The organism is Dialister micraerophilus, from assembly GCF_947090205.1.
Taxonomy (GTDB): domain Bacteria; phylum Bacillota; class Negativicutes; order Veillonellales; family Dialisteraceae; genus Dialister; species Dialister micraerophilus.
The window spans coordinates 230,685-346,027 of the sequence record NZ_CAMUNF010000001.1 but is presented as its reverse complement, the minus strand read 5'-3'; the positions used below and the strand labels follow the sequence as shown (position 1 = coordinate 346,027).

The 115,343-nt window shown below is 36.3% G+C and carries 112 protein-coding genes and 12 tRNA genes (2 of these 124 cut by a window edge); 113 read left to right on the top strand and 11 right to left on the bottom strand.

Translation table 11 applies throughout. From position 1 onward, the window contains the following. From P6922_RS01735 to P6922_RS01705, 7 genes are all read left to right on the top strand, one after another. Nucleotides 1-551: the 3' portion of an energy-coupling factor transporter ATPase gene (locus P6922_RS01735; RefSeq protein ID WP_276873769.1), read on the top strand. The gene continues 313 nt to the left of window position 1, outside the view; the window shows 551 of its 864 coding nt (coding positions 314-864); its start codon lies beyond the left edge, outside the window; the stop codon is at nucleotides 549-551. Then, nucleotides 545-1,348, top strand: coding sequence for an energy-coupling factor transporter transmembrane component T family protein (locus tag P6922_RS01730; RefSeq protein WP_276873766.1), 804 nt, complete (start codon nucleotides 545-547; stop codon nucleotides 1,346-1,348). Before P6922_RS01735 ends, P6922_RS01730 begins: the two co-directional genes overlap by 7 nt. A 12-nt stretch (nucleotides 1,349-1,360) precedes the next feature. Further along, nucleotides 1,361-2,161, top strand: a complete 801-nt coding sequence (gene truA / locus P6922_RS01725; RefSeq protein WP_276873764.1) for a tRNA pseudouridine(38-40) synthase TruA — start codon at nucleotides 1,361-1,363, stop codon at nucleotides 2,159-2,161. Between the two features lie 187 nt (nucleotides 2,162-2,348). Then, complete coding sequence (locus P6922_RS01720) at nucleotides 2,349-3,410, top strand: efflux RND transporter periplasmic adaptor subunit (RefSeq protein WP_276873762.1); 1,062 nt, start codon at nucleotides 2,349-2,351, stop codon at nucleotides 3,408-3,410. Beyond that, complete coding sequence (locus P6922_RS01715) at nucleotides 3,407-6,472, top strand: efflux RND transporter permease subunit (protein ID WP_276873760.1); 3,066 nt, start codon at nucleotides 3,407-3,409, stop codon at nucleotides 6,470-6,472. Before P6922_RS01720 ends, P6922_RS01715 begins: the two co-directional genes overlap by 4 nt. A 130-nt stretch (nucleotides 6,473-6,602) precedes the next feature. Next, nucleotides 6,603-8,411 (top strand): translational GTPase TypA, encoded by a 1,809-nt coding sequence (typA, locus tag P6922_RS01710; RefSeq protein ID WP_007554976.1) that lies wholly within the window; start codon nucleotides 6,603-6,605, stop codon nucleotides 8,409-8,411. Nucleotides 8,412-8,501: 90 nt separating this feature from the next. Further along, nucleotides 8,502-9,347 (top strand): YihY/virulence factor BrkB family protein, encoded by an 846-nt coding sequence (locus P6922_RS01705; RefSeq protein WP_276873758.1) that lies wholly within the window; start codon nucleotides 8,502-8,504, stop codon nucleotides 9,345-9,347. Between the two features lie 95 nt (nucleotides 9,348-9,442). Here P6922_RS01705 and P6922_RS01700 read toward each other — a convergent pair whose 3' ends face one another. Continuing rightward, complete coding sequence (locus P6922_RS01700; protein WP_276873756.1) at nucleotides 9,443-10,396, bottom strand: L-lactate dehydrogenase; 954 nt, start codon at nucleotides 10,394-10,396, stop codon at nucleotides 9,443-9,445. A gap of 703 nt (nucleotides 10,397-11,099) precedes the next feature. Continuing rightward, nucleotides 11,100-11,780, bottom strand: coding sequence for an HAD hydrolase-like protein (locus P6922_RS01695; protein WP_276873753.1), 681 nt, complete (start codon nucleotides 11,778-11,780; stop codon nucleotides 11,100-11,102). Between the two features lie 159 nt (nucleotides 11,781-11,939). On the opposite strand from P6922_RS01695, the gene P6922_RS01690 reads away from it, so the two are divergent. Next, on the top strand, nucleotides 11,940-12,392 hold the full coding sequence (locus P6922_RS01690; protein WP_276873750.1) for a rhodanese-like domain-containing protein: 453 nt from the start codon (nucleotides 11,940-11,942) through the stop codon (nucleotides 12,390-12,392). On the opposite strand, the gene P6922_RS01685 is transcribed toward P6922_RS01690, so the two are convergent. Both P6922_RS01685 and P6922_RS01680 read right to left on the bottom strand, forming a co-directional pair. Next, nucleotides 12,389-12,955 carry a chromate transporter gene (locus tag P6922_RS01685; protein WP_276873747.1) on the bottom strand — a complete coding sequence of 189 codons (567 nt, stop codon included), beginning with the start codon at nucleotides 12,953-12,955 and terminating at the stop codon, nucleotides 12,389-12,391. The genes P6922_RS01690 and P6922_RS01685 overlap by 4 nt on opposite strands. Continuing rightward, nucleotides 12,952-13,500, bottom strand: coding sequence for a chromate transporter (locus P6922_RS01680; protein WP_276873745.1), 549 nt, complete (start codon nucleotides 13,498-13,500; stop codon nucleotides 12,952-12,954). Before P6922_RS01680 ends, P6922_RS01685 begins: the two co-directional genes overlap by 4 nt. Before the next feature lie 273 nt (nucleotides 13,501-13,773). Between P6922_RS01680 and cshA the strand changes: the two genes are divergently transcribed. From cshA to P6922_RS01365, 63 genes are all read left to right on the top strand, one after another. After that, nucleotides 13,774-15,249 (top strand): degradosome RNA helicase CshA, encoded by a 1,476-nt coding sequence (gene cshA, locus P6922_RS01675; protein WP_276873743.1) that lies wholly within the window; start codon nucleotides 13,774-13,776, stop codon nucleotides 15,247-15,249. 129 nt (nucleotides 15,250-15,378) lie between these two features. Further along, nucleotides 15,379-16,398, top strand: coding sequence for a PhoH family protein (locus P6922_RS01670; protein WP_276873740.1), 1,020 nt, complete (start codon nucleotides 15,379-15,381; stop codon nucleotides 16,396-16,398). After that, on the top strand, nucleotides 16,373-16,882 hold the full coding sequence (gene ybeY / locus P6922_RS01665) for an rRNA maturation RNase YbeY (protein ID WP_007555034.1): 510 nt from the start codon (nucleotides 16,373-16,375) through the stop codon (nucleotides 16,880-16,882). Before P6922_RS01670 ends, ybeY begins: the two co-directional genes overlap by 26 nt. Beyond that, the gene (era, locus tag P6922_RS01660; protein ID WP_276873737.1) at nucleotides 16,875-17,780 is read left to right on the top strand and encodes a GTPase Era; all 906 of its coding nucleotides are present in this window, start codon (nucleotides 16,875-16,877) and stop codon (nucleotides 17,778-17,780) included. Before ybeY ends, era begins: the two co-directional genes overlap by 8 nt. 14 nt (nucleotides 17,781-17,794) lie before the next feature. After that, on the top strand, nucleotides 17,795-19,081 hold the full coding sequence (locus tag P6922_RS01655) for a hemolysin family protein (RefSeq protein ID WP_276873736.1): 1,287 nt from the start codon (nucleotides 17,795-17,797) through the stop codon (nucleotides 19,079-19,081). Continuing rightward, nucleotides 19,078-19,731, top strand: a complete 654-nt coding sequence (locus tag P6922_RS01650) for a recombination protein O N-terminal domain-containing protein (protein ID WP_007554957.1) — start codon at nucleotides 19,078-19,080, stop codon at nucleotides 19,729-19,731. The genes P6922_RS01655 and P6922_RS01650 overlap by 4 nt, the downstream gene beginning before the upstream one ends. Nucleotides 19,732-19,884: 153 nt before the next feature. Continuing rightward, the gene (gene sstT / locus P6922_RS01645; RefSeq protein WP_276873734.1) at nucleotides 19,885-21,135 is read left to right on the top strand and encodes a serine/threonine transporter SstT; all 1,251 of its coding nucleotides are present in this window, start codon (nucleotides 19,885-19,887) and stop codon (nucleotides 21,133-21,135) included. 166 nt (nucleotides 21,136-21,301) lie between these two features. Continuing rightward, on the top strand, nucleotides 21,302-22,129 hold the full coding sequence (locus tag P6922_RS01640; RefSeq protein ID WP_276873732.1) for an LpxI family protein: 828 nt from the start codon (nucleotides 21,302-21,304) through the stop codon (nucleotides 22,127-22,129). Then, nucleotides 22,126-23,274 carry a lipid-A-disaccharide synthase gene (gene lpxB, locus P6922_RS01635; protein WP_276873730.1) on the top strand — a complete coding sequence of 383 codons (1,149 nt, stop codon included), beginning with the start codon at nucleotides 22,126-22,128 and terminating at the stop codon, nucleotides 23,272-23,274. Before P6922_RS01640 ends, lpxB begins: the two co-directional genes overlap by 4 nt. Next, nucleotides 23,258-25,012, top strand: coding sequence for an ABC transporter ATP-binding protein (locus P6922_RS01630; RefSeq protein ID WP_276873728.1), 1,755 nt, complete (start codon nucleotides 23,258-23,260; stop codon nucleotides 25,010-25,012). The genes lpxB and P6922_RS01630 overlap by 17 nt, the downstream gene beginning before the upstream one ends. Then, nucleotides 25,013-26,302 carry a 3-deoxy-D-manno-octulosonic acid transferase gene (locus P6922_RS01625; RefSeq protein WP_276873727.1) on the top strand — a complete coding sequence of 430 codons (1,290 nt, stop codon included), beginning with the start codon at nucleotides 25,013-25,015 and terminating at the stop codon, nucleotides 26,300-26,302. Nucleotides 26,303-26,314: 12 nt separating this feature from the next. Then, entirely contained in the window at nucleotides 26,315-27,412 is a 1,098-nt protein-coding gene (gene lpxK, locus P6922_RS01620) for a tetraacyldisaccharide 4'-kinase (RefSeq protein WP_276873725.1), read from the top strand. Further along, entirely contained in the window at nucleotides 27,409-28,137 is a 729-nt protein-coding gene (kdsB, locus tag P6922_RS01615) for a 3-deoxy-manno-octulosonate cytidylyltransferase (protein WP_276873722.1), read from the top strand. Before lpxK ends, kdsB begins: the two co-directional genes overlap by 4 nt. Further along, on the top strand, nucleotides 28,134-28,955 hold the full coding sequence (gene kdsA, locus P6922_RS01610) for a 3-deoxy-8-phosphooctulonate synthase (protein WP_007554973.1): 822 nt from the start codon (nucleotides 28,134-28,136) through the stop codon (nucleotides 28,953-28,955). The genes kdsB and kdsA overlap by 4 nt, the downstream gene beginning before the upstream one ends. 17 nt (nucleotides 28,956-28,972) lie before the next feature. After that, entirely contained in the window at nucleotides 28,973-29,944 is a 972-nt protein-coding gene (locus tag P6922_RS01605; protein ID WP_276873721.1) for a KpsF/GutQ family sugar-phosphate isomerase, read from the top strand. Continuing rightward, nucleotides 29,944-30,468, top strand: a complete 525-nt coding sequence (locus P6922_RS01600) for a KdsC family phosphatase (protein ID WP_276873719.1) — start codon at nucleotides 29,944-29,946, stop codon at nucleotides 30,466-30,468. The genes P6922_RS01605 and P6922_RS01600 overlap by 1 nt, the downstream gene beginning before the upstream one ends. Nucleotides 30,469-30,494: 26 nt before the next feature. Then, nucleotides 30,495-31,472, top strand: coding sequence for a lysophospholipid acyltransferase family protein (locus P6922_RS01595; RefSeq protein WP_276873717.1), 978 nt, complete (start codon nucleotides 30,495-30,497; stop codon nucleotides 31,470-31,472). Next, complete coding sequence (gene lptC, locus P6922_RS01590; protein ID WP_276873715.1) at nucleotides 31,462-31,995, top strand: LPS export ABC transporter periplasmic protein LptC; 534 nt, start codon at nucleotides 31,462-31,464, stop codon at nucleotides 31,993-31,995. The genes P6922_RS01595 and lptC overlap by 11 nt, the downstream gene beginning before the upstream one ends. A 4-nt stretch (nucleotides 31,996-31,999) precedes the next feature. After that, nucleotides 32,000-32,704: an LptA/OstA family protein gene (locus P6922_RS01585; RefSeq protein WP_276873712.1), complete on the top strand. Its 705-nt coding sequence runs from the start codon at nucleotides 32,000-32,002 to the stop codon at nucleotides 32,702-32,704. Between the two features lie 14 nt (nucleotides 32,705-32,718). Then, entirely contained in the window at nucleotides 32,719-33,441 is a 723-nt protein-coding gene (gene lptB / locus P6922_RS01580; RefSeq protein WP_276873709.1) for an LPS export ABC transporter ATP-binding protein, read from the top strand. A 23-nt stretch (nucleotides 33,442-33,464) separates the two neighbouring features. Next, the gene (locus tag P6922_RS01575; protein WP_007555007.1) at nucleotides 33,465-34,550 is read left to right on the top strand and encodes an LptF/LptG family permease; all 1,086 of its coding nucleotides are present in this window, start codon (nucleotides 33,465-33,467) and stop codon (nucleotides 34,548-34,550) included. A 17-nt stretch (nucleotides 34,551-34,567) separates the two neighbouring features. Next, nucleotides 34,568-35,758 carry a DUF3084 domain-containing protein gene (locus P6922_RS01570; RefSeq protein WP_276873706.1) on the top strand — a complete coding sequence of 397 codons (1,191 nt, stop codon included), beginning with the start codon at nucleotides 34,568-34,570 and terminating at the stop codon, nucleotides 35,756-35,758. Beyond that, nucleotides 35,755-36,189: a Holliday junction resolvase RuvX gene (gene ruvX, locus P6922_RS01565; protein WP_276873705.1), complete on the top strand. Its 435-nt coding sequence runs from the start codon at nucleotides 35,755-35,757 to the stop codon at nucleotides 36,187-36,189. Before P6922_RS01570 ends, ruvX begins: the two co-directional genes overlap by 4 nt. A gap of 62 nt (nucleotides 36,190-36,251) precedes the next feature. Continuing rightward, nucleotides 36,252-36,327 (top strand) — tRNA-Pro (locus P6922_RS01560). Between the two features lie 7 nt (nucleotides 36,328-36,334). After that, nucleotides 36,335-36,411, top strand: a tRNA-Arg gene (locus P6922_RS01555). A gap of 93 nt (nucleotides 36,412-36,504) precedes the next feature. Then, nucleotides 36,505-36,771, top strand: coding sequence for a hypothetical protein (locus P6922_RS01550; protein ID WP_276873702.1), 267 nt, complete (start codon nucleotides 36,505-36,507; stop codon nucleotides 36,769-36,771). Between the two features lie 546 nt (nucleotides 36,772-37,317). Then, on the top strand, nucleotides 37,318-37,995 hold the full coding sequence (locus P6922_RS01545; RefSeq protein ID WP_276873700.1) for a phosphoribosylaminoimidazolesuccinocarboxamide synthase: 678 nt from the start codon (nucleotides 37,318-37,320) through the stop codon (nucleotides 37,993-37,995). Nucleotides 37,996-38,025: 30 nt separating this feature from the next. Next, the gene (gene purE, locus P6922_RS01540) at nucleotides 38,026-38,505 is read left to right on the top strand and encodes a 5-(carboxyamino)imidazole ribonucleotide mutase (protein ID WP_276873698.1); all 480 of its coding nucleotides are present in this window, start codon (nucleotides 38,026-38,028) and stop codon (nucleotides 38,503-38,505) included. A gap of 13 nt (nucleotides 38,506-38,518) precedes the next feature. Beyond that, entirely contained in the window at nucleotides 38,519-39,547 is a 1,029-nt protein-coding gene (gene purM / locus P6922_RS01535) for a phosphoribosylformylglycinamidine cyclo-ligase (RefSeq protein ID WP_276873696.1), read from the top strand. Nucleotides 39,548-39,558: 11 nt separating this feature from the next. Continuing rightward, the gene (locus P6922_RS01530) at nucleotides 39,559-43,224 is read left to right on the top strand and encodes a phosphoribosylformylglycinamidine synthase (protein WP_276873694.1); all 3,666 of its coding nucleotides are present in this window, start codon (nucleotides 39,559-39,561) and stop codon (nucleotides 43,222-43,224) included. Between the two features lie 3 nt (nucleotides 43,225-43,227). Beyond that, nucleotides 43,228-43,935 carry a phosphoribosylaminoimidazolesuccinocarboxamide synthase gene (gene purC, locus P6922_RS01525; RefSeq protein WP_276873691.1) on the top strand — a complete coding sequence of 236 codons (708 nt, stop codon included), beginning with the start codon at nucleotides 43,228-43,230 and terminating at the stop codon, nucleotides 43,933-43,935. Further along, complete coding sequence (locus P6922_RS01520) at nucleotides 43,922-44,905, top strand: amidophosphoribosyltransferase (protein ID WP_276873688.1); 984 nt, start codon at nucleotides 43,922-43,924, stop codon at nucleotides 44,903-44,905. Before purC ends, P6922_RS01520 begins: the two co-directional genes overlap by 14 nt. Nucleotides 44,906-44,926: 21 nt before the next feature. Further along, the gene (locus tag P6922_RS01515; protein ID WP_276873686.1) at nucleotides 44,927-45,376 is read left to right on the top strand and encodes an amidophosphoribosyltransferase; all 450 of its coding nucleotides are present in this window, start codon (nucleotides 44,927-44,929) and stop codon (nucleotides 45,374-45,376) included. Then, nucleotides 45,373-45,996: a phosphoribosylglycinamide formyltransferase gene (gene purN / locus P6922_RS01510; RefSeq protein WP_276873683.1), complete on the top strand. Its 624-nt coding sequence runs from the start codon at nucleotides 45,373-45,375 to the stop codon at nucleotides 45,994-45,996. Before P6922_RS01515 ends, purN begins: the two co-directional genes overlap by 4 nt. A 1-nt stretch (nucleotide 45,997) precedes the next feature. Next, nucleotides 45,998-47,527: a bifunctional phosphoribosylaminoimidazolecarboxamide formyltransferase/IMP cyclohydrolase gene (gene purH, locus P6922_RS01505; protein WP_276873681.1), complete on the top strand. Its 1,530-nt coding sequence runs from the start codon at nucleotides 45,998-46,000 to the stop codon at nucleotides 47,525-47,527. Between the two features lie 17 nt (nucleotides 47,528-47,544). Further along, the gene (purD, locus tag P6922_RS01500; RefSeq protein ID WP_276873679.1) at nucleotides 47,545-48,792 is read left to right on the top strand and encodes a phosphoribosylamine--glycine ligase; all 1,248 of its coding nucleotides are present in this window, start codon (nucleotides 47,545-47,547) and stop codon (nucleotides 48,790-48,792) included. Nucleotides 48,793-49,557: 765 nt separating this feature from the next. Beyond that, complete coding sequence (gene rpoD / locus P6922_RS01495) at nucleotides 49,558-50,739, top strand: RNA polymerase sigma factor RpoD (RefSeq protein WP_007554992.1); 1,182 nt, start codon at nucleotides 49,558-49,560, stop codon at nucleotides 50,737-50,739. A 108-nt stretch (nucleotides 50,740-50,847) separates the two neighbouring features. Next, entirely contained in the window at nucleotides 50,848-51,189 is a 342-nt protein-coding gene (gene rplS, locus P6922_RS01490; protein WP_007555004.1) for a 50S ribosomal protein L19, read from the top strand. 76 nt (nucleotides 51,190-51,265) lie between these two features. Then, on the top strand, nucleotides 51,266-51,667 hold the full coding sequence (locus P6922_RS01485) for a hypothetical protein (RefSeq protein WP_276873675.1): 402 nt from the start codon (nucleotides 51,266-51,268) through the stop codon (nucleotides 51,665-51,667). Between the two features lie 14 nt (nucleotides 51,668-51,681). Beyond that, nucleotides 51,682-52,194, top strand: a complete 513-nt coding sequence (locus tag P6922_RS01480) for a tRNA (cytidine(34)-2'-O)-methyltransferase (protein ID WP_276873674.1) — start codon at nucleotides 51,682-51,684, stop codon at nucleotides 52,192-52,194. Continuing rightward, nucleotides 52,181-52,534, top strand: coding sequence for a YlbF/YmcA family competence regulator (locus P6922_RS01475; protein ID WP_276873673.1), 354 nt, complete (start codon nucleotides 52,181-52,183; stop codon nucleotides 52,532-52,534). Before P6922_RS01480 ends, P6922_RS01475 begins: the two co-directional genes overlap by 14 nt. Beyond that, nucleotides 52,531-53,457, top strand: a complete 927-nt coding sequence (gene murB / locus P6922_RS01470; RefSeq protein ID WP_276873672.1) for a UDP-N-acetylmuramate dehydrogenase — start codon at nucleotides 52,531-52,533, stop codon at nucleotides 53,455-53,457. The genes P6922_RS01475 and murB overlap by 4 nt, the downstream gene beginning before the upstream one ends. 338 nt (nucleotides 53,458-53,795) lie before the next feature. Beyond that, nucleotides 53,796-54,083 carry a co-chaperone GroES gene (groES, locus tag P6922_RS01465; protein ID WP_007554986.1) on the top strand — a complete coding sequence of 96 codons (288 nt, stop codon included), beginning with the start codon at nucleotides 53,796-53,798 and terminating at the stop codon, nucleotides 54,081-54,083. A gap of 35 nt (nucleotides 54,084-54,118) precedes the next feature. Further along, nucleotides 54,119-55,738, top strand: a complete 1,620-nt coding sequence (gene groL / locus P6922_RS01460; RefSeq protein WP_007555020.1) for a chaperonin GroEL — start codon at nucleotides 54,119-54,121, stop codon at nucleotides 55,736-55,738. 150 nt (nucleotides 55,739-55,888) lie between these two features. Continuing rightward, nucleotides 55,889-57,103, top strand: a complete 1,215-nt coding sequence (locus P6922_RS01455; RefSeq protein ID WP_276873671.1) for a class I SAM-dependent rRNA methyltransferase — start codon at nucleotides 55,889-55,891, stop codon at nucleotides 57,101-57,103. A gap of 72 nt (nucleotides 57,104-57,175) precedes the next feature. Next, nucleotides 57,176-58,090, top strand: coding sequence for a nicotinate-nucleotide--dimethylbenzimidazole phosphoribosyltransferase (locus tag P6922_RS01450; RefSeq protein WP_276873668.1), 915 nt, complete (start codon nucleotides 57,176-57,178; stop codon nucleotides 58,088-58,090). Continuing rightward, the gene (locus P6922_RS01445) at nucleotides 58,087-58,947 is read left to right on the top strand and encodes a nicotinate-nucleotide--dimethylbenzimidazole phosphoribosyltransferase (protein ID WP_007555017.1); all 861 of its coding nucleotides are present in this window, start codon (nucleotides 58,087-58,089) and stop codon (nucleotides 58,945-58,947) included. Before P6922_RS01450 ends, P6922_RS01445 begins: the two co-directional genes overlap by 4 nt. A gap of 20 nt (nucleotides 58,948-58,967) precedes the next feature. Further along, nucleotides 58,968-59,729 carry a nickel insertion protein gene (gene larC, locus P6922_RS01440; RefSeq protein ID WP_007555008.1) on the top strand — a complete coding sequence of 254 codons (762 nt, stop codon included), beginning with the start codon at nucleotides 58,968-58,970 and terminating at the stop codon, nucleotides 59,727-59,729. A 140-nt stretch (nucleotides 59,730-59,869) separates the two neighbouring features. Then, nucleotides 59,870-59,944: transfer RNA gene (locus P6922_RS01435), tRNA-Gly, on the top strand. A 16-nt stretch (nucleotides 59,945-59,960) separates the two neighbouring features. Then, nucleotides 59,961-60,036: transfer RNA gene (locus tag P6922_RS01430), tRNA-Asn, on the top strand. Nucleotide 60,037: 1 nt separating this feature from the next. Next, a tRNA-Gln gene (locus P6922_RS01425) sits at nucleotides 60,038-60,112 on the top strand. Nucleotides 60,113-60,117: 5 nt separating this feature from the next. Beyond that, a tRNA-Lys gene (locus P6922_RS01420) sits at nucleotides 60,118-60,193 on the top strand. A 3-nt stretch (nucleotides 60,194-60,196) separates the two neighbouring features. Beyond that, nucleotides 60,197-60,271 (top strand) — tRNA-Glu (locus P6922_RS01415). Between the two features lie 7 nt (nucleotides 60,272-60,278). Beyond that, nucleotides 60,279-60,354 (top strand) — tRNA-Val (locus P6922_RS01410). Nucleotides 60,355-60,356: 2 nt separating this feature from the next. Next, nucleotides 60,357-60,433, top strand: a tRNA-Asp gene (locus P6922_RS01405). A 4-nt stretch (nucleotides 60,434-60,437) separates the two neighbouring features. Further along, nucleotides 60,438-60,513 (top strand) — tRNA-Phe (locus P6922_RS01400). Nucleotides 60,514-60,522: 9 nt separating this feature from the next. Continuing rightward, nucleotides 60,523-60,609: transfer RNA gene (locus tag P6922_RS01395), tRNA-Leu, on the top strand. Between the two features lie 28 nt (nucleotides 60,610-60,637). Beyond that, nucleotides 60,638-60,723: transfer RNA gene (locus tag P6922_RS01390), tRNA-Leu, on the top strand. A gap of 124 nt (nucleotides 60,724-60,847) precedes the next feature. After that, a complete protein-coding gene (gene polA / locus P6922_RS01385; RefSeq protein WP_276873665.1) occupies nucleotides 60,848-63,421 on the top strand; it encodes a DNA polymerase I in 2,574 nt (857 codons plus the stop codon). Next, nucleotides 63,421-64,032 (top strand): dephospho-CoA kinase, encoded by a 612-nt coding sequence (gene coaE, locus P6922_RS01380; protein WP_276873663.1) that lies wholly within the window; start codon nucleotides 63,421-63,423, stop codon nucleotides 64,030-64,032. Before polA ends, coaE begins: the two co-directional genes overlap by 1 nt. Nucleotides 64,033-64,034: 2 nt before the next feature. Beyond that, on the top strand, nucleotides 64,035-64,652 hold the full coding sequence (locus tag P6922_RS01375; protein WP_276873662.1) for a lytic transglycosylase domain-containing protein: 618 nt from the start codon (nucleotides 64,035-64,037) through the stop codon (nucleotides 64,650-64,652). Continuing rightward, nucleotides 64,636-65,334, top strand: a complete 699-nt coding sequence (locus tag P6922_RS01370; RefSeq protein ID WP_276873660.1) for a hypothetical protein — start codon at nucleotides 64,636-64,638, stop codon at nucleotides 65,332-65,334. The genes P6922_RS01375 and P6922_RS01370 overlap by 17 nt, the downstream gene beginning before the upstream one ends. Before the next feature lie 5 nt (nucleotides 65,335-65,339). Next, complete coding sequence (locus P6922_RS01365) at nucleotides 65,340-65,738, top strand: GtrA family protein (protein WP_007554963.1); 399 nt, start codon at nucleotides 65,340-65,342, stop codon at nucleotides 65,736-65,738. 36 nt (nucleotides 65,739-65,774) lie between these two features. Here the strand turns inward: P6922_RS01365 and P6922_RS01360 are convergent, their stop codons facing one another. The 3 genes from P6922_RS01360 to P6922_RS01350 form a co-directional block, all read right to left on the bottom strand. Continuing rightward, complete coding sequence (locus P6922_RS01360) at nucleotides 65,775-66,494, bottom strand: uracil-DNA glycosylase (RefSeq protein ID WP_007554994.1); 720 nt, start codon at nucleotides 66,492-66,494, stop codon at nucleotides 65,775-65,777. Continuing rightward, on the bottom strand, nucleotides 66,469-68,136 hold the full coding sequence (locus P6922_RS01355) for an ArnT family glycosyltransferase (RefSeq protein WP_276873658.1): 1,668 nt from the start codon (nucleotides 68,134-68,136) through the stop codon (nucleotides 66,469-66,471). Before P6922_RS01355 ends, P6922_RS01360 begins: the two co-directional genes overlap by 26 nt. A gap of 66 nt (nucleotides 68,137-68,202) precedes the next feature. Next, a complete protein-coding gene (locus tag P6922_RS01350) occupies nucleotides 68,203-68,793 on the bottom strand; it encodes a DedA family protein (RefSeq protein WP_007554996.1) in 591 nt (196 codons plus the stop codon). A gap of 265 nt (nucleotides 68,794-69,058) precedes the next feature. Between P6922_RS01350 and P6922_RS01345 the strand changes: the two genes are divergently transcribed. The 7 genes from P6922_RS01345 (at nucleotide 69,059) to P6922_RS01315 (ending at nucleotide 75,561) form a co-directional block, all read left to right on the top strand. Next, a complete protein-coding gene (locus P6922_RS01345) occupies nucleotides 69,059-69,841 on the top strand; it encodes a basic amino acid ABC transporter substrate-binding protein (RefSeq protein ID WP_276873656.1) in 783 nt (260 codons plus the stop codon). A 251-nt stretch (nucleotides 69,842-70,092) separates the two neighbouring features. Continuing rightward, a complete protein-coding gene (gene sufC, locus P6922_RS01340; protein WP_007555689.1) occupies nucleotides 70,093-70,836 on the top strand; it encodes a Fe-S cluster assembly ATPase SufC in 744 nt (247 codons plus the stop codon). Nucleotide 70,837: 1 nt separating this feature from the next. Further along, nucleotides 70,838-72,250 carry a Fe-S cluster assembly protein SufB gene (sufB, locus tag P6922_RS01335; RefSeq protein WP_007555688.1) on the top strand — a complete coding sequence of 471 codons (1,413 nt, stop codon included), beginning with the start codon at nucleotides 70,838-70,840 and terminating at the stop codon, nucleotides 72,248-72,250. Between the two features lie 10 nt (nucleotides 72,251-72,260). Beyond that, nucleotides 72,261-73,316, top strand: coding sequence for a SufD family Fe-S cluster assembly protein (locus tag P6922_RS01330; RefSeq protein ID WP_276873655.1), 1,056 nt, complete (start codon nucleotides 72,261-72,263; stop codon nucleotides 73,314-73,316). Beyond that, complete coding sequence (locus tag P6922_RS01325) at nucleotides 73,306-74,538, top strand: cysteine desulfurase (protein ID WP_007555331.1); 1,233 nt, start codon at nucleotides 73,306-73,308, stop codon at nucleotides 74,536-74,538. The genes P6922_RS01330 and P6922_RS01325 overlap by 11 nt, the downstream gene beginning before the upstream one ends. Beyond that, nucleotides 74,538-74,966 carry a Fe-S cluster assembly sulfur transfer protein SufU gene (gene sufU, locus P6922_RS01320; protein WP_007555329.1) on the top strand — a complete coding sequence of 143 codons (429 nt, stop codon included), beginning with the start codon at nucleotides 74,538-74,540 and terminating at the stop codon, nucleotides 74,964-74,966. Before P6922_RS01325 ends, sufU begins: the two co-directional genes overlap by 1 nt. A gap of 100 nt (nucleotides 74,967-75,066) precedes the next feature. Next, nucleotides 75,067-75,561: a flavodoxin family protein gene (locus P6922_RS01315; protein WP_276873654.1), complete on the top strand. Its 495-nt coding sequence runs from the start codon at nucleotides 75,067-75,069 to the stop codon at nucleotides 75,559-75,561. Nucleotides 75,562-75,700: 139 nt separating this feature from the next. Here P6922_RS01315 and rpsD read toward each other — a convergent pair whose 3' ends face one another. Beyond that, complete coding sequence (gene rpsD / locus P6922_RS01310; RefSeq protein ID WP_007555248.1) at nucleotides 75,701-76,294, bottom strand: 30S ribosomal protein S4; 594 nt, start codon at nucleotides 76,292-76,294, stop codon at nucleotides 75,701-75,703. 206 nt (nucleotides 76,295-76,500) lie between these two features. Here rpsD and P6922_RS01305 point away from each other — a divergent pair, with 206 nt between their 5' ends. From P6922_RS01305 to P6922_RS01210, 20 genes are all read left to right on the top strand, one after another. Continuing rightward, nucleotides 76,501-77,208, top strand: a complete 708-nt coding sequence (locus tag P6922_RS01305) for a segregation and condensation protein A (protein WP_276873653.1) — start codon at nucleotides 76,501-76,503, stop codon at nucleotides 77,206-77,208. Nucleotide 77,209: 1 nt separating this feature from the next. Beyond that, nucleotides 77,210-77,743 (top strand): SMC-Scp complex subunit ScpB, encoded by a 534-nt coding sequence (gene scpB, locus P6922_RS01300; RefSeq protein ID WP_007555304.1) that lies wholly within the window; start codon nucleotides 77,210-77,212, stop codon nucleotides 77,741-77,743. After that, a complete protein-coding gene (locus P6922_RS01295; protein WP_276873652.1) occupies nucleotides 77,740-78,462 on the top strand; it encodes a pseudouridine synthase in 723 nt (240 codons plus the stop codon). The genes scpB and P6922_RS01295 overlap by 4 nt, the downstream gene beginning before the upstream one ends. Further along, entirely contained in the window at nucleotides 78,446-79,699 is a 1,254-nt protein-coding gene (locus tag P6922_RS01290; protein WP_007555211.1) for a BaiN/RdsA family NAD(P)/FAD-dependent oxidoreductase, read from the top strand. The genes P6922_RS01295 and P6922_RS01290 overlap by 17 nt, the downstream gene beginning before the upstream one ends. Next, nucleotides 79,692-80,351 (top strand): (d)CMP kinase, encoded by a 660-nt coding sequence (gene cmk, locus P6922_RS01285; RefSeq protein ID WP_276873650.1) that lies wholly within the window; start codon nucleotides 79,692-79,694, stop codon nucleotides 80,349-80,351. The genes P6922_RS01290 and cmk overlap by 8 nt, the downstream gene beginning before the upstream one ends. 11 nt (nucleotides 80,352-80,362) lie before the next feature. Next, nucleotides 80,363-80,989 (top strand): lysophospholipid acyltransferase family protein, encoded by a 627-nt coding sequence (locus P6922_RS01280; protein WP_276873648.1) that lies wholly within the window; start codon nucleotides 80,363-80,365, stop codon nucleotides 80,987-80,989. Between the two features lie 31 nt (nucleotides 80,990-81,020). After that, nucleotides 81,021-82,910: a bifunctional 4-hydroxy-3-methylbut-2-enyl diphosphate reductase/30S ribosomal protein S1 gene (locus tag P6922_RS01275; protein WP_276873646.1), complete on the top strand. Its 1,890-nt coding sequence runs from the start codon at nucleotides 81,021-81,023 to the stop codon at nucleotides 82,908-82,910. Nucleotides 82,911-83,084: 174 nt separating this feature from the next. After that, nucleotides 83,085-84,416 carry a ribosome biogenesis GTPase Der gene (gene der / locus P6922_RS01270; protein ID WP_276873643.1) on the top strand — a complete coding sequence of 444 codons (1,332 nt, stop codon included), beginning with the start codon at nucleotides 83,085-83,087 and terminating at the stop codon, nucleotides 84,414-84,416. Continuing rightward, the gene (gene plsY / locus P6922_RS01265) at nucleotides 84,410-84,988 is read left to right on the top strand and encodes a glycerol-3-phosphate 1-O-acyltransferase PlsY (RefSeq protein WP_007555253.1); all 579 of its coding nucleotides are present in this window, start codon (nucleotides 84,410-84,412) and stop codon (nucleotides 84,986-84,988) included. Before der ends, plsY begins: the two co-directional genes overlap by 7 nt. A gap of 13 nt (nucleotides 84,989-85,001) precedes the next feature. Then, a complete protein-coding gene (locus P6922_RS01260; protein WP_276873641.1) occupies nucleotides 85,002-86,039 on the top strand; it encodes an NAD(P)H-dependent glycerol-3-phosphate dehydrogenase in 1,038 nt (345 codons plus the stop codon). Then, nucleotides 86,036-86,596, top strand: coding sequence for a 16S rRNA (guanine(966)-N(2))-methyltransferase RsmD (gene rsmD / locus P6922_RS01255; RefSeq protein ID WP_007555309.1), 561 nt, complete (start codon nucleotides 86,036-86,038; stop codon nucleotides 86,594-86,596). Before P6922_RS01260 ends, rsmD begins: the two co-directional genes overlap by 4 nt. Before the next feature lie 2 nt (nucleotides 86,597-86,598). Then, nucleotides 86,599-87,087, top strand: coding sequence for a pantetheine-phosphate adenylyltransferase (coaD, locus tag P6922_RS01250; protein WP_007555186.1), 489 nt, complete (start codon nucleotides 86,599-86,601; stop codon nucleotides 87,085-87,087). A 10-nt stretch (nucleotides 87,088-87,097) separates the two neighbouring features. After that, nucleotides 87,098-87,571, top strand: a complete 474-nt coding sequence (locus tag P6922_RS01245) for an ATP synthase subunit B family protein (protein WP_007555311.1) — start codon at nucleotides 87,098-87,100, stop codon at nucleotides 87,569-87,571. Nucleotides 87,572-87,616: 45 nt separating this feature from the next. Further along, nucleotides 87,617-88,159: a helix-hairpin-helix domain-containing protein gene (locus P6922_RS01240; protein ID WP_276873639.1), complete on the top strand. Its 543-nt coding sequence runs from the start codon at nucleotides 87,617-87,619 to the stop codon at nucleotides 88,157-88,159. Beyond that, a complete protein-coding gene (locus P6922_RS01235) occupies nucleotides 88,156-90,339 on the top strand; it encodes a ComEC/Rec2 family competence protein (RefSeq protein WP_276873637.1) in 2,184 nt (727 codons plus the stop codon). The genes P6922_RS01240 and P6922_RS01235 overlap by 4 nt, the downstream gene beginning before the upstream one ends. Nucleotides 90,340-90,351: 12 nt before the next feature. Further along, nucleotides 90,352-91,356 (top strand): DNA polymerase III subunit delta, encoded by a 1,005-nt coding sequence (gene holA, locus P6922_RS01230; RefSeq protein ID WP_276873634.1) that lies wholly within the window; start codon nucleotides 90,352-90,354, stop codon nucleotides 91,354-91,356. Beyond that, on the top strand, nucleotides 91,353-92,807 hold the full coding sequence (locus P6922_RS01225) for a VanW family protein (protein ID WP_276873631.1): 1,455 nt from the start codon (nucleotides 91,353-91,355) through the stop codon (nucleotides 92,805-92,807). The genes holA and P6922_RS01225 overlap by 4 nt, the downstream gene beginning before the upstream one ends. A gap of 26 nt (nucleotides 92,808-92,833) precedes the next feature. After that, nucleotides 92,834-96,457 carry a PolC-type DNA polymerase III gene (locus tag P6922_RS01220; RefSeq protein ID WP_276873628.1) on the top strand — a complete coding sequence of 1,208 codons (3,624 nt, stop codon included), beginning with the start codon at nucleotides 92,834-92,836 and terminating at the stop codon, nucleotides 96,455-96,457. A 78-nt stretch (nucleotides 96,458-96,535) separates the two neighbouring features. Then, entirely contained in the window at nucleotides 96,536-98,041 is a 1,506-nt protein-coding gene (locus P6922_RS01215; protein ID WP_007555193.1) for an IMP dehydrogenase, read from the top strand. 65 nt (nucleotides 98,042-98,106) lie between these two features. Next, the gene (locus P6922_RS01210) at nucleotides 98,107-99,081 is read left to right on the top strand and encodes an asparaginase (RefSeq protein ID WP_276873625.1); all 975 of its coding nucleotides are present in this window, start codon (nucleotides 98,107-98,109) and stop codon (nucleotides 99,079-99,081) included. A gap of 71 nt (nucleotides 99,082-99,152) precedes the next feature. Here the strand turns inward: P6922_RS01210 and P6922_RS01205 are convergent, their stop codons facing one another. Together P6922_RS01205 and P6922_RS01200 are read right to left on the bottom strand one after the other, a co-directional pair. After that, nucleotides 99,153-99,689 carry a GerMN domain-containing protein gene (locus P6922_RS01205; protein ID WP_276873623.1) on the bottom strand — a complete coding sequence of 179 codons (537 nt, stop codon included), beginning with the start codon at nucleotides 99,687-99,689 and terminating at the stop codon, nucleotides 99,153-99,155. After that, nucleotides 99,686-100,780 carry an N-acetylmuramoyl-L-alanine amidase family protein gene (locus P6922_RS01200; RefSeq protein WP_276873619.1) on the bottom strand — a complete coding sequence of 365 codons (1,095 nt, stop codon included), beginning with the start codon at nucleotides 100,778-100,780 and terminating at the stop codon, nucleotides 99,686-99,688. Before P6922_RS01200 ends, P6922_RS01205 begins: the two co-directional genes overlap by 4 nt. A gap of 365 nt (nucleotides 100,781-101,145) precedes the next feature. Here P6922_RS01200 and P6922_RS01195 point away from each other — a divergent pair, with 365 nt between their 5' ends. The 5 genes from P6922_RS01195 (at nucleotide 101,146) to pyrE (ending at nucleotide 105,266) form a co-directional block, all read left to right on the top strand. After that, complete coding sequence (locus P6922_RS01195) at nucleotides 101,146-101,934, top strand: polysaccharide deacetylase family protein (protein ID WP_256998178.1); 789 nt, start codon at nucleotides 101,146-101,148, stop codon at nucleotides 101,932-101,934. A gap of 25 nt (nucleotides 101,935-101,959) precedes the next feature. Continuing rightward, complete coding sequence (locus P6922_RS01190) at nucleotides 101,960-102,907, top strand: phosphodiester glycosidase family protein (protein WP_035062578.1); 948 nt, start codon at nucleotides 101,960-101,962, stop codon at nucleotides 102,905-102,907. An 11-nt stretch (nucleotides 102,908-102,918) separates the two neighbouring features. Continuing rightward, on the top strand, nucleotides 102,919-103,851 hold the full coding sequence (locus tag P6922_RS01185) for a hypothetical protein (protein WP_276873617.1): 933 nt from the start codon (nucleotides 102,919-102,921) through the stop codon (nucleotides 103,849-103,851). Nucleotides 103,852-103,947: 96 nt separating this feature from the next. After that, nucleotides 103,948-104,679: an orotidine-5'-phosphate decarboxylase gene (gene pyrF / locus P6922_RS01180; protein ID WP_276873614.1), complete on the top strand. Its 732-nt coding sequence runs from the start codon at nucleotides 103,948-103,950 to the stop codon at nucleotides 104,677-104,679. Then, nucleotides 104,676-105,266, top strand: a complete 591-nt coding sequence (gene pyrE / locus P6922_RS01175; protein ID WP_040014007.1) for an orotate phosphoribosyltransferase — start codon at nucleotides 104,676-104,678, stop codon at nucleotides 105,264-105,266. The genes pyrF and pyrE overlap by 4 nt, the downstream gene beginning before the upstream one ends. 55 nt (nucleotides 105,267-105,321) lie before the next feature. Here pyrE and P6922_RS01170 read toward each other — a convergent pair whose 3' ends face one another. Next, entirely contained in the window at nucleotides 105,322-106,377 is a 1,056-nt protein-coding gene (locus P6922_RS01170) for an NAD(P)H-dependent flavin oxidoreductase (protein WP_276873612.1), read from the bottom strand. A 265-nt stretch (nucleotides 106,378-106,642) separates the two neighbouring features. On the opposite strand from P6922_RS01170, the gene P6922_RS01165 reads away from it, so the two are divergent. From P6922_RS01165 to P6922_RS01120, 10 genes are all read left to right on the top strand, one after another. Beyond that, nucleotides 106,643-107,206: a transcription factor gene (locus P6922_RS01165; protein ID WP_276873609.1), complete on the top strand. Its 564-nt coding sequence runs from the start codon at nucleotides 106,643-106,645 to the stop codon at nucleotides 107,204-107,206. Beyond that, nucleotides 107,203-108,234 carry a phosphate acyltransferase PlsX gene (plsX, locus tag P6922_RS01160; protein ID WP_007555230.1) on the top strand — a complete coding sequence of 344 codons (1,032 nt, stop codon included), beginning with the start codon at nucleotides 107,203-107,205 and terminating at the stop codon, nucleotides 108,232-108,234. The genes P6922_RS01165 and plsX overlap by 4 nt, the downstream gene beginning before the upstream one ends. Before the next feature lies 1 nt (nucleotide 108,235). Continuing rightward, nucleotides 108,236-109,228, top strand: coding sequence for a beta-ketoacyl-ACP synthase III (locus P6922_RS01155; protein WP_035062572.1), 993 nt, complete (start codon nucleotides 108,236-108,238; stop codon nucleotides 109,226-109,228). Between the two features lie 19 nt (nucleotides 109,229-109,247). Further along, entirely contained in the window at nucleotides 109,248-110,198 is a 951-nt protein-coding gene (gene fabD, locus P6922_RS01150; RefSeq protein ID WP_276873607.1) for an ACP S-malonyltransferase, read from the top strand. Further along, complete coding sequence (fabG, locus tag P6922_RS01145) at nucleotides 110,198-110,941, top strand: 3-oxoacyl-[acyl-carrier-protein] reductase (RefSeq protein WP_007555308.1); 744 nt, start codon at nucleotides 110,198-110,200, stop codon at nucleotides 110,939-110,941. The genes fabD and fabG overlap by 1 nt, the downstream gene beginning before the upstream one ends. Before the next feature lie 39 nt (nucleotides 110,942-110,980). Further along, nucleotides 110,981-111,214, top strand: coding sequence for an acyl carrier protein (locus tag P6922_RS01140; protein ID WP_007555299.1), 234 nt, complete (start codon nucleotides 110,981-110,983; stop codon nucleotides 111,212-111,214). A gap of 144 nt (nucleotides 111,215-111,358) precedes the next feature. Beyond that, nucleotides 111,359-112,603: a beta-ketoacyl-ACP synthase II gene (fabF, locus tag P6922_RS01135; protein WP_276873605.1), complete on the top strand. Its 1,245-nt coding sequence runs from the start codon at nucleotides 111,359-111,361 to the stop codon at nucleotides 112,601-112,603. A 12-nt stretch (nucleotides 112,604-112,615) separates the two neighbouring features. After that, a complete protein-coding gene (gene rnc / locus P6922_RS01130; RefSeq protein WP_276873602.1) occupies nucleotides 112,616-113,335 on the top strand; it encodes a ribonuclease III in 720 nt (239 codons plus the stop codon). A gap of 308 nt (nucleotides 113,336-113,643) precedes the next feature. After that, nucleotides 113,644-114,174 carry a biotin transporter BioY gene (locus P6922_RS01125; protein WP_276873599.1) on the top strand — a complete coding sequence of 177 codons (531 nt, stop codon included), beginning with the start codon at nucleotides 113,644-113,646 and terminating at the stop codon, nucleotides 114,172-114,174. 60 nt (nucleotides 114,175-114,234) lie between these two features. After that, on the top strand, nucleotides 114,235-115,343 hold the 5' portion of the coding sequence (locus tag P6922_RS01120) for a thiolase family protein (protein WP_276873597.1). 46 nt of this gene lie beyond the right edge of the window; the window shows 1,109 of its 1,155 coding nt (coding positions 1-1,109); it begins with the start codon at nucleotides 114,235-114,237; its stop codon lies off the right edge, out of view.

Sequence of the window (115,343 nt, the reverse complement as noted above, 5' to 3'; positions counted from 1 at the left end):
TTGCTTTTGCACCTCGGAATTTGGGATGCAATGAAAAAGAAATTGACGAGCGTGTGCGTGAAGCGATGAATTTTGCGGGTTTGGATTACGATACATTTGCAGAACGTTCACCTTTCAGATTGTCGGGCGGACAGCAAAGACGTGTCGCCATTGCCGGTGTAATTGCAATGCGTCCGAAATTTTTGATACTTGATGAACCTTCGGCGGGTTTGGATCCGATAGGAAGAAAAGAAATTTTCGATCGTATAAAAAAAGGATTCAATCAAGGTAAATTTTCGGTTATTTTAGTTTCACACAACATGGACGATATAGCACGTCTTGCAAACAGGCTCTTGGTATTGCACAAAGGTAAAATAGTTTTGGACGGAAATCCGATGGATATTTTTTTGAATAAAAAAGATATTCTAATTGAATGCGGTGTAGATTTGCCGCCTCTTACAAAGACATTGATGCACTTGAAGGAAAAAGGCATAAAAGTTCCGGAGCATGCTACTTCCGTACAAAATGCGATAGATGAAATGTATAATACGCTCAAGGAGGATATATGCTGACTGATATGACTTTAGGACAGTACTATCCGGGAGAATCGGTACTGCATCATATGGATCCGCGTGCAAAAATTTTTTGCATGATGATTGCCGTCATTACGATTTTTTCATCAAACAGCATATATTCGTATTTATTTTCAACGCTGTTTGTGATTTTGACGGTAGCAATTTCAAGAGTGCCGCCTGTAATGATTTGGCGTGCGGTAAAACCGCTGTGGTTTATCCTTATATTTACCATGCTTATACATTTCTTTACAACTCCGGGGACGGATTTAATAGCATATAGATGGTTTCATATAACAAAAGAAGGATTTACCAACGGTATTTTCATGACGTTGAGATTGCTTTTACTTATAATTTTCGCATCACTTCTTACATTTACTACAAGTCCCATAATTCTGACCGACGGTATAGAATCCATACTTACACCGCTGCAACGTTTCGGTGTACCGGCACATGAACTTGCAATGATGATGACGATTGCACTCAGATTTATACCGACATTGCTCGAAGAAACGGACAGGATTATGAAAGCACAAGCATCAAGAGGTGCAGATTTTATAAACGGCAATTTCTTGCAACGTGCAAAAAGCATGATACCGATAATGGTGCCGCTTTTTATTTCATCATTCCGAAGAGCCGACGATTTGGCAACTGCAATGGAAGCACGTTGCTATCGTGGCGGTGAAGGAAGAACAAAAATGACACAATTGTCATACGGTACAAGAGATTACACTGCAATGACGATTACAATCGTTGCATTGGTAATTGTATTTCTAATGAGATATTTCAGTATATAATCGGAAAGTGATATGAGGAATATTTGGATAACGGTTTCATATGACGGAACCGAGTACGCAGGATTTCAAAGACAAGAAAACGGATTTACAGTTCAAGAAGCATTGGAAAAAGTTTTGAAAAAACTTACGGGAGTACATACGACAATTTATTTTGTTGCAAGGACCGATGCCGGAGTACATGCTTACGGACAGGAATGTACTTTTTATACCGAATCTTCAATACCTTCGGAACGTTTTAAAAATGCTATGAATTCGTTGCTTCCCTGCGATATAAGAGTTTTGAAAAGTAAAGAAATGTACGAAGATTTTTCGGTAAGAAAAACAAATTACGGAAAAACATATGCTTATATACTAAGTGAAGACAAAGATATAAATCCTTTTTTGAGAAAATACGTGTGGTATACCGGCAGAAAATTGGACTTGCAAAAGATGAAGGAAGTCGCAAAAGTACTTGAAGGCAAACATGATTTTACATCTTTTCGAGGAAATAATTCGGTTCCCGCAGATCCTGTAAGATTTATAAATGAAGTACGTATAATAAGAAAAAAATCTCTCATTTTTGTTTATGTAACGGGAGAAGGATTTTTATACCATATGGTAAGAAACATGGTAGGTGCATTTGTAGATGCCGGACGTGGAATTATGACACCGGAACGCATAAAAGAAATACTTAAAGCAAAAGACAGAAAAAAACTCGGCGTTACGGCACCTCCTCAAGGACTTGCATTGCTCAAAGTTTATTTTGAACCGATAAGTCATGAAAGTATAAACGAAATATTAAATATAAGTTACTATCCTTGGACTTGTTTATAGAGTATAATAAAGGCAGATAAAATTACCGAAGATAATTCTTCGGTTTTTTGCATTTTCAGATGAATTAATCAAAACAATAAAAATGTTTAATTGATATGAAAATTTCATAAAAATTTTAAATAATTTAAAGTGTGTTAGAATGATTGTGGAATTAATGTCTGTTCAGACGATGAGCAGGGAGGCAATTATGAATAAAAATAAAGTCGTAATAGGTGCTTTGTGTGTTGCACTTTTGCTTTTTTCATCCGGTTGCGGTACACAAAAATCACAAACTGATAAAAAACCGTTGGTAAAAACAATGGTTATAGGAGAAGGACAAAAAGGGAGCGACACGAGTTTTTCCGGAACGGTTCATGGAGGATATGAATCCGCATTGGCATTTCCGGTAGGAGGACGTATTGTGGAAAAATACGTTTCGTCCGGACAACATGTTACTGCAGGGCAGCCTTTGTTTCGTATAGATTCGAAAGATGCCGAAGAAACTGCAAATGCAGCAGAAGGTAAACTTGCAGCTGCCAAAGCGCAATATAATTTGGCGAAAACTACATTGGCACGTTTTCAGAAATTGCATGATATAGATGCAATAAGCGACATGGCAATGGATCAGACACAAAGTCAATTTGAATTGGCACAGGCACAACTCGATCAGGCGCAAGCTATGGTAGGAAGAGCCGAAAATAATTTGAATTTGACGGTTCTTACCGCAGACAGAAGCGGAGTGATAGGAAATACTTTATTTGAAGTGGGACAAGTTGCAGGTCCGGGAATGCCGGTTGCAATTATTGTTGACGACTCCACAAAAGAAGTAAATATTTCTTTGACTGAAAAACAATATTCGAAGTACTCGGTAGGTATGTCTTGTACCGTCACATTCTGGGCATTACCGGATGTGGTCGTTCATGGAGTTATAAAGGAAATAGCCGGAACTCCGAATCCGTCAACCGGTACATATGATGCAAAAATTTCTTTGACAGATGCACCGGAAAATGTGGTCATAGGAATGACAGCACAAGTATCGTTCGGTGATACCGATATGAATAAAATAATCGTACCTCTTACCGCAATTGACGGAAAAGACGGGAAAAATAAAGTGTGGATAGTAGATAACAACAAAGTTCGTCCTGTAATTGTAGAAGTCGGTAAATATACATCTGACGGAATTGAAATAATTTCGGGAATAAAGAAGGGCGATCGCATAGTAACCGCCGGAATCAAACAATTGACAGACGGAGAAGAGGTAAGATTATGAAGCGGTTTAACTTGGCCGAATGGTCTATAAAACATAAGTCCATTATTTATTTCTTCATCATCGTCATTGTATTGGGAGGTATATGGTCATACTTTAATTTGGGAAGAAGTGAAGACCCCGATTTCACAATGAAACAATCGGTAGTTGCGGTAGCATGGCCGGGAGCATCTTCCGAACAAATGGCGGAAAAAGTTGCCGATCCTTTGGAACGCAAATTGCAAGAAACCAAGGGAATAGATAATGTAAAATCCGTTACACATGACGGGAAAACCATTATATACGTTACATTATCCGATTCTGTACCTCAAAAAGATATAGCGACACGTTGGCATGATGTACGCAATTTGGTAAACGATGAAATGAAAAATCTTCCGAGCGGAGTAATAGGACCGTTTGTAAACGATCGTTTTGATGACGTTTACGGATCCATATATGCTGTTACGGGAGATGATTACTCATACGAAGAAAAAAGAAAAGCGGCCGAAGAATTAAGACGTAAATTGTCTACGGTAAAAGATGTACAACAAGTTAAATTGCTCGGAGTACAAGAACAGACAATTTATATTGAAATGGATCAAAATAAATTGGCATCAATGGGAATAAGTCCGGCGAGCGTTTTTCAAATGCTTAAAAGACAAAGTTCTTTGATGCCTTCGGGAATGATACAAACCGGAAGCAGAGATGTTGCAATACGTGTATCCGGACTTTTGGAAAATGAAGATTCCATAAGACAAATACCGATACAAATCGGAGACCGTTCATTCAAAGTCGGAGACATTGCAAGTGTGCATCAAGTATATGCACAACCTGAAAAGTCGCTTATGTACTTTAACGGAAAACCGGCAATAGGTGTTGCAGTATCTATGGTTCCGGGCGGAGATAATACCGTACTCGGTAAAAATTTGCAAAAAGTCGTTGAACAGGAAAAATCGAATTTACCGCTCGGAATGGACATAGGACTTGTAGCGGATCAACCGTCCGTTGTAGTTAACTCCATAGGAGAATTTACCGAATCCCTTATTGAAGCGATAGTAATAGTAATGATAGCAAGCTTCATATCATTGGGACTTTGGAGCGGAATTGTACTTGCACTTTGCATACCGGTAGTAGTCTGTGCATCATTTATTTTTATGAAATGGCAAGGCATAGACTTGCACATTGTATCTTTGGGTTCACTGATTGTGTCGTTGGGGCTTTTGGTAGATGATGCAATTATAGTAATAGAAATGATTCAAGTGAAACTTGAAAATGGTTTAGGCAGAATGGAAGCCGCACAAGCGGCATATAAATCATGCGCAAAACCTATGCTCGCCGGTACACTTATTACGGCAGCGGGATTTATACCCGTAGGATTTTCAAAAGGACCGACAGCGGAATACGTGGGAGCGTTTTTCTTTGTAATAGCCGCCACATTGATACTCTCATGGCTTACATCAATATTTGTAAGTCCGGTACTGGGGTATAAATTTATAAGAATAAATACCGAGAAAAAAGAAAACGCATTCTCTCGTATATCAAAAAAAGTTGCAGACAAAACATATGAAATATTTCATAAATGGATTACATATTGCATACGTTTTAAACGAACCGTCATGATTGCAACGGTAGGTATTTTTGCACTTACAATACTTGCGATACCGTTTGTAAATAAGGAATTTTTCCCCGACTCGGTAAGACCGGAATTGATTTTGGACGTAAACTTGCCGCAAGGATCATCAATTACGGATACGAAAAAAGTAATGTCGGAAATTGCAAACACTCTGTACGGAGACAAGAGAGTTTCATCATTCTCAACCTATATAGGAGATACTGCACCGCGCTTTATATTCCTCTTCGATCCTAAACCTGCCGAAAGCGGACATGGACAAATGATTATCGTTACAACCGGCGGTAAAGGAAGAGATACACTGAAAGAAGAAGTATTAAAAAATATTGCGGAAAAATATCCGGACGTTCAAGCACATATAAGACTTATACAGACCGGACCTCCTTCGGAATATCCGGTAATGCTTCGTCTGAGTGCAGATAATGTAAAGGATACGATTGCACTTGCAAACCGTGCCATGGAATTGATGAAAACAAATAAACACGTTGTAAATCCGAGCATGGATTGGCCGCAAGAAGCACCGACGGTTAAATTGAATATAGATCAAAACAAAGTACGTAAACTCGGAATAGACAACTATGCCGTAGCACAAGATTTATATGTAAAACTCTCGGGAGTAAAAGTCGGAGAATCATACCAAGGTAATCAGAACGTACCTATTTCATTCAAACTTGAAGGCAGCAACACACAACGTTTGGCACAACTTGAATCAATGCCGGTACATATAGGAAATAATAAGTTCGTGCCGCTGGGACAAATTGCGGAAATTTCATACGAAAACGAAGTATCTTCAATTTACAGAAGAAATTTGAAACCGACAATAACATTGCGTTGTGAAGTTCAAGGAAGTACGGCAGATTCGGTAGCGGAAGAATTATACGATGATACACTCAAAGATTTCAGAGAAAATCTTCCGGAAGGCGCAAGTCTTGAAAAAGGCGGAAGACTCGAAATGAGTGAAAAATCTCTGAAAAACTTGGTTGAACCTGTTCCGATTATGATAATATTGATACTCACCGTATTGATATTCGAACTTGAAAAATTACCGCTTATGGCGATAGCTGCAATAACCGGTCCGCTCGGACTTATCGGAGCCATTTGGACACTCCTGATAACAAGACAACCGATAGGATTCGTTTCAATAATCGGTATGATAGCGCTTGCCGGAATGATTATAAGAAACAGTATTATACTGCTTGACCAAATCCGGCAACATCTGTCGGAAGGTATGAGTGCATATGATGCGGTAGTAAAATCCGCAGCACTTCGTTTCAGACCCATTATGCTTTCATCCGTAACGGACGTATTGGGATTCGTACCTCTTATACCTAATCCGTTCTGGAGACCTTTGGCGGTATCCTTTATCGGCGGACTTATGGTTGCAACGGTTATAGGTTTACTTGTCGTACCTGCAATGTACTGCTGGTACTATAAAGTGAATGAACCCGAACGTTAAACGAAAAATCGACCTTGAAGTGTAAAAAATTTTAAGGTCGATTTTTTCATATATTGCCATCTTACAATCTATGAGTTAGAATAAATAGTAATGCTTTTTAAAGATTTATGTTTCAGGGGGAATTTTTATAATGATCAGAGAAGATATTCGCAATATTGCTATTATCGCTCATGTCGATCATGGCAAAACCACACTGGTAGATGCGATGCTCAGACAGAGTCATATTTTCAGAGAAAATCAAAAAGTTGTTGAACGTGTAATGGACTCGAACCCGCTCGAACGTGAACGTGGAATTACAATTTTAGCTAAAAACACTTCGGTAATGCACAACGGAGTTAAGATAAATATAGTAGACACACCCGGCCACGCAGACTTCGGCGGCGAAGTAGAACGTATATTGAACATGGTAGACGGAGTACTGCTTCTTGTAGATTCACACGAAGGTCCGATGCCGCAAACCAAGTATGTTTTGCGTAAAGCACTTGAACATAAACTTAAACCTATAGTAGTTATAAACAAAATAGACAGACCGGATGAACGTATATCCGAAGTGGAAGGAGAAATTCTTGACCTGTTTGTCGAACTCGATGCAGATGACGACCAACTCGATTTTCCGCTTGTATACGCCTCAGCTCGTGACGGTATTGCAAAACTCAATATGAAAGATGAAGGAAAGGACTTGGAACCGTTATTTAAAACAATAATGGAAAGCTGTCCTCCTCCGGAAGGTGAACCGGACGAACCTCTTCAGATTATGGTAACAACACTTGAATCTGACGATTACTTGGGAAAAGTTGCAATCGGACGTATTACAAGAGGTACAGTAAAGAAAGGCATGAAAGTAGCCATAACGGACGGAGAAAAAACAAGAAATGACTTTGTCGGACAATTATTCAACTGGCAAGGAATGAAACGTACTCCTATAGAAGAAGCGAAAATCGGAGATATTGTTGCAATAGCAGGATTTAAAAATATAACAATCGGAGAAACTGTTTCCGATGCCGAACACGTAGAAGCACTTCCGACAATAAAAATTGACGAACCGACATTGTCAATGGTATTTCGTGTAAACAAAAGTCCGTTCGCCGGAAGAGAAGGCGATTATGTAACAAGTCGACACATTCGTGCAAGACTTATGAAAGAAATTGAAACGAATGTAGCATTGAAAGTAGAAGACACAGATACGGCAGATGCATTTTTGGTATCCGGCCGAGGAGAATTACATTTGTCGGTACTCATCGAAGTTATGAGACGTGAAGGATACGAACTTGAAGTATCGAAACCGCAAGTAATTTACAAAGAAATTGACGGGAAACGTTGTGAACCGTTGGAAAGACTTACCATAGAAGTACCGCAAGAATTCATGGGAGCCGTAATGGAAGGCTTGGGACCCAGACGTGCGGAAATGATATCAATGGAAGAACTTGCAGGATACATACGCATGGAATTTTCGATACCGGCACGTGGACTTTTGGGATTCAGAAACGAACTTCTTACAACCACACGCGGAACAGGAATACTCTATCACGTATTCCAAGGATACTCACCGTACAAAGGAGATATTCCTGAACGTACACGCGGATCTCTCGTAGCATTTGAAGCAGGAACTACAACGGCATATGGATTGAACAGTATACTTGAAAGAGGAACACTCTTCATAGATCCGGGCGTTGAAGTATACGAAGGCATGATAATAGGAGAAAACTCAAGAGAAAACGATATGGACGTAAACCCTTGTAAGAAAAAACACCTTACAAACACACGTGCAGCGGGATCCGATGAAGCGATAAGACTTCCACCATGTCGTCAATACACACTTGAAGGCGCATTGGAATGGATAGCCGACGATGAACTTGTAGAAGTAACACCTAAAAGCATAAGAATGAGAAAACAAGTTATTTCACGTCAACTTCGTTACAAAAACGCAAAGAAAAAATAATAAAATCGGAAAAATTAAAAATCCGGAACTTCGGTTTCGGATTTTTTTAGTGTAAAATAAAGAAAATAAGTAAAGTTTAAAGGAGAAAATATGAACAATTCCCGCCCCTTAAACAAATACAAATACGCAATAAAACATATGGTGAAACGTTTTATAAAAGATGATGTCACCGCATTTGCCGCAGAATCGACATACTACTTTATATTGGGATTGGTACCGTTTCTGGTTTTTTTCACAAATGCGATACTGTTTTTTGCCGCACCGCAAATTCAAGTAATAATAAAATTTTTGCACTACCTGCCGCAACAACTTGAAGTGAGTATGGCGGAAAACATATACAGAATAATACAAGGACGAAGCACCGTATGGCTTGCAATCGGTCTTTTCGGTGCACTATGGACATCATCACAAGGTATAAACGTAATTATACGGGCGATGGACAAAATATTTTTTAAAAACAGAAATATTCAAAACTGGATAACGGTAAGTATAAAATCGCTGCTTTTTACATTGCTTATTACATTCAGCCTTATACTGTCACTCGGGATGATAGTATTTGCAAATGCACTTATATACGTAATAGCATACTACTTCGGCATACCGGAAATGTTTTTGGAAATATGGAACATAGCGAAATATGCAATACCTTTCACAATGATGATATTCTCACTTGCCGCATTTTACAGATTTGCACCGGCAAAAAAATGTGCAACATGGCCGGTAATACTTGTGACATCACTGTTTGTAACAGGTATATTGCTCCTGCTAACCGGAATATACGGATACTACATACTTGAAATATCGAAAATGGGAGCAACATACGGATCCTTGATAGGACTGGTCGTACTTTTCATATGGTTCAGACTTGCATCCATAGTAATAATTACCGGAAGTGAATGCATAATGACATGTGAAGAAATAAAAAATATAAAATAAAACACAAAAAAGAGCAGAAAACATACCGCTAAACGAAAAATAAATAAAACGGTACTCTGCTCTTTAAATTTACCGAAAAACGTAAATACTTTAAATTACACCTTCAAAGCCTTCTTGAAATAAGACTTCAATACATCTACAGAAGCGAGGAACTCTTTTCTTTCCTCATCAGTCAAGTTGATTTCTATGATACCCTCAACTCCGTCCTTGCCTATTATTGCCGGAACCGATGTATACACATCATGTACACCGTACTCACCGTCAAGATAAACGGCACATGGAATAACTTTATGTTCATTATGTAAAACCGCACGCACAAGCTCGGAAGTGGAAGCCGTTACACCGTACTCCGTACAACCTTTGCTGCTGTTTTCAATATAACCCTGATTTTTTACCTTCTGTAAAATTACATCCTTAGGTTCAATTTTGTACATGTCGCTTTGCTCACGTAACAACTCATCAATCGGTTTACCTGCAACACTCACATGACTCCAAGGAATCATCGCACTGTTTCCATGTTCACCCAAAAGATAAGCATTGATTGAATTACGATTTATCTTAAGCTGCTGACAAAGCATCAACTGTAAACGTGCGGAATCCAAAGCGGTACCCGAACCGAAAATTTTATTCTTCGGCCAATCCAACTTATATTGCAAATATTGAACAACCACATCACAAGGATTTGTAATGGACATAATAATACCGTCAAACCCCGACTTTTCAATAAGAGGAACAAGCTGCTTGTTAATCTTTATAGTATTTTCGAGCAAAACGAGACGATCATTTGTAAGCTTCATAGAACCGCCGACAGTATTGATAATAATATCGGCATCTTTCATATCGTCGACAGTACCCTGATAAACCTCCACATGGTGAGGATAATAACTTACACCGTCCAAAATATCTCTGATTTCACCGTCCGTTTTTTCCTTTGCAATATCATAAAAAACAATTTCATCGGCAATACCTTGAACAACCAACTGCAAACCCATATGTGCACCGACATTACCCGCACCCAAAATACCTATCTTTCTTGTTTTGATAGACATAATATCCTCCTTTAAATCGAAGAAACAATTTTACGGAAATGTGCTTTCAAAGCGTCAACCGAATTATGTAAATCACGAAATTTATCTGAAGTAAAAACAAGCTTACTGATACTCTCGACATCTTTCTTACCGAGCCGAAAAAAGAAATACATCATGCACACCGTACATATTATCGACATAAACCGAATATGGAAATTTTATGCCTATAAACATAAACGACACGAACAATTTCAGCCGCAGTAGAAGAAATACCGAACTCGGTAACCCTTTGAATCGTTATACATATCCATGAAAATGGACATTTTTGAAACGTTATTTTAAAAACTGTTGTCGAAAACAATATCTGTATCTTTCAAATACTGATTGATATTCATTCCGTCTATATACAAGACTTCAATAATTTATGAAGCTTTCACCATGTTCACCGAGCATAAAAACATAAGAAATTTGCAATTTGTACAAACCTTACGGAAAATCGGTATGTAAACGTGCAGAATACAAAGCAGTACCCGAACAGATTAATTTATTTTTCGTCCAATCCTCTATATTGTAAATATTAAGCAACAATAGCGCAAGGATTTATAATTGAAATAATAAAATAAAAAAGCATTATTTTTTAGATAATGCTTAGCAACGGAAATAAAATTTTTATATAATATTTGAATTTTGCTTAAATATGTATAATGTAAAAATTATCCGTAATTCAGTCCTTGTTCAGTAATTCTTTTTGTAATTCGCAAACGGTGGAGACAATTTTATCTGCGCCGGCTTTTTGAAGTTCTTCTTTTGTTCCGTAACCGTAGGATACTCCTATGGTTTTTATTTTGTTTGCACGACCGCCAGCTATGTCGAATTTTCTGTCGCCTACCATTGTTATTGAAAGGTTACTCGTTTTCGTATTTATTTTCAAATTTTCAAGTGCGTTTCTTATTACTATTTCTTTGCTGTTTTTTGTTATCTTGTTTTCAACTTCGTCTTTTATGTCGCTTCCGCCTATGAAATCGAAAAAGGGAGTCAGTTTGAAGTGGTTTATGATTGCACGCACGTATTCGACCGGTTTGCTCGATGCTACTGCAAGATGCATTCCTTCTTCGTGACATGCCTTCAGAAGATTGTTTATTCCTTTGTATAAATTACATTCGAACATTCCTTTTTCTTCATAGTAGTCACGAAAGTTTGAAAGTGCAAGGGATATTTCTTTTGAGTTCAGTCCGTATACTTCTTTGAATGCCACGTTCAGCGGCGGACCTATGAACATTTCAAGTTTTTTTAAATCGTTTTCGTAGATATTTACCGATTCAAGACAGTATTTTACGGATTTTGTAATTCCTTTTGACGATTCCGATATCGTTCCGTCAAGATCGAATAAAATGTATTTGTCCATTTCACACCTTTGTGTTAAAATTTAATTATAAATTTAAAAAATTGGATATAGTTTTATGAATCGAGGTGATTTTGTTATAATATAGAAAAAGCTCTTGAATTGTTTGTGCGTGTTCAAGATAGAAGTCGATCTTATTTTTTTATATTGTATCAAAGTGTTATGAAAATATCTATTGCTGTAAGTGCCATATTGATTTTAATGGGGTTGTCGGGTGTAATCAAAGGTGAATTGACTCCGACTTCTATAGGTCTTATTGTTATAGGTTTGGTGTCGGGAGTGTTTGCGTATATGAAAAATTTGAAGGATGCGAAGTATAGGATAGATGCCGATTCTGCACGTAATATGGTTAAATCTGAAGAGGCCGTACTTGTAGATGTAAGGGAGTCGAATGAATATGAAAGCGGTCATATTCCCGGTTCCGTTTCCGTTCCGCTTTCAGTTCTTGACGGTAAGATTGAAAAGACGGTGAAAGATAAGAATAAAACTATTATCGTTTATTGTCAAAGCGGCGGAAGAAGTGCAATGGCTTTGCGTGCGCTTGTCGGTAAAGGTTATACTTCGGTGTATGATTTGGGCGGCATAAATTCGTGGCCTTATGAAATTGAACCTTAGATTATATTTAAAAGAATACCTGCTATGGCTGAAAATATTATGTACCATATCGGGTGTTTTTTTAATTTGCGCAATGCAATCCATACGATTGCGGATATAAGTACGGTTTTTATATTGAATATATTTGTAAGCATACTTGGATTTTCAAAAATATTTTGTTGAATCCATGTGGTTTTTGCAACTCCTATTCCTGCAGCTGCAATTAATGCGCATGATGCAGGATTAAGTCCGTAAAAAATATCTTTCAGTGTTTGAGAGTTTTTATTTGTCATAAAAATTTTGTGAATAGATATTATACATAAAAGAGACGGAAGAGTGAGTGAAAGTGTTGCAACAATTCCTCCGTACGGATTTGTAATGCAGTATCCGGCATATGTGGAGATATTTACACCCAAAGGCCCCGGAGCGGATTGTGCAATTGCTATCATGTTTGCAATATCCGCTGTTGTGAACCAACCCGTTTCGGCAGACATTGCATAGAAGAAAGGCAGCGTTGCCAGTCCGCCTCCTACTGCAAAAAGTCCGGCTTGGAAAAATGAAATGAAAATTTGCCAATATATCATTTAATATTCCTTTCGGTTTTAAATTTTCTTACAATGTATCCTGATACACCTGAAAGTATTATCAGTATTGCCGGTGAAAGTGATGTAAAGAGCGACAGCAGCAGTACGATAAGAAATATAAGTAATCCGAAGTTGTCTTTTAAAGATTTTCTTATGAGATTTATTACCGTATCGAGTATAAGTACGGTTACACATGCACGTATACCTTCAAAAGCATATTGTATGTAAATATTGTTCTTGATTGAAGATAAAAACATTGCAACGAATGTAATAATTATTATTGAAGGAGTGATAACTCCTAAAGTTGCAAATGTACCGCCGATTATTCCTTTTTTCTTGCAACCTATAAAAGTTGCTGTGTTTACTGCAATCATTCCGGGTGTACATTGACCTATCGCAAAGTAGTTCATCAATTCTTCTTCTGTCGCCCATTTGTTTTTTTCAACGATTTCTCTTTGTAATATGGGAAGCATCGCATATCCGCCTCCGAATGTCAGTACGCCTACTTTTGCAAATGAAATAAAAAGCTTTAAAAGTTCGTTCATAAATCCTCCTTTATAGATAATATCAGAAATGGAAGGTTGGATTTTGAAAGATTGAAAGATTTTATTATAGAAAAAATTTTTATATTAAGCTAAAAAATTTTGCTATTAGTAAATAATTTATGATATAATACAAAAATAGTAAGCTGACGTGATCCGTTAAGGATACAAAGAAAGATGCAATTGTAAGGGAAACGTACATGCGTTTCCTTTTTTTATCAATAAATTTAATGCGAAAATATTAAATTTGACAGACACATGAACACAGGAGGATACATGTACGAAACATTTAAAGAATTGGGACTTAGTGAAGAGATAATGAAGGCTGTTGCCGATATGGGATTTGAGGAACCTTCACCTATACAAAAAGAAGCTATTCCGATTGCGATGCAAGGTAAGGATTTAATAGGTCAAGCACAGACCGGTACAGGAAAAACTGCAGCATTCGGTATTCCGATTTTGCAAAGAATAGATACTTCCAAACCGGGACCGCAGGCTATTGTGCTTTCACCCACTCGTGAACTTGCCATACAATCTGCCGAAGAAATAAATCATTTGGCACAATATATGAATATAAAAACTATTCCGATTTACGGTGGTCAGGATATAGAGCGTCAATTTCGTGCATTGAAAAAGAAGCCGAATATAATTGTTGCCACTCCGGGCCGTCTTATGGATCATATGAAGCGCAAGACTATCGACCTTTCAAATGTGCAAATTGCTGTACTTGATGAAGGCGATGAAATGGTGGATATGGGATTTATTGACGATATCCGTACTATCATGGCGGCAACTCCTAAAGAAAGACAAACATTGTTTTTCTCCGCTACAATGCCGGCTCCCATTCGTGAACTTGCAAACTCATTTTTGAATGAACCGGAAATTGTAAAAATTAAAGCTGCAACGGTGACAATAGATTTGATTGAACAGGAATATATCGAACTTCCGGATCGCCAAAAATTCGATGCTTTGTGCAGACTTTTGGATATGCAATCACCGGAACTTGCAATCGTTTTCGTAAGAACGAAACGTCGTGCCGATGAAGTAACCGAAGCACTCAAAAAACGTGCATACTCGGCAGAAGGTTTGCATGGAGATTTATCACAGCAAAAACGTGACAGCGTAATAAGACAATTCAAAGAAGGAACGATAGATTTCCTCGTTGCTACCGATGTCGCCGCAAGAGGATTGGATATAAGCGGAGTAACACATGTATACAACTTCGATATGCCTCAAGACCCTGAAATTTATGTACATAGAGTAGGACGTACAGGACGTGCAGGTAAGACAGGACTTGCGACTACATTTGTAATTTCACGTGAAATGGGACAACTTCGTGAAATCGAACGTGTAATCAGAAGAAGAATAAAAAGACGTGCAGTTCCGAGTTTGTCGGAAGTAATTAAAGGTAATGAACGTACTGCAATTGAAACATTGAGAAATACCGCACAATCCGGCGGACTTGAGCATTACATAGAAACAGCCGAAGAACTTTTGAACAATATCGATTCGGTATCGTTGGTATCGGCCGCAATCAAGCTTTTGACAAAGCAGCCTGATATAACACCGGTAAAAATTACGGAAGAAAAACCGATGTTCAGAAGAAACAGAGGAAAAGGTAAAGGCAACTTCCGTCATCGCAGAAACGGAAAATCTTTTGAACATAAGAACAGAAAATTTTCATCAAAAAAAGATCATAAATTCAAAGAAAAGAAAGTTCGCGGAAAATTTGTACCGTACTTCAAAGATTAACGTAAATCGCAATATGTTTGATTTTCAAATATATTGCGATTTTTATATTTTGACTGTTTTAGTACAATGCAATAGTATATAATGAAATCAAAGTATAAAAAAATATAATATTGAAAAATTATAAAAGGAGTGAAAATTATAAAAGAAATAACAAAGCAACTTGTTATACAAGAAATTGCCGAAGCATCACGATTATTTGAAAAAGAAAACAAATACATTCATATAATAGGCAAGCACTATGAAGCCGACATAATGGCACGAGGAAATATGATAAAAATTTCCGGTGACGAAGAAAAAGTAAACAAATGTATAAAAGTATTGTCGGAATTACATCGAATGTATTGTGAACATATTGCAATAAATGAAAAGCAAGTAAGAACGGTTATTGAATTTTTGGATACAAATCAAACCGACCTTCTTTATGCAATGCAAAACGATATAATAAACGTATCGAAAAACGGTACGATGATACGACCTCGTACAATCGGACAAAAATATTATGTAGATGCAATACGAACACACGATATTACATTCGGAATAGGGCCTGCAGGTTGCGGAAAAACATACTTGGCAGTTGCGCTGGGTGCGTTTTATTTGAAAAATCACAATGTACAACGAATTATACTTGTAAGACCGGCAGTGGAAGCAGGAGAAAAATTGGGATTTTTGCCGGGTGATTTGCAAGAAAAAGTAAACCCGTACTTAAGGCCGTTATTTGACGGACTGTCGGATATGTTCGGAATTGATGAATTTATAAAACTTCAACAAAAAGGAATGATAGAAGTTGCATCACTTGCATACATGCGAGGAAGAACACTTGAAAAATCATTTATAATTTTGGATGAAGCGCAAAATACCACAAAAGAGCAAATAAAAATGTTTTTGACACGATTGGGAAATCGTTCGAAAATGGTAATAAATGGAGATATAACTCAAATAGATTTACCGTCACATACCGTAAGCGGACTTGTCGATGCACAAAGAGTCTTGAAAAATGTAAAAGGTATATCTACAATTAAATTCACATCCGAAGACGTAGTACGTCATGACTTGGTGGCGGCAATTATAAATGCATACGAAAAAGATGCAAAAAGAAAGAGAAAAGCGGAGGACAGAAAGAATCATGGAAATAATGATCAGCTACAGTGATCAAAAATATTGCAATGAAGAAACCGAACAACTCATACTGAAAGTTTTGAAAAAAGGTGCCGAATTACAAAAACTTCCAGAAGATGCCGAATTGGGAGTTCTTATATGCGGAGCCGAAAGAATACATGAACTGAACAGAGATTACAGAGGTATAGATGCACCGACGGATGTACTCTCCTTTGCATTGAACGAAGGAGAAGATTATATACCTGAAGAAGAAAAAGCACTTGGAGATATTATTTTAAATATAGACCGTGCAAAAGAACAGGCACATATGTACGGACACAGCGAAGAACGTGAAATGGCATACTTATCCGTACACGGTTTTCTCCATATTTTGGGATACGATCACTATGAAGCGGAAGAAAAGAAAGAAATGCGCAAAGCGGAAGAAGACATATTGGGAGCTTGCGGACTTCAGCGTGTAGTGACAGAAGGAAAAATAGAAAGAAAAGAAAATGAAACAGGAGAAATTAATGGATAACGAAGAAAAATTTCATTCCGGATTTATTGCACTTGTAGGTAGACCGAACGTAGGGAAATCTACACTGTTGAATACCGTTTTGGGAGAAAAAATATCAATAGTCTCCGCACATGCACAAACAACAAGAAACAAAATTACAGGTGTATGGAACGGAGAAAATTCTCAAATCGTATTTTTGGATACACCGGGAATGCACAAACCGAAAAGCAAACTCGGAGAAGTCATAAGACAATCCACTGTCGACGCAATAGGTGAAGTGGACATAGTAGTAATGATATGTGCATGTGACGATCCGCCCGGAGCCGGAGACAGGTATCTGCTGAGCCTTTTGGAAAACAAAAAAACACCGGTAGTACTTGTATTGAACAAAATAGACTTGGTAAGTGAAGCCGCAATTTTGAAAAAAATAAAACAATACAGTCAAATGTACAACTTCAAAGAAATAATACCGGTATCGGCACAAACCGGAAGAAATATGGACGAACTCATGCAAGTCTTGGAAAAAATGTTGCCGGAAGGTCCGAAATACTTCCCGGACGATATGATTACGGACCAACCGGAAAGAATAATAGTACAAGAAATTGTTCGTGAAAAAATACTTCTCCGTACACACGAAGAAATTCCGCATGCGATAGGAGTATTTACCGAAGAATTTAAAGTACGTGAAAACGGAAAAGTATATATTCGTTGTACCATATATGTAGAAAGAGAATCACAAAAACGTATAGTAATAGGCTCAAAAGGAAGTTTACTTAAAGACGCCGGTAAAGAAGCAAGAGAAGAAATACAAAAAGTTGTAGGCTCACCCGTATTTTTGGACTTATGGGTCAAAGTAAACAGAGATTGGAAAAACAAAGACTATATGTTACGAGAATTGGGTTATAAAGAACATAAATAAGAAAGGAAAATGAAATGCCCCCTGATCGACTGTTAATATATTTTTTTATAGCAATAATCATGCTTTTGTTGAACAGATTGTGTACATCTATAAACTTATCGTTTTCGAGAATTAAAAAAAATCAAATAGAAAAAGACGAAAACGACAAATTTTATTATAAAAAAACGTCCGCAGTTTTGGCGGCAACACAATTCTGCTCATTGATTTGCTCGGCGATATATGGAATATCCATATACGAAATATGTTTGAATTTTTATGAAATTTACTTTAAAGTTCACGGCAATATTTTTACAACAATTGCTGTTTACATAGTTTGTATCTATATATTCATATTGCTATACTGGACATTTTCAATGAAAATTCCGGGAGTAATCACATTAAACAAACCGATTAAATCTCGCTTGTGGTCCGTAAAAATAATGACAAAAATATTCAATCCGTTCACCACTTCGGGATTTGCGATTGTAAAACTGATTTGCAAATATAAAAAAGTACCGTTTAATGACGGCACGAGATTTATATACACCGAAGAAGAATTACGATCGATTATAGAAGAAAGTCATAGCGGCGGCAGACTTAATGCACTTGAAAATATACTGATAAAAAACTCATTCGACTTTTTTGATTTGATAACAAAAGACGTAATGATTCCGAGAAACAAAATGGTTACATTGGACTATGATGACGACATTGAAACTATGCATAGAATAATAGCGAAATCGCATCATACCAGATACCCCGTATACATAGACGATAAAGACAGTATTTTGGGATTTATACATGTAAAAGATTTTATGGAAAATACACTTTGCGGACAAAACAATATGAAGCACATACTGCGTGAAATATTGACCGTTCCGGAAGTAATGCCTGCATCGTCGCTCTTGCAACTTATGAAAACTAAAAGAGTATACCTTGCTATAGTGGTGGATGAATACGGAAGCACCGCCGGACTTGTAACACTTGAAGATTTGGTGGAAGAACTTGTAGGACAAATTCCTGAAGAGGATTCGAAAACGTTGGAAATATTGAAAGTAAATGAAACTACATATGAATTTGACGGAATGGTAATATTAAATGACGTTTCGGAGCGTTTGGGAATAAATTTCGACGGTGACAGTACAGGTACAATCGGAGGATTTGTATTTGCAAGACTTGAAAGAATACCGAAATTCGGAGATTGTATATTTTTCTCGGGATGGAAGTTTACTGTACTCAAAATGGAAGGTTTCAGAGTAACACGCATAAGAGCGGAAAAAATAATGTTGCCGAAAATTATTGAAAAAGAAAATTGTAAATGAAAAAAGTTCAAACAATAAAAAATATTGAAGGAATACTTTTACACTCCAAGGAAGCAGGAAACGGAAATCGCATCGTTTTCATATTTACAAAAAATTACGGAAATCAAACCGCTTTCGTATCTCAAAGCACTATAAAATCATTCGGAAGCGGACTTTTGATGCCGTTTACATATTTGCGATGTTCAATGGCGGAAACAAGTTTCGATAAATGGACACTGATTCAATATGAAGGTAAAAATATATGCGACATAAGTAAATTTTCTTACGAAGATTGGTGCAGATGGTGCTTCGTCATAGAAATAATAAAATGGGGATTTCCTCTTGGAGAAAAAGATATAAATGCATACATCAGACTTGTCAAATGTTTAAAAGGAATTTTGGACAAAAACAAGCAAGTATCGGCTTATATAACCGCATTACAAATGTTGTATGCGGCAGGCTACGATGCATCGGCACAGGAAATGTGCGAATTATATAATTTATCCGATGAATTGAAAACACTTTTGCAAAAATTTATAAATTACTCATGGGAAAAACCTATGGGGATAAATATTTCGAAAGAAATGCTGAAAGAAATTGCATTATATTTAGATAAATTTGTAAAATCTGTTTGCGATATGGAATTGAAAAGTAAAAAAATGTTTATTTAAACACATACTGCTTAAGTATGTGTTTTTGTCATTTATATATGCGTTTGTTATATGAATTAAATATACATTGAAAAAAGACTTGCAAAAAATGCGATAAAACAATATAGTAGAAAATACAAATTAATACTTCTTTCGGAAGGGGAGGCGAAAAAATTGTTTAGTCTAGTTAAAAATTTTGTTTGTAAGGTCTCACTTATAAAACAAATCATTGTAGGTTTGATTGTGGGATTCCTTATTGCCGGATTTTGGCAGAGTGCCGTTCCGGTAGTCGCAGTTTTCGGAGATTTATTTGTTCGCGCATTGAAGAGCGTGGCTCCGATGTTGGTATTCTTCCTTGTCATGAATGCTATGGCAAGTAAAAAAGAAGGTCAAAACACCAACATGAAATCTGTAGTTGTTCTTTATATTTTAGGTACATTTCTTGCATCGCTTGTCGGCGTCACATTATCTTTCCTCTTCCCAACGACGTTGAGTTTGCAGATTGCAAATGCGGAAGTATCACCGCCGAGCGGAATTTTAGAAGTATTACACAACTTACTTTTATCATTGGTGGATAACCCCGTTAATGCATTACTTCATGCCAATTTTATCGGTATTCTGATGTGGGCGATTGTCTTGGGATTGGCATTTCGTACTTGCGGAAAAGAATCTACAAAAGTATTTTTTGCCGATGTAGCTGAAACAGTCACAAAAGTTGTAGGTTGGATTATACGTTTTGCACCATTGGGAATTATGGGATTGGTTGCGGATGCAATCGGCAGAAGCGGTTTCAGTGCGTTGGCAGGATACGCACACTTGCTTGTAGTTTTGATAGGTGCATATGCAATTGTAGCTTTGGTAGTAAACCCTGCAATTGTGTATATGTATTTGAGAAAAAATCCGTATCCGCTCGTATGGGCTACAATTGCACAAAGCGGTATATATGCATTTTTCACAAGAAGTTCGGCGGCGAATATTCCTGTCAACTTGAAACTTTGTGAAAGATTGGGACTCGATCCCGATATGTATTCCATTTCAATTCCGTTGGGCTCTGCAATAAACATGGCAGGTGCTTCGATTACAATTGCAGTACTTGCGTTGGCAGCGGCAAACACATTGGGAGTTTCAGTGGATTTACCTACAGCATTATTGCTTTGTATAGTATCTACGGTAGGTGCATGCGGTGCATCCGGTGTAGCCGGAGGATCATTGCTTTTGATTCCGGTAGCATGTGCATCATTCGGTATAAGCAATGATATCGCAATGCAAGTAGTAGGCGTAGGATTCATTATCAGTGTTCTCGAAGACTCGTCCGAAACCGCATTGAACAGCTCCAGTGACGTACTGTTCACAGCAACTGCGGAATTTGCACAAAGACGTAAAAACGGAACATTGAAAGCGGAAGACATGGTACCGAAAAATTGAAACGAAATATAAAGTCGCAATAAGTAAGGTCGTAACCCGAAAAGTTGCGACTTTTAAATTTGATATAATTAAAATGAAATATTTACAATTTATTTTGGCTGTTTGCAACTTAAATTTGATATATATATATGATAAAATTATAGTGATACATATATAGGAGGTACTTATGGCAAGACTGGGATTATTGGCCGGAGTAGGAACACTTCCTTTTGAATTTGTTCAAACGGCGAAAAAACAAGGACATGAAATTGTTTGCATAGCAGTTGTTCCCGATGTCGACACAAGACTTAGAAGTTATTCGGATAAATATTTTGAAATAAATGTTTTTAAACTCAATAAAATTTTGAAAACCCTTTGTGAAGCAAATGTCAAAGAAGTCACAATGCTGGGTAAAGTTACAAAAGAATATTTGTACAAACGAAAGTTGGTAATACCCGACTTAAGAACTGTAAAATTATTGAATAAATTAAGAAAACTTGATTTTAAAGACGATACAATCATGCTTGCATTGGTAGATGAATTGGAAGGCAGCGGATTAAAAGTTATGGATCAGACGAAATACTTGAAACCTTTGATGCCGCCGCCGCAAATTTTCACGCATGCAATGCCGAGTGAAGAACAAATGGACGATATTGCATTCGGATTTAAAACTGCGAAATTGATCGGACAAATGGATATGGGACAAACCGTAGTTGTAAAAGACAAAGCCGTAATGGCGGTAGAAGCGATTGAAGGAACGGATGCATGTATACGAAGAGGCGGCAAACTTGCCGGAAAAGGCGCAGTTGTCGTAAAAGTGGCAAAGCCGAACCAAGATCCTCGCTTTGACGTGCCGGCGGTAGGACTTGATACATTGAATGCAATGATTGAAACGAAATGTAAAGTACTTGCAATAGAAGCCGAAAAAACATTATTTGTAGACAGATTTGATGTTATGGATAAAGCTGACGAACACGATATAGTAATTGTATCCGTAAATCAGGAGAGCTTATGAAAATTATGATGTCCGCCGGAGAAGTATCCGGAGATATGCATGCAGCTGCAGTTGCAAAGGAAATAAAAAAAATAAATCCGGAAGCTGAAATTTTCGGAATGGGCGGAATTCGTATGCAAAAAGCCGGCGTACGAATTATTTATGATATAGAAAATTTGGGAATTATAGGATTTGTAGAAGTAATTAAACATTTACCTCTATTTTTTAAATTGTTGTCTTTTTTGAAACAAAAATTGAAAGAAGAAAAACCGGACGTACTTGTATGCGTAGATTATCCGGGATTCAATATGAAACTTGCACATGCGGCAAAAGAAATGGGAATTCCCGTAGTTTACTACATAGCTCCGACTATTTGGGCATGGAACAAATCACGGGCAAAAAACATAGTGCGTGATGTGAAGAAAGTAGCATCCATATTTCCCTTTGAAGCGAAAGCCTATGAAAAAGCCGGTGCGGACGTTACTTTTGTAGGGAACCCTTTGGCAGATACGGTAAAACCTTCATTGAATTATGACGAGGCGATGAAATTTTTTAATGCTGACCGCTCAAAAAAACGTATATTGCTGATGCCCGGAAGCAGAAAAAAAGAAGTTTCGGATTTACTCTTTACCATGCTTTCGGCATGTCGTGAACTTTCTAAAAAATTTGAATGTCAATTTTTCCTGCCGAGAGCGGATACCGTTTCGGAAAAAATGCTTGAAGAAATTTTCAAGAAAGTGCCGGAAGTAAAAGTACAAGTAACAACTGAAAAAACTTATGACTTGATGAATATTTGCACAATTGCAATAGCATCATCCGGTACGGCAACACTTGAAACCGCATTGATGGGATTGCCTACAGTGCTTTTGTATAAATTGGCACCGATTACATGGTTCTTTGCGAAAAGACTCGTACAAGTCAAATATGCCGGACTTCCGAATTTGCTTTTGAAAAGAGAAATAACACCGGAACTTTTACAAGATGAAGTAACCTTTCAAAATATTATAAAAATTGTTACACCACTGCTTGAAGATGAAGAGAAACGGAAAAAAATTGTAGAAGATTTGAAAAACGTAAAAACGGCAATGGGAGATGAAGGCGCTGTAAAAAGAACTGCGAAATTAATATTGAAAACAGCGGGGAGCATAGATGGAAAAGACGAATAAAATAAACAGCTACAAAAGACTGCTTACATATTTATATCCGTACAAAAGTAAATTGCTTTTGTCGATTTTATGTATGTTGGTAGTTGCATCTTCCAATTTGGTAGTACCTTGGATAATAAAAGATGTAATAGATAAAGTTTTGGAAAAAAGAGATGTGTACATGCTCTCGCTTGTAATAATCGGAGTATTGGTTGTATTTCTTTTCAGAGGAATTACCACATTCGGACATAGATACCTTATGGGGTTTATCGGACAATCGGTAATTATGGATTTGCGAAATGTATTATACAAGCACTTGCAAAAATTATCCGTTTCATACTATGACAAAAGAAGAATAGGCGATATCATGAGCAATCTGACAAACGATATCGCCGCACTTCAGACAGCCATAGTGGATAATTTCGTTGTTTTTGTACAAGAAAGTGCAATATTCATAGGATCGTTTGCAGCCATGCTCTACCTGAATTGGAAACTTACTGTACTGTGCATGATAATGGTTCCTATGGTATATTTCGCAATAAAACTTTTCGGAAACAAATTGAATTTAAGCGGTAAAAACGTACAGGAAAAATTGGCGGACGTTACATCCATATTACAAGAAACAATTCAAGCGGTAAGAATTATAAGAAGCTTCAATCGTGACAAATATGAAATAGAAAGATTTAAAAAAGTAAACGGAGCGAGCTTCAGTGCCGCAATTAAAGCCATATGCCAACAAAGTCAACTTACACCGGTCGTGGAATTTGTAGCGGCATTGGGGGTTGTGGCAATTATATGGTACGGAGGAATTTCGGTAATTGACGGAACAATGACAACCGGTGCCTTGATAGCGTTCTTGGTATATGCCATAAATTTGGCAAATCCGACAAAAAGACTTGCGGAATGCTACGGAAACATACAAAAATCATTGGCGGCGGCAGACAGAGTTTTTGCAATTTTAGACGAAGAATCCGAAGTAAAAGAAAGAGAAAATGCAAAAGAACTTATAATAACAAAAGGAGAAGTATCATTTGTTCATACCGCATTTTCATACGATTTGAAAAATTACGTACTCAAAGATTTGAACTTTACCGTAAAAGCCGGAGAAACGGTAGCGATAGTAGGTCCTAGCGGAGCCGGAAAAACAACAATAGCAAACTTACTTCCAAGATTTTATGACGTTACATCGGGAGAAATTCTGATTGACGGAATTGATATACGTGACGTTACGATAGATTCACTCAGAAACAATGTAGGACTTGTACCGCAAGATACCATTTTATTCAACTCCACTGTAAAAGAAAATGTACTTTACGGAAAACTTGATGCAACGGAAGAAGAAGTTTGGAAAGCAATAAAACTTGCAAATGCGGAAACATTCGTAAAAGAACTTCCGGAGGGAATTTACACAAAAGTCGGAGACAGAGGAATGGTACTCTCGGGCGGACAAAGACAACGTATAGCAATTGCACGTGCAATACTTAAGAATCCGAAAATTCTCATATTGGACGAAGCCACCTCCGCATTGGATACCGAAAGCGAAAAAATAGTACAAGAAGCACTCGATAATTTGATGATAGGCAGAACATCATTCGTTATAGCACACAGACTCTCCACAGTGCGTAATGCCGATAAAATAATAGTTTTAAACGGCGGTGTAGTAGAAGAATTCGGAACGCATGATGAACTTATGCAAAGAAAAGGACTATATCACGAACTTTATACAATGTCGGATGAACGCAATATAGAAGGAGCATAAATGTATTTTATTTATAATTTCCTGATGATAACGGGTTGGATTTTTCAACTTCCGGTCATGCTGTATAAAATGATATTCAAAAAAGATGCATATATAAAAATAAAATCATACATGGAAATAGTATCCTATGAAATAAAAAACAAACTGAAAGATAAAGAAGTAATATGGATACATATGGCATCTGTCGGAGAAACCGTAGCTGCAAAACCGATAATAAAAGAAATAAAAAATAAATATCCGAATGCGGGGGTAGTAATTTCATGTAACACTTCCGGCGGAATGGCGATGGCAAAAAGCAACATAAAAAATGTTGAAGGATACATCTATTTTCCTTTCGACATGGTATATTTTGTAAGAAAAATACTTGATGCACTTAATCCGAAAGCGGTAATAATCATAGAAACCGAACTTTGGCCCAATCTTTTGAAATCGACAGCACAAAAAAATATACCGGTATACATAATGAACGGAAGAATATCTGAAAAATCAATGGGAAGATACATGATGATAAAAGGATTTATATCAAGATATTTTTACAATATACGTGCATTTTGTATGATATCGAAAGAAGATGCCGATCGTATAATTAAACTCGGAGCAAATCCCGAAAAAGTAAAAATAACGGGAAATACGAAGTACGAAAAAACCGGTAAGCCGATTTCACAAGAATTTATAAATGAATGGAACGACATACTGAAAATAAAAAATACAACAAAATTGATTGTCGCAGGAAGCACACATTCTAAAGAAGAAAAAATACTCTGTAAAATGTTTAAAAATATATCTTCAAAAGGAAAAGCTGTAAAAATGGTAGTTGCGACAAGAAATATAAGTCGTTCGAATGAAGTTGAAAAAATATTTAAAAACTCGGGAATTGAAGTAAAACTCAGAACACAAATAAAAAAAGAAGACGATGTACAAGTAATAATACTTGATACAATCGGAGAACTCGGACAATTATATTCGATGGCGGACATAGTATTTATCGGAGGAAGTTTGGTACCGGTAGGCGGACACAATTTACTGGAAGCGGCAGCATATGGTAAACCGATAGCAGTAGGTCCGTACATGTTCAACTTCAAAGAAATACATGAACTGTTTTCAAAAGAAAAAGCATGCAAAACGGTAAAAGACGAAAATCAACTTATTGAAACATTCAATGAATTTTTTGAAAATGAAGAAAAATTCAAGAAAATGGGAAATATAGCGATGAAAATAATAAATGAAAACAGAGGCTCCGCAAAAAGAGATGTAGACATATTCGGAAAAACATTCACTCAAAATTGTTAAAAGGTGAAATTGATGAGTAAGGAAAAATATTTTTTAAAACTTATATCGGAAGAAAATCCCTCAATAGCGGAAAAATGTATTTTAAAAGGACTTTCGCTTTTGGAAAAAATATATTTGAAGATAATAAGTGAAAAAAATAAAAAAATAAAAAAAGTAAGAGTAAACGTGCCGGTAATAAGCGTCGGAAATATTACCGCCGGCGGTACCGGAAAAACCCCCTGCATAATTCAACTCGGAGAATACTTGCAAAAAAAAGGTAAAAGAGTTGCCGTATTATCGAGAGGATACAGAGGAACATACGAAAAACAAGGCGGAACGGTATCCGACGGGAAAACGATATTTCTTAATGAAAAAGAAGCGGGCGACGAACCTTGTATGATTGCACACAAGCTTCCCGAAGTATCGGTATATGTCGGGAAAAACAGAATAAAATCAGCACAAAAAGCGATAAAAAACGGAAGCGAAATACTGCTTTTGGATGACGGATTTCAATATAAAACTTTGGAAAGAGATAAAAATATAGTGCTGATAGACAGTACAAATCCGTTCGGATACGAACATCTTTTGCCGAGAGGATTACTCAGAGAACCTTTGGATGAATTGAAACGTGCCGACCTTATTATTTTGACAAAAGTAAATCAAGTTTCAAAAGAACGGATAAATGAAGTAAAAGCAAGAATTTTAAGTATAAATTCTTCAGTTACCATACTTGAATCATTGCACAAACCCGTATATTTTTTTGAAATAAAGGAAAACGTAAAGAAAATTCCTTTGGAAGTAATGAAAGGCAAAAAAGCAGTTCTTTTATCCGGTATAGGAAATCCCGCGGCATTTGAAAAGACGGCAAAAGAATCGGGACTTGAAATTTGTAAAAACATAGCGAAAAAAGACCACTTTTCATTTGCATATATAGACATTGAAAAAGCTGTAAACGAAGCGAAAATTCATGGTGCGGATATAATCGTAACCACCGAAAAAGATGCAATAAAGTTGAAAGACATTATAATGAAAAACGATGTGAAATTTCCTATATATTCACTCTGCATAGAAATGAAATACCTTGAAAAAGGCGAAGAAAAGATACAAAAATATTTGGAGGAACTGATTTGAAAACCGCATGTATTATTCCGTCAAGATATGCATCGACAAGATTGCCCGGAAAGCCGCTCAAAATGATTGTCGGCAAAACTCTTATCCGGTGTGTATATGAACAAACTTCTAAAGCGAAATCGATTGACGATGTAATTGTCGCAACCGACTCCAAGCTTATAGAAAAAGAAGTAAAAGGCTTCGGCGGAAAAGTTGTAATTACATCAAAGAAGCATAATACGGGAACCGACAGGATAGCTGAAGTTGCAAAAAATACGGACTATGACATTATTGTAAATGTACAAGGTGATGAACCTTTGATAGAACCGGAACTTATAGACAATCTTGTAAGAGAAATAAGTACAAATGACGACTTGGACATGGTAACTGCAGCCGCACCCCTACGTGAAAGTGAATACGAAGACCCGTCATGCGTAAAAGTTGTAAGAAATATTTACGGAGAAGCATTGTATTTCTCACGCTCTCTTATACCGTATCCGAGACATGAGTTTTCAGTACCTCCTTTGAAACATATAGGCATATACGCATATAGAAAAGAATTTCTTTTAAAATACGCAAACATGAAACAAACATCTCTTGAAAAAACGGAATCGCTGGAACAGTTGCGACTGTTGGAAAACGGATACAAAATAGGAGTTGTTACTGTAAAATCTTACGGTATCGGTGTAGACACTCAAGAAGATTTGGAAAAAGTAATCGAATACATAAAGAGGAGAGAATTATGAAAGCCATTCAAGTAGGAAATATAAAACTCGACGGGAAAAAATTATTTCTTATCGCAGGCCCATGTGTAATAGAAAGCTATGAACGCACATTGATGATAGGAAAAGAAATAAAAAGAATTTGTGAAAAACTGGATGTGACATACATATTTAAAGCATCCTACGATAAAGCGAACAGATCCTCATACGACTCATTTCGAGGCCCCGGACTTGAAAAGGGCTTGAAAATACTTGCAGATATAAAAAAAGAATTGAATGTTCCGATTTTATCTGACGTACACGAAACGTCACAATTGGAAGCGGCAGCAAAAGTGCTTGATATACTTCAAATACCGGCATTTTTATGCAGACAGACCGATTTGATTTGCGGAGCGGCAAAAACCGGAAAAGCCGTAAATGTAAAAAAAGGTCAATTTATGGCACCGGAAGACATGAAAAATGTAATTGGAAAACTTGAAAAAACAGGAAATTACAATATTGCATTGACAGAAAGAGGAGTTTCATTCGGATACCACAATTTGGTAGTAGATATGAAAGCCTTTCCGATTATGAGAAAATACGGATACCCTGTAATTTTCGATGCGACACACAGCGTACAATTACCGGGAGGTAACGGAACATCTACAGGAGGGCAAAGAGAATTCATACCATGTCTTGCAAGAAGTGCGGCAGCGGCCGGAGCGGACGGATTTTTTATGGAAGTACACGACAATCCTCCCGAAGGACTTTCAGATTCTACAAATATGTTGTATCTTTCGGACTTGGAAAACTTGCTTACGGACTTGGTGGAAATACATGAATTGATGAAAAATAAAATTTAACTTAAATCGGAGGATGTATGGACGTTTTAAAAACAGCTAAAGAAGCTATGCGAATTGAAGCCGAATCAATTCTTTTGACGGAAAAAAGTTTGGACAAACACTTTAAAAAAGTTGCAGAACTTATTTTGAATATAAAAGGAAGAGTAATACTGACCGGCATGGGAAAATCCGGACAAATAGCGGGTAAAATAGCATCAACCCTTGCAAGTACCGGAACACCGGCATTCTTTTTGCATCCCGGCGAAGCCATACATGGAGATTTAGGAAAAATAACATCTTACGACATTGTATTTATGTTATCAAACAGCGGAGAAACTGAAGAAATAATAAATTTGATACCCTCTATAGAAAAAATCGGAGCAACCGTAATAGTTATGACAGGATGTAAAAACTCGACACTTGCACAAAAAGCGGACGTTGTACTTCCGGTTGTGATAAAAAAAGAAGCCGATGAATTCAATATGGTACCAACATCATCATCGACAACCATGCTTGCAATCGGAGATGCACTTGCAATCACACTTATGAAATTGAAATCATTTACATCCGAACGCTTTGCACTCTATCATCCCGGAGGCACATTAGGAAAGAAAATGTTCATGACGGTAAAGCAAATAATGCACTCGGGAAAATGCAATCCCACAGTTAAGCCGACATTAACCGTACAAGAAGCACTATTTGTAATGACTGCAAAAGGACTGGGTGCGGTTTCAATAATAGATGAAGAAGGTAAACTCAAAGGAATTTTGACGGATGGAGACATTCGCCGAGGACTTGAAAAACATGCGGACTTTTTGAAATTTGAAGTAAAAGATGTAATGATAAAAAATCCTATAATAGTGCATCCGTCACAACTTTTGGTAAATGCGCTCGAACTCATGAAATCACACAAACCCAATCCCGTCACCGTACTTCCGGTATGTGAAAAAGACGGATACGTATGCGGAATGATACACTTGACAGATTTGCTCAAACAAGGAGTATTGTAATGGGCACACAAATAAATATAAAAATGATAGCATTTGACGTTGACGGAACACTTACAAACGGCAAGCTTTATGAAAATGAAAACGGAGAACTATATAAACAATTTCACGTACATGACGGACTTATGCTGAGCCTTGCTCACAGCATAGGAATAAAAACGGGACTGATTACAGGAAGAAATTCGCCGATAGTAAAAGCACGAGGAAAAGAACTTAATATGGACTTTGTTCTCTTGGGAGTGAAAAACAAAGTAAAAGCCATGGAAGAATTGAAAAGCAAGCACAATCTGAGTTGGGAAGAAATTGCATACATGGGAGACGACCTGAACGATTTGAACTTGCTCGAAAAAGTTGCTTTCTCGGGATGTCCGAAAAATGCACGTGAAGAAAATAAAAAAATATGCGACTTCATTTCCGAATACGAAGGAGGAAACGGAGCTGCAAGAGAATTTATAGAAAAAATTTTAAAAACACAAAATCTTTGGGAAACGGCATTGAACAAATTCAAAGAAATAACGGAAGCATAATTTTCTTGAAATGAAAAGGAGACATTATGTCATTAAGTGTCAGATACATACTTCTGAAAGGTTTAAGTAAAATACTTTGCAAAATGTCTTACTCCCGTATTTTATCAATGGGTAAATTTACGGGACCTTTCATTATGAATAAAATAAAAAAGCAAAAAAAACGCGGAATAAATCAAATAATGACCGGACTTTCATGCAATCAAGAAGAAGCGGAAAGAATTTTACAAAAAGTATATGAAAATATCGGAATGACATTTTTCGAACTTCTTTATACTCCGAGATTGGTAAAAGAAAAAGACAATATAAATGAATATGTAAAAATAGATCATGAAGAATACTTGAAAGAAGCACTTAAAGACGGAAAAGGAGTTATCGGACTTACCGCACACTTCGGAAACTGGGAATGGATGGGTGCCGGCGCAGCTTTGCACGGATACAAAACCTCCGCAGTAGCAAAGAAACAAGATGACGATATAATGAAATTGATATCCGAATTTCGTGAAATGTCGGGACAAGTCATATTCACCACCGGAGGAAGCAAGTATGAAATGATAGCTGCCGCACGTGCGATGAAAAACAATTATTTATTGGGATTTTTAGCCGACAAAGACGGAAGGAAAACCGGAATACCGGTAAGATTTTTAAACAGAATTTTCTCATTTCCTCAAGGACCTGCAGTTTTTGCAAGTAAATTCAAAAGTCCGATATTGCCCTTTTTTATCATAAGAAACAAATCGGGGAAAGGGCACACCATATGTGTTCGCAAAAGCTTCTACTATGAAAACACCGGCGACAAAGAAAAAGATTTAAGAGTAAACTCTCAAAAAATGGCGACAATATTGGAAGAATTTATCAGAGAAAATCCTGAAAATTGGATGTGGTTTCAACACCTTTTTTGGACGGAACCCGATGAAATTGAAAGATTTGTAAATTTATCTGAAGAAGAAAAAAATAAAATGGCCGAAGGTATGATAAATGCGCGGGAGTATACGAATGAAAAGTAAGAAAAAGATATTTATTATAATCATAACGGTTATAATATGTATAGGAATATACTTGCTGTTTCGAAAAGACGGTTTTGAATTCAAACATTCCAAAGAAGCGGAATTTGCAATAGAATTTAAAGGAACCGAACTCAAAGAAGAACGTGACGGAAAGCTTATATGGAAATTGAAAGCCGACCGTGTTAATATTGACAAGGATAAAAACGTAATGAGCATAGAAGGTGCCGAATGCATATTCAACGACAACGGAATATCCTTGGACGTAAATGCGGACTCTGCGATTTTCAATAAAAATGAAAATGTACTTTACTTGAAAGGAAGCATAAAAGGACACTCCGATGACGGTACTTCCATAAAAGCGGAAAATTTAAAATACGAAAGCAAAACCGGAATACTTTCAAGTGACAGACCGTTTTTCATAGAAAAAGACGGACACAAATTGACGGCAGACTCTTTTACGGCCGATCGAATATTGAAAACTGTAAAAGCAAAAGGAAATGCAAGTTTAACCGACAGGGGATGATCAGATGAAAAATATATACAAACTTATAACGGTAATAATATTTACATTTCTTTCTGTCGGAAGTGTATTTGCAGCAGACATTACGGCGGATGAATTGGTTTATGACTCGCAAACGAAAACGGTTTCCGCAACGGGAAACGTAGTAATAAATGATGGAGAAAGTACTATAACCGGTGCAAGCGGAAAATACGACTTCAACGACAAAACCGCAATCTTGAGCGGCGGAGTAAATTATACAAAAAATCAAGACACTTTAAGCTGCGAAACACTCTACATTTACAGCGACAAAACGATAAACGGAAAAGGAAATGTAGAGCTTGACTTCAAATCCGAAAATATTTTTCTCAGCGGAGATGAAATAAGTTATAATCAAAATACGGGTATAGGACAAATCAACGGTAACGGATACTTCAAATCCCAAGACGGGATAATACGTGCGCCGCAAATCGAAGGACATTTGAAAGATGTACTTATAACCGCAAGCGGAGGAGTGGAAATAACTGCATACACTCAGAATGTTCACGCAACCGGAAACGAACTGATATACACAAAAAGCGGAACATACGGAACTGACGGAAAACTCGTTTTGAAAGGAAATGCAGTTGCGACACAAAACGGAAATCGTTTCGAAGGACCGGAACTTGTATTTAAAGAAGAAGAAAAAGTTATCGAGACAAACGGAAGAAGCACCATGACTATCAATCTGTAGCCGAGGGAAAATAAATGAAAATAGAAACGCACAATTTAGTAAAAAAATACGGAGAAAGAATTGTAGTAGACAAAGTAAACGTAGAAGTCGAACAAGGCAGTGTAGTAGGACTTCTGGGACCGAACGGTGCGGGTAAAACTACAACATTTTACATGATAGTCGGAATAATAAAACCGGACGAAGGCGATGTAACTGCAGGCGGAGTATCACTCGTAGGAATGCCCACACATAAACGCATAGAATTCGGAGTAGGATACCTTCCGCAAGAAGCATCCATATTTCGTAAACTCACAGTAGAAGAAAATCTTATGGCACTTCTTGAAACAAGAAAAGAATTGACACAAACTCAAAGAGAAGAAAAAGCGGACAAATTACTCAATGAATTCAGAATACAACACGTAAGACACACAAAAGGAAATGCTCTCTCGGGCGGAGAAAGACGAAGAGTGGAAATTGCAAGAGTATTGACAATGGAACCGTCATTTATATTACTTGACGAACCGTTTGCAGGAGTAGATCCTTTGGCGGTAGAAGACATACAAAGTGTAATAATGCACCTTAAAACACTCGGTATAGGCATACTGATTACAGATCACAACGTTCGTGAAACATTGAGAATTGTCGACAACGCATACATACTGTCCGAAGGCAAAATACTGCTTTACGGAACATCGGATGAAATTGCACGAAATCCGATAGCGAAAAAATTTTATCTCGGAGAAAATTTCAGCTTATAACAAATACAAAAGGAGGAATTCTTATGAGAATACTCGACAAATACATACTTAAAGAATTCCTCGGACCGTTTTTATTCGGTGTTGCGGCATTCACTGCAATCTTTTTAGGATCCGACACACTCCTGAGCATTGCAGGATTTATTACAAAGTACGGAGCATCATCACTGTCTGCGATAAAAATATTCATTTTGGCAATACCCCGAATTATCGTATACACATTTCCGATGGCGGTACTTTTAGGAGCACTCATGTGTATGTCATCACTCTCGGGCGCAAGTGAACTTATAGTAATGCGAAACTCCGGACAAAGTTTTTTAAGACTTGCAATGCCGATATTTATTTTCTCGGCAATAATAAGTATTTGTGCGATAGCGTTCAACGAATTTGTAGTACCGTGGACAAATCGTGAATATCAATACATATTGGACGTGGAAATAAAGAAAAATTTAAATCCGGACATTGTAGACAATATAGTAATGAAAGACATACAAGACGGAAACCTTCTGCATTTGATATATGCAAAGAAATACAATCCGGAAACGAAAGAACTCAAAGACATAACAATACAAGAATTTAAAGACGGAAAACCCGTAAAAATTGAAATGTCACCCAAAGCCGTATGGAAAGAAGGCGTTTGGGATTTCAAACAAGGCGTAGCATACGATATAACACCTGACGGAGTTGAACACAAACTGTCATTCGACAGCCAAGCAGTACCGTTCATACAAAAACCCGATGAAATAAAAAATTCAAACAACAACGTCGGAGAAATGTCGATAAGTGAACTGAAAAAGACGGCGGACCTTCTGAAATCTGCAAACCAAGACCCGACAAGCTTTTACATGGAAATACACAAAAGATTTTCACTGCCGATTGCAAGTCTTGTATTTGCAATCATAGGCGCACCGCTCGGAATACGAAAACAAAGATCGTCATCATCGATAGGATTCGGAATATCGGTAATAGTAATTTTCATATACTATGCGGTAATGACATTTATGGAAGCAATGGGAGAAGGACACATCCTTCCGCCGTTTGCAGCGGTATGGCTTCCGGACATACTTACATTTTTGATAGGTTGCTACTTGGTACGACGTGCCAATATTTAACAAGAGAGGAGGGAAAAATGTTTATCGGCATATCAATATTTATCATACTTATGATTATGGGCGGAATAATTGCCTTTTTGGGAGACAAAATAGGCTCAAAAGTAGGTAAAAGAAGACTGACCCTCTTCGGATTAAGACCCAGATACACATCAGTCATAGTAACTATAGTATCCGGTATACTTATATCGGCACTTACAATTGCGGTAATGGCGGTTTTAAATGAAAATGTAAGAGTTGCACTGTTCGGAATGCAAAAACTTCAAGAAGAAATGTCCGAACTGAACAACAAAATAAAATTGAAAAATCAAGAACTTATAGAAAGTAAAGAAAAACTCGATACAAAAACAAAAGAATACGAAAACGTAGAGAAAAAATCAAAAGAAATCTCATACGAACTCGCACGTGTAGACTCTCAACGTATACACATGGAAAATGAACTTGTCGCAGTACAACAAGCATACGACGAAGCAAAACACGGAATAGACTTATCCGCAAAAGAAATCGAAGAACTCGAAAGCACAAAAAATCAATTAAATAAAAATATAGAAAAACTCAATAAAGAAAAAGAAATGCTCTTAGGAAATATAGCGGCTATTCGAGAAGGTACCGTAATATTCAGAGCGGGACAAGTAATAACCGAAGCGGTAATTGACGAAAAAACATCAACAGGAAACACAATAGACACACTCGAAAACATACTCGGACAAGTAAACAACGCACTTAAAGAAAGAATGCGGATAAAAGACGAAAAACTGCAACTGGTACGCATACCCAAAGACTCATTCACACATGCAGTATCACAAATTGCAGACTCCGACAACAAAAAACTCGTACGAGTAGTAGCGGCAGGAAACCTCATACTCGGTGAACCTACAGTAGTAGACTTCGAAGTATACGACAACAAACTTATATTCAACGAAGGACAAACAATTTACAGCTCCGGACTTGAAAAATACAAAGATATAAACAGCTACGAACTCAAAGTAATCAGATTTTTGAAAGACCTCAACAAATTTGCAGCGAAAAAAGGAGTGCTTCCCGACCCGATAACAGGAAACATAGGACAACTGGAAGGAAGAGAACTTTTGAGAGTAATACAAGAAGTAAAAGACTGCGGAGGAAACTGCAAACTGTATGTAATTGCAAAAACAGACATATACACAAGCGGACCGCTCATCATAGAAGTAAGAGTGGAGAGAACAAGATGATACTTTCAATAGATCCAGGATCTGAAAAAACAGGAATTGCCGTCGTAAAAAAAGACGGCAATCTTGCTATGAAAAAAATAATAAAAACAGAATGCCTCGAAGAAGAAATCAAAATACTCTCAAAAAAATTTGAAATAACTGAAACTGCAATCGGAAACGGAACACACCATAAAAATTTAGAAAAACGCATAGAAAAATTATACGAAGAAATGAAAAAAGAAATACCGATATCAATCGTAGATGAAAAATATACAACCGAAATCGGAGAACAGTGGTACAAAAAAGCAAATCCTCCGAAAGGATGGAAACGCATTATTCCCTTCGGAATGAGAACGGTCGACAAACCGGTAGACGACTACGTAGCGTGGGTAATAGCATGCATACATTTGGGAAAAATTGAAGCGGAAGACGTAGGACACAAAAAAATATAAAGCATAAATATAATTAAACGGTTGACGAAAATACATAAATATAATACAATAATAAAGTGTTCCGGGGCATAGCGCAGTTGGTAGCGCACCTGCTTTGGGAGCAGGGGGTCGCCAGTTCGAGTCCGGCTGCCCCGACCAACAATATGGCTCAGTAGCTCAGTTGGATAGAGCAACCGCCTTCTAAGCGGTGGGTCGGGGGTTCGAATCCCTCCTGGGTCACCAGAAAAGGACAGCCGTAAACGGCGACAAAACAGAATCTTCTACAAGATTCTGTTTTTTAATTGAAGAATATTTATAATATAAAGAGGAAGATTAATGAATACTTATATTTCCGATAAAGGAATAAAAATTTTAAAAGAATTGAAAAATAAAACCTTTATCAGAATTATTGCAGATGATTGGAGAGATTATAATAGAAGTTACGGAAATATCAAAATAGATTTTGAGGATTGTTCCGTAGAAATAGAAAATGATTCATACTTCGGTGTAAATGAAGAATTGGCTGGATATGACGTTATATGTTTAAAAAACGGAAATTTTGAATCGTCCGTTATGTCGGATAATTTGTATGTAAAAAAATAATAAGAAAATTACAGGAATCAGTATTATTAGAGATACCGTTATGATTGATTATTCAAGTAATTTAAAAAAGAAAAGTATTTAATAGATTAAGCCGTTATTTTTAAGTTTGATTATATGAAATGGATTATTTCTCAAACCTCAATATTTACTCTTATGTCAAAAATGTTAATTTCAAAAATTATTCTATTTCCGAAAATAAAAAATTTATGTTGGGAAGCAGCGTTTTTTGCTGTATGTGAAATGTTGAGCGTGTGAAATATTTTATTTTCCGTTTGACAAATGATATTTTTGTGCTATATTGAAAATGTAAATATAATATTTTTGAAATAAAATCTATAAAAGAGAAAGAGTGCCTAGGGTTCCGGAAGTTTTGCTTTGCTGGTCCGAGCGGCACGAGTACTTGAATGCAAGTATGACACCAAGGGGATAAAAGCCCGGAAGGTAGGTTTCACTTTGAAGCTTACTTCCGGGTTTTATTTTTTTCACAAAATCAGGAGTCGGAAGCAGGCAAGGTTGATTTATTTTTACTTTTATGGAGGTATTTCTGTGAAAAAAATTTATGTCGGCAAGACAAAAGATATTTACAAAAATTCTGCCGGTAATTACGTTTTGAAGTTTAAAGATGATGTTACCGGAGCAAACGGTGTTTTCGATCCCGGTGCGAATGCTGTCGGTTTGTCTATTGACGGTGTCGGACATGAGGGTCTTCAAATTACAAAATATTTCTTTGAAATTTTAAAGAAAAGGGGTGTAGCTACTCATTATATCGATTGTGATTTGAATGAAAATACTATGACTGTAAAACCTGCACAGGTTTTCGGTGACGGTCTTGAATTTATTTGCAGATTCAAGGCGACAGGAAGTTTTTTCAGAAGGTATGGAAAGTATATAAAAGAAAATGCGGATTTGGATACTTATGTGGGAGTAACTTTGAAGGATGATGAAAGATGCGATCCGCTTGTTACCGAAGATGCATTGGTTGAATTGAATATTTTAACGAGAGAAGAATACGAAGAAGCGGTAACTCTCACAAAAGAGGTCTCTACTATTGTGCGTGATGTTTTGAATGATAGGGGACTTACTCTTTTTGATATCAAATTGGAGTTCGGCAGAATTGACGGCCGAATTGTTTTGATAGATGAAATTTCCGGTGGAAATATGAGAGTTTACAAGGGCAATAAATTTATTGCTCCGACTGATTTGTATTCTTTTTTGCATGATTGATTTTATGAAAATTTCAAGGGGTGTGAGTTTATGAAAGTTGCATTGATTGCAGGAAGTATTTCTGATAGGGAGATTGTAAAAAAAGCGTGTGATGTTTTAAAGAAGTTCGGTGTCGATTATGAGGCGAGAGTTATTTCGGCACACAGATCTTTGGATTTTGCGATTGATTTTGTGGAAGGTATGGAAGAGAACGATATCGAGTTGATTATCGCTTTTGCCGGTAAGGCTGCACATTTGGCAGGTGTGCTTGCAGGCATGTCGACTGCTCCGGTTATCGGTGTTCCGGTGAAGAGTTCAACGCTTGACGGTCTTGATGCTCTTTTGTCTACCGTTCAAATGCCTAAGGGCGTTCCCGTAGCTACCGTTGCGATTAACGGTGCGGAGAATGCGGCAATTTTGGCAGTTCAAATTCTTTCGCTCAAGTATGACGAGTTGAAAGTGAAACTCAAGGATTACAAATCGGAAATGAAGGCGCAAGTTGAAGAGATGAATAAGGAACTTGATTTATAAACAGGGGGAATTTATGGCACTTACTTATGAATCTGCAGGTGTAAATAAAAATGAGGGATATAACGAAGTAAATTTAATAAAGAAATTTATAAAGAAAACTTATACCGACGGTGTTCTTTCGGATTTGGGAGGTTTTTCGGGACTTTTCGAGTTGAATAAGGATAGGTTCGAGTGTCCCGTTTTGGTTTCGGGGACTGACGGTGTAGGTACGAAGGTGAAGCTTGCACAGATGCTTGATGTTCACAATACAATCGGTATTGATTGTGTGGCGATGTGTGTGAATGATATTTTGTGTCAGGGTGCAAAACCGTTATTCTTTTTGGATTATATTGCTTGCGGCAAACTTGTTTCCGAAAAAATGGCAAGTATTGTAGAGGGTGTTGCAGAGGGTTGTGTACGTGCCGGTGCTGCTTTGATCGGCGGTGAAACTGCAGAAATGCCCGGAATTTACAAATTGAATGATTATGATCTTGCAGGTTTTTGTGTGGGTGTTGTCGACAAAAAGAAAATTATCGACGGTAAAAAAACTGTAAAGAAGGGAAATGCAATTCTCGCTCTTCCTTCTTCAGGTTTGCACAGTAACGGATTTTCGTTGGTGAGAAAAATAATTTTTGAGCATAAGAAGTTTTCTCTTGATATGAAACTCGACAGCGGAAAAACTTTGGGTGAGGAGCTTTTGACACCTACAAATATTTATGCAAAACAGATTGGAAGATTGCTTGAAAAGTTCAACGTGAACGGAATTTGTCATATAACCGGCGGCGGTTTGTATGAAAATGTTCCTCGTGCACTTTCGGAAAATACGGATGCACGTATTTATAAAGACGCAGTTCCCAAAAAAGAAATTTTCTCTCTTATTCAGGAGTGGGGCGGAATAGAAACCGATGAAATGTACGGAACTTTCAATATGGGATTCGGTATGTTGATATTTGTAGAAAAAGAAGATGTTGAAGGTATAAAGAAATTATTTGAAAAATCCGGTGATGAAATTTACGAAGTCGGAGAAGTTATAGAGGGAAGTTCAAAAGTTGTTTTATGCTAAGTGGAGGCAGCGTGGATAAAAGAATTTTTGTAAAAAAGAGGAAAGGCTACGATAAAGCGACTGTCGAGCTTGAAAAAAATCTGAACTTCGAGTTCGGTCTGAATTTGAAAAATACGGAAAGTTATATAATTTACGATATTTACAATATTGATGAAGAAACGTATGAAAAAGCGAAGAAGTCCGTTTTTTCCGAAGTCATGATTGATGAAGTTTTCGAAGATTTAATTCTTGAGGACGGTAAGTATTTTGCTTACGAAACATTGCCGGCACAGTATGACCAAAGAGCGGACAGCAGTATGCAATGTATTTCTTTGTTGGATGAAGATGCCGAAGTGAAAGTAAGATGCGGAAATATAATTGTTTTTGACAGAAGACTTGATGAAAGCGAATTGAAGAAAGTTGAAAAGTATTTAATCAATCCCATCGAGTCGAGAGTCAAGGATATGAATGCTTTGAGTTTTTCGGTTGATTCAGAAATGAAACCTTTGAAAGATTTAACCGGTTTTGTAAATTTTTCAAAAGAAGAATTACTTGATTTGAAGAATGAATTGTCTCTTGCAATGGGTTTTGAGGATTTATTTTTCATACAGGAACATTTCAAAAGCATAAAAAGAGATCCTACGGAAACCGAAATTTACGTTTTGGATTGTTATTGGAGCGATCATTGCAGACATACAACGTTTGAAACGGTACTTGATGATGTGAAGATAGAGTCGAATTTATTTCAAAAAGAAATGCAGTCGGCTTTCGATGTATATCTTGATGTGAGAAAAAAACTCAATATAAAGAAACCTGTTACATTGATGGATATGGCAAGTTGTTTCGGGAAGTATCACAAAAATATTTTGCATGATGAAAATATAGAGGTAAGTGAAGAGGTAAATGCTTGTTCATTTTTTACGGATATAGTAAATAACGGGAAAAGTGAAAAGTGGCTTATTCAGTTTAAGAACGAAACGCATAATCATCCTACCGAAATCGAACCTTTCGGCGGTGCAAGTACTTGTGTGGGTGGTGCAATTCGTGATCCTCTTTCCGGACGAAGTTATGTTTATCAGGCGATGAGAATTACCGGTAGCGGAAATGTTTTGCAAAAGCGTGAAGATACTTTGGCGCATAAATTACCTCAGGCGGATATTTCAAAGAAAGCTGCGGCAGGTTATTCTTCCTACGGTAATCAAATCGGACTTGCAACGACATATGTAAAAGAATTGTATGACGATTCTTATGTTGCAAAACATATGGAAGTCGGTGCGGTAGTCGGTGCGGTAAAAGTCGGAGATTACAAAAGACAGTCACCGGAAAACGGAGATATCGTTTTACTTATCGGAGGACGTACGGGACGTGACGGAATTCAAGGTGCAAGCGGATCCAGTTTAAGTCATACAAATGATTCTTTGGATACGATGTCAAGTCAGGTACAAAAAGGTAATGCAATCGAAGAAAGAAAAATTCAGAGATTATTCAGAAAACCCGAAGTAACGAAATTAATAAAAAAATGCAACGACTTCGGTGCGGGCGGAGTTTGTGTGGCGATAGGCGAACTTTCGGACGGTGTGGAAATTCATTTGGATAAAATTCTTGTGAAATATGAAGGTTTGAATCCTACCGAACTTGCTACAAGCGAATCTCAGGAACGTATGGCGGTGGTGATTTCACCCGCTGATTACGATACTTTCATAAAAGAGTGTAAAAAAGAAAATATAGAATATTCACATGTAGCAACTATAACCGACAGAAAACGTCTTGAAATGTATTATTTCAATCAAAAAGTTGTAGATATGAGTGCGGAGTTTTTGGAAACTGCCGGAGTACGTCAACACTCGAGTGCGATTTTGAAAGACAACGAAGGTAAAAATCCTTTTGAAAGTGTGGAAGTTACAAAAGACAATATTTTGAAAGAATTGAAATCTTTAAACGTAACTTGTCAGAAGGGAATTGCACAAAGATTTGACGCATCAATCGGTGCGATGACGGTATTGATGCCGTTTTCCGGTAAAAATCAACTTACACCGGTTCAAGCGAGCGTTCAAGCGCTTCCGACAATACACAGTACAAGCGATACGGCAACAATTCTTACCTACGGATTTATACCGAAGATTTCTCATTACTCACCGTTTTTGTCATCGATTTATGCAGTTCTTGAATCCGTTGCAAAAGTTTATGCGGTGGGCGGAAACAGAAAAGATTTGTATTTCTCATTTCAGGAATATTTCGAAAAACTCGGCAAAGATTTTACAAAGTGGGGTAAAGTTGCACAGAGTCTACTCGGAGCGATTTACGCACAAAAAGAAATTGAAGCACCTTCCATCGGCGGAAAAGACAGCATGTCGGGTACCTTTAACGATATGAATGTCGTTGAAACTTTGATTTCATTTGCATGTACGACAGTCAAAATCGAAGATGTAATAACTCCTGAATTAAAGCGTAAAGGAAATAATTTGTACTATGTACCGGTAGTTAAAGATCATAAAAATTATCCCGATATAAAAGAAACAATCAAAAATTATGAAAAAGTTGAAAAGTACATAAAAAGCAAAAATATCGTATCGGTATATGTACAAGAAGAAGGCAGCATAGTTGCATCTTTGGTGAAAATGGCGATAGGAAACGGTTTGGGATTTACGGTAGAAAAAGAAAATATTTCGGATTTTGTACCGGCATCCTTGATTGTCGAATCGGATATTGAACTTTCGTTTGAAAAAATAGGAAAAGTCGGAGATGAAATTACTGTAAACGGTATAAAATTTACAAAAGATGAAATTTTCAATGCATACACAAGCACGTTGGATGAATTGTATCCGTTGTATGAAAATGCTGACAAAGGAACATGTGAAAATATTTCCGTTAAATTTGAAAGTAAAAAATACTATCCCGAGTATGTTGAAAACGCAAGAGTTTTAATTCCGGTATTCCCGGGAACAAATTGCGAATACGATTGTGAAAAAGCATTTATTGATGCCGGTGCAACAACAAAGACACTCGTATTCAGAAATAAAACTTCAAAGGATATAGAAGAATCCATTGATGAATTAGCAAGAGAGATAGAATTGTCGCACATCATTATGTTCGCCGGAGGATTTTCAAGCGGTGATGAACCTGACGGAAGTGCGAAATTCATTGTGAATGTTTTGAAAAATAAAAAAATAAAAAAAGCCGTTTCAAATCATTTGGCACAAAAGAAACTTATTTTGGGTATATGTAACGGCTTTCAAGCATTAATCAAATCCGGTTTACTTCCGTACGGTGAAATACGAGAACTTGATGAAAACGATTTGACACTTTTCAGAAACGACAGTTTCCACCATATTTCAACCGCTGCGATAACACGAGTTGCAAGTACAAATTCACCATGGACACAAGATTTTGAAGGAGGTGAACTGCATGAAGTGCTGTTCAGTCACGGTGAAGGTAAACTTGTCGGAAAAAATATTGAAAAGTTTAAACACTTGGCTGCTTTCCAATATTCCGATTTCAACGGAAATGCAACTTACAACGGTAAATTCAATCCGAACAATTCATCGTATGCGATCGAAGGTATGATAAGTGAAAACGGACTTGTTCTCGGCAAAATGGGACATAGCGAACGATATGGTACAAATTTGTATAAAACAAAAACCATACAGAAAAAGCAAGATATATTTAAAAACGGAGTAAATTATTTTAAAAGGAGCTAAAAAATGAAATTATTATACGAAGGAAAAGCTAAACAGTTATATGAATGTGAAAACAACGAAGAAATTTATGTACATTACAAAAACAGCGCAACTGCATTCAACGGTGTGAAAAAGGAAGAATTCGACCGCAAGGGAATTTTGAACAATACAATTACATCATTTATTTTCAAATATTTAAGTGAACATGGAATTGAAACACATTTCATCAGAAAAGTAAATGAAACGGATCAGATTTGCAGACATGTAAAAATTATTCCGTTGGAAGTAATTACAAGAAATATAGTGGCCGGTTCCATGGCAAAAAGATACGGTTTGGAAGAAGGAAGAAAACTCAAAAAGCCGATATTCGAATTGAGCTATAAGAATGACGATTTGAACGATCCCTTGATTAATGACGATCACGTAGTAGCATTGGAAATTGCAACGGAAGATGAACTTGCATATATCAAGGAACAGACAAAGAAGATAAATAAATTGTTACAAGAAATGTTCTTGAAAGCTAATTTGATTTTGGTTGATTTCAAAATAGAATTCGGACGTACATCTGACGGAAAGATTATTCTTGCAGATGAAATTTCTCCGGATACTTGCAGACTTTGGGATGTACACACGATGGCGAAGTTGGACAAGGACAGATTCCGTAGAGATTTAGGTTCCGTAATGGAAGCATATGACGAAGTTTTAAGGAGATTGACAAGTGCGTGGAATTAATGAAGAATGCGGAGTTTTCGGAATTTTCAATCATGAAAATGCTGCAAATCTCACGTATTTCGGGCTGCACAGCTTGCAGCACAGAGGACAGGAAGGCGCAGGAATTATTTCAACCGACGGAGTGAAACTTTATCAGCACAGAGATTTGGGACTTGTGTCGGAAGTTTTCAAAAACAAAGAATCACTTGGAGAATTGAAAGGTAAGAGTGCAATCGGACATGTGAGATACGCAACCGCCGGTGACAACAGTGTAAGAAATGTACAACCGTTTTTATTCGATTTTCATGATATGAGTGTGGGAATTTGTCACAACGGCAATTTGATAAATGCGACAACACTTCGAAAAGAACTTGAGAAAAAAGGTGCGATATTTCATTCCTCGTCCGATACTGAAGTTTTGATACATTTAATAAGAAGAAGTGAAAAAGAAACTTTCAAAGAGCAGTTGAAAGAAAGTTTCAGAAAACTTGAAGGCGGATTTACATACTTGGTACTTTTGAAAGATGCACTTTACGGTGCTGTAGATCCAAATGCATTAAGACCTCTTGTTGTGGGAAAAACAAAAAACGGTGCTTATATAGTAGCAAGTGAAACTTGTGCAATAGATACAATCGGAGCGGATTTCGTATGCAATATAGGTGCCGGAGAACTTGTAATCATAACAAAAGACGGAATGAAAATTGAGCAATATACAAAACCTTCGAGAACTTCCATTTCTGCGATGGAATACGTATATTTCGCAAGACCCGATTCCGATATTGCAAATATAAACGTTCATACTGCAAGAAAAAGAAGCGGTAAAATACTTGCAAAAGAATGTCCGACACCCGATGCGGATATCGTGGTAGGTGTACCGAATTCTTCACTGTCCGCTGCCAGCGGATATGCTGAAGAAAGCGGACTTCCCTATGAAATGGGACTTATAAAAAATCAATACATTGCCAGAACATTTATACAACCGACACAATAACTTCGTGAACAAGGCGTAAAAATGAAATTGTCGGCAGTAAAAGGTGTAGTAAAAGGTAAAAAGGTTGTAATGGTTGACGACTCGATAGTAAGAGGCACTACCTGCAACCGTATAGTAAGACTTTTAAAAGACGCAGGAGCGGTTGAAGTACACGTGCGAATAGCATCACCGCCATTTATATTTCCAAGTTTCTACGGTATAGACACATCACGAACCGAAGAACTTATCGCCGCAAATAAAACGGTAGAAGAAATAAGAGAATACATAGGTGCGGACTCGCTCGGATACCTCAGTGCCGAAGGACTTGTTGAAGCTATCGGAACTGATTTTGAAGGACCTTACAACGGATTGTGTATGGATTCGTTCTGTGCGGACTATTCTGCAGGACTTGGAGATTATAAAGAAGATTTCATAAGCTCGCTTACAAATATACAGAAAGAATTTTTGGAGAAAAATAAGGAACAAAAATGAAAAATATAGCCGTATTTATATCCGGAGGCGGAACAAATCTGCAAGCAATTATAAATGCAACGGAAAATAAAGAAATAAATGCAAAAATAAAACTTGTATTTTCAAACAAAAAAAACGCTTACGGGCTTGAAAGAGCAAAAAAAGCAAATATCGAAACTTTGTATTTAAACAGAAAAAATTTTTCCAAAAGTGAAGAATACGATGAAGAAATTTTGAAAGTTTTAAAAGAAAAAGATATAGATTTGATAGTTCTTGCCGGATACTTGGGTATATTGACATCAAAAATAATTTCAAACTACAGAGGAAGAATAATAAATATTCATCCGTCGTTGATACCGTCATTTTGCGGCAGCGGATTTTACGGAGAACATGTACATAAAGCGGTTATAAAAAAAGGTGTAAAAATTACCGGAGCAACAACACATTTTGTAGACGAAATTATAGATGGCGGCGCAATAATCATGCAAGATACGGTACCCGTACAAATGAATGACGATTATAAAAGCATTGCCGCAAAAGTACTTGAAGTCGAGCATAAAATACTTGTAAAAACAGTAAAAGCTTTTTGTGAAAGCAGAATAATTTTTAAGGAAAACGGAGCATTTATAACGGAGGAATGAAATGACGAAAAGAGCCTTGATAAGCGTTTTTGAAAAAGACGGAATAGTTGATTTTGCGAAAAAACTTACAGACTTGGGGTGGGAAATCATTTCCACCGGAGGAACATATAAGTTATTGAAACAAAACGGAGTAAATGTAATTGAAGTAGATGAAGTTACGGGATTTAAAGAAATTTTGGACGGAAGAGTTAAAACTTTACATCCGTTCATTCATGGTGGAATTTTGTACAAACGTGATGATGAAAATCATGTAAAAACAGTTAAAAATTCAGGTATTTCATCAATAGATATGGTTGTAAACAATCTTTACCCGTTTGAAAAAGTTTTGAACGGAGAAAACAACACACACGAAAATTTGATTGAAAACATAGACATCGGAGGTCCGTCAATGATCAGAGCTGCGGCAAAAAATTACAACGATGTTTTAGTAGTTGTTTCACCTTCAGATTACAAAGAAGTTTTAAAAAGACTTGAAAACAATACTGCCGATAAAGATTTCAGACTCGGATTATCAGCAAAAGCATTCAATTATACCGCTTACTATGACGCACTTATCTCAAGCTACTTCAATGACTTGCTCGGAATTGAATTTCCGGAAAAGCTTACCGTAACATATAATAAAAAATCTCATTTGAGATACGGTGAAAACCCTCACCAAAGAGCATCATATTACGAAAAAGTATATGTAAAAGAAAAAGAAAAAACATCATTCAGACAACTGCATGGAAAAGAATTGTCATACAATAATTTGAATGATATGTACTCTGCAATAAAAATAGTAAAAGAATTCAACGAACCTTGTGTTGCGGCAATCAAGCACAACAATCCCTGCGGACTTGCAGTAGGTAAAACAATAGACCAAGCATACGACAAAGCATATGCTTGCGATACCGAATCCATTTTCGGGGGAATAATTGCACTCAATGAAGAAGTTACTGAATACGTAGCTGAAAAAATACACAGTTTCTTTGTAGAAGTTGTAATTGCACCGAAATTTTCAAAAAAAGCACTTGAAATATTGGAAACAAAGAAAAATATAAGACTTGTTGAAATCGAAAATCTCAAAGATTTCTCTATTCCGTCACAAACATTCAAAGAAGTTTTGAACGGACTTGTTTATCAAGATTACGACAACAAACTTTTGACACACGAATTGGAATTTGTAACGAAAGCAAAACCCGATGAAGAAACATTGAAAAACCTGTTATTTGCATTCAAGACCTGTAAATGCGTGGCATCAAACGGTATAGTCGTAGTAAAAGACGGTGCGGCAATAGGAATAGGACAAGGCGAAGTAAGACGCTCATGGGCTGCAGAAGAAGCACTTGAAAGAGCAAAAGGTAAACTTGAAGGTGCAGTAGTTGCATCCGATGCATTTTTCTTTGAAGACACCGTTGAATTACTTAATGCAAACGGTATAAAAGCAGTTATTCAACCGGGCGGCTCAATAAAAGACCCGAAAGTAATCGAACTTTGTGACAAGTACGGTATTGCAATGGTATTTACAAAAACAAGACATTTCAGACATTAATTTTTACCGGAGGCGAAATGAGAGTATTAGTAATCGGAAACGGCGGACGAGAAGACGCAATTTGCAAAAAAATATCCGAAAGTAAAAAACTTACAAAATTATACTGTTCAGAAGGCAATGCAGGTACGTTGCGTTATGCGGAAAATGTAAAATTGAAAAGCAATGATGAAATTCTTGATTTTGCAGAAAAAAACAATATAAATCTTGTGATAGTAGGACCTGAAGTTCCCCTCTGCGAAGGTATAAAAGACAAATTTGACAATACAAATATAAAAGTTTTCGGAGCAGACAAAGAAAGTGCAAAACTTGAAGGAAGCAAAGATTTTGCAAAAGAATTTATGTTGAAATACAATATTCCCACTGCAAAATACGAAACGGTAACCTCGAAATCCGAAGGCGAAAAAGTCATAAAACACTTTACATATCCGCTCGTAATAAAAGCGGACGGACTTTGCGCAGGGAAAGGTGTAAAAATTTGTCAAAACGAACTTGAGGCAAAAGAATATTTAAAAGAACTTTTTGAAGAAAAAATTTTCGGTCAAGAAGGTACAACCGCAGTAATCGAAGAATTTCTCGAAGGTAAGGAAGCATCACTTCTTTGTTTTGTATCCGACGGAAATCTTATTCCGATGGAAAGCGCAAGAGATTACAAACGCATCTATGACGGAGACAAAGGTGAAAATACAGGCGGAGTAGGCTGTTACTCACCGAATGAACTTTTTAATGAAGATTTGAAAAAAAGTATAAAACCGGTATTGGAAAAAATTTCATACGGACTGAAACAGGAAAACCTCGCATACTCGGGAATACTTTTTATAGGATTTATGATAAAAAACAACGAACCGAAAATTCTCGAATTCAATGTACGATTCGGAGATCCTGAAACCGAAGTCGTACTTCCACGAATGGAAAGCGACCTTATAGATGTAATTGAAAAATCTATAGAAGGTACATTGAAAGCAGAAGATTTGATTTGGAAAAAAGAAAAATGCATGACGGTAATACTCACCTCAAAAGGCTATCCGCTGAAATATGAAAAGGGAAAAGAAATAAGCGGAATTGAAAATGTAGACGAAGACATTTACGTTTATCATAACAATACGGAATTTAAAAATAATAAAATTTTAAGTGCCGGAGGAAGAGTACTGTCCGTAACAGCACTCGGAAGTGATTTTGAAGAAATGAGAAAGCGAATTTACAAAAATATAGAAAAAATCAATTTCGAAAACAAAACCTTCAGAAAAGATATAGGAATAATAAAATAATAGAAGAAATCTTTTGTGTGAAAATGCACAAAAGATTTTTTTTACAACACCATAGTATTTTCGACAATATTGCCGGAGAAAGTTTTAACTTTATTAATTAATAAAGTTAGAATTGAAAAAACTTGAAAACACTTAATATTAAGCAAACAAGATACAAAAACAACAAAAGAAACACAAAATAGTATAAATTTAGGACATGCGCAATAATTAAATATTATGTTTTGGGACGTAAGTGTTTTGGATTGTTCAATCTGTACTTTTAAGCATAACAGTAAAAAAGAGATATTTATGACGGGTATTTAAGTAAAAAATGACTATCTGATATGAAAAGATATTCCGATTACACGTTTAAATTCTTAAAAGGATTTGTCCGAAAAAGAATTTGAATTTATAAAAAAACGGAATAGACGATTGAAGCTGAAGAAAAACATAAATTAGAATTCTTTGCAAATGTATCAAGTGTGTATCGCATTACATATACTCTTTCTTTTGTATGGATATAATGTAAAAATATATGGTTGGAATTTTGTGATTTCTGCGTTTTATGCTATATTATTTTCGTGTATTTTACGGTTAATATGCACTATATAAATTTTGTATAATTTTTGTTGCATATCATAATTTTTGGTGCTATAATACTAACTTGACTAAAGATATCGAAGTATGGAAGCGTACATTTACGGAGTTTGTAATTTACCGTATGTGTATGTTATTTTTCTTTTATTTTTATCGAGGATTGATTAGAAATATCGGGAGGTGGCATCATTGGCGATCAAGCAGACACAGTTCGCTCAGTGGATCAAAGAATTAAAAGCAAAGGAAACTGAGGAAGGAGTACTTTCTTACAATTATTTCATTGATTTTGCAAAAGAAAAATCTTTGAATGTAAAGCAACTTGATCAATTGAGTCAACTTCTACATGATCATAATATTGAATTGGTTCTCGATGATGAAAATCCGGAAGATGAAGATATTATTTTGGATGAAGATATCGATGAAAATCTTATAGAAGATTCCGATGATGATAAAGATTGGGAAAAACAGGAAAAAGATTGGACCAAAGTCGAAAATAATGATTATGCGGTAACTCAAGGGAATGTAAGCGATCCGGTAAGACTTTACTTGCGTGAATGCGGTGCGACACCGTTATTGTCCGCAGAAGAAGAAATGACGCTTGCAAAACAGATTGAAAAGGGAAAAATGCTCGATGCAACCGAAGAGGATAAGCTGAGAGCCGAAGATGCAAAAAAAGAAATGGCAAATGCGAATTTGCGTCTTGTAGTTTCCATTGCAAAAAAATATCCCGGAAGAGGTATGCCCTTTTTGGACTTGATTCAAGAAGGTAATATCGGGCTTTTAAAAGCTGTGGATAAGTTCGACTATAAAAAGGGATATAAGTTCAGTACATATGCTACATGGTGGATAAGACAGGCAATCACACGTTCAATTGCAGATCAGGCGAGAACAATTCGTGTACCGGTTCATATGGTTGAAACTATCAATAAAATGAATCGTATCGGAAGAAAATTTTTGCAAGAATTCGGTAGAGAAGCCAGCAATGAAGAACTTGCAAAAGAGATGGGTATTTCAGTGGAAAAAATACGTGAGGCGAAAAAGGCCGCACAGGATCCGATTTCACTTGAAACACCTATAGGTGAAAAAGAAGATTCACACTTGGGAGATTTCATAGAAGATCAAAAAACAAGTTCACCGGAAGAAGAGGCAGCCGCAACAATGAGAAGAGAGCAAATTTATAAATTGCTCAATGAACTTACCGAACGTGAAAAAGGTGTGTTGGCACTACGTTTCGGTATGGATGACGGAACTCCGCGTACATTGGAAGAAGTCGGCAAATACTTCGGTGTAACACGTGAACGTATACGTCAAATCGAAGGTAAGGCACTTAAAAAATTAAGAAAACTTGCAATTCCTATGGAAGGTTTATAAAAAAATTGCCATATCGGAATTAATATGATAAAATAACGTCGTCAGTCTGGACAGTCCGCTGCCATAAAACGATCGGCATGAATGTCCTGTGAGAAGGAGGAAAAGATCGTGAATATTATTGAAACATTGGAGAAAGAACAGCTCCGCAACGACATCCCTGAATTCCGTCCCGGAGATACCGTACGTGTACACACAAAGGTTATCGAAGGAAAGACCGAAAGAATTCAGGTATTTGAAGGCATTGTTATTGCAAGAAAGAATTCAGGAGTAAGAGAAAGCTTTAAAGTACGTCGTATTTCTTACGGTGTAGGTGTAGAAAGAACTTTCTTGGTACACTCTCCGCGTCTTGCAAAGATTGAAGTTAAGCGTTCAGGTGCAGTTCGCCGTGCGAAATTGTTCTACTTACGTGGATTGTCAGGTAAGGCGGCAAGAATTAAGGAAAGAAAATAAGAAAAGAAAGAAGGCCGTAAGGTCTTCTTTTTTTCTTTATGAATACAATTTGTGTTAATATATTAAGGAGAAGTATATGAAATTTAAAATGATACATCTCATACTTCCTGTTGCGGTTTTATCATGTATGGCCACAGCTCATGCAAACGACATACGCTCAGTAATTGCGGTAAATGATCGGACAATAGAAGTTCAAATGGAAGAACAACTTCCGAAAGAAGAGTTGGATATAAACAAATTACTTGAAGATAATTATAAATCACCATTTGAAATAGATCCGTCAGTTGAAATTATAGGAGTGCCGATTCTTGTAGAAAACAGTCAAAATGACAATGTTTACAGAATTTCGGTTTCATTGCTTTCCGAATACACACTCTACAGAATATCCTATGAAGGCAAGCGTAAACGTACATTTTTAACATACAATGAACAGCAAACGGAAGAACATTACAAAAAAAGATACGGCGAAACTTTTTAAAAAGGAGTGATAGCGTGCATATCGTATTGGTTGAACCGGAAATACCCGGAAACACAGGAAATATATCCCGACTGTGTGCTGCGGAACATTTGACATTACACTTGGTCGAACCGCTGGGTTTTTCTATAGACGATAAGCATTTGAAACGTGCCGGTTTGGATTATTGGAAGTTTTTGGATATTCATATTCACAAAAGCTTTGAATCGGTAAAACAAATGCTGAAAGGAAAACGCTTTTTTTACAATACAACAAAAGCAAAACACGTTTATACGGATATTTCATATAAAGAAGATGACGTGCTTGTATTCGGGAAAGAAACAAAAGGATTGCCTGAAGAATTATTATTCGAAAATCAAGATTCTTGCATACGCATACCGATGGTGGAAGAAGCAAGATCTCTCAATCTGTCCAATGCAGTTGCAATAGTGGCACTCGAAGCATTAAGACAAACCGGATTTCCCGAATTGAAAAAAGGTAATCAATATCTTGAAAAAATGAAAGGAACTATATCAAATGAATATGTATGATGAAGCTTACGCCCTTGCAAAAGCAATTAAAGAAAGTAATGAAATGAAACGTTTGAAAGCCGCATCCGAAAAAGTAGGAGCGGACGAAGACGCAAAGAAAATGGTAAAAGAATACATAAACTTGCAAATGCAAGCCGACTATGCAAAACTTGCAGGACAAAAAGAAGATGAATCAATTTATAAAAAATTGCAAGAAACGGCTATCATTGTAAGTAACAACGAACTTGCACAAGAATACTTGCAAGCGTTAATCAGTTGGAATCAAATAGCTGCGGATTTGCAAAAGATAGTGGCAGAAGCGATGTCGCAGGGTTTAGACATATTGGATTTGAAAAAATGACAAATTGGAATTCTTTTTTTGAAGGGATTTTAGATTCAAAGCAAATAAAAATAAATGAACCGATGAAAAGGCACACTACCTACGGTATAGGCGGAACGGCAGATGTATTTGTGACACCTTTTGAAATTGAAGAATTGCGTGAAATTTTGAAAAAAGCACACGAAAATTCAATAAAAGTAAGTATAATCGGCGGCGGTTCAAATACATTGGTGAGTGACAAAGGTATCAGAGGTATTACCATATGCATGGGACGCTTAAAACCTTCAATGGAATGTGAAGATACATTTATCATCGCAAAAGGCGGAGCGGGAACAGGCGGTGTTGCAAGATTTGCGCTTAAAAATTCCTTATCCGGATTTGAATGGGCAGTAGGAATACCGGGCACGCTTTGCGGTGCAGTATTTATGAACGCAAACGGATACGGCGGACAAATGAAAAAAGTAGTGCAAGAAGTATACGCAATAAGTCGTGACGGAAAAGAAATGAAAACATACGATTGGGATGATTTGAAATACGGAGATAGCGACAGCGTATTCATGCACAACGGAGATATTATAATAGGTGCAAAACTTCATTTGAAAAAAGGAAACAAAGAAGAAATTGATGCAAAAATGAAAGAATACCAAGCATCACGAAGAGAAAAACAACCTTTGGATAAAAGAAGTGCAGGCACAATGTACCTGCGTCCTCCGGGATACTATGTAGGACCGATGATAAAAGCAAGCGGACTTGCAGGATTTTCAATCGGAGATGCACAAGTATCCGAAAAACATCAAGGCTTCGTAGTAAACAACGGAAAAGCAACATGTCAAGATGTTGTCGACGTATTAAAACACGTAAGAAAAACGGTAAAAGAAAAATTTAAAATAAAAATAGGCATAGACGTCAGAGTAATAGGCGAAGATACGGAACAACTAAGATAAAATACAAAATAACATAAAAATAATTAATGAAGATATTCAAACGAGTATCTTCATTTTTTGCGTATGATAATAATTTTGTATTTATTTTTGAAGTATATAAAATTGTTTTGTAAAATATCTTTTTATTTATCAAAGGGTTGCGAAATTTATTTTCGTAAAATTTTATACAATAAAAGATAATATTAAATTATGCAGTAATCATTTTATTGTGTTTTGTAAATATTTTTTGAAAAAATATTTTTTTAAAATACTTGCATTTTGCAAAAATATTTTGTAATATATGTATGTAAGTTAGCACTCGATTTGGGTGAGTGCTAATAACATAAGGAGGAATAAATATGTTAAGACCTTTAGCAGATAGAGTTTTGGTTCAAGTTAAAGAAGAAGCTACAAAGACAAAGAGCGGTATTTTGTTACCGGATACAGCACAGAAGAAGTCACAACGTGGAGTTGTAATTGCAGTAGGTTCGGGAAAGCTTGCAGATGACGGCAAGCGTATTCCGCTTGAAGTTAAAGTCGGTGATGAAGTATTGTTCTCGAAGTATTCCGGCTCTGAAATCAAGCAGGACGGAAAAGATTACTTGTTGCTTGATGAACGTGATATTCTCGGAATTTTTTCAAAGTAATATAATTCAAACAAATAAGGTTAGGAGCGATATATATGGCAAAGAAAGTTCTTTATAATGAAGAAGCACGCGCAGCACTTTTGAAGGGTGTTGATCAGCTTGCAAATGCAGTAAGAATTACATTGGGACCTAAGGGCAGAAATGTAGTATTGGATAAGAAATTCGGTGCACCGAATATCGTTAATGACGGTGTTTCCATTGCACGTGAAATCGAATTGAAGGATCCTTTTGAAAATATGGGTGCTCAGTTGGTTAAGGAAGTTGCCACAAAGACAAATGATGTTGCAGGTGACGGTACAACCACAGCTACATTGCTTGCTCAGTCCATGATTCATGAAGGTATGAGAAACGTTGCGGCTGGTGCAAATCCGATGGTACTCAAGAAGGGTATTGAAAAAGCCGTAAAGGTACTTGTAGAAGAAATCAAGAAGAAATCAGTTCCGGTTGATACAAAGGAATCAATCGCACAGGTTGCATCAATTTCTTCCGCAGATGAAACAATCGGCGGCTTGATTGCAGATGCTATGGAAAAAGTCGGAAATGACGGTGTAATTACAGTAGAAGATTCCAAGACAATGGGTACAAATCTCAAGGTTGTGGAAGGTATGCAGTTCGATCGCGGTTATCTCTCACCGTACATGGTATCCGATACCGATAAGATGGAATGCATTATGGATAATCCTCTTATTTTGATTACAGATAAGAAGATTAATGTTCTTCAAGAAGTATTGCCGCTTTTGGAAAAGGTTGTACAGGCAGGCAAGGAACTTCTTATTATTGCCGATGATGTAGAAGGCGAAGCATTGGCTACTTTGGTAGTCAACAGATTGCGCGGTACATTCAAATGCGCAGCTGTAAAGGCTCCGGGATTCGGTGATCGTCGTAAGGCAATGCTTCAGGATATTGCAATTTTGACAGGTGCAACAGTTATCAGCGAAGACTTGGGACGTAAACTTGACAGTGCCACATTGGAAGATGTAGGACATGCACATCAGGTACGCATTACCAAGGACAACACCACAATTATCGGCGGTGAAGGTGATGCCGAAGCAATTAAGCAGAGAGTTGAACAGATTCGTGAACAGTTCAAGAACTCCACTTCTCAGTTCGACAAAGACAAGCTTCAGGAACGTCTTGCAAAACTCGCAGGCGGTGTAGCTGTAATTGAAGTAGGTGCGGCAACGGAAGTTGAAATGAAGGATAAGAGATTGCGCATCGAAGATGCTTTGAATGCAACACGTGCAGCTGTTGAAGAAGGTATTGTTTCAGGCGGCGGTACAACATTTATCGACATTCAGCATGTTTTGGACGATATTGAAGCTGAAGGCGATGTAAAGACAGGTGTAAACCTTGTTCGTCACGCTATAGAAGCTCCGGTACGTCAGATTGCCGACAATGCAGGAGTTGAAGGTGCTATCGTTGTAGAAAAATTGAAAGAAGCTAAAGACGGAACAGGTTACAATGCGGCTGAAGACAAGTATGAAGATATGATGAAAGCCGGAATTGTGGATCCTGCAAAGGTAACACGTTCAGCATTGCAAAATGCAGCATCAATTGCAGCACTCGTGCTTACAACCGAAGCGGTAGTAGGTGAAATACCGGAAGAAAAGCCGGCTGTGCCTGCAATGCCGGGAATGCCGGGCGGAATGATGTAATAGATTACATGAAATAAGTAAACAACTCGAAATAAATTTGAGATTATCTCAAAAATTTCGAGTTGTTTTTTTATTATAAATATACATGACTTTTTTCATATGTTAATATAAATCAAGAAAGACAGATAATTAATCCGACGGGAGAAAAATATGAATCAGGTTATAATAAGTAAACGTGCGGAATTGGCGGTAAGAGGAGGCCATCCGTGGATATATGGAACGGAAGTAAAAGAATTTGACGGCAATATAAAAAACGGTGACATAGTAAAAGTAAAAACCGTAAAAGATAAATTTTTGGGAAGTGCTTTTTACAATGCCGAATCGAAAATTACATTGAGAATGATTTCATTCAATGCAAATGACACTTTTGATGAAAATTTTTGGAAACGTAGATGTGAATATGCAGTAGATTACAGATTGCAAGTCATGAAAAAAGAAGATTATGATTGCATGCGAATTGTATTCGGTGAAGCGGATCAACTTCCGGGACTTACGGTGGACAGATTCGGGAGTGTACTTTCAGTTCAAATTTTATCGCTCGGAATTGAACTTAGAAAGAAAGTGATACTTGATAATTTAATTACAGCTTTAAGAGAAAAGAATTTACCCGTTACCGCAGTATATGAAAGAAATGATGTTTCTATACGCAGACTCGAAGGTATGGAAGAGTATAAAGGTTTTTACAAATCTGAATTGCTTGATGAAAAAGATGAAGTTACAAGTGTAAGAATTTGTGAAAACGGAATAAAATATGATGTAGATATAGAAAACGGACAAAAAACGGGATTTTTTTTGGATCAGAAGTTTAACAGAAAAGCTGCCGGAAATATAGCAAAAGGGAAAAACGTACTTGATTGTTTTACACATACAGGTGCATTTGCATTGAACGCTGCAAAGTCCGGAGCGAAAAGCGTTACGGCGATAGACATATCTCAACATGCAGTGGATATGGCAACTCATCATGCAGAAATAAACGAACTTGAAAATATGAAAGTTGTAAAAGCCGATGTATTTGATTATTTGACACAGCAGGATAAAAACCATGAGCATAAATATGATTATATAATTTTGGATCCGCCTGCATTTACAAAATCGGGAAGTACCGTACATTCGGCATTCAGAGGATATAAAGAAATAAATTATCGTGCAATGAAACTTTTGCCTAGAGGAGGATATCTCGCCACATGTTCATGCTCACATTTTATGAAAGAAGAACTTTTCATAAAAATGCTTAAAGAAGCTGCAAGAGATGCAAATGTAACTTTAAGACTTATCGAGAGCAGAATGCAATCACAAGATCATCCCATGATAATGACAATTCCTGAAACATTCTATTTAAAGTTTTATATATTTCAAATTATTTAGACTCCATGCGAGTCTTTTTTATTGATAAAATCATGCTATAATTAATAAAAACAATCGAAAAGCGGTGAAAATATGGAACTGTTCAATGAAACAACGTCAAGCATAAAACCTTTAAATACGGAAGTTATGAAATTTGTACGAACACGTTTCGATGACCTTTATACAGGAACGGGAAACTTGGGAAATCTTGAAGAAATCGTGGTAAAATTTGCAGGAATTTCAGGAAATGAATTTCCGGAAATATACGAATGTATACTGGTACAAATCGGAGAACGAGGAGATTTCAATTCGGAACTTTCGGAGCTTGAAAAGAAATCTGCGAAGCTTTTGAATGCACGTTTACTTAATTTCAAAAAGTCCGGAAAAAACAATTTCAATATAATTGAAACTGTTGAAGAAGGTATAAATTTTATAGATGAAAATATACATGAAAAAGGATGTGCGGTAATACCTTCAATTGCGATGAATTATGAAAATAAAATATCTGCGTTTTGCATTGCTGCCATGCTTTGTAAAAAAGAAAAAAGTGACATTTTCGATAATATAGAATATTTATTGCAAGATATATCGGGGTTGAGCATCGAGGATGTAAAGCAAGAATTGGAAGAGTCTACCGTAAATACGAATGAAATGTCGGATTTATTCAAAAAAACAGGTACATATGATATTTGGTTCACCTTAGGTATAATGCTCGGAACAATGAAAAAGCACGGTATTATAATATTGAGCGGATGGGTATCTTTACTTTGCGCATGTCTTGCGAAACAGTTGTCTGCGGATTTTTCAGAATATTTTCTTTCATCGCAAATATCTTCACTCAATATACATAATGAATTGTCGAAAAAACTTTCAGTCGAAGGAAATATAAATTGCGGTAAAAATGAAAACGATATATTTGCAGCAGTTTTACAAAAAAATATGCTTGAAACCGCAATAAAAATTTATATCGAATCAATAACCAAGGAAGAAGCAGGGGTAAAAGGATGATAAGTAAGGATATGGCATGGAAAGATATTTCACAAAAAATTTTAAATAAGGTGAAGATTGACTCGTTGCCTTTGCGAAAAGCGATAGTTATTGCCGGAGGAGATACTGCGGTAGACGGACAAAATGAAACGCACGGATTTGTGAGTTTTCATGAAATGCGTGCATTGGCGCAAGGCGTAGGAGCTGTAAGTGCCGTTGCAAGAAAAATTAATGCACCGATTTACCTTGTGGATACGGGATTGGAACAAGACACATCATCTTTGAGAGGAGTATTGATGAAAAAAATGCGTAACGGAACGCATTTGGGAACTCCTGCAATGAGTGTGGAAGAAGCAAAGTATGCAGTTTCATTGGGGATGTCCGTAGGAAAATCACTTGCTTTGCAAAAAGTTCAAGCAGTTGCACTCGGAAATGTCGGTGAAAGATGTATGCTTTCCGCATTGAGTGTGACGACAGCTGTTTTAAAAGACGATTTGCAAGGAAGTGTTTTTGATAAATCTTTAAAAATACAATTTGATAAATTGGAAAATTTCAAAGAAAATCCGGTTTCTGTATTGAGTAAAACAGGTTCTACGGAAATTGCGATGCTTTTCGGTTTGATTGTACAATCCGTTCGTGAAGGGATTTATGTAATTTTCGATAACGCCGTTACCGGTGCAGCCGCACTTGCGGCGGTGACGGTATATCCCGAAATTATCGACAATATAATTTCTTTTGCGGAGTATGATGAACCTCTTTACAAAATACAAGCAAAAAAACTTAATCAAAGAGGAATTTTAAAATATAATTTTACAAAAGCACAGGGATTGGGATCTGCACTCGGATTGGAGTTGCTTGAAAGCATAATTTCAGTGTAAATATAAGAAGAGGAGGTTTCATGAAAGCTTTATTCATAAAAGGATATTATAAAATTACTGCAGACATGCTTATCGGTGCGATGATAGACATGGGAGTTCCGTCTTTGTATTTGAAATCGGAATTGAAAGATGCCGGTCTTTCGGATTATTTTATAGAAATGGCAAATCCTAAAGCTAAAATCGGAGCACATTATTTTTTTATTCCGAATACAAGCGGAGAAACCGATTTCACTGAAGAGTCATGGACTTTGAAATGGGCAAAAATATGCAATAAAAAATATAAGGAACGCATTTCTTGCGGTATAAATGTAATTAAAACCGTTACACGAGCTTTTGATGAATTGAATATAAAAGACAAAAGTTTGGGCATGGCGGGAATAGACGGAAGTTCGCACGTAAAACTTTATTGTATATTATCTGCACTTGACTACTTGGGAGTGGAAAATGTATTTACTTGTCCGTTTTCAGTTGAAGACGGTAAGGATGAAAAAGGTAAAATTACAAAAAGTATATTGAAACGTGCCGTTACAACAACAAATTTATCATTATATGCGGAAAATATCACTCCTTTTGCCGCTGCAATATTGGAAAGTATATCTGTTGATTTTTTACCTATGGACGGACGTTTTTTGGTGGATAATACTGCATACGGAAGTGACAGTGTAGAAAAAACCGACGGGGAAAATACATTATCCATATACTTGGGATATTTCCATGACAGAGAAAGTTCAATTTTTAAAAGCAAATTGAAAGTGTTCGGAACGAAGAATATTTTTTCATAAATGAAAATGAAAAACAGTTGACATACACCGATCTTTGTGATAAAGTATTTTGCGTAGCATCTTCAGTTCGGAGGTTGGAAGTTAAATTTTAACTTGACAATATCTGATAAGATGTTATAATAATAACGTTGCTTACTGATGCGGAAGTAGCTCAGTGGTAGAGCACCACCTTGCCAAGGTGGGGGTCGCGGGTTCGAGTCCCGTTTTCCGCTCCAATGTAGTAACGAGTGTTCCTGAATAGCTCAGTTGGTAGAGCAATCGGCTGTTAACCGATCGGTCGTAGGTTCGAGTCCTACTTCAGGAGCCATAGGGGTATAGCCAAGCGGTAAGGCAACGGACTCTGACTCCGTTATGCGTAGGTTCAAATCCTGCTACCCCTGCCACACATGATCCATTAGCTCAGTCGGTAGAGCACTTGACTTTTAATCAAGGTGTCCCGCGTTCGAGTCGCGGATGGATCACCAAATGGCCCGTTCGTCAAGCGGTTAAGACACCGCCCTTTCACGGCGGAGTCGGGGGTTCGAATCCCCCACGGGTCACCATTAATTTGGGCGATTAGCTCAGCTGGGAGAGCGTCTGCCTTACAAGCAGAATGTCGGCAGTTCGATCCTGTCATCGCCCACCAATGGCCCGGTGGTGTAGCGGTCTAACATGTCGCCCTGTCACGGCGAAGATCGTCAGTTCAAATCTGATCCGGGTCGCCATTATGCCTCGGTAGCTCAGTTGGTAGAGCAAAGGACTGAAAATCCTTGTGTCCCCGGTTCGATTCCGGGCTGAGGCACCACTTTTTTATGCGGCTGTGGCGGAATTGGCAGACGCGCTACTTTGAGGGGGTAGTGATCTTTCGATCGTGTGAGTTCAAGTCTCACCAGCCGCACCAAAAAATAAGGTGCAAAAAAAGTTAATAAGCGGTTGTGGCGGAATTGGCAGACGCGCTATCTTCAGGCGGTAGTGGATTTTATCCGTGAGAGTTCAAGTCTCTCCAACCGCACCAAGCGTTTATCTCATCTTTGGATGAGCTTTTTTTATTATGTAGAGAAATCACAAAAAACCGCATCGGTAGATACATATTAAAAAATCATATATAATGAAGTGAAGACAATATTGCGGGGGTACATATGGATAAAAAATTAGTTATTATAGACGGCAGCAGTTTATTTTACAGAGCTTTTTATGCATTGCCGTTACTGTCCCACAACGGAATATATACAAATGCGGTATATGGATTTTTGCGTATGCTTGCAGGGCTTTATCGTAATTTGGACCCTGAATATATAGCTGTAGCATTCGACAAAGACAGATATACATTCAGAAATGAAATTTATAAAGACTATAAAGCCACAAGAAAATCTGCACCGGCCGAACTTGTACCTCAATTTAAATTGATAAAAGATTTGTTGCGTGTAATGGGAGTTGCCGTATATGAAATGGCCGGATACGAAGGCGACGACATACTCGGCACCTTGGCATTCAAGTATAAAGACGAACTTCCTGTTTTGATAGTTACGGGAGATAGAGATTCGTTGCAGTTATCAAGTGAAAAGGTAACGGTATTTCTCACGCAAAAAGGTATAAGCAACATGGCGGAAATGACCCCTTCCGCAGTAGTTCAAAAGTACGGAATAAAACCTTCTCAGATAATAGACATGAAAGCATTGATGGGAGATACATCCGACAATATACCCGGAGTAAAAGGAGTAGGCGAAAAAACTGCAATAAAACTTTTACAAAAATACGAAAATCTCGATAATATATACAAAAATATTGAAGAAATAAAAGGTGCACAAAAGACGAAACTTTTAAGCGGTAAAGAAGATGCATATTTGTCACGAAATTTAGCTAAGATACGTATTGATATACCTATAAATGCAACTCTTGAAGAAATGAAACAACCGATACATTACGATGAAATGAAAGAATTGTTCGATAAATTGGGACTTCATTCGATAGCTGAAGAATTAAGCGGATTGCCGAGATTTAAGATGCTTGCCGAAGCGAAGAAAAAAGAAATGGAAGAAATGAAACCGCTTTTAAATTGGGATGAAAATATTTCATTTGAAGATGAAATTATTTCATTTGTACCGGAAATTCAAGGTAAAACTCCTTTTTTCAAAATAAATGAAGTAATAGCAGGAACAAAAAACGGCAATTACAAAGTAGAACGTAAAGATTTTTCAGAATTTAAAAAGCAACTTTTGAAAGCAAAGGCAATAATAGCAGAAAACAGTAAAGAAATATTCGAATCGGATTTTCCATATGAAAATTTGAAATTTTATGATGTAACTCTTATTGCGTACTTACTTGATCCCACGCATGTTACTTATAATCGCTCATATGTAGGAGAATTATTTAAAGTACCGTCAATATATATTGACGAAAACGCAAGTTTTGAACAAAACGGAAATATGATTGCAGATTTTCTTTTGGCTTTATACACATCATCCTATGAACTTTTGGTAAAAAACGATATAGAAAAATTATTCAAAGAAGTAGAACAACCGTTAATCGAAGTATTGGCAGAAATGGAAAAAAACGGTATTTCCATAGACGAAGAAAATTGGGAAAAAGTTCGGAAAAACATGAAAGAAAAAGAAGAAAAACTTCTTTTGGAAATTTATAGAGAAGCCGGAGAAGAATTCAATGTAAATTCTCCAAAACAATTAAGCCACATATTATTCGATAAAATGGGAATGCCGACAGGGAAGAAAACCAAAACCGGATACTCTACGGCGGCAGATGTTTTGGAAAGTCTTGCAATAGATTATCCTTTTGTAAAGAACATACTTGAATACAGAACATTGGCAAAACTTATTTCCACATATCTTGATGCAATACCGTTACTTGTGCGAAAAGAAACAAAGCGAGTACATACATCATTCAATCAAATGGTAACCGCCACGGGAAGATTGAGCAGTTCGGATCCGAATTTGCAAAACATACCCGTAAGGACGGAAGAAGGAAAAGTAATTCGTTCTTTGTTTGTACCGGGTGAAGGATATGATTTCTTTATATCTTCGGATTACTCACAAGTGGAACTGCGTGTATTGACACATATGTCGGGAGATGAAGGACTTATACGTGCATTTGAAAATAAAGAAGACATACACAGAAGAACGGCATCTGAAGTATTCGGAGTTCCCTTTGAAGAAGTAACGAGTGAACAACGTTCACATGCAAAAGCCGTAAACTTCGGTATCATTTACGGAATAAGCGATTTCGGACTTTCAAAACAACTCGGAATAAGCAGGAAAAAAGCTGATGAATATATAAAAACATACTTGAAAAGATACCCCGGTATACACGAATTTATGAAAAAAATGACGGAAGAAGCAAGAAAAACCGGAAAAGTGAAAACACTGTTCGGAAGATATCGTGATTTGCCGGATATAAACAGTAAAAATTTTCAACGCAAATCATTTGCCGAGCGTACTGCTATGAACACTCCGATACAAGGAAGTGCAGCGGACATCATGAAAATTGCCATGATTCAAGTATACGGAAAAATGAAAAAGGGCAAGTACAAGAGTCGTATTTTATTACAAGTACATGACGAACTTGTTGTAGAAGCGGTAAAAGAAGAAGTTGAAGAAATAAGTAAATTGCTTAAAGAAACAATGGAATCCGTTGTTTCATTAAAAGTGAAACTTGTTGCAGATGTGCATGTAGGTAAAAATTGGGCGGAAACCAAGTAATGAATATGTATTTAATAGGACTTACCGGAGGTATGGGATCAGGTAAAAGTACGGTAGCGGATTGTCTGCGTTCAAACGGAATACCTGTCATAGATGCCGATGTGATTGCACATAAAATTATGAATGAAGAAAGTACACTTGATAAAATATATGAAATTTTCGGTAAAAATGTTTTCGATAAAGACGGAAGCTTGAATAAAGTGAAATTTTCATCGGTGTTGTTTACAAATACCGTAAAAAGAAAGAAACTTAATGAATTTGTACATCCGAAAGTTTGGGACGAAATGATGAACGAAACGGAAAAATATGTAACGGAAGGAAGTAAAGTTATATTTTTAGACGTACCGTTGCTGATAGAAAGCGGATGGCATACACGTGTAAATGAAACGTGGCTTGTAAAAGCCGATTATAATGAACGGATTGAAAGATTAAGTTTGCGTACAAATCTTTCAACGGAAGAAATAAAAAAACGTATAGAAATTCAAATGCCCGAATCGGAAAAAGAAGAATATGCCGATAAAATAATAAATAATGGCGGCACATTTGAAGAAACCGAAAAACAAGTAATTGAAGAACTTCAAAAAATAATTGAAAAAACGGAAAAGAGGTAAATATGAAAAGACATAAAAGGTCTAATGTACGACAAAATCATATTAAGTTCGGTGTTAGACTTTTTACGGTGCTTTTATTTATAGGTATTATTTTATTTTCAATATTTTTACACAACTATTTAAGTCGACCTGCACCCGAAATACGTATGATAATAACTGAATATGCACATAAATACAGAGTGCAAAGACACTTGGTCGAAGCTGTAATGCATGCGGAAAGTAAATTCGATCAAAAAGCGGTATCACATGTAGGTGCTGTAGGAATGATGCAATTGATGCCGAAAACCGCCGAATGGATAGCACAAGAAGGCGAATTGCAATATACGGATTTGAAAGAACCTCGACAAAATATAATGCTCGGAACGTGGTATATAGATTATTTGCTTAAAAAATATCACAATAACGAAGTTCTGGCACTTGCTGCATACAATGCCGGAAGAGGTAATGTAGATGAATGGATAACCGAATACGGTTGGAAAGATGATTTCACAAATATAAAAGAAATACCGTTTCCGGAAACAAGAGAATTTGTAAAATTGGTAGTGGAAACAAGAGACAGATTGGATGAAGAAGAAAATACAGAAGAGCAAGAGGAAGTAGAGAATGAGCGACATAAATAAAATAAAAGAAGAACGTGAAAATCGAAGGAATCTGTTTTTAAATTGGAAAATAGAAGAAGATTTGCCTCAAACCGTTCATGAATACAGTTTAAAAAGGGTAGATGTTCAAGATGATCGCAAATACTATGCATTCTCTTACGTAAATGAAAAAAACGGTTGGGAAGTAAAAGCATTGTTCGATGAAGAAACAATGGATTTTATGATAAAAGCCGATTTCAGATTATTTGTAATAACTCAAATTGAAATGATAACAGGTGATTTTGAAAAATTTAAAAATATTGTAAAAACGATGCTACCTGAATTCATATACAAAGAAATGATAGATAGAAGTAAGGTATCTGTACTTGTAAAAAGCACCGGATTTACGAAATGGGATTATTCAAAAGCCATGCCGGAAACAATACATAATTACAAAAGAGTCATAGAGCCGTCCATGCCGGTTTTGGGGCTTAACGGTTCATATATCGTAGCTGCATATGAATGCAGGCAAAATAACAGCGGTATTTTATTTTTTTATAATATGTACAGAAATCAATATTATGGAGAAATGCGTGCCGGAGGAATTCCTAAAATAATACACAAATATGATGCAACGACACTTAAAGAATTCGAGCAAAAAATAATCAAGAATTTAAAAGAAGATTTACACAATCTTTATTTAAATCCTGTATCGGAAGAGTAGGAAAAATGTTTAAATCGTTTTACAATTTATACAAGAAACACTTAAAAGAAATAATAAGATTTGTAGTTGTCGGCGGATTTTGTTTCGTGTTGGAATTCGCAATGCTTTACGGATTTACCGAATATTTGCACATACAGTACTTAATTTCTTCGGCAGCGGCTTTTATTATTGCACTTATAGTGAATTATTTTTTATGCGTGTATGTTGTTTTCAATACTGAAAATCAGTCAAACACAAAACGTACGTGGTTTGTAATTACATCTGTTGCAGGTTTGGGTATAAATCAAATCGTAATGTACATTATGGTTGAAAAAATCGCAATTTGGTATATGTTTGCAAAAGTTTTTGCAGCTGCTGTTGTGATGATTTGGAATTACATAACGAAAAAAATAATATTAAGATAATAAAAAAGGCAAGAGTTTTAATCTCTTGCCTTTAATTTATACACCGATTTCTTTTATAAAATCCTGTAAACCTTCTCTGAAAAGAGTTGCACCTCCGTTTGCAGGATGTCTTACGCCGGTAACTTTGTAGCCGGCATTTTTTAATGTAGTTTCGCTTTTTTTACCGACTGCACAGATTTTTATATTTCCACCTACCAACTCAAGAAGTTTTTCGGTATAAATCAATCCGGCATCCAATTCTTTTTGAGTGGGAGTGCGATTGGTAAGCATTTTGCCCGGTTTATGCGGATGGAAAGGGAAAATATTCCATAGTATAAAATCGTCAGGTGCCAATCCGCTTTCCAAAGCTGCTTTCCAAACAATTGTATCCGTAGGTTCGTTAAATCCTTTTTCACGCTGAATATCGGCAGGAAGAAACGGACTTTCTTTTCTGCTTGTTCTGCGTCCGGGAGAACCGATTATCATTTTACTGTTTACAACAGGATGTAAATCAAGCATCATACGCTCAGAAGTCAAAGGTATTCCGGTAAAACGACAACCTTGATAACCGCAAGCTTCCGCAACTATCAACAAGCGGGGAGAATCCATGCGATGTACAAGGTAACGTTCAAGCTGAGCTTTTCTTATAGAACGTGAATGAGCAATATCGTAATCGGGATCGAAATCGGTCCATGGATTGAAAACATTTTTTTCTTTATATTTCTTCAGAGATTCGGTAAAAACTCTGATTTTATGCATTATGTGAGGATAATTCATCAATAGTCACCAACTTGTAAATTGTTCCGTCATCAAATTTTTTTACCGGAACAAAATGATTATAAAATTTCCAATTTTTAAAAGCATCTGCATTCTTATTATAAACGAAAACAAACGCCGATTCATTTAATTTTTCATTTTCGAATTCATTATCACTTATTGTCGGCATAATAAATTTAAAATCCCAAAGCGAATTTCTTGATTCAACATTAGTTGCAAGTGCAGTTGACGGTTTTATTCTGGTAGCCAAATCGCTTGTGTAATAAACGTAAGATGTGCTATATGTGTCGAAGAAATAGTGTTTGCCCGGTAAATTTTTAAATTCGTCAGCAAAGAAAACGGGAGCACGAGTATTCATGTAAACGGGAAGACCTTGTAAAATCATGCTTATATACATAAGTAAAGTGAAAGTTGAAACATATATATATCCTTGTCGCAAATTTTTTTTGAAAAATAATCCTACAAAAACAATTGATAGGATAATTATAAAATACATGAAAGTCCAATTTACTTCATGCACACGAGTCGTCAAATATCCCATTGCAACGGTTAAAATGAAAAACGGTATTGAAAGACATATATATGCCTTTGTACTTCCTTTTTTTATGCTTTTTATAGCTTTTGCGGCTAAAACAATTCCCGGTATAACTGCGATATATGTGTATGTAATATACTTGGTAGCCATTAAAGTGTAAAAGAAAAATGTACCTAAAAGCCAAGTCATTAAGAATAAATACAAATCCGTTTTTTCTTTCCATTCTTTAATCGCCTGATAAACTGTAAGACCGAACCACGGAAGCAGAGATAACGGAAGCACAATCAAGTAATAATACCAATGATTGTCGGAAGGATGCTCCGAAGAGGTTGCACGAAGTACATTATGAATACCCAAGAAACCGTTTATGAAATCTTGTCCGTGAATCAAGTACATACCGCCATACCAAGGTAGAACTACAATTAAGAATAAAATTATACCTTGCCACGGAAAGCATCTTTTTAAATAGACGGATGAACGCATAAGTCCGCACCATATTAAAAGGAAAAGACCGGGAAGTACCAATCCTACGGGGCCTTTTGTAAGACATGCAAATCCTGCGGCACCGTAAGCTATAAGCATATGTTTGATATTATTGTTTTTTATACCTATATATGCGGAAAACAATGTAGGAATAGTAAACATAAGCAAAACGGCATCTGTAATAATTCCATGAGAAATAAGCCAAAATTCAAAAGACGTCAAGAGCATTATTCCGGAATAAAATGCAATTTGCTTATCTTTTAAAATGTGAGAAACATAATAATATAAAAGAGGAACGGAAATTGCACCGAAAATTATCGAAGGCAATCTCGAAGCGAAATTTGTAAATCCGAAAATGCTGTATGAAACGGACAAAAGCCAGTAAATCATTATGGGTTTATCAAACCAAAAAACGCCATAAATCTGAGGCGACATCCAATTACCCGATAAAACCATTTCTTTTGCCGTAAGTGCATAATTCGATTCAACCGGATCGGTTACGGGAAGGAGAGAACTTCCGATTGAAAGCAAAATGAAAGAAACAATAAAAAGTACGGCAATAAGATGTATATTTTTGCAGCTTTTTATTTTTGCATCAAATTTTGTAATAAATGATTCTTGCATAATAATAAATACTCCTTGAAAAAACAATCATACAAAAAACGACGCATTATAGCGCCGTTACAATTATTAAACATTATCTTTGCGCTGCCTGATAATAAAATATAATACCAATGCAATTATAAGTACACCGATTGAAAAAAGTGCAAGTTCAAGTTTGTAATTAAGTAACTCATGCCAATTTTCACCGAGTAAGTCGCCTATATATATAAGCATAAGTGTCCACGGTATAGTACCTATTATCGTATAAATTACAAATTGTACCAAAGGATAATGCGAAATACCTGCCGGCAAAGATATGAATGTGCGTATTCCGGGAAGCAATCTTCCGGTAAATACCGCAAGCCCTCCATACTTCTTGAACCATGCATCCGCCATTTGAAGTTTTTTATTTGTAAATGAATTTTTCTCAGCTATTTTCAATAAAAAAAGCCGACCGCTTGTTGCACCGATCCAATAAGACAATAATGATCCGACAACACCTGCAATTGTGGCAACTATTACTGTCGGCCAAAATGAAAAAATTTGTTGTGAAACAAGAAATCCGGCAAAGCCGAGAATAATTTCACTCGGAATCGGGACATTCATATTTTCCAAAGCCATAGTTACAAACAGTGCCGAATATCCCCATTCGGAGAGAAAAGAAATTATAAGCTCCATGAAAAACCTTTCTTATTTATATATTTATATTTTAATATAGCATGATATGCAATCATGGTCAATTTAAGATAAATGTAAATATAGGTTTATAAAAACGAAGCAAATAACGGTGCTGTAAGAATATACATACAATTAAAATTAGAAAAGAAATAAAAATACAAAAAGTTGAATAAATTCTATTGACAGTATTAAATTACGGTGTTATTATAACTTTCAACACGTAGTAAAAATCAATACTACAATTTAATAACAGGAGGATGATTATATGTTTGGTAAGAAATTTAAAACAATACTTGCTATAGGTGCTATGGCAGCAGCTCTGATTTCTGCAGGATGCGGATCGGACAGTACAACAAAGAACGGGATTCCTCCGGTTATCCGAGTAGGTTCGGAAACGACTTTCCCACCGTTTGAATTCGTAGACGGTGATAAATACGTCGGATTTGATTTGGATTTGGCGGAAGCTGTTATAAAGCAAATGGGAAGTAAGATGGAATTCAAGAGTATGGGTTTTGATGCATTGATACCGGCAGTACAAAGCGGACAAATCGACATGATTGCCGCAGGTATGGATGCTACACCGGAACGTTCAAAACAAGTTGCATTCTCAGACCCGTATTTCAGTGAAAACGGATATGTAATTGTTACAAGAAAAGACAATGACACAATTCATGATTGGAAAGATCTTGAAGGTAAGAATGTAGGTGCTCAAGTAGGAACACAGTCTGTAGAACTTGCACAGGAAGCAAAAGCTGCAAATGTAAAACAACTTGACTCAAACTCACAGGCATTTATGGAATTGCAGGCATCTACACTTGATGCGGTAGTTCTCGATCGTCCGGTAACAATGTACTATTTGAATCAGGGTGCCGACAAGGACCTTCAAATAGTAGGAACACCGAAGCCCGGTCCGGCAATGTCGCTTGCAGTAAATAAAGACAATAAAGAATTGCAAGATGCCGTAAACAAAGCTTTGAAAGAAATCAAAGAAAACGGAACCTATGACAAGATTTACAAAAAATGGTTCGGTGAACAACAGAAACAGTAATAGAAAAACACTTCACATTACATCTGAATGTGAAGTGTTTTTTAAGTTTATAAAATAAATTTTTTATAACAAAAAACATATATCGAAAAAAGTAGATAATATCGGACATTCCGGCTTTTTGTCGATGTTTTTACAAATAAAAACAATTAAAAAAACATTATTTTTTGTTTACTTATCAAAATAAATAAGCTACAATGAAAACGTAAATAAAGATACAAAAATTAACTGATATAAATTTTGAGGTGAACTAAATGAGTGAGTTGCTTCGTGTTGAAAATCTTCACGTTTCAGTAGGAGAAAAAGAACTTTTGCACGGTATAAATTTGACAATCAATACCGGAGAAGTTCATGTAATTATGGGAGTGAACGGTGCAGGTAAATCTACGCTGCTTCATTCAGTTATGGGTAATCCGGCTTATGAAATTACAAAAGGTAAAATTTACTTTTGCGGAGAAGACATTACAGAATTATCCGTAGATAAAAGAGCGAAATTGGGAATATTTCTTTCTTTCCAGGCACCTATTTCAATTGCCGGTATTACTATGGAAAATTTCATTCGTACCGCAAAGACGATAGTAAGCGGAAAGAAACAGAAATTATTTCCTTTCAAGAGAATGCTTAAAGGATACTTGGAAGATTTGGAAATGGATACATCTTACGGAGAACGTTATTTAAATGACGGATTTTCAGGCGGTGAACGTAAAAAAAGTGAAATACTTCAAATGCGTGCAATGAATCCGAAACTTGCAATGCTTGATGAAACGGACTCCGGATTGGACGTAGATGCGGTGCGTGTAGTTTCACGCAACATTTCAGAATATCATAGCGAAGAAAACGCTATTGTTATGGTTACACATCTCAATCAGATTTTAAGATTTATCAAGCCTGATTTTGTACATGTACTGATTGACGGACACATAGTTAAAAACGGTGGACCGGAATTGGTAGATGAAATTGAAAACAACGGTTTTGACGCATATCGTAAAGAGGTGTAGTATGGCCGGAGAAAGAAAAAGAACTTATGTCGATGATGTAAATCGAAGTATATATGACATAAAAGATAAAGTTGAATTTTCTTACAAATCCGATTCGGGACTTACGGAAGATATTATTAGAGAAATTTCTTCAAAGAAAAATGAACCTGAATGGATGCTTCAAAAAAGACTTGAAGCTTTAAAAATTTACGATGAATTGGACATACCTCCGTGGATGCCGGATATATCCGAGTTGGATATGGACCACATATATACATATATACGTCCGAAAACCGACATGAAAGCACGTTGGGAAGATTTGCCGCAAAATATACGTGACACTTTCGATCGCTTGGGAATTCCCGAAGCCGAGAAGAAAAATCTTGCCGGAGTAGGTGCACAATACGATTCCGAAGTTGTTTACCACAATGTACAAAAAGAATTGGAACAACAAGGCGTAGTTTATGTGGATTTTGAAACGGGAGTAAATAAATATCCTGAAATAGTAAAAAAGTATTTCGGAAAATTAATAACACCCCGATACCATAAATTTGCAGCATTGCACTATGCAGTATGGTCAGGCGGATCGTTTGTGTACGTACCTGAAGGCGTTCACGTAAAAATGCCGCTGCAAAGTTATTTCCGTTTGAATGCTCCCGGAGCGGGACAATTTGAACATACGTTGATAATTATTGAAAAAGGTGCATCCTGTCATTTCATTGAAGGTTGCTCCGCACCTCGTTACAATGTGGCGAACTTGCATGCAGGTGCAGTAGAACTGTTTGTAAAAAAAGGAGCCACACTCCGTTATTCGACAATTGAAAACTGGTCAAAAAATATGTACAACTTGAATACAAAAAAAGCCATTGTCGAAGAAGACGGAAGTATGATTTGGGTAAGTGGATCCTTCGGATCTCACGTATCATGTCTGTATCCCGATACAATTTTGCAAGGTGATCGTTCGAAATGTGAATTTACCGGTATTTCATTTGCAGGTAAAGGACAATTTTTGGATACCGGATGTAAAGTTGAAAGCTTCGGAAAAGATACAAGCTTGAACATTAACTCCAAATCCATATCAAAAGGCGGCGGAACTTGTCTTTACAGAGGTGTAGTACATATAGGTCCGCGTGCAAAAGGCACAAAAGGTACAATAAGTTGTGAATCATTGATGCTTGATTCCTTGTCACGTTCAGATACAATTCCGGATATTATTATAGAAAATGACGACATAGATTTAGGCCATGAAGCAAAAATAGGAAGAATATCCGATGGAGATATCTACTACCTTATGAGCAGAGGAATATCGGAAGAAGAAGCAAAAGCCATGCTTGTAAGAGGATTTGCCGAACCTATATCAAAAGCATTGCCCTTGGAATATGCGGTAGAAATGAACAGACTGATAGACTTGGAATTTGAAGGATCGATAGGTTAAGGAGGCGGAAATGAGAGAAATAAGAGTAAACAGACTGCCGACTTTGACATACAGATATTTGAAAACAAATGATACACCTTTTATGTTTAAAACACCGGAAAACATAGCAAATGCGGTATTTTCAGAAAATAAATATTTGAAAAAAGAATTTAATTTCCCTGAAACATATAAAGGTGCATGTGAAGAAACCATAAAAACAGCGTTGGAAGGGCATACATATACAATAAAAATTCCTGAAAACGTAAAAACGAAATTAACTATAGAAATAAATACAAGTGAAGAACTAAAAGACTTTTCCGGAGCATTTCATGTAATATTGGAAGAATCATCGGAACTTGAACTTGTATGGAAATATAAAGGCGAAAAAAATATTGCAACAATTCTTACGGCAGTACAATATGATGTAGGCAAAAACGCTGAACTGAAAGTGTCACGTATACAAGACGGATTTGAAGACGCCTCAATATATGACGAAAGAAATATAATTATGGCGGAAAACGCTCATGCGGAATTTGTTGCTGCGGAATTCGGCGGTAAAGAAGTAATAGTACATAGCTATGCACAACTATTAGGAAATAACTCATCATTGTTCGAATCTGCAGTTTACATGGCAAGCGGAAATCAAAAAGTTGATTTCTTCTACCATATAGACTGTATAGGCAAAAATACCGACGGTAACATAGACGTAAAAGGTGCATTATCGGATTACTCGAAAAAAGTATTCAGAGGAATTTTAAACTTTATAAACGGATGCAGCGGATCCGTTGGGGATGAAAGCGATATAGCGATACAATTGGATCCTACCGCAAGAAACGTTTCATTGCCGTTACTTCTGTGTACGGAAGACGATGTACAAGGAAATCACGCATCAAGTGCGGGCCAACTTGACAACAACGTTTTGTACTTTTTGATGACAAGAGGATTTACTAAAACGGAAGCAAGACATATAATAGTAGAATCGTTGATATGTCCGTTAATTGATAAAATGGACGAAAGTATACGTGACGAAGTAATGAATATAGTGAAAATACAATTGGAATCGCGGGAGGAAAACTGTGAACAATAGCATGATAAAAAAAGATTTCCCGATTTTGGATACCGAAGTAAACGGTCATAAAGTAGTGTATTTCGATAATGCCGCTACAACTCAAAGACCTTTGCAAGTTTTGGAAAAAGTAAATGAATATTGCTTACACCATAACGGAAATCCGCATAGAGGTGCACATGTATTTGCAATAAGTGCATCCGAAATCTATGACACATCCAAAGAAAAGGTGAAAGATTTTATTCATGCAAAAAGCGCCGAAGAAATAATATACACAAGAAACACAACGGAAAGTTTGAACCTGGTAGCACGTTCTTACGGAGAAAAATTTCTGAAAAAAGGCGATCGTATACTTATAGCAATATCCGAACATCATTCCAATCTGGTGACATGGCAACGAGTTTGTGAAAAAACCGGAGCAATACTGGAATATATATATGTAGACAAAGAAACCGGACACTTCATAGAAAGTGATTTGGAAAAATTAGACGACACTCGTGTAAAAATATTTGCATTTGCACAAGTAAGTAATGTACTCGGAATAAAAATAAATGCAAAAAAACTTATACAAAGAGCACATAAAAACGGTGCCGTAGTCATACTTGACGGAGCACAAAGTACACCGCATATGAAAGTGGACGTACAAGACTTGGACTGCGATTTCTTTGCATTCTCCGGACACAAGCTATGCTCATTGGGCGGAATAGGGGTTCTCTACGGTAAAAAAGAACTCCTCGAAAAAATGGAACCGTTCATGCTCGGCGGAGACATGATAGAAAGAGTTGAAGAACAAAAAACCTATTATGCACCGCTGCCGGCAAAATTTGAAGCCGGAACACAATATGTAGAAGGTGCTGTAAGTCTTACAGCAGCGATTGATTACATACAAAATATAGGATATGAAGAAATAAGAAAACGTGAAGAACAACTTGTAAAACGTACACTGGAAGGTATGAAAAACATACCGTTTATACATATAATAGGAAGTAAAGACTACAAAGAAAAAGAAGGATTGGTAGCATTTACCGTAGAAGGCGTCCACCCTCATGATGTAGCTCAAATACTTTCCGAATACGGCATATGTATAAGAACCGGCCATCACTGTGCCGAACCTTTGCACAGATACTTGGGAATAAATGCAAGCTGTCGAGCAAGTTTTTACTTCTACAATACGGAAGACGAAGTAGATTATTTTATAGAAAAATTAAAAAAAGTGCGTACGGTAATGGGGTATAAAGACTGATGAATTTGCAACAATTATACACGGACTTGATACTTGAATATAATCAAGACAATTCGAACAAAAGAAATATAGATAAACCTACAATAAAAGAACACGGACATAATCCCAGTTGCGGAGATGATATAACCATCGAAATAAAACTCGAAGGAAATAAAATAGCAGACTTGGCATACACCGGCAGCGGATGTGCAATAAGTCAAGCATCAACCGCAATGATGATTGAAATAATGCAAGGAAGAGACAAAGACGAAGCCATGCATCTTGTAGAACTGTTTCTTGATATGATCAGAGGAAAAGAACTTAGCGAAAAACAAAAAGAAGAATTGGAAGCCGCAATAAGTCTTAAAGACATATCCAAAATGCCTGCACGAGTAAAATGTGCAGTACTTGGATGGCACACAATTGAAAAAGCATTTGAAAAACATTGACAAAAACCGTTTATTCAGTAAAATGAATAAACGGTTTTTCTTGCTACATATATGAAATTGTTGATATACTTAATACACAATTACTTCAAACAGGTGAAATATGGCGAATAAAGAAAATTTAATCATATACTACTCATACAGCGGAAATACAAGGTATGTAGCGGAAATATTACAAAACACCATAGGCGGAACAATGGCATCGATACGATTGGAAGATAAATATCCCGAAGACAAAGAAGCCATGTTTATAAGAACGCAAAAAGAAATAAATGAAAACTATTTACCTCATCTGAAAACATTTCCGGTAAACATATATGAATACAAAAAAATATTTATAGGTACCCCCGTATGGTGGTACTCGGCATCACCGCCAATAAAAAGATTTTTAAAACAATTCGACTTCTCAAATAAATTGATATTTCCTTTCATAACAAATGAAAAAAGCACAGGACATGCAATGAACGATATTATATCGGCAATCAGAGACGGAACAATAAAAACTGGACTCACAGTAAGATTTTCCGGAAACAGACTACTCACGCCGAAAATGTACATAAAAACATGGGCAAAAAGAGCAATGGAAACAGAAATGTAAAAATCAAGGAAAATTTATATTTACTTTTAGTATAAAAGCAAATATAAATTGTAAAATTGTAAATACTTAAAAACAAATAAAAATAAAAAACTCGCAGTACGATAATGTAATGCGAGTTTTTGAATTTCTTTGTATATAATTATTTGCTGTACAATTCAACGATGTATGTTTCATTAACTTCGTCTTTGTACGGAAGTTCTTCACGGAGCGGGATACGTGTCAAAGTTACTGACCAGTTATCGAAGCTCTTTTCGATGTATGGAAGATCGAAAGTCTTAAGTTCGTTGAAAGACTGTTTGAACATTTCGTTGGATCTGTAGTTTTCACGAAGTGAAACTACCTGACCGGGCTGTACGGAGTAAGACGGAATGTCTACTTTCTTTCCGTTTACGCTGATTAATCCGTGGTTGACCATCTGACGTGCCTGACGAATTGAACGTGCAAAACCTGCACGGTATACGATGTTGTCAAGTCTACGTTCGAGTAAAGCCAGCAGATTTTCGCCGACGACGCCGGACATTCTTCTTGCTTTATCATAATAGCGATAGAACTGTCTTTCTAAAAGATTGTAAATCGCTTTAACCTTCTGTTTTTCTGCTAACTGCATGCCGTATTCTGATTGTTTCTTCTGATGAGCATCTGCAGTCTGCCGTTTTAACGCTTTCGGATGACCGTAAATGTTGAGGCCAAATCGTCTGCTTGTCTTAAAACGGGGATTTCTGTTTGTTGCCATTGTGTAAATCACCTCTTCTTAAAATTTACTGTTCAAAACTAAAACAGCTTTATAATTATAACTTTTATATCTGTAAAAGTCAAATAAACTACATGAAAACAGATTGTTTTTTTATTGTATTCGTGTTTAATTGCGTTCTTATGATAATATATTATAATGAAATAGAATAAATTCTATTTATTTGATTGATTTACGGAACGATACGTATGGATGCAGAAGAAAGAAATAAGTATGTTGTAAATATTCCGGTCTTTGAAGGACCGTTGGATTTATTACTTCATTTAGTAAATAAAAACAGAATAGATATTCAGGATATTCCCGTTCATGAAATAACGGATCAATACTTGGAGTATTTAAAAGCGGCGGAACAATTCAATTTGGAGTTGGGAAGTAGTTTTTTTCAAATGGCAACCACTCTTTTGTATATAAAATCTCGTATGCTTTTACCTAAACAAAGACAAGCGGATGATGAGGATGTTGAAGACCCTCGTTTGGAGTTGGTACGTTCTTTGGAAGAGTTCAAAAAAATGCGGGAAGTGAAATTTCAAATTGAAAGTTTAATTGCAAAGCAGGCTCCTTTTCGAATGAAAGAACCTGAGGAAATTCAGTCCGGAGTGTATAACGGTAAAATTTCCGTAAAAAGATTGTCTCAGATTTTTTTCGCTCTTTATGATGACAGCCGATTTAAAGAAGAAAGGGTTCTTTCATCTGAAGAGGTTTCATTGGATGAAAAAATGTATGATTTGGAGCGTTTACTGAAAAAAGAAAAAGTGATAGATGTAATGGCGTATTTTAAAATGCAGAAAAGCAGAATTCATTTGGCGGTATCATTACTTGCATTGCTTGAGTTTATTCGCTTGGGACGTGTAGTGTTGGGTCATAGTGTACATGGTATGACTGTCGAGAGGAAATGAAATGAGAGATTTATCCAAGTTTGCAGCTTCTATAGAAGCTTTTCTTTTTGTAAAGGGTGAACCTGTAAAGCTCAAGGAGTTGTCGGAAGTATTTAAGGAAGATACTTTAAGCATTCAAAAAGGTTTGGATTTTCTAAAAGAAAAATATCAGAGAGAAGATTCGGGTATTACATTATATGAGTCCGGTGCCGGTTGGCGTTTGGCCACAAAGAGTGAATATAATGATTGGCTTACGGAAGTTCTCGGTAAGGAACAGACTCTATCTTCTGCAGCTTTGGAGACGCTTGCAGTTGTAGCTTGCAAGGAACCTGTTACACGTGCAGATATAGAAAAAGTAAGGGGTGTTTCCGTCGGTAGAGTTTTATCTACATTGATTGAAAAAGGATTGATAGAAGAGCGCGGAAGGTTAAATACACTCGGAAGTCCGATTTTGTATGGAACTACACGCAGATTTTTGGCTTGTACGGGACTTTCCGATTTGAGTGAACTTAGGAGTCGTTGGTCAAGTAAACCTGAAGAAGGAGAATTATTTTGAAAGAAAGATTACAAAAAATAATAAGTCATGCAGGAGTTTGTTCGAGAAGAAAAGCGGAAGAACTCATAAAAGAAGGTAGAGTAAAAGTAAACGGACATACGGTAACGAAATTGGGAACTGAAGCCGATTCCGTGCGTGATTGTATAGAAGTGAACGGAAAGGTTATAAAAAAAGAACGTCTTAAATATTTCCTTTTCAATAAGCCGGATAAAGTTATTACGTCAATGACGGATCCGGCAGGACGAAGAACTGTTGCAGATTATTTCAGTCAGATAAAAGAACGTGTTTTTCCTGTCGGCAGATTGGATTATCATTCGGAAGGATTGCTTTTGATGACAAATGACGGTGATTTGGATTATATACTTACACATCCGTCACATGAAGTTTATAAAATTTATGAAGTGGTTGTTCGCGGCAAATTTTCCGAAAGACTTGCCGAAAAAATGTCCGAAGGTGTGAAAATAGATTCAGGAATTACCGCACCTTGTGATATAGAAATCATTTCGTATGATAAAGAGAAAAATAAAACTTTTTTGAAAATGGTTTTGCATGAAGGTAAAAATCGTGAAATAAGGAAAATGATGGAAGCTTTCCATTTTCCGGTATTCAAATTGGAGCGTGTAGGATATAGTTTTCTTACACTTAAAGGTGTAAGTCGCGGTACATTTCGTTCATTAAGTCCCGAGGAGGTCAGACGTTTATATGAACTCCACAAATAAAAAAGTTGCAGTAATAGGTGCGGGAGTTGCCGGAATGCTCGCATCTCTCATTTGTGCAGAGCAAGGTGCAAATGTATTATTATTTGAAAAAATGGACAGAATAGGGCTGAAGATGGGCATTACGGGTAAAGGTCGTTGCAATATTACCAATATTCGTCCTATTATGGAATTTATAGAAAAAACTCCGGGAAACGGCAAGTTTTTGTATAGTGCTTACAGGAAATTTTCAAATGTAAATTTATTGGATATGCTTCATGAATGGGGACTTAAAACGGTTACCGAGCGTGGAGGTCGTGTATTTCCTGAAACTCAGAGTGCGCAAACCGTAAGGCATTTCTTTATGAGAAAACTGGATGAAATGCACGTGAATTTATATTTAAAAGAACCGGCAGTTCGTATATTTGTAAAAGACGGAGCGGTTTCAAAGGTATTTACAGAAAAAGGTGTGTATGATGTAGATGCCGTAATTGTCTGTACAGGCGGTAAATCATATCCTCGTACGGGGTCCACCGGAGACGGTTATCGTATGGCGGAGGAGTTGGGACATAAAATAGTCACAATTCGTCCGGCGTTGATTCCTTTGGTATGCAAAGAGTCGTATTGTAAAGCTATGCAGGGTTTATCGTTGCGTAATGTCAATTTGGTAATTAAGGGTAAAAAGAAAAAGTCGGAAGCGTTCGGAGAAATGATTTTTACACATTTCGGAATATCGGGACCGATAGTTTTATCTTTGAGCGACATGGTATCCGCATTATTGTTGAATGAAGATTGCTTGAAAGCGTACATAGATTTGAAACCGGCACTTTCTCAAGAAGTTTTGGACAAACGCATATTAAGAGAGTTTGAAAAGTTTCATCTCAAACAAATATCTACGGTAATGAAAGAATTGTTACCGCATAAAATGATAGATATAGTTTTGGAACTTTCCGGAATAGATAAAGATTTACCGGTTTCGGAAGTAAAAAAAGCACAAAGAATTTCTTTAGTTAAGACGATGAAAGCTTTTCCGCTTACCATTACAGGTACACGTCCCATAGAAGAAGCTATAGTTACCGCAGGCGGAGTTTCCGTAAAAGAAGTAAATTCATCTACTATGGAATCCAAGAAAGTCAAAAATTTATATTTTGCAGGTGAGGTACTTGATATTCATGCTTTTACGGGAGGATTCAATATACAAGCTGCATTTTCAACCGGATATACGGCAGCGATAAATGCATCGGAGGATAAAAATGCGTAAAAAAATCATAGCACTTGACGGACCTGCAGGTGCAGGAAAGAGCAGTGTATCCAAAATGGTTGCAAAACGTTTGAATTGTACATACTTGGATACAGGAGCAATGTATCGTGCAATTACATATGAAGCACTCAAAAGAAATATTTCAGAAGAAAAAGAAATAGTTCAAATGGTGGAAAATTTGAATATGGATATATGTGCAAAAGAAGATACCATGCACGTATTTATTGACGGTGAGGATATTACACAATATTTAAGAACTTCTGAAGTTTCATCGAATGTCTCTCGTGTATCTGCATTTCAAGGTGTAAGAAATGCAATGGTCAAATTGCAAAGAAAAGTTGCCGAAAAAGGAAATGCAGTTTTAGACGGTCGTGATATAGGTACCGTTGTTTTACCGGACGCAGATTTGAAAATATTTCTTACCGCATCCGTTCATACAAGGGCATTGAGAAGGTACAAAGAACTTAAAGATACCGATATGACTTTAGAACGTATAGAAGAAGAAATAAAAAGAAGAGATAATTTGGATATGACAAGAAAAATATCCCCGTTACGCAAAGCCGATGATGCGATATTGTTGGACAACAGCGATTTAACATTGGAAGAAACGGCAGATAAAATAATTTCATATTGGAAAAAAGTTTCCGAATAAAGAGGTATTGTATGAACTTGAAAAAAACAAGTTGGAATGCATTTGCAGCTACAGTAAGGTTTTTACTTAAAATAATATTCGTGCATATTTATCGTATAGATGTACAAGGTCAGGAGAATATTCCCGAAAAAGGCAGTATAATTGTTGCACCTAATCATAAAAGCTACTTCGATCCGCCGCTTGTAAGTATTGCATTTAAAAAGAGATTGGTTCATTACATGGCGAAAGCGGAGTTATTTAAAAATCCCTTTTTTGCAAAAATTTTGAGAATATGTGGAGCATTTCCCGTAAAACGCGGAAGAGTAGACCAAGGTGCTATAAGAACGGCTGTAAAATTATTGAAGGACGGGCATATTTTAGGAATTTTTCCTGAAGGTACACGAATAAGAAAAGAAGAATTGGGAAAATTTCATTCCGGTATGGCGTCAATAGCGATGCTGACAGGTACATCAATACTTCCGATTGCTGTTGTAGGAAGTATGACGATGCCTAAACGTGGAAAAAATTTGGCAATTCTTGTAGGAAAACCTGTTCAAGTAAATAAAGAAAAACCTGATTCGGAAAAAATTAAAATTTTAAATGAAAAAGTGAAATCTGAAATCGAAAAATTAATAAAAGATTACAATAGTAAACAATAATTTTATAATTATTTTATAAAAGGTTAATATAATGGAAATTTACAAAGCAAAGGTTATGGGATTCTGTTATGGCGTAAGACGTGCTATGAATATTGCGGAGAAGGCTGCCGAAACGCACGATAATGCCGTCACTTTCGGGCCTTTGATTCATAATCCGCAAGTTGTGTCACGTTTGGAAGCGCGTGGAGTCCCCGTTGTTAATGATTTAAATAAATTAAATAATGAAACTGTAATAATTCGTTCGCATGGAGTAGGTCCTTCGTGTTATAATACTCTTAAGTGCAAGCATCTGGGTCTTGTAGATGCAACATGTCCTTTTGTCAGACGTAATCAGGAAATAACAAAAAAACTTGTTGCAGACGGGAAGCAGGTCGTACTCATAGGTGAGAAAAAGCATCCGGAAATGAAAAGTGTTTCGGAATGGGCTGTCGGGAAATCGTTTATTGTAGAAACAATGGAAGATGTCGACAAGTTGCCGCATTTTGAAGAAGCACATGTAGTCATTCAAACAACATTTTCGGTAGCTTTGGCCGATGAGCTTATTGAGGCTATTTCAAGAAAATCAGATAATATATCCGTACATAAAACCATATGTGCGGCTACTTCGGAAAGGCAACAAGCGGCGCGTGAGTTGGCAAAGCAGATGGATGTGATGATTGTAGTAGGCGGTAAAAACAGTGCCAATACCGGACGATTGGCTGAGGTTTGCCGTAATGAAGGTGCAATAACCTATCATATCGAAACTGCGAAAGAGCTACGAAAAGAGTGGTTTAAGAGCCATTACAAAGTCGGAATCACCGCCGGTGCATCGACACCGGACTGGATCATAGAGGAGGTATTTTTTATTATGGAAGACATGAATGAAATGCTGGCGATGGAGGATATCAATTTAGATGTCCACAAAGGAAGCGTTGTGGAAGGTACTGTTGTTGACCTTTCCGACGACAAAGCTTACATTTCCTTTGGGTATAAGACTGAGGCGGTTCTTCCGGCTCACGAATATTCTTACCCGGCACCGGCATCATTGAAGGATGTATTGAAAGTGGGTGATACAATTCGTGTTCAGGTAGTTAGTGGAGTAAAAGAAGACAGCACTATTTTTGTATCCAAGATTAAGGTAGATCGCTTGGCGGACTGGGATGTTATCGAAGACGCTTACAATAAAGGCGAACCGGTTGAATGTGAAGGTATTGAAGCAATAAAAGTAGGTTTGCTTGTACAGCTGAAATCCCTTCGCGGTTTCATTCCGCTCTCTCAAGGTGATTTACGTTTCGTACATTCTTTGCAGAGTTTGGTAGGAAAGAAATTTGAAGCAAAGATTTTGGAAATTGATCGCGTAAAGAATCGTCTTGTACTTTCACGTAAAGCAGTACTGGAAGGACAAAGAAATAGTGAAATGGATGAATTGGAAGTCGCTTTCAATAACGGAGATGTTCTCAAAGGTACTGTAAAGAAGATTATGCCTTACGGTGCATTTGTAGGAATTAACGGTGTTGAAGGTCTCTTGCACATTTCCGACATATCTTGGAAGAAAATAGCTAAAGTTGAAGATGTACTTTCTCCTGAACAAGTTATCGATGTCAAGATTAAATCATTTGACAAAGAAAAACAGAGAATTTCCTTCACTCATAAAGAATGCCTTCCTAATCCGTGGGAAACAGCAATCCATGACCATGATGTAGACGATGTAGTAGAAGCTAAAGTCGTAAAAATTTTGGATTTCGGCGTAATCGTAGAAATGAATGACGGTTTGACCGGCTTGTTACATATAAATGAAATGACTGAAGATCATAATAAGAAACCGGCAGATGTTTGTAAAATCGGTGACGTACTTACAGTACGTATTATCAGCATTGATGAAGAACGTAAGAGAATAAGTTTTTCTTTGGTTGAACCACAAAGCGAACAAGTTTCGGAATAATAAAAAACATTTTAAGTGTTTTGAAATTAAAAGGCGGGAGTCATTGTCGTATCGATGACTCCCGTCTCTTACGTTCTAAAACTTTACGGTGTATAATATATAGTAATGTTATACTTAATACAGAATATAGAATTTTAAGGTAAATTTTGAAATGAACCGATGGAGGTAAAATATATGAGTAAACCTCTTGTAGCAATAGTAGGAAGACCCAATGTCGGAAAATCTACAATAATAAACGGACTTGCGCAGAAAAGAGTATCAATTGTAGAAGATCTGCCGGGAGTTACACGTGACAGAATTTATTGTGATGCACAGTGGCTCGATAGAGAATTTACTTTAATAGATACAGGCGGAATAGAATTTCGTGAAGAAGCGGATCAAATTTCAGACGGAATAAGAATGCAGGCACAATTGGCCATAGAAGAAGCGGATGTAATTTTATTCGTAACCGATGTACGTGTCGGACTTTTGGATGACGATGTAACTATTGCCGAAATACTTAGAAAAACCGGAAAACCTGTTGTAGTTGCAGTAAATAAAGTAGACACCGAAGCACAGGAAATGGACGTTTACGAATTTTATGCTTTGGGCTTGGGAGATCCCATAGGCATATCTGCAAGCAATCGTGTAGGATTCGGAGATTTACTTGACAAAATATCCGAAGGATTTCCGAAGTATGAAGCTCGTGAGTCTGAAGATATAATACGAACAGCCATAGTGGGAAGACCGAATGTCGGCAAATCTACTTTGGTAAATTCGTTACTCGGATATGAAAGATCTCTTGTTGCCGATGAAATGGGAACAACTCGTGATGCAATAGATTCTTTATGGACACATAAAGGTAAAAAATTCGTTTTGGTAGATACCGCCGGAATGAGAAAGAAAAATAAAATTGATGAACCGCTTGAAAAGTACAGTGTAATAAGATCTATAAGAGCAATAGATGACTGCGATGTTGCGGTATTTGTTTTGGATGCAAAAGACATGCTTACAGAACAAGATAAAAAAATCATCGGATATATACATGAAGCAGGAAAAGGTCTTATTTTGATGGTAAATAAATGGGATATTGTAGAAAAAGACACTCATACATCAGTAGACTTTGAAAAGAAAATACGAGACGGACTTCCATTTGCACCGTATGTAAGAATTTTGTTCGGCTCCGGACTTACAAAACAGCGTATACATAAATTGGGAGATTTGATTTACAGTGTTGCGGAACAGCAAAGTATGCGTATATCAACATCCGTATTGAATGATTTGCTTGAAGATGCAAAAATTATAAATCCGCCGCCGGCACATGCAGGAAAACTTGCGAAAATTTACTACATGACACAAGTAGGTATAAGACCGCCAACATTTGTAATGTTTGTAAATGATGTAAACTTGATTCATTTTTCATATGTAAGATATATAGAAAACAGACTTAGAGAATCATTCAGTTTTTCAGGTACACCGATCAGAATTGTTGTACGAAGCAAGAGGGACGGTGAAGAAGTTTGCTAAAATCATATATAGTGATTTTTTTAGCATATTTTATAGGTGCGATTCCAAGCGGATATTGGATAGGTAAAGTTTTTTACAAAGTAAATTTGAAAAAAGAAGGCAGCAAAAATATAGGTGCAACAAACGCATATCGTGTGCTTGGGAAAAAAGCCGGAGCAGCCGTATTTATATGTGATGTAGCAAAAGGATTTATTGCAGCATCTTTAGGATCATTTTCTCCTGAAATTGCATTATATTGTGCAGTAGCTGCACTTATAGGCAATAATTGGTCTATATTTCTCAAATTTAAAAGCGGAAAAGGTGTTGCGTGCGGACTTGGAGCATTTACGTATCTTTGTCCTCTTGCAACACTTGCCGCATTTATTGTATGGCTTGTAATATTCTTATGGAAAAAAATAGTATCGCTTGCATCTATAATTTCAGTACCGTTCGTACCTTTGGTAATGTACTTTGCCGAAAAACCGTGGCAATATGTTTTGTTCAGCGTATTGGCAGGTATTTTGGTTATATTCAAGCATAAAAGTAATATAGAACGATTGATAAAGGGAGAAGAAAAGCAAATTATCAAATAGAGGAGGTAATATTTTGAAAATATCTATGATAGGAGCAGGGGGATGGGGAACCGCACTGACACATGTATTATCAAAAAAACACGATTCTCTATTTTTATATTGCAGAAATGAAAAAAAGGCTGAAAAACTCAGAAAAACACGTATAAATGAAGAATATTTGCCGGGAGTTATTTTGTCCGATAAAATAAATATTTCTTCAGATTTGGAAAATGTAGTGAAAGATGCGGATTGCGTTATACTCTGCACACCTTCAAAAGCTGTTGAATCTACTGTAAGTCAAATCGAAAAATATTTGAAAAAAGATGTAATAACAGTTTGTGCATCAAAAGGACTTGCGGATAATAAAGGCACACGTTTGTCGCAAGTCATAGCAAAAAAACTTTCAAAAGTTACAAATAAAATAGTTGCACTTTCAGGACCCAATCATGCCGAAGAAGTAGGGGAAGATAAACCTTGTGCGACAGTTGCGGCATCATGCGATGAAGACGCTGTAAGATTTGTACAAGATATATTTATGTCTCCGATGTTCAGAGTATACAGAAGTGATGATATTTGCGGAGTAGAATATGCAGGAGCATTGAAAAATATTATTGCTTTGGCTTGCGGAGTGCAAGACGGATTGGGATTGGGAGATAATTGTCGAGCGGCTTTAATGACAAGAGGACTTACTGAAATAACACGATTCGGAATATCATTCAATGCTAAAATGAGTACATTTTTAGGACTTGCGGGAATGGGAGATCTGATTGCCACCTGTACAAGTATTCATAGCCGAAACTACAGAGCGGGCAGAGCGCTTTCAGAGGGTAAAACCGCAAAGGAAATAATTGAAAGTACAAGCATGGTTGTAGAAGGAATAAGAACGGCAAAACTTGTCAATGAGATAGCGGAAAGAAAAGGTATAGATATGCCTATAACTAAAGAAATATGCCACCTTTTGGAAGGAAAGCACTCACCGCAAGAATCTTTGGAAGTACTCATGACAAGAACGAAAAAATCCGAAACTGAAGGATATTTATTTGACAAAGAGGAATTTTTTATAAAACCATGAAAATAATTGCGGGAACTGCAAAAGGGACTCAACTTAAATCCCCTGAAGGAATGAATACCAGACCGACATTGGGAAAAGTAAGAGAAAGCATTTTCAATGTACTGTCGAACGTAGGACTTTTGGAAACAAATATACTCGACATATTTGCCGGAACGGGTGCTATGGGATTGGAAGCGCTGAGCAGAGGCGCATCGACAGCAACGTTTATTGATAAAGTTACTGCAAATGTAATAAAAGAAAACGCAAATCGTTGTAAATTCACAAATAAAGTCGAGATTTTAAAAAAAGAAGTACATACGGCACTTAAAGTATTGCAAAAAAAACACTATGACTATATATTCATGGATCCACCTTATAAAAAAGGTTACGTGAATGATATAATGCAATGTATTTTTGCTTGCGATTTACCTAGGGACAATGCTATTATTATAGTTGAGCATTCGTCTTTTGAAGAAATAGATTTCGAAAAACATGCAAATTATTGCAGGCTTTGGAAAGAAAAAAAGTCAGGTAATATAATCGTGACTTATTTAATCTGCAAAAGATTAGGGGAATAATGATGAAAACAGCTATTTATCCCGGAAGTTTCGATCCGGTGACATATGGTCATCTTGATATAATAAAAAGAAGTGCGAAATTTGTAGACAGATTGATCGTAGCTGCTTTTATAAATCCTAATAAAAAACATATGTTTACAATAGAAGAACGTATGGATATGTTGAAAGAAACTACGAAAACGATTCCTAATGTCGAAGTAGATGCATTTGACGGACTTCTTTATGAATATGCAAAAAAAAGAAAAGGATATTTTCTCATAAGAGGACTTAGGGCATTCAGCGACTTTGATTATGAATTTCAACGTGCGATGATGATAAAAGAAATAGATTCGAGATTGGAAACATTATTTCTTATGACCGACATGAAATATTCATACATATCATCTACAGGAGTTCGTGAGTTGGCACATTTTGCAGGTCAAATAGATCGAATGGTACCGCCATATGTAGCGAAGAAAATTAATTTAAAAATACATTCTGTGAAAAAGTGAGGCACTCAAGATGGATACAAGAAAACTGCTTGAAGAACTTGAAAATGTAATTATGAATGCAGGAGATGTACCGTTTACAAACAAAAAAATGATAGACGGTGATGAAGTGGCAAGATTAATTGATGCAATTAATCAATCTTTACCCAATGAACTTGACAGTGCAAGAAGAATTGTTTCAGATAAAGAAAGAATTTTGTTGGAAGCTGAAAAGAAAGCGGACGATACGATTGCACAAGCCAAGGATTACATTGCACGTATTACCGAAGAAAGTGAACTTGTAAAGCAAGCGCAAGAAAGAGCAAATGAAGTTGTGTCTTCGGCAAATAAATCTGCAGAAGAATTAAGAACCGGATCTGTGACATATGCAACCGACGTTTTGAAATATTTGGAAACAAATATAGAAAATGTACTTGAAGATTTAAAAAAGAATCGAGAAAGTTTGATCGCGTCCAACTCGGCATCAAAAAAACAAAATAGCAAATAACACATAGGCGGTCAATGAGATCGCCTTTTTTATTAAGGATATACAATGAAATCTGCAATTTTAAAAAAACGTATATTGATTGTTACAATATTTATATTTTCGTTGATTTGCTTATATTGGATTTATTTTGAATACAATACATCTGAAAATCCTGAAATAAATACCATAAACGAAAGTGTGAACGATACCGGGAAAATATATGTATATGTTGCCGGCGGAGTAAACTCACCCGGAGTTTATGAAGTATCGAAAGGTACAAGAATATATGAAATAATAAAAAAAGCCGGAGACACCGTACCGTATGCAGACATGAAAGACATTCACTTGGAAAAATCTGTAAATGAAGATACAAAAATTTATATACCGGTCGATATAGATAAAGCGACAACTTCAAAATCACTTGTGAATATCAATACTGCAAATGAAATTGAACTTAGAATTTTACCGGGAGTAGGAGTGGCAACCGCAAAGAAAATATTGGACTACAGAGAAGAACACGGAAAGTTCAAAACAAAAGAAGAACTAAAAGAAATTTCAGGCATAGGAGAAGGAAAATATAGTAAATTATCGGATAAAATAACAATATGAGCCGGAAGAATATATTTTTTATAATTGCAATTCTGTTTGCAACAGGAATACTCATACAAATCGAATTTAATATAAGCAAAACTATAATTGCAATAGTTTTAACTTTCTTAATTGTATGTTCATCAATACTTTTAATAAATAAAAAACGGAGTACAGGACTTATGTTTTGTGCTCTTTTAATTTGCATTGTCGGAATGGTAAGAATATGTATATTTGATATTCAATCGTCAAACGATGCATACCAACTTATAGGGAACGATGTAACCTTGAGAGGAACAATAGCGGAATCACCGATATTGTATGCGAAAGAAGCCGGAAGCGTATATCTTTTGAAACTTGACGAACTTGTACATCAAAACGGGAAAAAAGAAAAAGTTTCAGGATACTTGCGTGTATATGACGACTACTATGCATTTTTTTATGAACCCGGAGATTACATAGAAACGACAGGAACGGTAAAATCATTCAATGAATTTAAAAATCCGGGGAAAGCGGAATATAAAAATGTAAATAAAGGAAAACATATAATAGGTATATTGTTGCCGAAAAAAGGGTCATCGGTAATAGAAAAAACAAATAGCTATTACATAGAAAGAATTTGTAAAAAAATAAAAGACAAAATAGAAAATACATTTTCAAAGTATGTAACAGATAAAAATCTTCCCATATTGATGAGTTTGCTTTTCGGAGGTAACTACAACAATATTTCACCTAAAGAAATAGAAGCATTTTCAACAACCGGAATAATACATATATTATCCGTATCGGGATCACATATAACACTTTTGTTCGGATTTATATACATGCTCGGGAAATGGTTTCAATTGAAAGAAAAATCCATATTGATTTTAACTACGGCGGCGATTTTTATATATGCGGCAATATCGGGATTTTCACCGCCGGTAATTCGTTCATCCATAATGGGATTTTTGGCAATAGTTGCGATATTTTCGGAGAGAGAAAAACAAGCCTTGAATGTACTTGGAGCAACTGTATTCATAATGCTTATCGTAAATCCTTACTATATAAGCGACATAAGTTTTCAACTGTCGGTAGGTGCATCCGCAGGAATTTTAATATTTTATAAACCGATAGAAATAAAACTTGAAAAAATAATTTCATATAAACGTATAACACAAGCTGCTGCACTTTCGATATCCGCACAACTTTTGATAGTGCCGATTATACTGTACAACTTTCATAACTTTCCGATATATTTTATATTCAGCAACATATTTGTCACACCCTTGTTGGATTTTGTAATAATACTCGGACTTACAGCGGCAATTTTTGTATGGATACTTCCTCCGCTTTCAGGCGGAATACTTTACATAACGGATTACATACTGGAATTTTCACTTATAATAAATCATTTCATAGCAAATCTTCCTAAAGCGAGATACTTGACAGGAGGAATGAATTTATCTGAAGTTTTGACTTACTACGGAGCAATACTGTTTGTATATGTAAATAAAAAAATACGAAAAGAAAAAATAATGTATATAGGAAGTATAAGTCTATTGAGTCTGCTTATTATAACGACAATATACTTGAAAATTACTGAAGAAAAAGAGTATGTAATTATACCGGACACCGGGAAAACAGTTTCTGCAGGAATAATAAGTAAAAACGAAAAAATTTTATACTATGAATATAAAGGAAATAGATTTTCAGGAAAGGAATTTAAATCTGTTCTTGAATATTACGGAATAGGAGAAACCGATATTTTAATATTAAATATAAACGGAACCGAAAATATAAACACAATTCCCGATATACCGGCAAAGAAAATATTGATTATCGGAAAAGATAAAAATCAGTTGATAAATCAATTGCAGAAAAAAGGTTACTTTGTTGAAAATGCACAAAATAAAACAATAAAATACAAACAAGATTTAAATATACATGTAAATAATGAAGACTGTATCATAGAAAGAAAAGATAATGCGATTTATTTCATGCACGGCAATTTCTCAAATACATTGAAAACGAAAAAAGGAATACTTTTTATTGAATGTAATGAAAAAACAAGAAAAAGAAATGAAATAAAACAAAATGACTTTGAAGTATTTTTTTCAAAATCAGACAAAAAACAAAAAAATGAAGGAAACGAAATAAATGTTTCGGATACAGGTATGATAAAATTGAATTATAAAGATAAATGGACTCTTGCCAATTGAGGAGGAATATAATTGACTCATAAAAAAAACTGCTATTTTTTATACGGAGAAGATGTAGTTGCGGTAAATACAAGGCAAAAGGAAATATTGAAAAATTATTTCACGCAAGGAAATCCCGAAATTACGGTATTTGAATCTGACGGAACATATGAAGCATATAAAAATCGATTGGAAAGTCAATCGTTATTTTCCGAAAATATAGCAGTTATTATAAATAATCCTTTTTTCTTAAAGAAAAAATCGCAATCGGAAAAAGAAGAAAAAGAATTTTTGAGTTTTTTGAATGTTTTAAGTAAGTTAAATGACGACACGTTAGTTATCATTGCACAAGAAGGAAAAATAGATAAAAGAATAAAAAATTTTAAATTATTGATGAATATATGCAACGTAATTGAATGTGCGATGTTGAAATCTTCGACAGGAATTGAAAAAATGGTCGAAAAATTTCAAAAAAACGGCAAAACGTTAAGTTATGATGCAAGAGAATACTTGGAAGAAGTGTTAAGTTCGTGGAGTGAAATTTCCGAATCATTGCTTGCTACGGAATGCGATAAAATTTTACTTATGGCGGACAAATCGAAAGTAATAGACAGAAAACTTCTCGAAGAAGCACTTCCCGATTATATGAATCAAGTAATTTTCAGATATGCGGATCAGTTATTTTCAAAGAATATTGCTGCAATACTTCAAAATACCGATCATGTATTTTACGATACATCAAGTGAAATAAAAAATATCGGTTTTATTTCATCTCAATTAAGAAAAATAAAAATTATAAAAGAGATGCAAAGAGAAGGAAAATCAAGCTCCGAAATTTCAAATAAATTGAAAATTAAAAGTCAATGGCAAATGAAACGTTTAATGCAAACTTCACGAAAACTGAAAGAAAATGAAGTTGAAGAGTTAATATTGGATTTATTCGAATATCAATATGAACAACGTCATGGACAAACGGAAAGAACGATAAAAGATGTATTTTTAAAATTTTGCAGAAAAAGTAAAGGCGGTAATTTGTGAGATACAGATGGAAAAGGATAACTTGTGCAGGTGTACTTGTTTTTGCGTTGATAATTGCAGTACTGCCGTTTTTATGGGTGAGTGAAGGAAAAGTTATTCCCGGAATGAAATCGGGTAAATCTGATATAGGCGGAAAAACGGAAAAAGAACTTAATATATTTTTGAACGATGAATTAAAAAAATTTGAAGAGAAAAAAATAATTTTAATTTATAAAAATATAAAAGAAGAAATTCCCGTTAAAGATTTACAATTGAAGTTAAATGAAGAGACAGTAGAAAAAATACTGAAAACAGGACGTGACGGAAATGCTTTTGAAAATTGGTTTACACGTTGGAAAGTTCTGCTTTCTTTTGAAGATGCCGTATCGGATTATAAATTCAACAAAGAAGTATTGAATAAAAAAATAGAAGAAATAATACAAAAATATAGTAAAGAACCGAGAGATACCCTGCCTGTCATTCATGATGACGGAACGGTTACATTCGATGACGGAGTTCCGTATTTAAAGATTGATAAAGACAAATTGACGGAAAAAATTACTTTTGCAATAGAACACGGAAATCTTGATGCTGTTGAAATTCCGGTATCGGAAGAAAAGTTACCGTCATTGACAAAAGATCAAATCAAGAATATTACAAATGTAATCGGTAAATATACTACGACATTCGGAGGAGATTATAATCGAAGCAGAAATATAGAAATTGCCGCAAACAGTATAAACGGAACTATAATAATGCCGGGTGAAAGTTTTTCTTATAATCATGCAACAGGATCTCGCAGTGCCGACAACGGATATTTATCCGCACCCGTTATAGTAGGCGGGAAAATGGTCCCCGGAACGGGCGGAGGAGTGTGTCAGGTAAGTTCAACCTTGTTCAATGCGTTGTTATATTCGGGACTTGAAGTATTGGAAAGAACATCGCACTTCAGTCCGATATCATATACACCTATAGGGCAAGATGCAACTGTTGCCGAAGGGTACCTGGATTTGAAATTTAAAAACAATTTGAAAAATGCAATATACTTGTATACCGAATATTCACCGGGAATTATTTCCATATACATACTCGGCGCAAAAGAGGATGTTCCGAATCATGTAGAAGTATTTAACAACGGAGTCAAGACATTACCGTTTGAAGTGGTAAAAAAAGTAGATACAAGCATAAAAGAGAATATAAAAACGGAATACGGACATGAAGGATATAGGACTTCAATAACACAAAGAGCTACATGGAATGACGGAAGAGTCCATGAAGATACATTTGCATCGGATTATGAACCGGTGAATACGGTAGTTTATTATGCAAGTGAAGCTTTAAAAAACAGTGACGGAAAGCTCGACAAAAATAAAGATAAAATAAATAAAAACGTCAAATCCGAAAAATCAAAAGAGGTCGAAAAGAAATCGGATGATACCGAAAAAGAATCGACAATAGATTTGAAAAGATAAAGACATCTGACCGGAGGGGAATTTTAATGGGGAAGTATCGACTTCAAGCAAGAAAGAAAGATGCTTTGATTACGGTATTGGAAGTAGATACTGAAAGTCGTGCATGGCATTTGAAAGCGGACAACAAAGAAGCCGCAATAAAAAGTTTGGCAGAAATGTCTGAAGAACTTAAAGGCATAGAATCATTCTTTGTAAACGGTGAAGATGTAACGAGTTATGTACTTTCACAAAAAGAAAATTTGAATGAAAAAAAAGAAAGTACACCGATTTTTGAATTACCGGAAATAAAATCTGCAAGTAATATTGAAAATATAGTGTTACCTTCTATTGAAGAAATAAAAAAAGCCGGAGAATTTTCTCAAAAAAACAATTTTAAACAAGATAAACCCGTAAAGTTGTCAATGCCGGAAACTTTGCCGGTTTTGAAATGCAAAAAAGAAAAGAAAAACATTAAAAAGTTTGACGGAATGTTTATAGGTAAAAAAATACCTTCCGGAGATCGTATGGATATTCGTGATATAAGAGGTGAAACCGGAAATATCATCATACAAGGTAAAGTTGTATCTTTTGAAATAAAAGAATTGAGACCGGATCCTCGTACAAAAGCGGAAAGACGTCTTTTGATAATGGATGTTGCCGATGATACAAACGGAATATCTTGCAAAAAGTTTTTCAATAATGCAACGGAGGCCGAAGCTGTCGAACAATATTTAAAAAAAGGAATGTTTGTAAAAATTCGCGGCAGCGTACAGCTTGATAATTTCAGCGGCGGATTGGTCATGCAAATAGCACAAATGTGCGTGTGTGAAGTTGAAAAAATCGAGCATAAAGATGATGCGGAGCTTACACGTGTAGAATTGCATTTACATACGAAAATGAGTCTTGACGGACTTATTGATAATGAAGAAATAATAAAAACTGCAAAAGAATGGAATCATCCTGCAGTGGCGATTACAGATCACGGTGTAATTCAGGCCTTTCCGAAAATACAGGAAATAGCTGCGAAATATAAACAAAAAGTCATCTACGGAATGGAAGGGTATATGATAGAAAACATACCCGAAGATGTGGATGCGGACAGACAAAAATATAATCACATAATAGTTCTTGCAAAAAATATGACAGGAATGCGTAATTTATACAGACTTGTCACTATTTCGCATCTTAAATTTTTCCGTAAAAGACCTTTGATGCCAAAAGCCATATTGGAAGAATTTCATGAAGGGCTTTTATATGGAACTGCTTGTGTAGCGGGAGAGTTTTTCCGTGCCGTTTTGAATAAAGAAAGTGACGAAGAACTTATAAAGCGTGCGAAGTTTTATGACTATTTGGAAGTTCAACCTGTCGGAAATAACGCTTTCATGATTAAAGACGATAAATATGCGGATGTAAACAGCGTTGAAGATTTACAAAGATTGAACAAGAGAATTATAGAAATAGGTGAAAAAGCAAATATTCCCGTTTGTGCAACTTCGGATGCACATTATATGTTTAAAGAACAAAGTCGTAAAAGAGAATTGCTTTTATCCATGTGGGAAAAATCAGGTGAAGCGGAATCTCATCCTCCTGTATATGTACGTACAACGAAAGAAATGTTGGAAGATTTCAATTACTTGCCGGAAGAAAAAGCGAAGGAAATAGTAATAACGAATACACGAAAAATTGCAGATTCCTGTGAATGGATAGAGCCGCTTGCCGAAGAATGGAAATCGTATAATCCTAAAATTTCCGGTGCCGATGATAAATTGGTTGATATGTGTTATGAAAATGCATACAGAATTTATGGAAATCCGCTGCCGAAAATAGTAAAAGACAGACTTGAATTGGAATTGACACCTATCATAAGACACGGCTACGGTGTTTTATACTATATTGCACATAAATTGGTTAAACATTCAAACGACAGAGGCTACCTTGTAGGCTCGAGAGGTTCGGTAGGATCGTCATTTGTCGCCACAATGGCACAAATTACCGAAGTAAATCCGCTTGAACCGCATTATGTATGTCTTAATTGTCATTGGAGTCATTTTTACACCGACAATTCAGTGGGATGCGGATTCGATTTACCAAATAAAAAATGTCCGAAATGCGGAAATGAATTGAATAAAGACGGACATAATATTCCGTTTGCAGTATTTTTGGGATTTGACGGAGATAAAGTTCCCGATATAGATTTGAATTTTTCATCCGGAGACGATCAAGCGGTAGCACATAAGTACACTGAAGAATTATTCGGCAGGGATAACGTATTTCGTGCAGGTACAATAGCCGGAATACAAGACAGAACGGCATTCGGACTTGTAAAAAAATATGCGGAAAACAGACAACTTAATGTAAATGATATATTTATAGAAAGCTTATCATCCGACATAGTAGGAGTAAAAAGAACTACAGGACAGCATCCGGCAGGAATAATGGTTTGTCCTCGTGATATGGATATACATAACTTTACTCCGCTTCAATACGCTGCAAACAAGAAACATGAAAAAGATGAAGACGGAAATATAATACCCGGAACGATTACCACACATTTTGATTATCATTCAATATCCGGACGTATGTTGAAATTGGACATACTGGGTCACGATGATCCTAAAATCATAAGAATGCTTCAAGACATAACGGGGGTGGATCCGTTACATATACCGTTTAACGAACAAAAAGTATTGTCTTTATTTCAAAATACCGATGCATTGGGAATAAGTTCAGAGCAATTGGAAAAAGTGATAGGACATAAAGGTGTAAAAGTGGGCGCTATAGGACTTCCCGAATACGGAACACCTTTTGTAAGAGTTATGCTTGAAGATACGAAACCTAAGAATTTTTCCGAACTTGTGCGCATATCAGGGTTTTCACACGGTACCGATGTATGGCTTAACAATGCAAAAGATTTGATAACAAGCGGAAAAGTAAAATTGGAAGAAGCGATTTCCACACGTGATGACATAATGAACTACTTGATGAAACATGGTGTAGATGCTTTAGTTTCATTTAAAACAATGGAAAACGTAAGAAAAGGTAAAGGATTGGAAAAGGGCAACTCAAACAATGAAAAATATATCAGAGAAGCAAATGTACCTGAATGGTTTATACAATCATGTAAAAAAATATCCTATCTTTTCCCCAGATCTCATGCGGTAGCATACGTAATGATGGCGTTCAGAATTGCATGGTTCAAAGTTTATTATCCGTTGGCATTTTATGCATCGTACTTCACTATCAGAGCCGAAGGCTCATTCAATTCATTGATCATATTGAAAGGTTTAGAAGCACAGCGTAAAGAAATTTTGAGAATTTCAAGCTTGGAACGACCTACAAATGTAGATAAAGAAAATGCCACAGTTATAGAAGTGGCAGCGGAGATGTACTTGAGAGGATACGAATTTTTACCTATAAGTCTTACGGAAAGCGATGCATATGAATTTAAAATCGTAGACGGAAAACTTTTACCTCCGTTTAATTGCATACCGGCACTTGGAAATCAAGTAGCGAAAGAAATAGTTCAAGCAAGGGAAGAAGCTCCGTTCACCTCAAAAGAAGATTTGAAAAAAAGAGGGAAAGTAAGTCAATCGGTTATAGAAACAATGGAAGAAATGAAAATGCTCGAAAATCTTCCGGACGAAGAACAAATCAATTTATTTACTTTTTGATAAATACTTATAAATTCGGTTTGATATGAAATATTTTTTGATATATAATAAAACAATATCTATTTTAAGGAGGATGCAATGGCAAAGTATATTAATGAACCGGCACATACATTTAACGAGTATTTACTTATTCCGGGATATTCATCATGTGAGTGTATTCCGTCAAATGTTTCTTTAAAGACACCTTTGGTAAAATTCAAGCGTGGAGAAAAACCCGCAATTGAATTGGAAGTTCCTATGGTTTCGGCTATTATGCAGGCAGTATCCGGTGAAAAGCTGGCTGTCGAATTGGCTAGAAACGGTGGTATATCATTTATTTACGGATCTCAGACACCTGAAGATGAAGCCGCAATGGTAGCACGCGTTAAAGCACAAAAGGCGGGATTTGTGTCCAGTGATTCAAATTTATCACCGAACAATACACTGGCAGATATACTTGCACTTAAAGAAAAAACAGGACATTCGACAGTAGCAATTACCGAAGACGGAACTGCAAGCGGTAAACTTGTAGGAATAGTTTCAAGTCGTGATTATCGTGTAAGTCGCATGAAAAAGACAGATAAAGTTTCCACATTCATGACACCTTTGGATAAATTGGTAACTGCGAAATTCGGAATTACATTATCCGAAGCGAATGATATTATTTGGGATAATAAAATAAATTCACTCCCTGTTTTATATGAAGATGGAAGACTTTACGGTTTTGTATTCAGAAAAGACTATGATTCACATCGTGAAAATCCGCATGAAATGTTGGATGCACAAAAGCGTTTTATTGTAGGAGCCGGAATAAACTCGAGAGATTATGCGGAAAGAGTACCGCTTCTTGTAGATGCAGGTGCTGATGTACTTTGTATAGATTCATCTGAAGGGTTTTCCGAATGGCAGAGAATTACAATCAATTGGATTCGTGAAAAATACGGCGATAAAGTAAAAGTTGGAGCCGGTAACGTTGTCGACAGAGAAGGATTTCTTTTCCTTGCAGAAGCAGGAGCCGACTTTGTAAAAGTAGGTATAGGCGGAGGATCTATTTGTATCACTCGTGAAACCAAAGGAATCGGTCGTGGACAGGCGACAGCGGTAATTGAAGTATGTAAAGCAAGAGATGAATACTTCGAACGTACAGGAATATACGTACCGGTTTGCTCCGACGGCGGTATAGTACACGATCATCACATCACATTGGCATTGGCAATGGGCGCAGACTTTGTAATGCTCGGAAGATATTTTGCACGTTTTGACGAATCACCCTCACAAAAGAGAACTGTCGGCGGAACGGTAGTAAAAGAATATTGGGGAGAAGGTTCCAATAGAGCAAGAAACTGGGGACGTTATGATTTAGGTGTAGGAGAAAAGAAACTTCAATTTGAAGAAGGTGTAGACTCATACGTTCCGTATGCAGGTGCATTAAAAGAAAACTTGGCAAAAACTTGCAGTAAAATAAAAGCAACAATGTGTAACTGCGGTGCATTGACAATTCCGGAATTACAGGAAAAAGCAAAATTGACATTGGTATCCTCAACTTCGATAATCGAAGGCGGAGCACACGATGTTATAAGAAAAGAAAAAGACGGCGAAAATTAATCGCTCAATAAAAAATGCTCCGTTTAAAAGCGGAGCATTTGTGTTGTAAAAGGAAGATTTGATTTATGAAAAAACATATAATCGTAATTACAACCGGCGGAACAATTGCAATGAAAGAAGATCCTATAACGAAAAAATTGATTCCTGCAGTATCCGGAAAAGATTTGATAGATGCAATTCCTGAAATCGAAAAATATGCAAAACTTGATATAATTGAATTTTCAAACAAGCCGAGCGGGTACATGACAATAGAAGATATGTTTGAATTGTCAAAGAAAATCGATGAACTTGCCGTAAATAAAAATATAGACGGATTTGTAATCACTCACGGTACGGATACTTTGGAAGAAACTGCATTTTTTCTGAGTGTTTCTTTGCAAACAGAAAAACCGGTATGTGTAACAGGTGCCATGAAAGGTGCGGCAGAAGTAGGATATGACGGTTACGGAAATATATTGTCATCAATTCGTACGGCAGCATGTGACGAAACATACGGAAAAGGCGTACTTGTATGTTTCAATGAGAAAATATATAATCCGGAAGATGTGACAAAGACACATACAACATGTAACGACACATTTAAATCTCCGGAATGGGGACCGATTGGAGTAGTATATTCCGATGAAATTTATTTTTCCCGAACTCATAAAAGAAGGATGAAGATACATTCAGATTCCATAAAAAAAGATGTATGGATAATAAAATGTTATTCCGGAATGGACGGAAAATTATGTAAACTGGCAAAAGAAAACAATGCATCCGGAGTTGTCATAGAAGGTTTGGGATGCGGAAATGTACCGCCTTTATGTAAAGACGGAATTATAGAACTTAGAAAAGCCGGTATACCTGTAGTATTGGCGACGAGAGTACATACGGGACTGATAAAAGAAGAATACGGATATGACGGAAGTGCCATGAGTATGAAAGAATTCGGAATAATACTTTCTAGAAATCTGTCATCCGTAAAAGCTAGAATTTTACTTGCGTTGGCACTGGGAAAAACTGATGATATAGAAGAAATAAGAAAATATTTTAAATGAAAAAAACGTTTGAAGAGTAAAGTTATTTCTTAAAACAATTAGGAAATATTCAACTCTTTCAAACGTTTTTGTTATTTGTCGGAAATAAGAGAAGTATCACGTACAAACTCTTGACTCATATCATTATGTCCTGTAAGTGAATTAATCGGAGAACCTTCCACGAAAAATTTCACCTTTTTTATGTTTGCAAATTCGGTTAAAGTATTTACCGTAATTGCAATAAGCAAATTTTCCGAAGTACTTCCTTTTTGGATATTTTTCAATTCTTTTGAAAAATTGACTATTGCCGTACCGTCTTCGACATATACGGATTTTACCGAAAGTCCTTCAGGTAAAAAAGGATATTTTGAATTTCTGTCGAAACGTATCATTTCTTCGACAGCCGTTTTCGGAGTGGCATCGGATGCAATTACCGATTTCGTTACCGGAATAATATGTGAGGCATCACTTGAAACTTTATAATAAGTCAATTTTGCATTTTTCTGTGCAGGAATTTCTTCTTGAGTTTTAGAAGGAACATTTTCAGGTTTTTGCAAAATATCGGTTCCACATCCGCAAAGAGTCAGCACTAAAAGGGAAATTGCCGGTGCTATCCATATTTTTTTCATAAATTCTCCTCTTCAATTCGTTTAAAATAATCTTCGAAACCTTCATATAATGATTTCGCCAATGCATCGGAAGCCCAAGCTTTTGTAAGCATTTTTACACGATCTGGATTTGATATATAGCCCAATTCGATTAAAGTTGACGGCATTTTTGTATGTACATTTACATATAAATTACTTGCACGGACGCCTCTGTCGGGAATGGAAGTGTTTCTTAAAACTGCATGATTGAGTGAAGATGCGAGAATGAAATCCTTTTTTGTTTTTTCCGTATAGTAAGACGTTGTACCGTCAACCTCGGGATTTGAAAAAGCATCTATATGAATAGAGAGGAAAACATCTGCATTATTGTTGTTTGCCACATCTGCACGTGCCTGAAGTTCTGTCGTACCGTCTGCAAAAGGTGCATACACGTCATTATCTCCTGTACGAGTCATGAGTACCTTTGCACCGGATGAGGTAAGAAGAGCTTCCAATTTTTTCGCAACTTCAAGTGTAATGGTTTTTTCATAAACGTCATTTCCGTCAAGTTTTCCTATTGCGCCAGTGTCCGAACCTCCATGACCGGGATCTATACAAATAATTTTACCGTTTAAAACAGATTTTTTTACTTCGGTTTTATTTATTTTCGGAGTTTCAAAAATTGTCTGCTTAGCACCGGGAATAGGTATATCTATTACAAGACGATGAGGTTTATCTGCATTTTTATCCGCTTTAAGTGCGAAAATAGAAATATTTTTCATTTTTTGAGATTGCGTCAATGCAAAATCCAAGTAAGTATCATCGTCTTTTTCGGAAACCGTAGCAAAATCTATTATACGATGATCCATATCATCATATTGATGAGGTATAGAACCTTTGGAAGTATTTCTTAAAATAATTTCAAGATTTTTACCCTCGTTATCCATTGCTGCTTCTGCATAAACAGGTTTTGACAAATCCACTACAACACGCATGAAAGGCGGATCTTTATCATTTCGTGAACTGTATCTGAGATTTGTCACGACCGAGTTTTGTGCGGAAACACAAGATACAGAAAATAAAGTTAAGATAATCATTGCAAAGATTATCAAAAGTTTATTGATTAGTTTCATTTTATACCTCTTTAGTATGTATAATGAATTGTTATACAAAAATTGTTTTGTATTTATTATAACATTGATTTATATAAATAAATTTTATTCACGAAATTTATGCAATTATAATAATGTCCGTTTTTAATTTTTTTGACTATTCGAGATAAAAATAAGTTATAATAAGTGTGCGGTAAAGATATTTAGTGAATACATTGTAAAGAATATATTATAATATGCAGCAATATATGACATGGGCGCTATAATGTAGTAAAATAAATAATATTTATTAAAAGGAATTTATGATGTGTCGTTTAAAAGATATATTTAAAAAAGCAATATTTATAATTTTGGCAATAAGTGTTTTATGTTTTTCCGGATGTGCAATGAACAATTCGAATGAACAGGACAATGTCGCTCAAAACAATCAGAAAGTTTTGAAACCCGGAGTTGCCGTTCCTAAAAGAGATAAAAATGTAAAATACAGTGTCCCTGAAGGAGTATCCGTTTTGATGTATCATATGATTGGAGATATTCCGGGAAACGATGCCGTTATGACAGAGAAAAATCTCAGAATGCAAATGCAATATTTAAAAGATAACGGATATCATCCTATAACGATGCAGGAACTTTATGATTATGTATCTAAAGGAGCGGCATTGCCGGAGAAACCTGTTTGTATTACATTTGATGACGGGTATCATGACAGTTATACTATAGTTTATCCAATGATGAAAGAATTCAATTTTCCGTGGACGTTGTTTTTGATAACCGATGATGTCGGAAAAGCTTATAATCGTATGACATGGGAAGAACTTAAAGAAATGGCCGACAGCAATACCGTGACCATTGCCAATCATACTCTTTCACATCCAAAGTTGCACAATTTATCATCACGTAAAGAAAAAGAAAATGAAATTGAAGGTGCTCAAAAAGCATTGAAATATCATTTGAATATTGATAACGCATGGATAGCTTATCCATATGGTGATTACGATGAAGAGGTAATAGATATATGTGTCAAGGCCGGCATAAAACTTGCATTGACAACGGATGCAGGACGTGTACATGAGGGCAGTTATCCATATGAATTGAAGCGTGTATACATCGGAAATAATGTAGATATGCATCATTTTGCGGAACGATTGATGAAAGATGATTATTCCACGCTTTAAAAAATTTGTATTAACAGGGGTAAGGATGAAAAAATTATTTAAAAGTTTAATTTTTAAATTTATACTAATAACAATATTATTCTTTATTATTACATCTCCGATTGTTGTGCTTTTCGGACCTTTCGGTAACCTTAAACGTGCGGTTGTCGGAGCGATTATGCGTTCAAGACATCCGCAGTATATTACATGGCTTTTCAACAGTGAACAGCTTAATCAAATACTTGGAACGGTTAAAAGTACTGACCAGCAAAAATTATTTAATTTTAAAGTAAAAACTGATTCCACTTTGACTTTACATAAAATAGAAACACAGCGATTTGTGGGATATCTTTTGGAAATTCCAAATCCTAAAAGAGTTCAGGTATGCACAGCTGCAGATATAAATGAAAAAGGTGATACTACAAGTAATATCGCACGTAATGCCGGAGCTGTAGCGGCGATTAACGGCGGAGGATTTTATGATCCGAACGGTACCGGTACGGGAAGACTGCCTTACGGATTTATTTTGCACGAAGGAAAATATCTTTTGGGTGAACAAGTTGATGAATCTGAAAAGGTTGATTTTATAGGTATGACAAAAGGCGGCAATTTAATTGCCGGTATGTATAATAAGAAAGAATTGAGTGAACTCGGAGCAATTGAAGGTCTTTCATTCGGACCCCCGCTTATAATAAACGGAGAGAAAGTAATTAAAAGCGGCGACGGAGGATGGGGAATAAGTCCACGTTCAGCGATAGGACAAAAGAAAGACGGGACGGTATTGTTCCTTGTAATTGACGGAAGACAGCCGGGTTACAGTATAGGTGCGACTTTGGTAGATGTGCAGAATATTATGTATGAACAAGGTGCATATATTGCTGCAAACTTGGACGGAGGTTCAAGTACCACATTGTATTACAACGGTAATGTAATTAATAAGCCGGCAGATTTGTTGGGAGAACGTATGATTCCTACCGCTTTTGTCGTTAAATAAGGGGTATAAGTGTGAAAAAGAAATTAATAACTCTTGTAACGTTTTTCATAATAGGTATAGGGGTGCAAGCTGCAGCGTATGTTTACCTTGATCAAGTTCTTTTTGCACCGTTGGCAAGTCATGATTATGACGTGTCGGACTTGAATGATAAAAAAGTTGACGAAGCAAGAAAAAATATTTTTTCAAAAATAAAAATAAAAGGTAAAGCATATTATTCTCATGATTATCAGTACATGGCAGATGTAACTGAAGATTCCGTAACCATATATAATGCCGGAGATTTATCAAATCCTCAAAATGTTGTACTTAAAGGACAAGGTGTTTCTTATTTCGATTGGATGCCCGACAGAAATTTGGCGCTTATGGCGTTATATCCTAAAAACTGGAAAGGCGGACAGTGGAATGTAACTCTTGCAAGATATAATCCTGAAGGTACAGTTCATGAGTCGGATGCTCCGATTAACGATTTACCGAAAAACAGTAAAATTGTAGATGCTGCATATTCTACAGCGACAAACGTTGTGTATATGAAAATGGAAGTAGGAGACGGCTTGTATAGAATTTACAGAACGGATGCAAATTATGATACACGCAGAATATATTTGCAATCTTCTCATATAGGTAAAATTGCAGTATTTTATGACGAAGACAGATTGTTTTATGATGATACCGAACGCGGTACAATGTATACTTTTGACGGTTCTGACGGCTCTTGGAGAGTTATTTCACCTCCGGGTATGTACAGATTGGTCGGCGTAGGTAAAGATAAAACTATTTATGCGGTAAAAATAAATTCAAAAAAAGAAGCTGTAAGTTATTGTGTAGGTAAGCTCGGAGTAGGATTTGAAGAAGTGAAATCTTTGGAAACTCCCGTAGATTTCAATTCCGTTACAGTTCACATGATAGCGGAAGCCGTATTGCAATCTGAAAAGCAAAAAAAATAAGAAGCTCGGCTTCTTATTTTTTTACTCTGAAATCTTGATATATATATCTGTATAAGTTAAAATGATAAGAATTGTGGTCGGAAAGGAGTGCATAAAGTGGGAAAAAACTGTGAAGTAAACAACAGAATAATTGTGGCATTGGATATGAATTCCTTTGATAAAATGAAAGAAATGGTAGATGAATTGGGAGATGCCGTTTCTTTTTATAAAGTAGGAATGGAATTGTACTACAGTGTCGGACAAAAAGCTGTTGAATTTTTAAAAAGTAAAAATAAAAAAGTTTTTTTGGATTTGAAATTGCATGACATACCGAATACGGTAGGACACAGTGTATATTATCTTACAAAATTGGGAGTAGATTTATTAACTGTGCATGCGGCAGGTGGAAGTAGGATGCTTGAAAGTGCAGTTCATTATGCAAAAATTGCAGCTGAAGAAGAAGGAATAGAAGTTCCGAAAATTTTAGGCGTAACGGTTTTAACTGCAATTGATGAAGAAGCATGGAAAGAAATTGGCAGCAAATTATCTATAAAAGACAGCGTTATAAATTTTGCAAAAATCGCAAAAAAATCCGGACTTGACGGTGTAATAGCATCTCCTAAAGAAGCTCGAATGATACGAGAAATTTCCGGCGATGAATTTCTTATAGTTACACCTGGAATACGTCCGAAGTTTGCAAGTGCAAACGATCAAAAACGTATTACTACACCGAAAGAAGCAATAAATAACGGTGCAACTCTTTTAGTGATAGGAAGACCGATTACTCAAGCGGAAAATCCGAGACATGCTGCAGAATTGATAAATGAAGAAATAAGGGAGGCAATATAATGAACGAGAAAGAAGTAGAAGCATTATTGAGAGAAACAAAAGCAATTCTTGAAGGGCATTTTCTTTTAACATCCGGACTGCACAGTTCGCTTTATGTAGAAAAATTCAATGTATTGCAGCATCCGAAGTATACACGTGAATTATGTAAGGAGTTTGCAAAATATTTTAAAGATAAAGGAATAGAAACCGTAATAGGGCCGGCAACAGGAGGAATAATTTTATCTCACGTTACTGCAGATTTATTGGGAGTTCGTGCAATATTCACCGAGCGTGAAAACGGAAAAATGAAATTCAGAAGAGGATTTAAAATAAAGCCCGGCGAAAAAGTGTTGATAGTTGAAGACATCGTTACAACCGGAGGATCCATAAAAGAAGTTGTAGATGCCGTAAATCAGGAAAAAGGCGATATTGTAGGTGTAGGACTTTTCGTAGACCGTTCCGGAGGAAAAGCCGAACTTGGAGTACCTCAAGAAAAAGTGCATGCTTTGCTGCATTTGGAAGTACCTACATTCAAAGCTGAAGAATGTCCTAAATGTTTGAAAAAAATTCCTTTGACCGAAAGAGGAAGTCATCATTTGAAAAAATAAATATTTGAAATAAAAATCAGAATGTATAAAAAGTACATTCTGATTTTTTGTGGAATTATTCAGTTAATTCGGAAATCAATTTCGGAACGGTTGTAATTTCTTTAATTTTCCAAGCATTTGCACCGCAGAAAATAAGCCCGTTATTCACATCACCAGTTACCGCACGTACAAGCGCCATTGTAATACAGTATGGAGTAGTTTGCGGAGAACAGCCTGTCAAACATCTGAAACAACTGCGAACAATTTCTTTACCTCTCAATATTTTTTTGACATAGGGATTTATTATTGCACGTCCCGGCATGTGTACCGGACTGTGAACCAAGCCTATGTCTTCTTTTTTTGCTTTTATATAAGCCTCTTTAAATTCTCTCGAGGCATCACATTCTTCGGTAGCGACAAAACGTGTTGCCATCTGTACACCGGAAAGTCCTAAAGATATGCAATGATTTATATCACTTTTATCGAAAATGCCTCCGCCGAAAACAACAGGTATTTTTTTATTGAATTTATTTTCAAAAGTTTTTACTATTTCCAAGATTTTTATGATTTCTTCATCATAACTTTTGTGTTCATATATAGCAATATCTTCACGACTGTATCCTAAATGTCCTCCGGCTTTAGGACCTTCTATAACCACCAAATCGGCAGTTCTCTTATGATGACGTTCCCAAAGCTTCAGCAATACGGCGGCAGCTTTGGAAGAACCGATAATAGGTGCGATTTTTGTGTTTGTTCCTTTAACAGATTCAGGTAAATTTTTCGGAAGACCTGCTCCGGAGAAAATAATATCGGCACCGCTTTGTACAGCACATTTTACATAATCTTCATAATGCTGTCCTCTACACATTATATTAACGCCGATTATTCCGTTATCGGAAATTTCTTTTGCTTTTTCGATATGATAACTTAAAGCTCTTATATTGGCATCATAAGTATGTCTTTTAAAATCGGGATCTTTAAAGCCCGGCTGTGCTGCTGAAACCACTCCTATTCCTCCGGCTTTTGCTACGGCTCCGGCCAATTTTGAAAGACTTACACCTATACCCATACCGCCTTGTATTATAGGTACTTTTGCAATCAAATCTCCTATACGAAGAGAAGAAAACAACATAGAAAACTCCTTATCAAAAAAAATAATATTCAAACAAATATAAAAATATGTTTTATATAAAAAATAAAAATATATTTTTGAATAGTCTAGTATTAGAGGGGATAAAAGTCAAATTAAAAATAAAAAAACAAATAAAAAATACAAAAATGATAATTGAAACAGTTGATTATTCTCAATTAATAATGTAATATTTATTTGTTAAAATTTTGCTTAATGGTGAATATTTTTAGCACGTATGATATAGTATTATCGGTAGGTGATAAAAGTGAGCGGCAAAGAGCATTTTAGCAAAAAAGAACGGCGAGAAGCCGTTGCAGAAATACTTCGACAAAATCCTTGTCTCACGGATGCCGACCTTGCTGAGCAATTCTCGGTATCTGTTGCAACTGTTCGCTTGGATCGACAAATTTTAGGAATTCCTCAAATGAGAGAGCGAGTTGAACAGGTTGTTTCCGAAGGTTTTCCGCAAAGAAAAAACGGACTGAAAGTTATAGATTTGGATATCGGCAAAAAAGGTATAGCACTGTTTAATACCGATGAATCTATGGCAGGCAGTGAAGGAATGGTTTCTGCGGAATACTTTTATGGAGCTGCAGCGCAAATGGCTCAATACATTGTAGGAATTTCTTTTTTACCCACGCAGGTAGGAAATGTAAAATATAAAATTCCCGTTGTACCCGATAAACAATTGATAGTAAAGGGAAGAGTAGTATTGATGCGCGGTAATAAAAAATATGTGTATATAAGTTTCTTCAATGATGCACAAGAAGTTTTCCGTGCAAAATTTATTATGGAAACATTAACTGATAAGGATAAGAAAAAAATATGATAAAAATTGCAGTAGATGCTATGGGTGGAGATTATGCACCTTTGGAAATTGTACTCGGAGCAATACGTGCAGTACGTGATTTCGGAGTTCATGTAGTTTTGGTCGGCGATAAAGATCAAATCGAAAAAATTTTAAAAAATGAAAATGAAGAAAATAATGAATTGATTGAAATTCATCATGCATCACAAGTAATAGGTATGGATGAACATCCGGGGTTGGCATTTCGAAAGAAAAAAGATGCATCGATTTCCGTCGGTGCAAAATTGGTAAGATCCGGAGAATGTAAAGTTTTGGTAGCACCCGGATCTACAGGAGCTGCGGTCACTGCGGGACTCTTGGGAATAGGACGTATTCCGGGAATAGAAAGACCTGCAATTTTGACACCTCTTCCCAATGAAAAGGGAGAACAGACTTTTTTGATTGACTCCGGTGCAAGTGCACAACCTAAAAAAGAAACATATTTGCAAAATGCACTTTTAGGTTATGTGTATGCAAAATATGTTGCGAATATAGAAAATCCTAAAATAGGATTGCTTAACATCGGTGAAGAAAGTGTAAAAGGAAGTCCTGAAGTTACTGCAGCAAACAAGTTGCTTTCCGAACAAAAAACGATTCCTTTTATGGGAAATGTTGAAGGAAGATATGTAATGACCGGAGAATATGATGTTGTTGTTACGGACGGATTTACAGGCAACGTGGTATTGAAATTCGGAGAAGGTGCAGGGCATCTTTTTTCGGCATTGATAAAAGAATCGGTAAAAAAAGGCGGATTGCGTGCAAAAATCGGAGGATGGCTTTTAAAACCGGCATTGAAAGAGCATTTGGTTAAAAGGATGGATTACTCCGAATACGGAGGCGCTTTACTTTTAGGCATACGCGGAGGTTTGATTATTTGTCACGGTTCTTCGAAATCATGGGCAATTCGCAATGCGATTAAATTGGCAAAAGACGTAGCCAAAACAGATTTACATGAAATAATTGCAGAAGCACTGAAAAAAATAGAAAAAAATGATGAAACGGAGTGTTGATATGAAAGAGATGACACCGTCCGGAATACTTGGAACAGGTCATTATGTACCTGAAAAAATAATTACCAATTTTGATTTGGAAAAAATGGTAGAAACTTCGGATGAATGGATAAGAACACGTACAGGAATAAAATGCAGACATATTTCTTCAGAAAATGAAAATACATCCGATTTATGTGTAAAAGCCGCAAAAAAAGCGATGGAAGCTGCAAAAATTACTGCTTCCGATATAGATTTTATAATTGTGGCTACAATTACACCCGATTACATTACACCTTCAACTGCATGTTTGGTTCAAGACAAATTAGGATGTAAAAATGCAGGTGCAATGGATATATCCGTAGGATGTACGGGATATGTTTATGCATGTACGGTAGCATCAAATATGGTAAGCACAGGAATGTACAAAAAAATTTTGGTAGTAGGAGCCGAGACTCTTTCACGAATAGTAAATTGGCATGATCGTACAACCTGTATTTTATTCGGAGACGGAGCCGGTGCGGCAATTGTAGGAGAAGTTAGTGAAGGTTACGGACTTCTTTCGGCAGAATTGGGTTCTGACGGAAGTTTGGGAAACATATTGTGTATACCGGCAGGAGGAACCGCAAAACCTGCAAGTCATGAAACAATCGATTCCGGAGATATGTTTCTTCATATGTCCGGATCTGAAGTGTTTAAAGCCGCAGTAAGGCATATGGAATTTACAACCTTGAAGGCTGTAGAAAAAGCCGGGCTGAAAAAAGAAGATATAAATATGTTTATAGCACATCAAGCCAATAACAGAATCATACAAGCAGTAGCAAAAAAAATTGGGCTTGAAAGTGAAAAAGTATTGGTAAATGTCGATAAATACGGAAACACATCTGCAGCCTCTATAGGTATAGCTTTGGATGAAGCGGTAAAAGCCGGAAAAGTAAAAAAAGGTGACATTGTGGTACTTACAGGATTCGGCGCAGGATTGACCTGGGGATGTGCGATATTTAAATGGAACTGATACATAGGAGCGCAGAAGTATGGAAAAATTGACAACGGCATTTTTATTTCCCGGACAAGGATCACAAAAAGTCGGAATGATTCGTGATTTATATGAAAAATATGACTCGGTAAAAAATATAGTAAAAGAAGCGGATGAAACACTGGGATTTTCAATTTCAAAACTTATGTTTGAAGGTCCTGAAGAAACTTTGATGAAAACGGAATTTACTCAGCCGGCTATTTTGACGGCAAGCGTGGCATGTTGGAAAGTTCTTTTTGAAAACGGAGTAGATCCTTGTGTAGTTGCAGGACATAGCTTGGGTGAATATTCCGCACTGGTAGCTGCTGATGCGATGTCATTTGCCGATGCGGTGCATACGGTAAATTTGAGAGGTAAATTTATGCAAGAAGCAGTACCTTTGGGACAAGGAGCTATGGCTGCCGTCATAGGTATGAAAGCTGAAACTGTAGAAGAAATTTGTGAAACTATATCTACAGATGAAGAACCTTTACAAGCCGTAAACTATAATTGTCCGGGACAAGTGGTTATTGCCGGAGTAACATCAGCTGTGGAAAAAGCTTGTAAAGTATTTAAAGAAAAAGGCGCAAAACGAGCTTTAATGCTCAAAGTAAGCGGACCTTTTCACTCGATATTAATGAAACCTGCAGCCTTAAAACTGAAAGAAGTTTTGGATAAAATAGAAATAAAAGATTCATTTATACCGATTGTAGCGAACGTAAATGCAAACGTTGAAAACAATGCGGAAGAAATAAGGGAAAATCTTATAAATCAAACATTTAACCCCGTACGTTGGGAAGACTCTATAAGATTTATGCTTGAAAACGGAGTGACGAAATTTGTTGAATGCGGTCCCGGAACGGTATTGTCCGGCTTTATGAGACGTATAGACAAAACGGTATTTAACTGTCATGCGGAAAATATAGAAACCGTAAATGAAGTAATTGTCAAAATGAAAGACGGTGAATAATGGAAAATCAAATAAAAGTAGCATTGGTAACAGGTGCATCCAGAGGTATAGGACGAGCAACCGCCTTGGAACTTGCAAAAAAAGGTTACACAGTAGTAATAAACTATGCAGGCAATAAAGAAGCTGCAGACAAGGTACAAAACGAAATAGAAAAAGAAGGTGGAAATTCCGTTACAATTCAAGGGAATGTAGGTTCATCCGAAGATGTCGACAGAATTTTCTCGGAAATAAAAGAAAAATTCGGCAGACTTGACTTACTTGTAAATAATGCAGGAATTACAAGAGACGGTTTGACTATAAGAATGAAAGAAAAACAATGGGACGAAGTAATTACAACGAACCTTAAAGGTGTATTTTTAACTGCAAAAGCTGCAGCTTCAATTATGCTTAAACAAAGAAGCGGAGTAATTATAAACGTTGCATCCATAGTCGGAATTGTAGGGAATATAGGTCAGGCAAATTATTCTGCGGCAAAAGGCGGAGTAATCAGTATGACAAAGACTATGGCGAAAGAATTTGCATCAAGAGGTGTAAGGGTAAATGCCGTAGCACCGGGATTTGTAGAAACTGATATGACGGAAATTCTTCCTGAAAAAATAAAAGAAAATATGTTAAATTCCATTCCGCTCGGACGTATGGGAAAAGCACAGGAAATTGCGAATGCAATAAGTTTTCTTGCATCGGATGATGCTTCCTATATAACAGGGCAAATTTTGCAGGTAGACGGCGGAATGGTTATGTAATATAATTTAAAAATAATGCAATGAAAGGTGGTGAAAGTGATGAGCGCATTTGACAGAGTGAAAAAAATCGTAGTTGAACAGCTCGGTGTAAACGAAGCAGACGTGCAGATAGATGCTACTTTCATTGATGATTTGGGAGCAGATTCTCTCGATATCGTTGAATTGATTATGGCATTTGAAGAAGAATTCGATATTGAAATTCCGGATGACGCAGCTGAAAAAATTAAGACAGTTCGTGATGCAGTAGACTACATTGAAAAACAAATTCAGTAATTGTCTTAAATCATAGGGACACCGGGGGAAAACCTCCCGGTGTTTACTATGTATACGGACAAATTTTCAAAAAAGGTAAAGATATCTCTGGTTTTTTTGAGAATTTGTCTCTAATCGAAAATACTAAAAGGGGTTGTTAAAAATATGAAAAGACGTGTAGTCATAACAGGACTTGGAGTAGTATCTCCGGTAGGTATAGGAAAAGAAAAATTTTGGGAAGAATTATTGAAAGGCAAATCTGGAATAACCGAAATTACAGAATTTGATGCAACGGAATTTCCGGTAAAAATAGCAGGAGAAGTAAAAGATTTTGATGCTGCCTTATATATAGGGGACAAAAAGCAAGTAAGACATATGGATCGCTATGCACAATTTGCAGTAGCGGCGGCAAAACTTGCAGCAAAAGACGCATCATATGACATGGAAAAAGAAAATTCCAATCGTGCAGGTGTGGTAATAGGAACCGGTATAGGAGGAATTGCCACATTGGAAGAAACGGTACGTAGAATAGACAAAAGAGGACCTACCAAGGTAAATCCGTTCGCAGTTCCTATGATGATAGGAAATATGGCATCCGGACATGTATCCATAAGTTTAGGATTGCAAGGTTCGGTACTTACAGATGTAACGGCATGTGCATCGGGAACAAATGCAATAGGAACAGCATTGAGAATAATACAATCGGGTGATGCGGATGTAATGTTTGCAGGCGGAACGGAAGCTGCAGTATGTTCATCGCCGATGGCAGGATTTGCCGCAATGAAAGCACTTTCATCTAGAGAATGCGATCCGAAAGAAGCATCATGTCCATTTGACGTAAGAAGAGACGGATTTGTTTTAGGTGAAGGCAGCGGAGTTCTGGTATTGGAAGAACTTGAACACGCAAAAAAAAGAGGTGCGTATATATACGCGGAACTTGCCGGGTATGGAGCAAACGGAGATGCATATCATATTACAGCTCCGAGACCGGGAGGAGATTTGCAAAAACTTTGCATGGAAAAAGCACTGAACGATGCAAATTTGAAGCCTGAAGACGTAGATTATATAAACGCACATGGAACATCCACATCTCTTAACGACAAAAATGAAACACTTGCAATAAAGAAACTTTTAAGTAAACATGCATATGAAATACCGGTAAACTCCACAAAATCCATGATTGGACATTTATTGGGAGCTGCCGGTGCGGTAGAAGCCGTTGTATGCGCATTATCAATTGAAAATCAAAAAGTTCATCAAACATTGAACTTTGAAAACGGCGGCGAAGATTGCGATCTTGATTATGTAAAAGAAGGTCCGAGAGATACTAAAGTTGATGTTGCAATGTCCAACTCATTCGGATTCGGCGGACATAATGCCGTTATAGTAATGAAACGTTATAAAGAATGATTGTGTGAAAAAATGCATAAAAACAGAATAAAAGAACTCGAAGAATTTATAAAAGAAAATGAAATTCCGATAAAAAACTATGAATTGCTTAATATTGCATTGACACATACATCATATGCAAACGAACATAAAAAAAACAAAGAACATGATAATGAAAGATTGGAATTTTTAGGAGATGCCGTACTTGATTTGATAGTAGGAGAATACCTGTTTCGTAAATATCCTTTGTGGAGTGAAGGTGAACTTACTAAAGCAAAAGCAAGTGCGGTATGTAAACCAGCATGTGCGGAAATCTCCACAAGGCTTAATGTAGGAAAATATCTTCTCTTGGGAAAAGGAGAAGAAAAATCAGGCGGAAGAACACGAGTATCCATACTCGGAGATGCTTTTGAATCGTTGATAGGTGCTATATATTTAGACATAGGATACGAAGTGACATTCGACTTTGTAATAAAACATCTTGAAAAATTCTTGGATTTGATAATGCAAGGTGACTACGACAAAGATTACAAAACCGATTTGCAAGAAATATTGCAACAAAACGGTGATGTAGAAATTTGTTACAACGTAATACATGATGAAGGTCCGGATCATGATAAAACAATTTGGATGTCGGTAACCGCAGACGGGAAATACCTGGGAAGCGGTATAGGCAAAAGTAAAAAACAAGCGGCACAGCGTGCAGCAAAAGAAGCAATAGAAAGAATTGAAAAAGAAGCGAAAAATAAATAAAAGCAATTTGTAAAAGCGGTCATTCCAAAATGATCGCTTTTTACAATGAATTTGAAATATAAAATATGAAGAAAATAAAAACGTAATAAATACAATTAATGAAATTGAAATACAAGTTGACAATTGAATTGTATAAAACAATAAAAAATAAAAAATTTATTTGAAGATAAAACCCGTAAAACAGCAAATGTAAGAAGAAATCAAAAAAATATTTGTTCATATATAAATATCAACTTAATCAAAATAGTTTAGTTGACAAATTGACAATAGACATATATAATAACAACATCTTGAAAACGAGGTGCTATATGGAAAGTAAAAACAAATTAAGACAACAGGTTTTGGCTGCACTTTTTGCTGCACTTACGGCAGTATTTGCGCAACTTGCAATACCGATAAATCCCGTACCCATTACACTCGGAACATTGGCAGTATTGCTTGCCGGAGGATTTTTAGGTAAAAAATACGGAGCTTTGAGCATGTTGCTATACGTTTTGCTCGGAGTTTTAGGAATTCCCGTATTTTCAATGATGCGCTCAGGATTTGCAGCATTGGTAGGACCCAGCGGCGGATTTATTATAGGCTTTATATTTATGGCATTGATTATGGGACTTACGGCGGAACTGTTCGGTGAACATTACGGGAAATTGTGTATCGGCGGTATTATAGGAACTGCAGCTTGCTACTTACTTGGAATTATATGGTTTATTATATTAACCGGTAAAGGAATTCAAAGTGCTTTGGCAGTATGCGTAATTCCTTTTTTACCCGGAGATGCAGCCAAGATATTGATAGCATCGTTTTTGATAAAAAAATATCGAAAAATAGTATTGAAATAAAAAAGATACAGATTCTTATCGAATCTGTTCTTTTAATTGTAAATGAGCAGCGTGATATAAATGACAAACCGAGTTTTTTTATTAGGCGGATTGAGAACTCACATAGGAATAAGAAACGGTATATTTAAAAACGTTCTTCCTGAAAAATTGGGAGCCGCATTGATAAAAGAAATAAAAAGAAAATATTTTGTTGAAAATCCGGACTTGTTGATTTGTGGAAACGCAATAGGACCGGGCGGAAATATCGGAAGATTGACATTGCTTAATGCAGGTATATCAGACAATGTACCTGCTTTTACGGTAGATACGCAATGCGCATCCGGACTGACTGCGATTGATATAGCATACAGTAAAATTGCATCGGGGCAATGTGAACTGGTATTTGCAGGAGGTATAGAAAGCACCTCTCTTCAACCGTATCGAGAATATAATGAAAACGATCCGCGTACAGAACTAAGAAATCCGAAATTTACCGCAGCACAATTCTCACCGTCGGAATATGAAGATGATGCAATGCTTTCAGGTGCCGAAAAAACAGCAAAATTATTGAACATAAGTAAAAAAGAAGCAGACATGGCCGCATTGGAATGTTATCAAAATGCATACAAGGCAAGAGATAAAAATTTGCTTGGAAATATAATTTGTCCACTCTTCTCCAGCACAAGAGATGAGGCTATGAGACGTAAATTCACTGAGAAATTACTTGAAAGAGCACCATTGATATTCAGTCAAAACGGAAGTGTATTGACTTCGGCAAACAGTTGTACAATTAATGATGGAGCCGCATTTGTGATATTGGCATCGGAAAATTGGATGAAACAAAATAAAAGAGAATGTGAAATAGAACTGCTAAGCACTATGATGAAAGGTACAAATCCGGAGTATCCTCCATTGGCGGCAGACTTTGCGACTTTAAATATATTGAATGAATGTAATTTAAAATACAAAAATATATTTGCCTTCGAATACAATGAATCTTTCTCCATAATTCGAGTTCACTTCCAAAAAGAACACAAAGAAGAGAAAAAACGATTCAATAAATGGGGTGGAGCATTGGCATACGGACATCCATATGGAGCATCGGGAGCGATTTTAATGCTTCATTTGCAGGAAATACTGAAAAAAGAAAACGGACAATACGGTATTGCCGCCATTCCTGCAGCAGGAGG

Bases quoted from the DNA above. Each gene is read 5' to 3' on its own strand.
- cmk (WP_276873650.1), top strand. From the start codon at position 79,692: ATGCGTAAAAAAATCATAGCACTTGACGGACCTGCAGGTGCAGGAAAG.
- P6922_RS01630 (WP_276873728.1), top strand. From the start codon at position 23,258: ATGGAAAAGACGAATAAAATAAACAGCTACAAAAGACTGCTTACATAT.
- P6922_RS01720 (WP_276873762.1), top strand. From the start codon at position 2,349: ATGAATAAAAATAAAGTCGTAATAGGTGCTTTGTGTGTTGCACTTTTG.
- truA (WP_276873764.1), top strand. From the start codon at position 1,361: ATGAGGAATATTTGGATAACGGTTTCATATGACGGAACCGAGTACGCA.
- purC (WP_276873691.1), top strand. From the start codon at position 43,228: ATGAAATTATTATACGAAGGAAAAGCTAAACAGTTATATGAATGTGAA.
- P6922_RS01305 (WP_276873653.1), top strand. From the start codon at position 76,501: ATGGATGCAGAAGAAAGAAATAAGTATGTTGTAAATATTCCGGTCTTT.
- P6922_RS01190 (WP_035062578.1), top strand. From the start codon at position 101,960: ATGAAAAAATTATTTAAAAGTTTAATTTTTAAATTTATACTAATAACA.
- der (WP_276873643.1), top strand. From the start codon at position 83,085: ATGAGTAAACCTCTTGTAGCAATAGTAGGAAGACCCAATGTCGGAAAA.
- P6922_RS01600 (WP_276873719.1), top strand. From the start codon at position 29,944: ATGGGCACACAAATAAATATAAAAATGATAGCATTTGACGTTGACGGA.
- P6922_RS01330 (WP_276873655.1), top strand. From the start codon at position 72,261: ATGAGAGAAATAAGAGTAAACAGACTGCCGACTTTGACATACAGATAT.
- P6922_RS01195 (WP_256998178.1), top strand. From the start codon at position 101,146: ATGAACAATTCGAATGAACAGGACAATGTCGCTCAAAACAATCAGAAA.
- P6922_RS01140 (WP_007555299.1), top strand. From the start codon at position 110,981: ATGAGCGCATTTGACAGAGTGAAAAAAATCGTAGTTGAACAGCTCGGT.
- typA (WP_007554976.1), top strand. From the start codon at position 6,603: ATGATCAGAGAAGATATTCGCAATATTGCTATTATCGCTCATGTCGAT.
- sufC (WP_007555689.1), top strand. From the start codon at position 70,093: ATGAGTGAGTTGCTTCGTGTTGAAAATCTTCACGTTTCAGTAGGAGAA.
- P6922_RS01155 (WP_035062572.1), top strand. From the start codon at position 108,236: ATGAAAGAGATGACACCGTCCGGAATACTTGGAACAGGTCATTATGTA.
- P6922_RS01345 (WP_276873656.1), top strand. From the start codon at position 69,059: ATGTTTGGTAAGAAATTTAAAACAATACTTGCTATAGGTGCTATGGCA.
- lpxK (WP_276873725.1), top strand. From the start codon at position 26,315: ATGAGTAAGGAAAAATATTTTTTAAAACTTATATCGGAAGAAAATCCC.
- P6922_RS01605 (WP_276873721.1), top strand. From the start codon at position 28,973: ATGGACGTTTTAAAAACAGCTAAAGAAGCTATGCGAATTGAAGCCGAA.
- kdsA (WP_007554973.1), top strand. From the start codon at position 28,134: ATGAAAGCCATTCAAGTAGGAAATATAAAACTCGACGGGAAAAAATTA.
- P6922_RS01595 (WP_276873717.1), top strand. From the start codon at position 30,495: ATGTCATTAAGTGTCAGATACATACTTCTGAAAGGTTTAAGTAAAATA.
- P6922_RS01650 (WP_007554957.1), top strand. From the start codon at position 19,078: ATGAAAAAAGTTCAAACAATAAAAAATATTGAAGGAATACTTTTACAC.
- P6922_RS01315 (WP_276873654.1), top strand. From the start codon at position 75,067: ATGGCGAATAAAGAAAATTTAATCATATACTACTCATACAGCGGAAAT.
- P6922_RS01700 (WP_276873756.1), bottom strand. From the start codon at position 10,396: ATGTCTATCAAAACAAGAAAGATAGGTATTTTGGGTGCGGGTAATGTC.
- P6922_RS01245 (WP_007555311.1), top strand. From the start codon at position 87,098: ATGGATACAAGAAAACTGCTTGAAGAACTTGAAAATGTAATTATGAAT.
- groL (WP_007555020.1), top strand. From the start codon at position 54,119: ATGGCAAAGAAAGTTCTTTATAATGAAGAAGCACGCGCAGCACTTTTG.
- P6922_RS01695 (WP_276873753.1), bottom strand. From the start codon at position 11,780: ATGGACAAATACATTTTATTCGATCTTGACGGAACGATATCGGAATCG.
- P6922_RS01240 (WP_276873639.1), top strand. From the start codon at position 87,617: ATGAAATCTGCAATTTTAAAAAAACGTATATTGATTGTTACAATATTT.
- purE (WP_276873698.1), top strand. From the start codon at position 38,026: ATGAAAGTTGCATTGATTGCAGGAAGTATTTCTGATAGGGAGATTGTA.
- cshA (WP_276873743.1), top strand. From the start codon at position 13,774: ATGTACGAAACATTTAAAGAATTGGGACTTAGTGAAGAGATAATGAAG.
- P6922_RS01360 (WP_007554994.1), bottom strand. From the start codon at position 66,494: ATGAATTATCCTCACATAATGCATAAAATCAGAGTTTTTACCGAATCT.
- P6922_RS01640 (WP_276873732.1), top strand. From the start codon at position 21,302: ATGGCAAGACTGGGATTATTGGCCGGAGTAGGAACACTTCCTTTTGAA.
- plsX (WP_007555230.1), top strand. From the start codon at position 107,203: ATGATAAAAATTGCAGTAGATGCTATGGGTGGAGATTATGCACCTTTG.
- P6922_RS01375 (WP_276873662.1), top strand. From the start codon at position 64,035: ATGAAAAGACATAAAAGGTCTAATGTACGACAAAATCATATTAAGTTC.
- fabF (WP_276873605.1), top strand. From the start codon at position 111,359: ATGAAAAGACGTGTAGTCATAACAGGACTTGGAGTAGTATCTCCGGTA.
- fabD (WP_276873607.1), top strand. From the start codon at position 109,248: ATGGAAAAATTGACAACGGCATTTTTATTTCCCGGACAAGGATCACAA.
- rnc (WP_276873602.1), top strand. From the start codon at position 112,616: ATGCATAAAAACAGAATAAAAGAACTCGAAGAATTTATAAAAGAAAAT.
- P6922_RS01550 (WP_276873702.1), top strand. From the start codon at position 36,505: ATGAATACTTATATTTCCGATAAAGGAATAAAAATTTTAAAAGAATTG.
- rsmD (WP_007555309.1), top strand. From the start codon at position 86,036: ATGAAAATAATTGCGGGAACTGCAAAAGGGACTCAACTTAAATCCCCT.
- scpB (WP_007555304.1), top strand. From the start codon at position 77,210: ATGAGAGATTTATCCAAGTTTGCAGCTTCTATAGAAGCTTTTCTTTTT.
- P6922_RS01350 (WP_007554996.1), bottom strand. From the start codon at position 68,793: ATGGAGCTTATAATTTCTTTTCTCTCCGAATGGGGATATTCGGCACTG.
- P6922_RS01515 (WP_276873686.1), top strand. From the start codon at position 44,927: ATGAAATTGTCGGCAGTAAAAGGTGTAGTAAAAGGTAAAAAGGTTGTA.
- rpsD (WP_007555248.1), bottom strand. From the start codon at position 76,294: ATGGCAACAAACAGAAATCCCCGTTTTAAGACAAGCAGACGATTTGGC.
- P6922_RS01210 (WP_276873625.1), top strand. From the start codon at position 98,107: ATGAAAAAACATATAATCGTAATTACAACCGGCGGAACAATTGCAATG.
- P6922_RS01730 (WP_276873766.1), top strand. From the start codon at position 545: ATGCTGACTGATATGACTTTAGGACAGTACTATCCGGGAGAATCGGTA.
- purD (WP_276873679.1), top strand. From the start codon at position 47,545: ATGAGAGTATTAGTAATCGGAAACGGCGGACGAGAAGACGCAATTTGC.
- P6922_RS01290 (WP_007555211.1), top strand. From the start codon at position 78,446: ATGAACTCCACAAATAAAAAAGTTGCAGTAATAGGTGCGGGAGTTGCC.
- ybeY (WP_007555034.1), top strand. From the start codon at position 16,373: ATGGAAATAATGATCAGCTACAGTGATCAAAAATATTGCAATGAAGAA.
- P6922_RS01655 (WP_276873736.1), top strand. From the start codon at position 17,795: ATGCCCCCTGATCGACTGTTAATATATTTTTTTATAGCAATAATCATG.
- purH (WP_276873681.1), top strand. From the start codon at position 45,998: ATGACGAAAAGAGCCTTGATAAGCGTTTTTGAAAAAGACGGAATAGTT.
- P6922_RS01170 (WP_276873612.1), bottom strand. From the start codon at position 106,377: ATGTTGTTTTCTTCTCTTCGTATAGGAGATTTGATTGCAAAAGTACCT.
- purN (WP_276873683.1), top strand. From the start codon at position 45,373: ATGAAAAATATAGCCGTATTTATATCCGGAGGCGGAACAAATCTGCAA.
- P6922_RS01485 (WP_276873675.1), top strand. From the start codon at position 51,266: ATGAAATTTAAAATGATACATCTCATACTTCCTGTTGCGGTTTTATCA.
- P6922_RS01200 (WP_276873619.1), bottom strand. From the start codon at position 100,780: ATGAAACTAATCAATAAACTTTTGATAATCTTTGCAATGATTATCTTA.
- P6922_RS01685 (WP_276873747.1), bottom strand. From the start codon at position 12,955: ATGATATATTGGCAAATTTTCATTTCATTTTTCCAAGCCGGACTTTTT.
- P6922_RS01370 (WP_276873660.1), top strand. From the start codon at position 64,636: ATGAGCGACATAAATAAAATAAAAGAAGAACGTGAAAATCGAAGGAAT.
- sufU (WP_007555329.1), top strand. From the start codon at position 74,538: ATGAATTTGCAACAATTATACACGGACTTGATACTTGAATATAATCAA.
- era (WP_276873737.1), top strand. From the start codon at position 16,875: ATGGATAACGAAGAAAAATTTCATTCCGGATTTATTGCACTTGTAGGT.
- P6922_RS01280 (WP_276873648.1), top strand. From the start codon at position 80,363: ATGAACTTGAAAAAAACAAGTTGGAATGCATTTGCAGCTACAGTAAGG.
- P6922_RS01680 (WP_276873745.1), bottom strand. From the start codon at position 13,500: ATGAACGAACTTTTAAAGCTTTTTATTTCATTTGCAAAAGTAGGCGTA.
- ruvX (WP_276873705.1), top strand. From the start codon at position 35,755: ATGATACTTTCAATAGATCCAGGATCTGAAAAAACAGGAATTGCCGTC.
- P6922_RS01445 (WP_007555017.1), top strand. From the start codon at position 58,087: ATGATAAGTAAGGATATGGCATGGAAAGATATTTCACAAAAAATTTTA.
- P6922_RS01575 (WP_007555007.1), top strand. From the start codon at position 33,465: ATGAGAATACTCGACAAATACATACTTAAAGAATTCCTCGGACCGTTT.
- lptB (WP_276873709.1), top strand. From the start codon at position 32,719: ATGAAAATAGAAACGCACAATTTAGTAAAAAAATACGGAGAAAGAATT.
- P6922_RS01705 (WP_276873758.1), top strand. From the start codon at position 8,502: ATGAACAATTCCCGCCCCTTAAACAAATACAAATACGCAATAAAACAT.
- lptC (WP_276873715.1), top strand. From the start codon at position 31,462: ATGAAAAGTAAGAAAAAGATATTTATTATAATCATAACGGTTATAATA.
- P6922_RS01475 (WP_276873673.1), top strand. From the start codon at position 52,181: ATGAATATGTATGATGAAGCTTACGCCCTTGCAAAAGCAATTAAAGAA.
- purM (WP_276873696.1), top strand. From the start codon at position 38,519: ATGGCACTTACTTATGAATCTGCAGGTGTAAATAAAAATGAGGGATAT.
- P6922_RS01235 (WP_276873637.1), top strand. From the start codon at position 88,156: ATGAGCCGGAAGAATATATTTTTTATAATTGCAATTCTGTTTGCAACA.
- P6922_RS01355 (WP_276873658.1), bottom strand. From the start codon at position 68,136: ATGCAAGAATCATTTATTACAAAATTTGATGCAAAAATAAAAAGCTGC.
- P6922_RS01220 (WP_276873628.1), top strand. From the start codon at position 92,834: ATGGGGAAGTATCGACTTCAAGCAAGAAAGAAAGATGCTTTGATTACG.
- P6922_RS01455 (WP_276873671.1), top strand. From the start codon at position 55,889: ATGAATCAGGTTATAATAAGTAAACGTGCGGAATTGGCGGTAAGAGGA.
- P6922_RS01715 (WP_276873760.1), top strand. From the start codon at position 3,407: ATGAAGCGGTTTAACTTGGCCGAATGGTCTATAAAACATAAGTCCATT.
- larC (WP_007555008.1), top strand. From the start codon at position 58,968: ATGAAAGCTTTATTCATAAAAGGATATTATAAAATTACTGCAGACATG.
- P6922_RS01450 (WP_276873668.1), top strand. From the start codon at position 57,176: ATGGAACTGTTCAATGAAACAACGTCAAGCATAAAACCTTTAAATACG.
- polA (WP_276873665.1), top strand. From the start codon at position 60,848: ATGGATAAAAAATTAGTTATTATAGACGGCAGCAGTTTATTTTACAGA.
- P6922_RS01690 (WP_276873750.1), top strand. From the start codon at position 11,940: ATGAAAATATCTATTGCTGTAAGTGCCATATTGATTTTAATGGGGTTG.
- sufB (WP_007555688.1), top strand. From the start codon at position 70,838: ATGGCCGGAGAAAGAAAAAGAACTTATGTCGATGATGTAAATCGAAGT.
- P6922_RS01125 (WP_276873599.1), top strand. From the start codon at position 113,644: ATGGAAAGTAAAAACAAATTAAGACAACAGGTTTTGGCTGCACTTTTT.
- P6922_RS01570 (WP_276873706.1), top strand. From the start codon at position 34,568: ATGTTTATCGGCATATCAATATTTATCATACTTATGATTATGGGCGGA.
- lpxB (WP_276873730.1), top strand. From the start codon at position 22,126: ATGAAAATTATGATGTCCGCCGGAGAAGTATCCGGAGATATGCATGCA.
- fabG (WP_007555308.1), top strand. From the start codon at position 110,198: ATGGAAAATCAAATAAAAGTAGCATTGGTAACAGGTGCATCCAGAGGT.
- coaE (WP_276873663.1), top strand. From the start codon at position 63,421: ATGAATATGTATTTAATAGGACTTACCGGAGGTATGGGATCAGGTAAA.
- P6922_RS01625 (WP_276873727.1), top strand. From the start codon at position 25,013: ATGTATTTTATTTATAATTTCCTGATGATAACGGGTTGGATTTTTCAA.
- coaD (WP_007555186.1), top strand. From the start codon at position 86,599: ATGAAAACAGCTATTTATCCCGGAAGTTTCGATCCGGTGACATATGGT.
- murB (WP_276873672.1), top strand. From the start codon at position 52,531: ATGACAAATTGGAATTCTTTTTTTGAAGGGATTTTAGATTCAAAGCAA.
- P6922_RS01205 (WP_276873623.1), bottom strand. From the start codon at position 99,689: ATGAAAAAAATATGGATAGCACCGGCAATTTCCCTTTTAGTGCTGACT.
- P6922_RS01585 (WP_276873712.1), top strand. From the start codon at position 32,000: ATGAAAAATATATACAAACTTATAACGGTAATAATATTTACATTTCTT.
- P6922_RS01215 (WP_007555193.1), top strand. From the start codon at position 96,536: ATGGCAAAGTATATTAATGAACCGGCACATACATTTAACGAGTATTTA.
- P6922_RS01275 (WP_276873646.1), top strand. From the start codon at position 81,021: ATGGAAATTTACAAAGCAAAGGTTATGGGATTCTGTTATGGCGTAAGA.
- groES (WP_007554986.1), top strand. From the start codon at position 53,796: ATGTTAAGACCTTTAGCAGATAGAGTTTTGGTTCAAGTTAAAGAAGAA.
- P6922_RS01365 (WP_007554963.1), top strand. From the start codon at position 65,340: ATGTTTAAATCGTTTTACAATTTATACAAGAAACACTTAAAAGAAATA.